Raw genomic sequence first — 115343 nt, 5'->3', positions numbered from 1 at the left:
AGTTCATCAAGAATATTTGAAAATATAGAAACATCTCCCCCTTTAAGCCTTACAACGGCTTTATTCTGAAGAGCATATTCCACCATTAAAGTATTGATATGAGATTGCGGAGTAGAAGCATTTTTACTGCATTCTTTGCCTACATAAATAATTTCTGTATTTGGATTAACATAGGTTTCCAGAATTTCAGGGCTAACCAGGCGATCACATAGAATAACGTCTGCCTGAGCGATGATTTTTACAGCTTTTACAGTGATCAGTTCAGGGTTGCCGGGCCCTGCACCGATAAGGTAAACCTTTGGTGATTTTATTGTTGTGTTCATTGAAGTCGGTGTTAATTAAGGATTTAGAAGAGTCCTTCTACGGACAGATACCTTTCTCCGGTATCGTAATTAATGGTAAGGATTTTAGCGTTAGGTTGTATTTCCGGTAAATGTTTGGCGATGGCTGCTAAAGCGGCTCCGGTAGAGACTCCTACAAAAAGACCTTCTTTTTTAGCGGCATTAAGTGCATACTCATAGGCTTCATCTTTACCAACAGTGATTACTCCGTCAAGAAGTGTGACATCCAGTATGGAAGGAACAAATCCGGCTCCTAAACCTTGTAACGGATGTGGTGCCGGGCTTCCACCGCTTAATACGGGTGATAATTCCGGTTCTACGGCAATAACTTTAACATTCGGATATTTTTCTTTAACCACTTTTGCGATTCCTGTGATATGCCCGCCGGTTCCTACTCCTGTAATGATATAATCAAGACCCTCCGGGAAATCTTTTAAAATCTCCTGAGCAGTTGTTTCCGTATGTATTTTTACGTTGGCAGGATTATCAAATTGTCTTGGAATCCATGAGTTGGGAGTTTCTTCTGCAAGTTCACCGGCTTTTTCAATAGCACCTTTCATTCCTTTTTCTCTTGGAGTTAATACGAATTCAGCTCCGTAGGCCTCCATTATTTTACGACGTTCGATGCTCATGCTTTCCGGCATTACCAGAATCAGTTTGTATCCTTTTACAGCAGCTGCCAATGCCAGTCCGATTCCCGTATTTCCACTGGTTGGTTCAATAATGGTGCTGTCTTTATTTAATAGTCCTTTGGCCTCTGCATCTTCAATCATAGCAAGGCCAATTCTGTCTTTAATGCTTCCTCCGGGATTGTTTTTTTCCAGTTTGATCCAGATTTCGTGATCTGAACTGAACAGTTTATTGATCTTTACAATGGGTGTATTCCCTATTGTTTCTAATACGTTCTGAAATTTCATATCAATTGTTCTTTTTTCTGTTTTTAAATAATAAAGTTTAAAGATTCCGGTAAGGAACTGTTATCCTTTATTTTGATCTCACTTTTATGATAAACCAGTGAGTGAGAAGGAACATCCTGTGTAATCCACACATTTCCTCCGATAATACTTTCTCTTCCTATCGTTGTTTCCCCTCCCAAAATAGTTGCCCCGGAATAAATGATGACGTGGTCTTCAATGTTGGGATGCCTTTTCTGATTGGCTTTTTCTTTAGAGACATTAAGTGCTCCAAGTGTTACTCCCTGATATATTTTAACATGATCCCCTATCACCGTAGTTTCTCCGATAACAATGCCAGTTCCGTGATCGATAAAAAAATGTTTACCGATGATGGCTCCAGGGTGAATATCTATTCCCGTTTTGCTATGTGCATATTCGGAAATGACACGCGGTAATATTTTTATTTCCTGGTTCCAAAGCTGGTGTGAAATACGATATACATATGTGGCAAAAAATCCAGGATATGCAAGATATATTTCTTCCAGAGAGTCTGCTGCCGGATCAAACTCCAGAATGGATTGTGCATCCAGTACCAGTTGATCATAAAGCTCAGGGAGAATAGTAAAAAACTCATTCACCTCTGCTTCAGCAGTCTTTTCATCTCCCATCACTGCATTGATCAGGTTAAAAAGACTGTCATTCAATACTTCAAAGCTTTCTTTCAACTGATCTTCCGTGTTGATCTTTTGAGGAAGAAAAAGGAGCTGATACAGTTCTTTTACAAAAGCTTTGGTTTTTATTTTGTCAAAGAAATCATGGGTGCTTTTTTGTTTACTCTGATGAATTCTTTGAATTAAATGATCTGAAATTGCCATTTTTCTATTGAATTATACAGGCAGCAACCGTTGAATTGGAAGTTTCATCCACTAAAATTGCAGATCCTGTTGTTTTATTATTGATAAAACTGTCATAGACCAAAGGTTGTGCCGTTCGAAGCGTAACTTTCACAATTTCATTGAGTTTAATATCACCTTCAGCCTGCTCATGGATCAGTGTATTGACATTAATTTTATAATCCACTTCTTTGACAACCGCTTTTACAAGCCTGCTATTCTGTTGTAGAAGGTATTTATTACCCGGTTGCAATGGTTTCTGATCAAGCCAGCATAAAAGGACTTCCAAATCTTTTTCTACGGCCGGAAGCTGTTCTTCGGTTGCGAAAACATCCCCCCTACTGATGTCCAGATCATTAGCAATATGAATGACTGCCGGCTGCCCTTCCAATGCCTCTTCTTTTTCAACTCCGTTGATTTCAATGCTGGTAATTTCAGTGGTAAGGCCTGCCGGAAGGATACGGATTTTATCTCCTTTTCTGAATGTTCCACTCAATATTTTCCCCGCATACCCTCTGTAATCATGGAGTTCTTCAGTTTGAGGGCGAATTACATACTGAATCTGGAAACGGCTTCCGGAATTGGATTCCTCATTTAAAGTAACCTGTTCAAGATATTCCAGAAGAGAACTTCCATCATACCAATCTGTTTTTGATGATTTTGAAACAATATTATCCCCTTTCAAAGCGGAAATAGGGAAATAACTTACCTCATTCAGCCCCAGATTATCAGCAATTTTTGCGTATTCTGACTTTATAGATTCAAATACTTCTTCCGAATAATCCACCATATCCATTTTATTAATAGCTACGGCCACTTTTTTTAATTGTAATAATGAAGCAATAATGGAATGTCTTCTGGTTTGTTCAATGACGCCTTTACGGGCATCAATAAGAATAACCATCAGATCGGAATTGGATGCTCCGGTAATCATATTCCGGGTATACTGCACATGGCCCGGAGCATCGGCAATAATAAATTTCCTTTTTGAGGTTGAAAAATAACGGTAGGCAACATCAATAGTTATTCCCTGTTCTCTTTCTGCCCGCAGTCCGTCTGTTAACAGTGCGAGATCTACCCCGTCTTCATTTTTGTTTTTAGAATGTTTCTCAAGTACTTCCAGCTGATCCTGTAAAATACTTTTGCTATCGTAAAGCAGTCTTCCGATAAGGGTACTTTTCCCGTCATCTACGCTTCCTGCTGTTATAAATCTTAATATATCCATCCGTATTTAAATTATGAGTAATGATCAATGAGTGATGATGTGATTGCAATAGTTGTTAACCAATCATGTGTTACCCATTGCTGATTATTTATTTTAAAAATAGCCTCCTTTTTTTCTGTCCTCCATTGCGGCTTCTGTCACTCTGTCGTCTATACGGGTTTCACCGCGTTCAGAAATTCTTGTGGCCACAATCTCTTCAATTACTGCATCTATAGTTACAGCATTGGATTCTACGGCTGCTGTACAGGTCATGTCTCCTACGGTTCTGTAACGTATTTTTCTTGTTGTGACGAAGTCTTCAGGTTCTAAGAATACATGTTCAGAATTGGCAAGCCATTGCCCGTTAAAATCTACCACTTCCCTTTCGTGCGAGAAATAGATAGAAGGAAGTTCAATTTTTTCTCTGCGGATATAGTTCCAGATATCAAGTTCTGTCCAGTTACTGATCGGAAAAACCCTTACATTTTCCCCTTTATGAATCTTTCCGTTGAAGATGTTCCAGAGTTCAGGGCGCTGAAGCTTAGGATCCCATTGCCCGAATTCATCTCGTACGGAGAATATTCTTTCCTTGGCTCGGGCTTTTTCTTCATCTCTTCTGGCTCCTCCTATGCACGCATCAAATTCAAATTCTTCAATCGTATCCAGTAATGTATAAGTCTGGAGCCAGTTTCTACTTGGAAATTTGCCTTTAGCTTCGGTTAATTTTTTACTTTTTATGGTGTCTTCTACTTTTCGGACTGCCAGGGTAACATCCAACTGTTTTACAAGCTGATCGCGGAAATCCAAAACCTCAGGGAAGTTATGTCCCGTATCTACATGAACAAATGTGAATGGAATTTTTCCATGGAAAAAGGCTTTTCTTGCGAGGTGAGCCAGCACAATACTGTCTTTTCCTCCACTGAATAATAATGCCGGGCGTTCAAACTGTCCCGCTACTTCTCTTAATATGTAAATAGACTCAGACTCCAGCTGGTCTAAATAATTTAAATGGTATATTGACATTGTTTCTTTTTTATTGATGAATATGTAAACCGCATTCTTTCTTATTGGCATCTTCCCACCACCATCGTCCGGCTCTGAAATCTTCCCCTTCTTTAATAGCTCTGGTACAGGGCTCACACCCTATGCTTACAAACCCTTTTTTGTGGAGATGATTATAGGGTAAATGATGTTCTTTCACATAATCTGTTACCTGTTCTGAGGTCCAGTGAAGGATCGGGTGGAATTTTATAATCTGATTATCAGGATCCCATTCTAATTGCGGCATATTCTGCCTGTTTGAAGAATGTTCAGACCGCAGCCCTGTGATCCATACTTCATATCCCTGCAATGCTTTTTTCAAAGGGTGTACTTTTCGGATGGTACAGCATGCTTTTCTTTTATCTACCGATTGATAGAATGAGTCAGGGCCATTTTCCGAAACAAAATTTCTGAGTTCTTCCGTATCCGGATAATATGCTTTGATATTTTTTTTGAAAAAAGCTCTGGTTGAAGTCCAGGTTTCATAGGTTTGTTCAAAAAGCCTTCCCGTATCCAGGGTGAAAATTTCAATATTCAAATCTTTAATCAAATGTGTGATGACCTGATCTTCATAGCTAAAGCTGGTTGAAAAAATAACCTTTCCTGGAAATCTTTCAGCCAGTAATTGCAGTCCATTAGTTTGAAAGAAAGCTTCCGGAGCTTCTTTCAGTAGATTTTCGAATTCATTTTTCAGACTGTTTTCCATTTTGAATTGAGATTTAAGTCTTGCAAATATATACAAAATTCTATAACTCCTATCAAAATAGTATAATTTAAATAAAAAATTTTTTATCCGTTTTTAATAAACTTCGCTAAAGTGGCTTCCATCATGCTTTTTCTGGTTTTCTCACGAACGATAATAAGCTCTTTTCTAAGATAACATACTGCTTCATCCACACAGTCATCACATGCTTCATAAAAATTTAAAGACACGCAGGGAGTCAGTGCAATAGGCCCGTCAAAAATGCGGTAAAGATCTGCCAGAGAGACTTCTTCGGGAGATTTCAATAGATAATACCCTCCTACTTTACCTTGTTTACTATTAACGAGTTTAGCTCTTTTAAGCTCGAGGAGAATTTGCTCCAGGAATTTCTTTGGAATGTTCTCATCCTGCGCAATAACAGAAGTAGGCAGATAGCCTTGGTTGTAATTCCTTGCTAATCTGACCATTGCTTTTAGTGCATATTTGCAGCGTTTCGACATCATAATTCCTGCAAGTTATGATAATTTATCTGATAAATGAAATGTTTTTATAAGGCCAAGACTGCGGAAAGAATAATCAGATAAGTCAGCTGGCTAAATAGGATATTTCGTTTTGTTAATTAAAAAATAGGCCAGTTCTCTTTCTCCTCTTACCAGGTTTTCAATTCTGGTGAAGCCATTTTTTATAAGAACTTTCTGGGATCCGATATTCTCAAGATCAGTTACTGCAACAATATCCTTACTGTAATTCAATGATAAACAATAGTCTAAAAGAGCTTTACATACGTTGGTTCCAAGCCCTTTTCCCCAATAATTTTCTCCCAGAGTATATCCTATTTCTATCTGCTCAGGATTGTCGAGAAAAACCCTGGCGAGGCACATTCCCACAAAATCATTGTTTTTCGCGTTGAATATACCCCATCTGCTGAAAGGACCTTCTGTATATTCAGATAAGGCTTTTTCAAACATTTCTTTGTATTCGTCAGGAGTTTTATAGGGCAGATAGCGGGTTACATTTTCATTTTCAAAGAGATTCAGAAATAAAATAAATTCCTGAGGAGTAAATTCACGAATGATGATCGTATCATTTTTATATTGCATAAAAATAGGTATTGTAATGGTTTGATAAAAGTACGGAAATAAACTAAGATCATTTCACAGTAAAAATGGACTTAGAATATTAAGCCCTTTTTTATTCAACTTATGAATGTCATAGATCAATACTAAATTATTTTATCAGAACAGGTCTTTCTTAAAAGCTTTTAAACCAATCCGTAACAGCTTGAAATAGTTGTCAGGAGGTCGATGATCAGAATAATTTCCTCCATCTGAACTGGAGCAATTACTTTAAATGAGCCTTTAAGGAAATAGGCATTAACATTCGTCATATCTTCGCCCCAGAAATGTCCTGTAGCAAAATACGATTTACTTGCGCAAAAAAGATTGTGGTATAGAAAAAAGAAAGATGAGCTCAATGAGCCCATCTTAATCCTGTATCATCTCAAAAATACAAGCAGTTAAAATAAAACCTTTTACTAACGATTATATTGCATCGATATAGCGTTTGATCTTATTTTTTAATGAATTTTTGAGAAGATTTCCCTAAAGAAGTTTCAATATCAATTAAATAAGTTCCGCTTAGGAGATGTTTAACATCAACCTTATCCCCAATAACTTTAGCATTCATTTTTATTCCAGACATGTCATAAATAGAAATTGATTTAATTTTCCCATTTGTTTTAATATTCAATACATCAGAAACTGGATTTGGGTAGATGGATGTTTCTGAGTTTGTTGTATCAACGTCTGAAGTGGATAATGATGATGATAATGCACAAGGCGTTGTAATACTGCCATTTGGTTGTGTATTATATGCAAACTCAGTTACAGAATAACCAGAACCATTGGCTCCAACAGTCAGTTTGAAATAGCCGTTAATATTGTAACCTTCGAATTGGTTTCTAAAACCAACATAAGCGGTTTTGCCAGACCAGGTAGTGTATGTAGGGGTATACACGTCAAGTTGTCCAGGAGTACCAGTTGGATAACCAATATTATTTGCATTACTTATAGTGGTGCAAGACGGAATTAAACTAATATTTCTTGTCCCTGCCCCACATACTAATCCTTTCCAATAGGTTTCCAATTTTAATTGATTTGCGCCATAGTACCAAGCACCATATCCTGCATCATCACTAAGCTCCGGGTTAATGATAAAATATTTCCAAGTTGCTCCGGAGTTGGTTGTTACTGTTGTTGGTGTTGGATTGGCATAACTTTCCAGAGGAGTTCCTGTCACTATTTTATAGGGATCTTTGTAAGAAAAAGTTAATGCCAAAGACGTAGTTGATCCTAATGAAGTTACACCTCCTGTTATAGCCGGATTTAGAAACGTAATTGATGAATTCAGGACCTGACTTTTAGGATGACTGGTTGCGGCACCATTTATGGTAAGTGTAGCAGTAGTAGGGCTTGTAACTGCTATAGTTGCTGTTTGTCCTGCTGGTAATGAAGATGTGAAATGTGTTCCTGCAATAAGAGTTGTTCCATTTGATACGGCAAATGTTGCTCCGTTTAGGGTAATGGTTGATGTAGGAGCAGATGCTACTGTTCCATCTAATGACACAGCTCCATTATTGTTTAAGTTCTCTGTAAAGGTACTATTGCTAAGGGTTAATTTAGGCGGAGTATTGTCAACTCCGGTTGCAGCTAAGTTAGCAGGTTGCCATAAATTTATTCTTGACGGGTGATTTAATGCGGCTAACATTCTGTTAACTTGTCCATTGGTAAACATTTTATAACAACCAGCGGAACCGTTGTATCCCATATAGTTTTCAACATTCACTCTTTGTCCAAGACAATTGTTTCCAGTTGTACATCCTAATCCGGAAGAATTATTTTCTACAGGGGTGTCAGCAACTCCGTCACCATCATTACTAGGGTTCGCAGTTGAACAAAGAACATTGAACGTGTGTTGAAGATTTAGCCAATGCCCAAATTCGTGAGTGAATGTATCAGAAAACTCGTTTGAAGCCACAGTTCCTGCAGCATCATATATATAACGACCATTATAAACAACTCTTGCTGTATTTACTGAAGACATGTATGAATCCGGATACCATGCAACTCCTGATTGATATAAATCTTTATCAGCATATAGATCATTTTGTATATATACATTCATATACTTTGTATTATCCCATGCATCTGCACCAATTTGTGCATCATATCCGCCTCCGTTGCCATATCCACTTTTGAAAGGGTGAAATACCACTCCGCTTGTTGCTTTTCCGGTTGGGTCAATTTTAGCTAAGCGGAATTCAATGCTTAATGTACCTCTAATAGGTTGAAAGTAAGGATCTATAGTGTTTGAATCGGTATTAATTCCATTGAAATTTAAGTTGATTTGTTGTAGCAAGTCAACTACTTTTTGGTAGTTTACTTTTACATTACTCTGAGATTCTCCATACACATGAAAAACCACGGGTATGATGTAGGTGGGAGCGTTGACCTTTTTATTCAATGGAGTTTTGTCTGATTCTATTTTTTTCACAAAATCTTTGGTGAATTTTTCAAATTTTTCATATTCAGCCTTAGATTCAGGGTGCAGTTCAAAATGTTTTTTCATCATTTCATCTGCTTTACACTCATGAGGTCTATTTTCCTGAGCAAAACCTATTATTGGCAATAGGGAAACAAGTAGTAGTAATTTAAATTTTTTCATGATTTTTTGGATTTGTTTGTTAATAAATTATTTGAATAGTCAATTTTTCCATGCTTTTGTCAACAATTTTACCATCTCCAATGGTTCTGATTCTTTGCTTTCACAGGAATGGCAAAATAAGAACCCGTTAAAAAATGCAATCTTCATAATAGAATGTATTGCAAGAGTTACTGTTTTCATAAATAATAATTTTGTGGGTTATGTGATGTTTTTTAATTAAATCTTTCAGGGTTGAATATCTTTATCTCAACCGTTGGCTTTTGGTCATTGGCAAGTTCTGAAACTGTTTTTCCAAAAATGGGTCCTAAGCTTAGTCCCATCATGCCACCGCCGCCTGCGATGATCAAGTTTTTTAATTGGGAAGATTGTCCAAGATATGGAAGTCCATCCGGAGCACAAGGTCTGTAACCAAACCAGATTTCTGATTCTTTGGGTAATTTAACCTGAAAATCTGGCAAATATTTGGGAATAGATTGTACGATTCCCTCTACCCTCTTCATATTAATTTTATTCTGATGGGAAGCCAGCTCCATTGTTCCGCCAAAACGGATTTGCCCATTCATGGGGGTTACGGCTACCCTGGCCTCAAGTAGTAATGCAGCATGTTTCAAAGTATTTGCAGAGCTCTCAAGATGATGCATAAATGAATAGCCCTTTCCCGGCATTAATTGGATCTTGATGCCGGCTTTTTGGGCTAGTTCAGGTAAAAATGAACCTCCTGTCATTACAAAACGATCTGCAGTAAACTTCTTGTCATTGGAAATTAAAGTTTTAATTGTATTTCCGGAAATTTCAAATCCTGTTACTTTATGCTGAATATGGAAAATGACACCATTCTTTTTAAGATATGAGATCATTTGCCTCATCAGTTTCATGGGATTCATATGACCATCACATTTGTAATTGATTCCTCCTATTACATCGAGACAGATATCGGGTTCCAGCTCCTGAATCCCTTTTTGATCCAAAATATCAACAGATAACCCCATATTAATTGCTTTGTGGGCAAGTTCTGTTTCCTCTTCTGCTACTTTTTCTGTCTTATAAAGCATCAGTATACCATTTTGATTCAGCTCAAAATCAAATTCTTCCTTTTGAGCAATTTCGTCATAAAGCTGGCTGCTTGCAAGATTAAGGTCTCTGATTGCCGCTGCAGAACGGTCTACATGATTCTGATTGGAATGCTGTAAAAATTTGAGCCCCCAAGACAGCAATTTGATGTTGAGTGATGGTTTTACATAGAACGGGCTTTTACTATCAAACATCCAGCGAATTCCCTGCGCAACAACGCCTGGAGCTGCCAAAGGTGTAAAATGACTGGGTACGATCATTCCTGCATTGCCATAGGAGCAGTTATAGAACAGATCGTTCTGTTCGAGGATTTCTACTTGCCACCCTTTCTGCAAAAGATAATATGCGGAGCTTAATCCTGCGATTCCTGCACCAATAATCAGTGCTTTTCCTTTATTCTGTGTCATACGTTTGTTTACATAACCTGAAATCCTTGCCAATAAGGATCTTCATCATCAATAATAATATGATTATATCCTGTAATTCTTGCCCAACCTTCTACAGATGGTATAATGGCTGGTTTCCCATCAACAGTAGTCTCACCTTCAATTCTTCCGATAAATTGTGAGCCAATGTAGCTTTCATGAATAAATTCTTCCCCTTCTTTTAATTTACCTTTAGCATGCCATTGAGCCATTCTTGCAGAAGTTCCTGTACCACAAGGTGAACGATCCAGGGCATTCTCACCTACCAGTACCGCATTTCTTCCGCTGGCATCTGAATTTGTGGGCTTGCCGGTCCATTGGATATGGCTTAATCCGGTAATATGTTCATTTTCAGGATGGATAAACTGATATTTTTCATTGAGCAGTTTCCTGATAATTTTTCCATAGTGAATAAGCTGACTGGCTGAAAAATCAGAAATATCTCTGAAATTTTCCTGAGGATCTATAATTGCATAAAAATTTCCGCCATATGCGACATCAGCCTTTATCAAACCCAAATCCGGACATTCAACTTCCAGGTCTGCAGCATATAAGAAAGATTTTACATTCGTTAATTTTACGGATTTTACTTTTTTGCCTTCCTGCACATAATCTATAAGTATAAGCCCTGCCGGGGTTTCAAGACGCAGCTTTCCCGGAATTTTAGGAGTCACCAGCCCTTCTTCTATGGCAATAGTAACAGTTCCGATTGTTCCATGCCCGCACATAGGAAGGCATCCGCTGGTTTCGATATATAAAACTCCGATATCATTTTCTTCATCAACAGGCGGATAAAGAATGCTTCCGCTCATCATGTCATGACCACGGGGTTCGAACATTAATCCTTTACGGATCCAGTCGTATTCTTTCATAAAGTGAAGACGGCGCTCCATCATGGAGTTTCCCTTTAAAATTGGACTGCCACCTGCAACAAGACGTACGGGACAGCCGCAGGTATGTGAATCTATACAAAAAAAAGTTCTGTTCATGAGATTTGTAATTTTAATGATGCTGAATTAATCTCTCCGTCCACGGTTCTGATAATTTGTAACGGGTTTTCATTTTTCAATTCTTCTGGCAAAAACTCATCAGGCCAATTCTGGAATGAAATAGGCCGGACAAACCGTTTAACAGCATCCGGACCTACGGAAGTAAAACGGGAATCCGTAGTTGAAGGAAAAGGGCCGCCATGCTGCATAGCATACACAACTTCTACTCCTGTAGGCATACCGTTGAATAATAACCTCCCGCATTTATCTTTTAAAATGCCGATCAGTGCAAAATTGTCACGGATATCTTCATGGGTAGCTGCTACCGTAACTGTTAACTGACATTTTAGATTTTGAGCGATTTGTATAAGCTCTTCGTGAGTTTCACAGCTTACAATGATACCAAAAGGACCAAAAACTTCTTCGCTGAATACAGGATTTTTAATGAAATTTTCACCACTGGTCAGGATAATAGTAGCGCATCCTTGTCCTTCCTTATTGTCTGATGTAATTATTTCAATCCCCGGTTGTGCCAAAGCAGTCGATTTATGATTTTCGAAATTTTCGTAAATCCCCTTGTGAAGCATTTGTGCGGGTATTACTTCTTGAATTTCATCTCTTAATACTGCCATAAAGCGATCGATTGATTTTTCTTTAACAGCAATAAACACACCCGGGTTGGTACAGAATTGTCCAACTCCTAATGTTAAAGAAGAAATGTATTCTTTTGCCAGTATTTCTGCTCTATTTTCAAGCAAATGCTGTAATGCAAATACAGGATTGATACTTCCCATTTCTGCAAAAACCGGAATTGGATTCTCACGGCGGTTAGCTAAATCAAACAATGCTTTTCCTCCCTTGAATGAGCCTGTAAAGGCAACGCCCTGAATATCTTGATGCTGAACCAGATAAGAGCCTGTTTCATGGGAAGTTCCGGTAATGTGGGCGAAAATCCCCTCAGGCCACCCGAATGCCTTCACAACACATGATATTGCATCTGCCATTATTTGGGAAGTCCGGAGATGCGCCGGATGAGCCTTCACTATAACCGGGCAGCCGGCTCCGAAAGCACTAGCGGTATCACCTCCAGCCGTAGAGAATGCGAATGGAAAATTGCTGGCTCCGAAAACAACTACCGGACCAATACCGATGCTGTATTTGCGGATATCTGCTTTTTGTTTCTCAGGCTGGGCAAGATCAATTCTTGGTTCTGCATATATTCCTTTGGCTACCGCTTTTGCATAGCTTCTCCATTGATTTACTGTTCTTGCTTTTTCTCCGGTAAGCCTTGCTAAAGGTAATGATGTCTCGGTATGTGCGGTTGTTAGAAGTTCTTCTCCCAAAGCTTCAATCTGATCTGCAATGGCATTCATTAATGCAGCTCTTTCCTTTATGGTTGTATTTTTCAGAAACTGAAAGGCTTCAAGGGCCATTTGGATTTTTCTGTCAATATTTTCTTTTGGTGTTTCCTCAATCATGGCTTTATTTCTTGTATTAATCTAAAACGGGACGATTTGCTCGGCTTTCCTCAATGATCTTTTTAATTTTCCCGGCTTCCTGACCTTGTAATTCTAGACGGGGAGCTCTTACATACGGACTGCTTATTCCTTCTGATGCAGCGGCCAGTTTTATATACTGTATCAGCTTGGGATGAATGTCAAGTTCCAGCAATGGCATAAACCATCTATATATAGCTATTGCTTTGTCATAGCTGCCTGCTTTAACATGGTGGTACATGGCCATAGTTTCATTTGGGAAAGCATCTACAAGGCCTGCAACAAGACCGTCTGCTCCAAGCATTAAAGTTTCCAGGCAGATCGTATCCACACCGCCAAGAATCTTGATCCTTTTACCAAAACGGTTAATCATTCTGGTTACGTTAGCAAGATCCCTTGTAGATTCTTTAACGGCTTGAATGGTTGGATATTGAATAAGCTCATCAAACATTTCAAGGTTTACATAAATTCCGTAATCTACAGGATTATTATAAATGAGAATCGGAAGATCTGTTGCAGTTGCCACAGCTTTAAAATATTCAACAACTTCACGGTTATCGGCTTTATAACGCATAGGAGGAAGAAGCATTAAACCGTCCGCTCCCAATTCTTTGGCCTTTCTTGCAAAGCTTACAGCATTTTTTGTTGTGTTTTCAGAAAGATTAAGAATGACAGGAATTCTGTCTTGGGTAATCTTTTTTGCATATTGTAATAATTCAAACTTTTCTTCAGTTTCCAAGGCGCTGGCTTCTCCCAATGTTCCTGCAAGAATAATCCCGTGAACACCAGCTTTGATCTGGGCTTCCGTATTGAGAGCAAACATCTCAAAATCTATCTCACCCTCTTTTGTAAAAGGAGTTAACACAGCGGGATAAATGCCTTCCCAGTTTAGTTTTGTACTCATATCAAATAATATTTATCCAAAACTAGCAGAATTTCAAAACGGTAAATGTTAATATTTTAATAGATTCTAACCGTATTTTAACATATACTTTTAAAGATCTGTGGTTGCCTCTTTGTAATGCTTAAGATATTCTTTGGGAGAATATTTCATAATGGACTTAAAAACCCTATTAAAGTTGGTAAGGCTGTTAAATCCACTGTTAAAAGCAACTGAAGAAATGCTGTACAGGCTGCTGGATGTTAATAATCTGCAGGCTCTTTGTACACGGAGTTCATTAAGATATTCAATGAAGGTGACTCCGGTTCGTTTTTTAAAGGATCTGCAGAATGCCTGCGGAGTCATACAGGCTTCTTTGGCAATGGTGTCGAGGCTGAGTTTGTGTTGCGCAAAATTTTTCTTAATAAAAGTTTGTGCATCTATAATTCTTTGGTCATTATCCGAAATATGAGAGGGCAGATTCTTCTCTGAAGATAAAGGAATATGCAAATGTCTGTTTTGCATAAGATTCTGTAAGATCCTTATAAAATCTATGATCTGATCTATTCCTTTTGTTTTTTGTAATGCACCTATGCTTTCTCCTACCTCTGATTTTAATTCTGGTGCCACTTTGAACCCCACCTCAGAATAATGTATAAAGTTTTTGAGTTCTTCAAATTCTGGTAAGTCGAAAAATGCGGAAATCTTTTTATGAGGATCAAAGAAAATAGATACTGCATGAACGTTCTGCTTTTCATGCGCATGAAAATCACCCTTGAAGACATGGGATTGATTGGCTCCCAAATAAAAAATATCACCTTCTTCAAAAGGGAAAAGATTCTGTTCTATGGCCAGCGTTCCATGTCCTTTAAGAATCCACATGATTTGTGTTTCAGTATGACGATGAAAATAAGGATAGAAATTGGGCATAATGTCTTCCTGTATTCGGATGCTTTTATTGGTATCAGCTGGTACCGAAAACTGAAGACTTTTCATAAGATATCTGTTTTATGAGACGGCATATTTAATAAGGTTAAAATATTGCCGAATTTAAGCAAAATATGAACACTGAATATCATATTAAAATCCAAACTTTACTTATTCTTTATTTTAACGGATAAAGGTCTCTAAATAATACAAAATCGTAACTTTAAACCTTTAAATAAAAAAGTATTTATAATATATGTTTTCAGCAACAACCTATCAAGACAGAAGATCTGTATTACAAAGCAATATAGCTAACGGAATTTTATTGTTTTTAGGAAATATAGAGAATCCTGTGAATTTTGAACACAACCCTTATTATTTCCGTCAAGACAGTACTTATTTATATTATTTCGGGATTCAGGAGCCCCGGATTGCAGCTATTATCGATATTGATGAAAATAAAACCATCGTTTTTGGAGACGAATTAAGTATTGATGACATTGTATGGATGGGCAGACAAGAAACCTTGAAAGAGAAAAGCCTGAAATCCGGTATACAGGAAACTTTACCTTATGCAGAACTTTCTCAATATATTTTAAAAGCGCAGGCTTCCGGAAGAAGGGTACATTATCTTCCTCCCTATCAGTCTTCAAATAAAATTTTACTGGCAGATCTTTTTGGGATTAAAACAAGTGAATTGCAGCCTTCGGCAGAGATGATTAAAGCAGTTGTAAAGCAGCGTTCCATAAAAGAACCTCAGGAAATTGTACAGATAGAGCAGGCCGTTAATGTATCTAATGAAATGCATCTTCTGGCAATGCGTATGGCAAAACCCGGAATTAAGGAATATGAAATTGCCAATGCAATTCAATATCTGGCGGCTAATCAAGAGTGCCAGATGTCTTATCCTCCGATTATTACTATTAATGGAGGTATCCTGCATAACCATTATCGTCTCAATACATTGAAAGAAGGCGATCTTTTCCTGAATGATTCGGGCGCGGAAACTGCAATGGGATATGCGGGAGATCTTACCAGAACATTTCCAGCAGGTAAAACCTTTACAACTAAACAAAAGGAAATGTATGAAGTGGTTCTGAATGCTTTTAATAATGCCCAGCAGCTTTTGAAACCAGGTGTGCGATTCAAAGATATTCACCTTAAAGCTTCTCAGCATCTGGTAGAAGGTCTTATTGATCTCGGCCTGATGAAAGGAAATCCTGAAGAAGCGGTAAAAAACCATGCGCATACTTTATTTTTCCAATGTGGTTTAGGGCATATGATGGGACTTGACGTACATGATATGGAAGATCTTGGAGAACAATATATCGGCTATACCGAAGAAGAGCCGAAGGACACCCAAACATTCGGTCTTAAATCTTTACGTTTAGGTAAATCCTTGGATTCCGGATTTGTAGTAACAGTTGAACCGGGTATTTATATGATTCCGGAACTGATCGATATCTGGCAGACGGAGAATAGAAATGCAGACTTTATTAATTATGATAGAGTAAACGAATACAGAAATTTTGGAGGAATCCGTATTGAGGATGATTTCCTGATCACAGCCGATGGATACAGGCTTCTGGGGAACGGACTGATTAAAACTGTTGATGAAATTGAAAATTACAGAGCTGAACATTTAGCTTAACTCAAATTATATGAAGAAAATAAAAAAACTGACGGTCATTGCATTATACTTCCTGTGTCTGTCGCCACTCGCTGCACAAAAGACACAATGGACTCCTGATGGCAATGCTTATTATTCAGTGACCAAAAAAGGGTTGGAAATTGTTGATGTATTGCATCCTGGAAAAGATCAGACACTTTTAAGCAGCAACGAGCTGGTTCCTACCGGAAGTTCCGAAGCACTGAACGTGCAAAGTTTTCAGATGTCCCCCGACGGAAAAAGTCTATTACTGTTTGCCAATACACGAAAAGTTTGGCGAACTAATACCCGTGGAGATTACTGGATTTTTGATAAAAACACAAAAAAACTTACTCAACTGGGTAAAGGATTACCGGCATCATCATTAATGTTTGCCAAGTTTTCTCCTGACGGTAAAAAAGTAGCGTATGTGTCTAAGCATAATATCTATATTGAAGATCTTTCAAACAACCAGCTTGCCAAAATTACCAATGATGGCACAGATGGAATGATTAATGGTACTTTTGACTGGGTATATGAAGAGGAGTTCGGTGCTCAGGATGGTTTCAGATGGTCTCCTGATGGAAGTAAAATTGCCTACTGGAAACTGGATGCGCGAGGAACGAAAAACTTTCTGATGATCAATAATACAGACAGCCTTTATTCGTTTACTGTTCCTGTAGAATATCCAAAAGCCGGTGAAAATCCTTCAGGATGCAGTATCTGGTTTTATGATCTTGCTTCCCAATCTTCAAAGAAAGCTAATCTTCAAGGGGATGAAATTCAAAATTATATTCCAAGAATGGAATGGGTGCTGGATTCTAAATCCGTTATTCTGCAACAATTGAACAGAAAACAGAATCAGAGTAAAATTATCATTGCAGACGCCGGCTCCGGAAGCAGCAAGACTATTCACACAGAAACAGATGCCGCATGGATCGATATAAAATCCAGATGGAACGATAATGACCCAAGCGGCTGGGACTGGATCGAAGATGGAAAAGAGTTCTTGTGGCTCTCTGAGAAAGACGGATGGAGACATATTTATAAAATAGATATGAATGGTAAAGAAACATTGATTACAAAAGATGCTTTCGATGTTATACAACCAGAATTTTTTGATGTTAAAAACAAACAAATTTACTTTTTAGCTTCTCCAAATAATGCAACTCAAAAATACCTGTATAAAGTGAACATGAAAGGAGGAAAAGCACAGAAAATAACTCCTGAAAACTACACAGGGTCTAATGAATATACAATATCACCTAATGGAAAAATTGCTATGTTTATGAATGACAATGTGAATGCATATTCTATAGGTACCGTAATATCACTTCCTGAGCATAAAGAGCTTGTAGCTGCCAAAAGATCGGAAAAAGCAGATCCGGCCAGGTCCAAAACAGAATTCTTCCAGGTGACTACTGAGGATGGAGTTACCTTAGACGGATGGGTGGTAAAGCCTAAAAATTTTGATCCTAATAAGAAGTATCCGATTGTCTTCACAGTTTATGGAGAACCTGCACTGCAAACAGTAACAGATAGCTTCTATACAGGCTGGAACCAATTATATGTTGGTGACATGGCGGAAGACGGCTATTTATATGTTTCCCTTGAAAACCGCGGAACTCCTGCTCCACGAGGTCGTGAATGGAGAAAATCCATCTATCGTAAAATAGGTCAGCTGAATATCCGTGATCAGGCAATGGGTGCCAAAGCTTTATTTGCAAAATGGCCTTACATTGATACTTCAAGAGTTGCCGTATGGGGCTGGAGCGGCGGAGGTTCGTCTACCCTGAACCTTTTAGGACAATATCCGGATATTTACCAGACGGGAATTGCCATTGCTCCGGTTGCCAATCAGTTGTTTTATGATAATATCTATCAGGAACGTTATATGGGACTTCCTCAGGAAAACAGAGAAGATTTTGTAAAAGGCTCTCCATTGGCTTACGCTAAAAACCTGAAAGGAAACCTACTACTTGTTCACGGAACCGGTGATGATAATGTACATTACCAAAATACGGAGGTATATATCAATGAGCTGGTAAAATACAATAAACAATTCCAGCTGATGTCTTATCCTAACAGAACGCACTCTATTGATGAAGGAGAAGGAACATCATTGCACCTGGCAACATTGTTTACAAAATATTTAAAAGAACACTGTCCTCCGGGAGGAAAATAAGATCAAGAACAAAGTCTCACAGGAATGTGGGACTTTGCTGTTTTTATGTACAATCTGTCAGAATTAATCTATAAAATAATGTATTGCATTCAGCTTCCAGCTCTTCTATTTAACGGAAATTATCCCTATTTTTGAGGGAAGAATTCTAAAACCACCAATTTTGAAACTTCCTCTCTCCTACTATTCAAACCCGGATGTCCTTTTTCTGGCAAAAGATCTTCTCGGAAAAGTTTTGTTTACCGAAATCAACGGCGATATTACCGGAGGAATCATAGTAGAAACCGAAGCTTATAACGGAATATATGATAAAGCATCCCATGCATACGGAGCCAGACGTACAATTCGTACAGAACCCTTATACAGTCATGGAGGTATTTCTTATGTGTATTTGTGCTACGGAATTCACCATCTTTTCAATATTGTCACTTCGGTTGAAAATGAACCGCATGCCGTTCTGATCAGGGCGATTGAACCATTAGAAGGTAAAGAATTCATGGAGTTGAGACGAAATATGCCAGCTTCTAAGCCTGCTATTTCTTCAGGGCCCGGTTCTGCAGCAAAAGCTCTCGGAATTGACCGCTCCTTCAATAAAAAAGATTTGACAGAGAATGAAATCTGGATTGAAGATCAGGGTATCCGGTATAATCCCGAAGAAATTATAGCATCACCACGTATCGGGGTTGCTTATGCACAGGAAGACGCCCTTCTTCCATGGCGTTTCTTTGTGAAAGGAAATCAATATGTGAGTAAGCCTAATAAAGTAATTATTCCTGAATAGCCTGATAGAAATCCTTATAAGAAGTAACAAGATCCTCAAGAGAAAAGCCTCGGTTTAAACCACTGGTATTAGGAAGAACCCAGATCCGGGACCCACATAGATCTTCCGGCTGTTTTCCCCATGGGATTTCTTTCTTTTTGAAAAATGCTTTATAGGCAGCCTTCCCAAGAAACACAATATATTGGGGCTGAAATTCCTTGATCTTTATTGTAAAACTTTCGAGAGCATCGTCAAATTCTTCTTTTGAAAGTTCGTCAGCACGGGAGGTAGCTCTTGCAACAGCGGTTGTAAGCCCGCATCCAAAGTCTAAGATAGAGGTATCATTAACAGCTTCTATTTGATAAGAGGTAAAACCGGACTGATGAAGAACCTTCCAGAAACGGTTGCTTCTTCCTGAAAAATGATGACCGTCTTCTGATGATTTTAACCCGGGATTAATACCGCAAAAAAGTACTTTAAGATCAGGTTTAATAATATCTGTTAACATATTTCCGATGGATTCAATTGCAATGAAAAAATAAAAGTGAAGGTATGTATTTTATTTCGAAATCGGTTTTTAAAATTCCAAATTCCTTTAAAAGAAATTGGCTTAAGACCATTGCTGATCATTAAGCCAAACCATTATTCAACATTTCGAATAATAAACCAACCACGTTATAACTTATTAAGTTTTCTAAATATTCAATATTTTGAACCTCATCAATAACCTCCTATCATTTCCACCCGTATTTCGTGAATCTCCTGCACATTATTGTTGTCATCTGCTGTAACTGTAATATCTTTTTTTATAATTTCTGCAAAGTGATCCTCGTTTCTTTTGCAGCTGAACAGGATAATTTCTATCATCAGTATTAACAAAAATATTCCCGTCTGTCTCTGTATTGGTGGCGCTCTCATGCTTTTGATACTTAATGTTGTATAAATCTGTGTTTCTTCAACAAATTTCAATAAACAGAAAAGGATATGGAAAAAACATCTACCAATGAAGAGGTATAATCTATGAATTGATACCCGATGTCTTTTGATTATTAATGAAAAAAGAGACTGATTCTGTATGAAATCAGCCTCTCAAGAGTCGAACAAAATTATTGATATGAAAAATTTAATTTGGTAAAAGTTAAAAAAAGAGAATGTATTATAGTTTGTCAATTGATTAATGACTATCCCAGAAAACCTTAGTGGTAAGCCTGTCTCCTCCTATTGCTGTGGCAGCTTTAGCATAATTGGTTCCGTTGGTTGTAGCTTCAAGTGTGGGATATTGTAATCTTACCGGTACTTTTCCGTCTGCATTGGCAATAGCAGTGGGAGGAGCCTGTAAAACGGGGTAATCTAATCGTCTGTAAAAATTCCAGGATACCACCGGATGATTGTAGAGAGCAACCCAGGCCTGTTCTCCGATTGATTTTTTCCAGTTTGATGGGTTGTAAGGATGATCAGCAAGATAATCCAGTGCATTTTGGTTAGAAAGTCCCCATTCCCGGAATGAAGCCTGAACAGCATTTTGATATAAGGCATCAGGATTCCCTCCAATTCCAAATCTTGCAGCTGCCTCGGCAAGATAAAAGGAAACCTCTGTGTAAGTCATAAGATTTCCGGCAGTTACAGGAATATAGGCGAAAATTCCCGGAGCAGAAAAATCAGAGAAATTTCCTCCTGAACCAATGACCTGTCCAATGTACTCGCCGTGTACATCTCTGAAATATTTTGTAACCCTTTGATCGGAAGTAGTATTCAGAAAGTCTATAAAAGGTTTTCCTCCAAAAAAGTCATTTCTCCCACTGTTCACAAGATTTTCGTACAGCGGATTGAAATTGGGTGTTTCGGGAAGATAGCGGAATAATCCGCTCTGAGATTCATCAGTGATAACTCCCCCTGATATGGCAGTATTGATGCTGGATTGAGCGAGAGCAGGATCTACATCTGAAAGAGCAATTCCCAGTTTCAGAAGCAGAGAGTTTCCCAATTTTTTCCATTTTCCGATGTCTCCACCGTAAATAATATCTCCCGATCCGAATGTTCCAGCTTCTTCATCAAGATTATTGAGATCTGCTTTCAGACGTGTAATGAGATTTTCATAGATCTGCCTGTCATCATCATAGACAGGAAGCGGAAACTTTGCCTGATTAAGTGCCTGGCTGTAAGGAATATCTCCAAAAGTATCCGTTAAGGTCTGAAAGGCATATACAGATAAGATATCCAAAACTGCCAATTGATTTTTTTTCTTAGCCGGCCAGGCATTCAGCTCAGAAGGCCCCGGCTGGTATTTTTCAATAAGCTCTTTTGCTTTATTCAGGTTATTGAGAACATTTACATAATTATCAGCCCATACATTATTGGAAACATTCCTTGCTGTAAAATTATAATTACTTTCGTTTACATAGGTAACTTCCTGCCAATACTGCATGATAAGACGAAAATTATTTTCATTGACACTGGGTGTGTTCATATAGTCACTCAGTTCCTTTTCCGCATAGGTAAGCAGAGGCTCTGCAGACATATCATAAGCCACATGAGAATCAAGATTCACATCATCCGAAGTACATGCTATGAGTGATAAAGCAAATAATGAGCTTATTATAATCGATTTTTTCATTGTAATAGTTTTTAAAAATTAACTTTCAGATTGAATGAGAAATTTCTTGTAGTAGGCATAACTCCCGATTGATACCCCTGAATGCTTCCCGAAGAAAGCCCCGCTTCAGGATCAGCATATGGAAGGTTTTTATGAATGATCCAGAGATTGCTTCCTACAAAACCTAGAGTAAGACTCTGAATTCCTGTATTTTTTAAAAATTGATTGTTAAAAGTGTAAGAAACTGATACCTGTCTTAGCTTTATAAAGCTGGCATCATAGATAAATGCGGCTACCGGAGGATCTGTGCCTAAAAACTGGCTGGAAATAGACCGGTCAAGTCTGATGGTATTCGGAATATAATGTCCCGGATTATTAGGATCCTGCATCACCCCGGGCAGAATAACGCCACCACCGTTAGCAAGAGTATTTCTCACAGGATTTCCGAGATCATTCAAACCTACTGTCTCAGGATAAAGCCCTGTGCCTGTGCCATAATACTGATCCAGAGAGAATATCTTCCCTCCCTTTTTCCAATCGATCTGGAAACTAAGATTAAAGTTTTTATAAGTGAAAGAGTTATTCAATCCGGCAATAAAATCCGGTTGAAAGCTTCCGAAATTGTGATTGGAATCATCAGTAATAAGATAAGCTCCATTTCTTCCAACAATTTTATTCCCATTAGGATCATAAACATAATCAGAACCCCATATGCTTCCGTAATCTTCATTGAGCGGAGCATTAATACTGACTCCTCCTTGTAAACTTCCTATGGTAATATTTTCAACCCCTTCCCGAAGTGCTGTGACCTTAGTTTTAGGATTTGACCAGTTGAGCCCTACTTCCCAACTAAAATCAGTCAATTTCAAAGGAGTTATATTCACAGACAATTCAATTCCTTTCGTGGTAAGTTCTCCGGTATTCTGTATGCTTGCTGCAGAACCCGTTGCTAATGATACCGGGAGCGGAAGGATCTGGTCAAATGCTTTATTCCGGAACCACGCAAGATCAAAACCAAATCTGTTCTTAAAAAACTGCATATTGGTTCCTATCTCAAAATTTTTAAGTTTCTGAGGAAGGAGATCTGCGTTTCTCAATGATGTATTATAAGCGTAAACAGGATTGTTTTCAAAGGATGCCTGTACAATATAACGGTTTCTCAATTGGTCTGCATTCGTGTCTGAACCTACTTCCGCATAGGCAGCTCTGAATTTCCCAAAGCTCAGCCATTGCTGTTTCAACAGATTGGAAAATACCACACTTGCTGAAACAGATGGGTAATAATATGCTGATTTTTCTTTTGGTAATGCCGTAGACTGATCTCTTCTGAAGGTTCCTTCCAGATAATAAGTATTTTTATAGCCTAAGGAAGCCTGGATGAAAGCTCCGTAAATATATTTGGAAGTATCTGTGGTGATGGGTTTTGCAGGAGTAGCCACAGAGTTCGAAATGGTATAAAGCCTCGGAATATAAAGCCCGCCGGTAGTTGTTTGTGCATTCGAATAACTGGTCTGTACATTGATATTTCCCCCTAACAAAGCCTGAACATTTAAATCTTCGGTAATATTCTTTTTATAAGTGGCAATCAGGTCATAATTGGTTTCTGTAAAACGGAGGTTGGTTACGGCATATCCTGAAGGCTGTTCTATAGGATTAAAACTGAAAAATGCAGGAATAGATCCAATTGCTCTTCTTTCTTCAGTGATCATGCTATATCCGTCAGTTCCTATCCTTCCCAGAATATTTATACTTTTTGAAAGATCATAGCTGAGGCTGAAATTTCCTGCAAAACGCTCCCGCTTATCATTCTGGTAATTTTCATATCGCGTAAAATAAGGATTGTCCCAATAAGCAGGTGTAAGATCATCCGGCGAATTGATATTCCATGTATAATTTTTCCCGAAAGTCTTATACAGATATTTCTGATACTGAATATCAACATTCGTAGGCCACCATTGCCTGAAATTCCCCATAATATTGTCTCCATATCCTGTTGTATTTCTGCCTTTGGTACTTTGTACAATATAGTTGGCGAAAATAGTTGCCGTAAGATTATCCGTAATCTTGTAAGAAGCATTACCCCCGAAGTTATTCTTTGATAAAAATGAATTAGGCATAATATCTGTTGCCCGGGTATTTGAATAACTTAATCTGAATGTTGTACGGTCGTTTCCTCCGCTCAGTGCAATATTATTGGTTTGGTTGATTGCTTTTTCAAAGAAAGTAATGGGTCCGTTTTTAGCCATAACCCATGGAGTTTGCTTTCCAAAGTTTTTAGAATCCGGGATAAATGCATCATACTGCCATACCATAAGATTAGGATCATAAGCCAATCCGTAAGAAGCATCATACCAGGAAGGCATCAGAAGACTGTTTTGGAAAGGGATAACATTATTTCCTAAATAACCTTGTCCATATTGTGTCTGATATTCGGGAAAAGTAGATCGATCAATGCTGGAAATTGTAAAACTTCCACTGTATTCCAGCCCGATTCCCTGAGAATTCTTCTTCCCTTTCTTAGTGGTGATAATGATTGCCCCGTTTTGAGCTCTTGAGCCGTATAAAGCTGTTGCAGCAGCTCCTTTTAATACATTCACGGTTTCAATATCATTAGGGTTGATATCAGAAACCGGACTTCCGTAATCATATCCCCCAAATCCATTTTGCTGAACACTGGAGTTGATATTTCGGTTGATAATAGGAACACCATCCACTACAAAAAGGGCCTGGTTATCCCCTAAAATAGATTTATAACCTCTGGATACTGCATCTACGGATCCCCCGAAATTTGTAGACTGTCTGATCTCAAGACCTGCCACTTTTCCCGATAGATTATTCAGGAAATTAGTAGTTGGATTTCTATTGATATCCTCTCCTTTCACTTCCTGAGTAGAATAACCTAAAGATCTCTTTTCCCTTTTAATCCCCAGTGCAGTCACAACAATTCCCTCGATGTTCTGTGTTTTAAGAGTATCCTGCTTTTCCTGACCGAGACAGGTTTCGCCTCCCATGAAAAAAGCAACTCCGGCACTTAAAAGCTTTAACTTGTATTTCATAATCATTGATTTTTTTTAACGTATCGTTAACCAAAATTCAATAATCAGTGAAGAATATAAGGAAATCTATATATCAACAGCGGGATAATGTCTACTTAGGGTTTATAAGTAAGGAGTTGTGGAGGTGTTTAACTACAATAATTAAATAAGAATAAGCTTTTACAGCAATATAATATTTCCAATTGAAGACCTAAAAATCCCCCTCCTCTGGAGAGGAGCTTTACAAAGTCATATTCTGTACTCAAAATATATGTTTCCAGCAGCAGTTTTCGATTAGTTTAAAGCTCTATTGAAGCCTTATACGTTCTTCCAATCGGGAGTTTTTTCCCGTTAATCTGGATAAAAGCTGCTGATTTTATTTCAATCTTGGATCTGGAAATAATATAGGATTTATGAATACGTACAAACATTTTCGGATTTAAACTTTCCTCCATTTTACTGATAGGCATTTTAAAGGTAAATGTTTCTGTTTTTGTATGGATATTAATGTATTCTCTTAAGCTTTCAATATAAAAGATATCCTGCAAAATGATTTTAACCTGTTTTTTACCACTGTTGATGAAGATATAATCACGTTCGGATATTTCCAGCAAAGCCTCTTCCGCTCCCATTAAATATTTAAATTTTCCTATGGCAGTAAGAAAACGGTCATAAGGAATGGGCTTCATTAAATAATCTACAATATCAAGTTCATAACCTTCCACAGCATATTGATGATAAGCAGTGGTTACAACAACTAATGGCGGATTTTTTAGTTTTCTCAGAAAATCAAAACCTTTTACCACGGGAAGATGCAGATCCAGAAACATCAGATCTACATGATGAATACTTAAAAGACTGCTGGCATATACCGCATCTGCACATTTTCCTACAAGATTAAGCTCAGCATCTCTGCTAATAAAACTTTCCAGAATTTCTGCAGCAATAGGCTCGTCTTCAACAATTATGCAATTATACTTTTTAGAGGTTGGATGTGTCATGGAAGTCTATCGTTAGTTGTACAATGTATCGGTTACTTTTATTTTCAACAGCGAGAATATGCTTGGGATATAGCAGCTCAAGCTGCCGGCGAATATTTTTCAGGCCTATTTTAGTAGAATGCTCGTGGAGCTTTTCTTCTATGGAATTTTCAATAAAATATGTGAGAATACCATTTTTAAGCTGGATATCAATATTGATGAATGTTTCTCCCAGACTTTCTGAAATACCATGTTTAAAGGCATTTTCAACAAATTGTATCAATATAAGCGGTGAAATCTCCTGTGAAGGATTGTCAATATCTTCTGTTAAATGTACAGTAAGATCACGATGGCGGATTTTCTGAATCTGTATAAAATCCTTTATGTTATCAATATCTTTTGCAATGGAAATATTCTTTTCTGCCGCTTCATAAATATTATAACGCATTACCTTTGCAAGCTGAAGAATGACATCCGGAGTTTCATCTGCTTTTTTTAGAGCCATCCCATAAATATTATTAAGCGTATTGAACAGAAAATGAGGATTAATCTGGGCTTTCAGCATGGTAAGCTCCTGGTCCAGTTTTTCTGATTTTAATTGAGAAAGCTGCTCTTTCAGAAGATTTTTTTGTCTTGTGATCTCAACTCCAAAGACGAGACCAACCATAAAAATAAGGTCCATAAAAGAGTTGAATGCAACTAAACCGTTGATATAGCCGGATGGCTGTTTCCCATCAAGGGTTTCCGTAGCCTCATAGATATAAGGATAAATAATATAATGCGTGAAGAATCTATGCCCCAGAACTGCAAGAATGACAATAAGAATATAAAGGATATATTTGAGAAAGCTCCTGAAATGAACCTTTTCATATACATATAACAAGGCATAACCAAGCGGCATTTTGATCAGCAGGTAACCCAACTCTAAAATGAGCGTATTTTGAAGCCTTATCTCCCATTTGAAATCCGGAAACTGATACCTGGACCAATAGAAGTCCAGATAAACTTCCAGAATATAATACAGGAGCCAAAAAAGCAAGTGAACCTGCAACTTAGATTTTCCTTCTGATTTCAAATTTATGATGATTTAAAAGTACAAAGTACTATTGTTCATTCAAATATAAAAATATAAAGGCTATGAAATTAAGGTTTTAGTCTATGAACAGCTGAAATAGAAGAACACTATTAATCACCACGTCAAAAAATCTTTGAATTTTTACCACCCTTCCAGAGGATAGGAATTCTTAGGTATCCAATTGAAATATTTTGTTGTAATGATAACTTTTCAGAGAGGTTTTTGTTGTTTTTTGAAGCAAACTTCAGGATATATAAGATTGAAAAGACTAAAGATCAGCAGAACATTGAATTCAATGCCGTTGGTTCCACCTCCTACTACAAACCATCCATTCTGCCGGTGAACATAATAGATTCCAAAAGCTAAGATCAGAATATTACAGATAGCTACGGGTTTTATAAACCGGTCTATCCAAATAAGCGGTACAGAAAGAAGATGAGTGAGTTTCACAGCCCAGGCTATATAAATTCCTAATGGACTGAAACCTATTGTATCCAGATAAAAACGCCCGAAATTGTTGACATCTCCACTGAAAATGGAAATTACACTATGCATCAGCAGAATGACTGACAGTGCAATACGGAGGTAAAAGTTTTTTTTCATGATCCCAAAACTATGAAGGCAGAAAAAAGACCGCTTTGTATAGTATATCAATTACTTTGAAATGTATATAAAAAAATAAATAAAAAATTAAAGAGCAGTAAATAAATTACTACTCTTTAAAATATTTATAAGATATCCTGATCTTAATTTTGAGATAAATTCTTCTTTAAAAATTCCTCCAGATCCTTGCCATGAAGGTTTTTTGCTAAGATTGTTCCTTCTCCGTCAATAATAATATTAAAAGGAAGTTCATCAACTTCGTATGTTTTTGCGACAGGGCTTTTCCAGAATTTCAAATCACTGATCTGAATCCAATCGATATTGAACCTTTCAATTGCTTTTTGCCAGCTTTCTTTGTTTTTATCCAAAGAAACACCTAGAATTTCAAATTTATTGTTTTTTACCTGACCGGCATAAGTTTCGTACAGTGTTTTCAGCATAGGCTGTTCTTCTACACATGGAGCACACCAGGTCGCCCAAAAATCAATCAGTACCAGTTTTCCTTTTAAGGTGGAAAGCGAAAAAGAAGTTCCGTCTGCCTTCATCATTGTAATCTCCGGAGCCTTTTTCCCTGTCTGTATTTTATTTTGAGCCAAAATACATCCTGAAAAAGCGATTAAAAATAATACGGTAAAACAAGTCTTCATATTAATCATTTGTTGGATAATCTTTGTCTAGCCAGTCAGTTTTTATGTTTTTCGGAAGATTCAGAAGCTTAGCATTCTTAAAGCCCATTTCCATCAGTAATCCGAATGCCGGACGTATATTCGGACATTTTACAAACGGACAGCATCCGCAATAAATCACAATTTCTTTATCCTTAGGTACATTTTTAAGATAATTTCTTAATTTTTCCAGATTTTCGGGCTCATGAGTAGGTCCTATGTCTACTGAACCTTTGATGATGGCCTCAGGCCCCACTGAAATGATCACCAGATCTTTTACTTTATTCTTCACAATTCTGGAAGCCAGCAGCGCGGGATCCATCAGCTGGCTGTCTTTCCATGGATCTTGTTTCTGCTGTGCCTGACTGAAAATGGAGCAGACAAAGCAAACCATAATAAACAAATACTTCATACTTCTATTTTTCACAAATATAAAAATGTTTTGATGAGGTATCTGTACTGAAGGCGGGAAAATTAGCTGTTATCGCGAAAATCAGTTTTTTTTGGCGTTATATGGAGCACATTTGAGGCTCCGGGTTCTATGACCAATCGTGTTCCTGCTAACATTTCCTCTTCTCTGCTTTGCATAGCTGATCCGGTAACCAGAGTTAATTTTCCCTGGAAGACAGGATGCAGTGGTTCCAGCGAAATTTCAATTTCCTCTTCCTCAAGCTCTATGATAATAAATTCTGCATCAATGAGCTCACGTGTTCCGTCTTTTGACACAGCAAAAGCCCGATATTTACTGGTTTCTTTCATTATTTTGTTTTGTGTGGAAGGTAAAACTATAAATAAATTCTTAAAGAAGCGTTTTAAAATGATGTAATATTGAATATTTTACTGGTTTATATTCGTTTGACTTTAAATATTTTATACATTTATAGTAAGTATCATTCAATATAAATCCTTTAAAAATGGAAGAAAATTTCCAGCCTGATGCAATTATTATAGGAACCGGATTGGCAGGGCTCACTGCTGCAATGGAAATTACCAACGTCGGAAAAAAAGTCTTGCTGTTAGACCAAGAGACTGAACAGAATATTGGTGGACAGGCATTCTGGTCATTCGGAGGTTTGTTTCTGATCAATTCACCCCAACAGCGAAGAATGGGAATCAAGGACTCTTATGAGCTTGCTCTGCAAGATTGGAAAGGTACGGCAGGCTTTGATCGTAAAGAAGATTACTGGCCTCGTCAATGGGCGGAAGCCTATCTGAAATTTGCGGCCGGTGAGAAGTACAATTATATTTCAAAACTGGGAATCAAGCTCATGTTTATGGTGGGCTGGGCTGAGCGCGGTGACGGATCTGCTGCAGGTCACGGAAATTCAGTGCCTCGTTTTCATGTCAGTTGGGGAACCGGAACCGGAGTTGTAAAACCATTTGTAGAAAAAGCATATCAGGCTAAAGAAAAAGGGCTTTTGCAGATGAAATTCAGACATAGGGTAACAGACCTCATCATAGAAAACGGAAAGATAAAAGGCGTTAAAGGAGATATTCTTGAAAACGATAACAAAGAAAGAGGAGCTGCTACAAACCGGAATATAATTTCTCAATTTGAATACAGTGTTCCAAATATTATCATAGCTTCCGGAGGAATTGGTGCCAATCATGATCTGGTACGGAAAAACTGGCCTGAAAGGCTTGGAAAAGCTCCTGAAGATATGGTGTGCGGAGTGCCTGCTTATGTAGATGGTAAAATGATCGGAATTGCAGAAAGTTCCGGCGCTGATATCATCAATCGTGACAGAATGTGGCATTATACGGAGGGATTACAGAACTGGGATCCGATCTGGCCAAATCATGGGATCAGAATATTGCCGGGGCCTTCTTCTCTTTGGTTTGATGCTAAAGGAAAGCGTCTCCCCGCTCCTTTTCTCCCTGGATTTGATACATTAGGAACTTTAAAATATATACAGGAAACAGGATATTCTTATTCATGGTTTATTCTTACCCAAAAGATTATTAAGAAAGAATTTGCACTTTCAGGTTCAGAGCAGAATCCGGATATCACCAATAAAGATTATCCTTTGTTTCTGAAAAGAATATTTGGCAAAAAAGCTCCCGGGCCGGTAGAAGCATTTAAAGAATACGGAAAAGATTTTATCGTATCAGATAATCTGGAAGATCTGGTCTATAGAATGAATGAACTATCCGGTGATAACCTTTTAGATTATGAAAAAATAAAATCTCAGATCGAAGCCCGCGACAGAGAATTAGACAATAAGTTTTCAAAAGATACCCAGGTAAATTATATAAGAAGTACACGCAATTATCTTGGTGACAAATTAGGACGTGTTGCCGCTCCGCATAAAATATTGGCCCCGGAAAACGGACCTTTGATCGCTGTAAGACTTAATATCCTAACCCGTAAAACTTTAGGCGGAATAAAAACTAATCTTAACGGACAGGTTTTAAGAGAAGACGACAGCATTATTGAAGGATTGTACGCTGCAGGCGAGGCAGCAGGCTTCGGAGGCGGCGGAATGCACGGATATCGTGCTCTGGAAGGAACTTTCCTTGGCGGATGTATTTTTTCCGGAATGAAAGCAGGAAAATATATTGCCGGTCTAAAATAAAAATTGAATAGTATGAGCAGTTATTTTGATGATAAAGTCATTTGGATTACAGGAGCATCATCAGGAATCGGAGAAGCATTGGTGAATGAATTGGCAGCAAATAGTAAAGCCAGAATCATTCTTTCTTCACGGAAGGAAAACCAGCTTTACACCGTGGCTGAAAATGCAGGATTGAGCTCTGAACGGTACTCGGTAGTTCCTATGGATCTTGCAAATTATAAAGATATGCCTGGGATTGCCTCTAAAGCCATAGAAAAATTCGGGAAGGTTGATATTCTTATTAATAATGCGGGATTGTCTCAACGTTCTTTGGCTCTGGAAACAGATATAGAGGTAGATAAACGCCTTATGGATATTGATTATATAGGAACCGTTGCCCTAACGAAAGCAGTCATTCCTCATATGATAAAAAATGGAGGGGGCCAGATTGCTGTTGTCTCCAGTCTGATGGGAATATTCGGAGCACCAATGCGCAGTGGTTATGCTGCCGCGAAACATGCTTTACATGGTTTTTTTGATGCTGTAAGAGCAGAACTATACGATAAGAATATAGATATTACTATTATTTGTCCGGGATTTATTCAAACTAATATTTCGATTCATGCAGTTATCGGAGACGGTTCATCACAAGGTACCATGGATGATGCCACGCAAAAAGGAATGCCAGCCGATGTTTTTGCTAAAAAAATGCTTAATGCCATCAGAAAAAAGAAAAATCAAAAGGCAATTGGTGGTAAAGAAGTAATGGGAGCCTACCTTAAAAGATTTTTTCCCGGATTATTGGCGAAGATTGTACGGAAGGCAAAAGTCGTATAACGTATAAATAGAGATAATGAATACAGCTAAAACAAAGGGTTCTTTCTAAATATCTATTTTAATTTTAAACTTAAAAAGTAGTATTCTGTAACATTTTCCGTTTTTATTCTTCTAATAATGAAAAGAATAAAGTAATAACCTGTAAAAATATTTTTCCATGAGACCCATAGTTACTCTTTTTGCTTTATGTTGTTTTCATTTTTTTGATATTGCCTTGGGACAAAAACTTCCGATGCCTAAATTGCTTGAGGATTCCTATGTAAAAGAACAACGGAGTCCGGACGGAAAACCAGGGGTTAAATACTGGCAGAACAAAGGAAAATATAAAATTAATATTACCGTTAAGCCTCCATCCAAAAAAATTGAAGGTTATGAAACCATAACCTATTATAACAACAGTCCTGATGTTTTAGAAAAAATAGGATTAAAGCTCATATTGAATGTGCATAAGCCGGGAGCACCAAGAGCCTTTGGTTCGGAATCCGAAAAGCTTTCAAAAGGAATCCAGATCCATAATATAAGTATTGACGGAAAAAAAGCAGACTGGAAAAATGAAGAGGATGTTTTCACCAGTACCATGATTCCCCTTCCCAGAAAACTAATTCCTGGAGATTCTGTAAAGCTGAATATAAACTGGCAATATGATATATCCCCTGCTATAGACAGCAGAGAAGGAAGCCTTAATCCGACAAGTTTTATTCTTGCTTATTTCTATCCTAAAATAGCTGTATATGATGACTATCAGGGGTGGGACCAGATGCAGTTTGTTGATCTGCAGGAATTTTACAGTGATTTTAATGATTATGAAGTCAGCATTAATGTTCCTAAAAACTTTATTGTGCTGGGAACAGGAGATTTTCTTAATCCTTCAGAAAATCTTTCTCAGCAGGCCTTATTAAAATATAATAAATCTTATAATACGGAGTCTGTAATCAATATAGCGACGGCAGCAGAAATGAAGTCAGGAAAGATTACCCGTCAAAAAATATTGAATACATGGCGCTTTTCTTCCCAAAATATTGCAGATGTTGCTTATCTGATCACAGATCGGTACAACTGGGATGCCTCAAGTATGTCTTTGAAAGCTGTGAATGGGAAAAACATAAGTGTTCAGTCCGCCTACCCAAATGAAGCGAAAGATTTTAAGCAAATGGTAGGATTTACAAAAAATACCATTTCATGGCTTCATTCCTATTTACCTAAACTCAATTTTCCATTTGAAAAAATGACGGTTTTTCAGGGAACCTATGGCATGGAATATCCCATGATGGCCAATGTGGAAACAGATGAAGATCCTAATTTTACAAGGTATGTTGCCGAACATGAAATAGCACATATGTATTTACCCTTTATGGCAGGAATTAATGAAACCCGATACGGATTTATGGATGAAGGCTGGGCTACTTTTGCTGAGACCCTACTGACACGGTATGATCTTCAGAATAAAAAAGCAGCCGATTCCATGATTTATAAATATCGTATCAATAAGTGGATGAAGGCTAAAAATGGTCTTTTCAATATTCCTATTATTACTCCTTCCGATGTACTTACAGGTGATCTGGTAAGGGTAAACCAGTATGGAAAGACAGCACTCGGGTTTCTGGTACTGCAGGATCTTCTGAGCCCGGACGTTTTTGCGGACTGCCTGCAGGAATTTTTGCTAAGATGGAAAGGAAAACACCCTACACCATGGGATATGTTTAACAGTTTCAATGATATAAGCCACCAGGATTTAAACTGGTTTTGGCATCGTTGGTTCTTTACCGGCAATTATGCAGATATTGGAGTCAGTAAGATAGAGAGATCCGGAAACAATAATACGATTCACTTAACCAATAAAGGAGGAATGCCTTTGTCCGGAGATCTTAAGATAAAATACTCGGATAATACTGAGGAAGTGATTCATTTCAAGGCAGATCTATGGAAAGAAGATCCGGATCACGGGAAGATCGTTAAGGAGTCCGGTATTTTGATTCATAGTATTTCAGTCATTCCGGAGCTGTCGGCAGATGCTAATATGGAAGATAATCAATTAGAGAATAAATAATATCCGGTTAAAAAAAGCACCATTCAATAGTAAAATTAAATGGTGCCCATAAGTTGTAATGAAGATTAAAAGACAATCAATAAAGAGATAATTTCTTTTTTATTATTTTTTTAGAAGTATTGATGACTATTAGCACAATAGACTGTTGGAAAGCACTCGTGCTGATGGAAATATTATTTTCAGAACTCGACAATTGGTGCAGCAGCCTTCCGTCCAGCCCGTATATCTCAATTTGCTTTACTCCCTTTACATCCTTTATATCTATGGTTTTTTGTAATGAATTGTAAAATACACTTTCTTTTTCCAATGATCGATCAGATGCATGGAGTACCAAATCCGAATTGCTAATTACGTTATAAGTATTGAACCAATTGTTTCCGAGGTACTCCGGCAGAGATGCCAAACCAAAAAGCATGGTGGAAAAATCTATCGCCTGTATATAAGATGCTCTCAGGGCAGTATTATTTTGGCGGTATCTCCAAAGTACTTTTTTGGATGGATCTGAAGCCAAACTGTAAACAGCAGGACCTGTACCATTACCATATAAACTAAGCAAATTAGCTTTACTTTGAGGATATACCGGAATAAAACCCGCTATAATATGAGGAGATATAATTCGGTTGGGATTATTTTCTACAGCATCAGCAGAATATCCTCCACCAGGGATATCTCCTGCTCCCACACCCCATTCGTATGCATTAAAACCAAGATTTTGCGCGTATAATTTATCACTATTCAAAGCATTCGTAAAATAGTTCATATAAGCGGTATTATTTTTATAATAATTGCAGAAATAATAGGTGAATTGAGGAATAAAACTGGACAGCCAGTGCTGACCGTCTGACAAGGTCTCATGTCCCCAGTAATTGACACGTGAAACAGGGGCTGTAACCGGATCTGCAAAATAAGTATTCCAAAATGTTTGAGATGCTGCATAACCGGGATTGCTGGAACTCGCATTTTTAGCCAGCCAGGAAACCAATATGTATTCGTTAAAAGGAATAGTAGGAGCACTTCCATTGCCATTCTGATCAAGAATCATATAGATCTGATTAGCACCAATTGCTTTGGTATAATCCATTCCGTTAAGAAGGGTGTTAGCCTTTGAAACAATTGAAGGATTGGAAGCAAAATAATTTTTACAGTAGATAATTCCCATGGCAAAAATCGCATTATCAATTGTACTGTATTCACTGGACCATTCCTGGTTTCCGGTAGTATAATCAAAATATCGGTAAAATAAGCCTGCAGAATTTGTTTTTCCTGCATTTTTAAAATCAATAAATGTCTGAAGCGTTGTGTTAACAAGATCTGCAGCATTGGTTTCCCAGTTGGTCTGGTCTCCGGTTTGCTGATACATGGCATCCGCAATGCAAAGTGAGATCAAGCCTATCCCGTTGGCTACAATAGCTGCGGGTTTATCTCCTGCTCCATTTAATGCTAAGGCATCAAGATAAATACCGTTCGGCTTTCGAATGTCTTTATACAATTTGTATGAATTTTGAAATAAAGAAGTAATCGTAGGATCTGCAATCTGAGCCTTTACAAAAGAGCTCGAAGCAATCAGAATAGAAGTAAAAAGAAATAGGACCTTGAGCCTTACTCTTACTAAAAATCGATTTGTTTTCATAATATTTGGTGTGGTGTTCTTTGTGGTGTAGACTGAAGTATGCTAATATATAATTTAGCCACATCAAAGATAGCCTAATTCTATTTCCAAACAAAAAACATTTTTTCCATAAAAAACAGCTTACCAAAGCAAGCTGTTAAATGTATTGATCTGTAAAAGAACTTTTTGCTTATAATTAAAAATTCTTCACCAATCCTATTCCTACCGTTTTATTTTGATAAAAAGGCATCACCATTGTTGAGGATAATGTGTTCTTTCCCTTTTTACCACGCAGCAGATTATCGATTTTTGGGAAAAGCCAGTAAGCAAGCTCTGTAGAAAGAATTCCAAATCCTGCACCTGCCACTACATCTCCCAGCCAGTGCTTATCATTCAGCATTCTGTAAACACCTGTGAAAATAGCAAAAGGATATCCGGAGATACTTAACCAGAAGTTGGTGTCTTTATATTCCCTGAACATAAACTGGGCAGAGGAAAATGCCGTAGCCGCATGTCCCGATGGAAAAGATAATGTATTGGACCCGTCCGGCCTTTGTTCCTTAACAAGGTATTTCAAAGGCATGGTAAATGCTGCTGCAATAAGTTGTGACGAGGCATAAATAATAGTACGGTCTCTCAGGTTGTGCTTCCCTTTAATCCCGATTGCATTAAGTCCGTACACAATTGCTGCAGGCGCATACTGAGTATAATTATCCAGTTTTATGCGGGCAGGCTGATGCTCGTTGATTTCAGTTCTGGTTGAATTATTAAGCCGTTTCAGATTATCCATTGATAATCCGGCAACTCCATATCCTATAAATACAGCTGGGATAATCAGACTTTTATAATTCAGCTTGTTTTTCTGAATACTGGCCGTTGTTACACTGTCCTGTATCGGTTCCCGAACAGCAACAGAGTCATTCGTGTTCTGTGCATTCATCCTGCCTAGGGCTGAACTTAGAATCATTATATAAATCAGCGTTTTTTGAAAGTGCGTTTTCATCCTAAATTACATTTATAATTTTCAATTTTTTAAAATTTATAGCTGTAGCCCAATCTTACGACCTGGGTTTCATAATATTCATTGCTGGTGTAAGCGAATCCCATTCCCTGAATTGATTTTTTAATGACCATCGTATTCAGCAAATCCGAGGCGTTCAGAAACAGTTCCCCTTTCCCTTTCTGGATGGCTTTTTTAATTCCTAAATCCATTGAAAATCTTGATTTTATTTTCCCCTGCGGAACAATATCTGGAGCCAGATACACAAGAGTACATTGTGCATCTAATCCCTTGGCAAAATGAAATACGTTATTCATTTTTATATTCCCTGAAACAGCGGTTTGTTGGGCAGCTGAGAAAACATTGGGTTGAGGATACAGATTTTGTACAGAAAATGCATCAATTTGATTACGGTAAAGATTTCCGTTGATATTAAAGGAATAAACACCGGATATCTTTTGATTCCAGATTGCTTCCAATCCCGTGTTGTAGCTTTTTCCTGCATTCTGGAATATGGCATAAATAAGCGTGCTTCCGGGAACAATGCTCGATATTCTGGTAATAGTTCCGTTAGCAAAACGATGGTATAAAGCAGAATACAGATAACCATTATCCCAGTTATATTTATAGCCCAGCTCAACAGAATTGGTGAATTGAGGACGCAGCGCAGGATTTCCTACTTTAATGATCTCTGCATCATCATATTTTGGAAAAATTCTGATATCTACTTCATTAGGACGGTCTACCCTTCTGTTGTAAAATACAGAGAATTTATTACGGTCGTCAAGCTTATAAGCCAGCCTGAAGTTGGGAAAAGGCTGTGTGTAATTATATCCGTCACTTTTATAAGTAGGATGATTAGGGTTCACATCATATTCAATTCTTACATATTCCAGTCTGAGTCCCAGTTCTGCTTCCCATTTTTCATTTTCGAAAACATAATTTCCATACACGGCAGGGATAAACTCCTTATAATCTGCTTTTCCTCCGGCAGAAACATCAAGAACAGAGTTTGCTCCCGGAATAAAATTCATATTGGTAGGAATGCTTCTGTTTCTAAGCTTAATACCAGTCTCTATTCTACCGTATTTTAAAGGTTTTACATAATCAACATTGAAATCATAAACCTGCTCATCAGACAACAATTTAAAAGCATCGGTTCCCGTGGAAGCCGGAAGATAGTTATCGTAGAAATATTTTTCATCCTCTCTGTGAAAAGTATAGTTGAAGCCCACGTTCAATACATGGCCGGCTTCTTTGAATTTATGCTGATAAGAGGCTGTTCCCATAACGGTAGTTTTCAGCTCATCTTCCAGAAACTGCCAAAGACGGAGGCGTTGAGAAAAATCTCCGTTGAAGAATGGCTGATCGCCACGGTCTATAATCTTTTCACTTCCATACATTCCTGAGATGGTTAATGTATTCTGCGGATCAATATTCCAGTCTATTCCCGCTTTTGTGGTAAAGAAATTGGTATTTCTGTTTCTTTTCAGCTGTGAATTGATTATGGTTCCGTCATCATAAGTACGCGTTACAAATTCATTCTTATTAAGCGTTTCAGTATATAGATTATCGGCCTGTAAAAAGATATTGACTTTGTTTTTTCTGTAATTAAGAGATAATGAAGGATTTATTTTCGGTGTTAATGTATATTGAGGTCTTATTGTCGGAAGATTTTCCTTTCTTACCCAAAGTGATCCTAAACCTGTTGTAAACCCTGCTTTTCCGTTCCATCCGTTCTGTTTATTTTTTTTCATGATGATGTTGATGATTCCCGCATTTCCGTTCGCATCATATTTTGAGGAAGGATTGTTGATGATCTCAATTTTATCAATAGCAGAAGCCGGGATATTATCCAGTCCTGTCTGGCTTCCAAACCCCGTAAGAGCAGTTTGTTTACCGTCAATCAATACCGTAACCTTATCATTTCCTCTTAATTGTACTTTTCCGTCCTGTACAGTGATTCCGGGAAGATTTTGCATGCTCTGCAGTACCGATCCGCCGCTTTGGCTGATGTTATCCGCTACAGAATAAGTTTTCTTATCAAGACGATTATCTATTTCATTCTTTTTGGAAGCGGTAATGGTAATGGCTTCTATTTTTGTCTCATTTTCCTGTTTCTGAATCAGCTCAATGACTGGGATTTCGAGAAATTCAGAAAGGCTTCCTATAAAAACGGGCTGTATCTGTGAATGATACCCGGAAATTGAGGTTTCCAGAAGATAATGATCCGGCTTTATACCGGTAAGGGAAAACCTTCCATCTTCATTGGTAATAGTTCCTGCTACAAATGCGCTGTCTTTTTCTTTTTTTAAAATAATATTGGCATAAGGTAACGCGGCCTTGTCTTTGGTAAGAACCCTTCCTGATGCCGTTACAGAGCTTGTCTGCGCCGAAGCCAGAGAAGAAATTATCACACATGTCGGGAAAAATAACAGTTTTGTCCTATTCATTCTATTGAGTCTTTATTTTCTTAAAAAAATTTCTTTATTATAGTTGAAGTATGATTATTCGTTTTGAAAAGGCAGTTCTTTGCGATGCTTTCTTTGTGAAATGAAAATCATCAGAACCATCAGTACAAGTGAGATCAGAGAAGCATTAAGTGTTCCGAGATCCAAGCCGCCTTTGGCCAGTGGTTTTGTTAAAAGGTCTCCGAATGTAGCCCCAAATGGTCTGGTAAAAACAAAGGCAATCCAAAACAGCAGAACATGGTTGATTTTTGTGAAATAATGGAGTGTAATAACCACTAATATAATCAGTCCGGTAATCAGGGCACCGGTGAGATATCCCAGTCCTAAATTATCACTCAGGAAGTCTCCGAATGCCGTTCCCAGGCTATTTGAAAAAAGAATGGCTGTCCAGTAATAAAATTCTTTATTTTTCTCAACAATCGGATACACTTCAAGGTTCCCATACTTTTTGTACCATAAAAACAATGAAATCAACAGTCCGGAAAGCAGGATCAGGCTGCCGACAAGGTATCCGGTTTTTAACGTCCGGTCAATAAAATCGGAAATTTCTGTTCCTAAAGTTGTTGTCCCTATGATGACCATCCAATATACCGCCGGAATGTATTTTTTTACACTAAGCTGTACAGATAAAATAACCACGAAAAATACCAGAGTAACCAAAATACCTACAACATATCCCAGATTGAGTGTCATGGAAATAAAATCTCCAAGTGTTTCCCCTAATGTTGTGGCTACAATTTTCATAAGCCAGAAAAGTATAGTGACGGCTGCTACTTTGTTTACTGTTCTCATTGTATTTCTAGATTTCTTATTTTATCTCTCACAGATCATGGACTTTACTCCAATTTTTTAGATATCTGCAGCATTTATGAAATCAGCAAGAGCTTTATTATTAAATCTTTGATTTCTTATGCCCTTGCGCATTACCTGCAAACTATCAATTGATTACACCTTAAACTTCGTCAGTACATTATTTTTGTAACAATAAAATTCATGAGTGATCTTCTTTCCGAAAACGTATACCTTTTCGATCTGAACCTCATCATAATGATCCATCAGGCTGTGGTATTTCTCTTTAAGGCTTCCGGACAAATCTTCCGGTGATACGGTTTTCTCAAACTCAATCCCTTTATTCGCTTTGTATTCAAGAACCATTTTAGTATTTCTCCAGGACATGGAATACACTTTTTTGTGCTGTGTAGATGAATTGCTTACTACAATCTGATCCTGTTGAATAATTTTACCGGAAGTTCCTGTAAATAAAGTAATCCCGGATATAACCATTGCACCGTAACCTATTTTCTTGAACAGATTCTCACTAAGATGCGGAAGAATATATTTAACGGTATACGATGATACAATCGCACCTACTGCAATGGCAATTCCCAGCCATAATGCGGTTCCTGAATATAATCCTAATGAAATGTAGATGATAAGTTTGATAAGGTGAAGAAAAACTTCATTGGCAGCCCTCGTTGCTACGATTTCTTCTTTCTTAAGTCCGAATTTTAAATAAAAACGGTTGAAAAGAAGACCTACAGCACCGGTAATTCCTGAGATAAAGCCTGCAGAAAACCCAATGAGGGCCAATGCGGATTTCGGATATTCTTTATCTGTTTCTTCAGATTTATTTTTGGATGCAAAAAGCTGCGGGAGATTAGCTATAAGGAATAAAGCAACAATCAGCTGCAGATAATTCGGATTTACATATTTAATCAGATAAGCCCCCAGTAATACAGCCGGAATCGAAAATGGAACAAACCACAAAAATATTTTCCAGTTGATATGTTTTTTGAATACGGCAATTCGGGATGCTGAACTTGTAAAAGTACCAATGGTAAGGGAAAAAGGTACCAGAGATGTTGGAAGCAGCAGATTCAGTATCGGAATCAAAATAAGACTTGCACCGCCTCCACAAATAGCGCTGATCCAGAATGCAAGGATTGTTCCTGCCAGTAAAAGGACAATTTTTAAAATCATTTCTAAATAAAATTTATACCTCAGTATGTTTTCAATACAAAGGTGCAATCTGATTTAGAAGAAATTTTGAATTGCCGGAACCCCGCTGTTTTTTAACTATAAATTAACACTGAAAATATGATGATTATTTTCAAATCTATAGCCGATAGTCCAGTGATGGAATTTACATATTTCCTGTATAATAGATAACCCCAGGCCGCTTCCGCTGTTGTCTGTGGAAAGCTTTGAAAATCTTTTGAACAGAAGATCAGGGTTCAGGGGTGCTGTTCCTGAATTGGAGATTTCAAACACAGAATCCGTGAGATTAATAGCGATTGAACCTCCGGGAGCAGTATGACGAATGGCATTGATGATAAGATTGTTGATCAGTATTTCCGTAAGAATGCTGTTTCCTCCTACTTTTACATCATCTGAAATCGCTTCCTCAACAGAAATATTTTTCTGCTCAAAATGCTCCTCAAGAATGTCAATACTCTGATGAAGCAGATGATTAAACTGAATAATTTCAGAATTATCAAACTGGTTATTATCAATTTTTGCCAGTAACAAAAGGTTTTTATTAATTCTGGAACTTCTTGTTAATGCTTTATTCATATCCTCTGCAAGCCTGTACTGCTTTTCTGTGAGATCCTGATCCTGAAGCAAAAGATCAAGTTTGTTTTTAATGATAGCAAGCGGTGTCTGCAGCTCGTGAGAAGCATTTTCCGTAAACTCCTTCTGGGTTTTGTAGGTTGATACGTTGCGCTCTATCAGCTTATAAAGAGAATGATTCAATTCTTCAAATTCTGTAGTATCGGTAGCAGGAAATTCAATTTTATTCTGGCTGTTGAGATTAAATGTCTTCAACTGATCCAAAGTACTTCTGAACGGTTTCCAGATGGATGAAGAAAGTTTTCTGTTCAGATATAAAAGCCCAACCACAATCATAACAAAGAAAAATATAGTGATCATAGCAATTACTGCAATGGTTTCGTGAGATTCTTCAATATTAGTCTGTATCGTAAAAAGATAAGGCTTGTTATGAATATATACCACTTTTTTTAAACATCTGTATCGTTCCTTTTTCTTTTCCGAGATAAACGGAAGATGCTTTTCGTAGGTATAAACCGTATCTTTTTTAACTTCTTCAGCAGAAATTCTCTCAATATTTGTTTCAGGCTGTATATGATTCCACAGTGTAAGGCTTTTTTCCAAAGCCTCATCCGAAAGCTTCAGATGATTGAACTCATAAGCCGTTTTCTCCACAATAATCTGATTATGCTCGTCCAGTTCGCTCTTCCAGATGGTATCCACTACAAAATAATACACAGGAATACTGATCATCAATACAATAAGTACGTAGATGAGAAATGGTTTTGTAGTTTTGGTTAAAAGAGGCTTCAAAATAATGATGAATTATGAGGGTTTAAGACTTAAAGTTCGTAATTTAAAGTTTAATGATCTCTATGGTCACAGTTTTTATTTTTCAACCAGCAACCATTCTATCCTTCCCATTTATATCCTGTTCCATAAACTGTTTTCAGATAATGTCCACATCCGGCATCGTAGAGTTTTTTCTTAAGGTTCTTTACATGGGCATATACAAAATCATGATTATCAAGCATATCAGCAAAGTCTCCGGAAAGATGTTCGGCCAGCGTACTTTTAGAGATTACCTTATTTTTGTTTCCGATGAAATAAATTAAGAGGTCAAATTCTTTCTTTGTCAGTGAAATTGTTTCATTGTTCACAGCTACTGTTTTCGCCAAAAGATCGATCTGCAATTCGTTCTGAATGATCACATTGGAACTGCTGAACTGTTTTCTTCGGATAATGGAATATACCCTTGCCATAAGTTCTGAAAGGTGAAAAGGCTTGGTCAGATAATCATCAGCTCCCAGCTTCAGCCCTTCAATTTTATCATCCAGGGCATTTTTCGCAGAAATAATAATTACACCATCCTGTTTTTGAAGCTTTTTCAATTCTTCCAGCAGTTTAAGTCCGTTTCCGTCCGGAAGCATGATATCCAATAAAATACAGTCATAGTCAAATGTTTCAATTTTATCCATGGCATCCGTAAATGTGCCGGCAGATTCACAGAGGTAATTTTCTCCGGACAAATATTCGGAAATACTTTTGGCAAGCTCAGCTTCGTCCTCAACGATTAGAATTTTCATGCGATAAAACTATGATTAAATTTTGAAGAAATTTTGAACTTCAAATTCACATAAATATAATAATTACTAAATAACATAAGAAATCATTCTTTAATCCGTTTCCCATCCTAATCATAAATATATTGATGTGATATTTTAAATTATTTGCTGAATTTAATAAATAAAGAATGTATTTTTGACTTTTTCCTAATATGAAACATCAAATACTTATGATATATTTCATAAATTTACACTGCTATACCGATCATAGATGGCACTAAAATGTTTCTAAGGTGAAAATTCACAACAAAAAAAAATACCTCAGCTTCCTTAAATTTAAAAGAGATTTCCAGAAATACGGATTAGAAAAAGCACGCAGTTATGAGCTTATACTGCATTGGCTGAACAACCGGCTGAGCCGGAACCAATTTCTCGTGCTTTCGGGAATCCTGGTGGGATGTACCGCAGGGCTGGCCGGTGTAATTTTGAAGACTTTAGTCCACAATATTCATTATTTCATTACCAATAAAGTCCATTTTGAATATCAGATTTTATTTTATATCGTTTTTCCTTTTTTAGGAATTGTACTGACCACATTGATTGTCCTTACTTTATTCAAAGGACAGGACAGAAAAGGAATCGGAGCCATTTTGTACGAAATTGCACAGAATTCAAGTATTGTAGCATCCGTTAAAATGTATTCCCAGGTGATACAGAGTGCTATTACCGTAGGATTGGGAGGTTCCGCAGGATTGGAAAGTCCTATCGCCGTTACCGGAGCCGCTATTGGATCTAATTATGCCCAAACTTACAGATTAAGCTACAAAGAACGTACTTTATTGCTGGCTGCCGGCGCCACAGCAGGAATTGCCTCCGCATTCAATGCTCCCATTGCCGGAATTATGTTTGCATTTGAAATATTATTGACAGGAGTAGTTTTTACAGATTTTATCCCTTTAGTAGTGGCTGCAGTTTGCGGAAGTCTTTTGTCCAGAATTCTGCTTCAGGAAGATGTACTTTTCAGATTTTATACCAGAGATCCTTTCAATTATAAAAATGTCCCTTATTACCTTATTTTAGGAATTGTTACGGGATTATATGCCCGTTATTTTGTAATCATTTCACAAAAAGTAGAACACTTTATTAAAGGGCTTCAGCTCTCAAGAATGCGTAAAGCAATGTTCGGCGGTGCGGTACTTTCATTACTGTGTGTTCTCTTTCCTCCTTTATTCGGAGAAGGGTATGAAACCGTAAAAGCTTTTACCAACGGAAATACCTATTCCATTATTGAAAACAGCTTTTTCAGATATTTTGAAATCGGAGACTGGACCATCATTATCTTTTTAGTGCTGGTATTACTTTTAAAGGCATTTGCAACTTCTTTTACCATTTTCAGCGGAGGAAATGGCGGTAACTTTGCTCCTTCACTTTTTGCAGGAGGAACAGTGGGCTATCTGTTTGCTCTTGTCTGCCAGCATCTGGGATTTACAGACGTTCCTGTAACAAATTTGGTACTTGTAGGAATGGCTGGTGCAATGAGCGGTGTATTATATGCTCCTCTTACTGCAATATTCCTGATCGCAGAATCCAGTTTTGGGTATGATCTTTTTATCCCTCTGATGATTGTTTCCGTAATCTCTTATCTTATTGCCAAATGGTTTTCCCCAATTTCTCCGGAACTGAAATCATTGGCAGATCAAGGAAAAATATTTACCAATAAACACGATAAAAACCTGCTTTTTGCTCTCAGAACTGAAGATTTCATTGATAAATATTCACAAACTATTAATGAAAGTGATTCCATCACAGAATTATTTGAACTGGTGAAAAACGGAAATAAAAATATTTTTGCCGTTGTTGACAGCAACAGAAAACTTAAAGGAATTCTCACCTTAGATGATATCAGACCCTATCTTTTTAATCAGGAAATTGATTCTTCCCAAACAATCCTCCAGGTTATGAAAGCTCCGCCGGCAATCCTTCATCGCGAAAATAAACCCTTGGAAATTCTTCAGACCTTTGATGATACAGGAGTTTGGAATCTTCCGGTAGTAAGTGAGAATAATGATTTTATCGGCTTTATTTCTAAGTCTTCCATTTTGATGAGCTACCGACAATTGTTAAAAGAATATTCTGATTAATAATTGTACAGCCCAAATTAATCATAAGTCTGTTTAAACTTTTTTACTAAACCAGAAAAGGCACAAAAGGTTTTTATTTTGACGGAACGATTCATAAAAAAATCCGTTCAATGCTGAACGGATTTAATTTTAATCTATAATGAGGCTGAACATTAATGGCTTGCCTGATTCAACAGATCAATATCTTCCTGATCTAAAACAAGCTTAGGAGCATTGAACAGCGTTTCAAGTTGTGAAGTACTGGTTGCACTTACAATAGGAGCCGTAATCAAAGGATTAGACAACAGCCATGCCAGCGAAACCGTTCCCTGAGTTGTGTGATGCTTTTCACTTACCTGGTCTAATGCCTTTAAAACTTCATGTCCTTTAGAGTTTAAATATTTTCTTACGCCCTCTCCTCTCGCACTTTTTGAAAGATCAGTTTCATCACGGTATTTACCCGTTAAAAATCCTGCAGCCAGAGACCAGTAAGGAAATACACTAAGATCAAACTGCTCTGCCAGAGGAGCATAATTTTTCTCAAATCCTTCTCTTTCCATTAAATTATAATGAGGCTGCAGCGCAACATATTTAGGAAGATTGTACTTTTCAGAAGCTTCGAATGAAGCTTTCAAACGTTCAGGAGACAAATTGGAAGCTGCAATATAACGTACTTTTCCTGCCTTAATAATCTCATCATAGGCTGAAAGTGTCTCTTCTACAGGTGTTGTATGATCATCAAAATGGGTATAATAAATATCAATATGATCCGTCTGAAGCCTTTGTAACGATTCATCTACCGATTGTAGAATATGTTTTTTGCTGATGTCATAGCCGTGCTCTTTGGTTTCCGAACCTACTTTGGTAGCCAGCACAATATCATTGCGGTTGGAGCGGCTTTTCATCCATTTTCCAATGATTTCTTCAGATTGTCCGCCTTTTCCATTTACCCACCATGAATAGGTATCCGCGGTATCTACAAAATTGAATCCTGCTTCTGTAAAACGGTCCAGTATATCAAAAGACTGTTTTTCATCCAATGTCCATCCAAAAACATTTCCCCCGAAATTAACTGGTGCAATAGCCAGATCGGTGTTTTTAATCTTTCTTTTTTCCATAAAAATAATTTTACTGAGTGACCTCTAAGGTAGGGAATATTATGTATGAAAAGGATTCAAAAAAAGCATTCATGTTATAGTTATTATAAATGGAAAAGCCTATGGTTACTCAATTATTTTGAATAGCAACTTGTGAGAAAATTTAATATTAATAATTAATTGAGATTATATACAGGATTAAAATATTATTTTATAAATTGCAACTAAATTGCATTAGCTACAATGTTGCGTTTTAAAAAAATAATGATTAATACTCAAATCAGGATTACGTGATTGCTCATGGAGAATAAAAAACTAAGAAAGATAATCCGTTTCTTTAAAAGAAAACAATATCCCTTTTTCCGTCAACTGGACACAATGGACTGTGGACCAACCTGTCTGAAGATGCTCGGGGCATACTATGGAAAGAAATTATCCCTGAATTACCTGAGAGAAATTTGTGATATACACAGCCAGGGAACTTCTGTTTCAGGTTTAACTTATGCTTCTGAAAATCTGGGATTCAAAACCCTGGCAGCAGAAACAGACCTGGATATACTGCAGGAGAAAGCACCATTACCTTGCATCATTCATTGGGATCACAATCACTTTGTAGTGCTATGGAACCTTACAGATGCTCATGCTTATGTGGGGAATCCTGCGCTGGGAAAGAATATGCGTTATACGATCAATGATTTTAAAGAACATTGGAATATTCCCGGACAGAAAGATAAAGGCATAGCAGTGTTTGTAGAACCCACTGAAACCTTTAATGAGCTGCCAGACCAGCCGGACCCTCCCGTTAACTTAATTTCTCTGCTAAAACGGATAGATGATCGTAGAAATATTACTCTTGTTATTGCAGCGTTAGTAGCTGCTACCCTTCTCACCTTAGCAATTCCTTTATTAACACAAGCTGTTGTTGATAAAGCTGTTTCCAGAAAAAACATCGGACTCCTCTCCCTTATCTGTGCAGGGCAGCTTGTTCTTTTTAGCGGAAGAATTCTCACCGATTTTTTCCGAAGCCGGGTACTTTTTAAACTGGGAATGAATATCAGTATAAAGCTTATTTATGAATTTGTAGACAAGCTTATGCAGTTGAAACTTTCCTTCTTTGAATACAGGAGCAGCGGAGATAATCTGCAGAGAATCTATGATAACCAGCGTGTAGAAGAGTTTCTCACCAAAAATTGTGTGAGCGCAGGGCTTTCCGTTATCATTCTTACAGTGAATGGAGGTTTGCTGTGCTACTATAACTGGAAACTTTTTATCCTGTTTCTGGCTGCCAGTACGATAAGTGTATTTTGGACTAATCTTTTTGAAGAAAAAAGAAGACGTTTAGACCAACGTACCTTCAGTCTTCTTTCCAGTGCACAGCGTCACCAGATAGAAACATTCGAAGCTATGACCGAAATAAGACTGACGGGTGCAGAACAGGAAAAAAACCAACTGTGGAAAACCATGCAGAAAGAAACCTACAAAGTAAAAATGGAAAGTCTTAAACTGGACCAGAAAATACAGGGTGTTGCACTTTTCATCAATGAAACAACGGGTGTTCTGACCACTTTTCTGACGGCTTCTCTTGTAATCAACGGAAATCTTACCCTAGGAGCTATGCTTGCCATTACCTATATGTATGGTGCCCTGAATGGAACCATCAATCAGCTGTCAGATTTTATCCGCTCTATGCAGACCGCAAAATTCAGTTTGCAGCGCATCTCGGAAGTGGAAGCTGAAGAAACAGAAGATGCCTGCACAATTCTGGATCTGGAGAAAGGAAACTCGGGATCCATTGAACTGACCGATGTATGTTTCCGGTACGGAAAATTATCGTCTGATGTCCTTCAACATATATCACTGACAATTCCTGCAGGAAAGGTGACAGCAATTGTAGGAATGAGCGGAAGCGGAAAAACCACTCTTTTGAAACTACTGCTTAAATTTTTTCACCCCACACAAGGAACAATCACTTTTTGTGGACAGGATCTGAAACTGATTAATGCCAAAAGCCTGCGCAGACAATGTGGAGCCGTTATGCAGGATTCTTTCCTTTTTACAGATACAATAGCCGGGAACATCTGGGTAGGAAGCCCGGAAAAAGACCTTAATAAAGTAAAAAATGCCTGCAAAATGGTTAATATGCAGGATTTTATTGAAAGTCTCCCCTTTTCTTATGAAACTCAGATTGGTAGTGAAGGAACAGGCCTGAGTGAAGGCCAGAAACAGCGTCTCCTTATTGCACGATTAATCTACCGCCAGCCTGATTATATATTTCTGGATGAAGCCACCAATTCCCTGGATGCTCATAATGAAAAACTGATCGTAGAAAATCTGAACCATTTTTTCCTCGGCAGAACGGTAGTTATTGTAGCCCACAGGCTGAGTACAGTAGTACATGCGGATAATATTATAGTTCTGGACAAAGGAAAAATTGTTGAACAAGGCAATCATGAGACTTTGACAAAATCAAAGGGAGCCTATTACCATTTAGTTAAAAATCAACTTGAGCTAGGAAAATAAATTTAGAAAATGAAACTGAATATTTTACCTTATATTTTTACACGGTTTGCAGCTTTGCCTGTACAAAGTTTAAACAAATTATCTATTGCAGACATTGATGATCGATTGAATCAATGGAAAATGATTGGCGAACGTGTTCAATCCTGTAATGAAAAATTATGCGGTGAACTTTATACTTTGATTCAGCGGTCTTCTGATGATGGGGAAAGAAAATTGTTGCTGAACCTGAAACGGGCTGTATTCAATAAACGACAGAATGTGCAGGACCTTGCTGAAAAAATTCCGGCTGAAACTTTTAATTCTATCCAAGATACGTGGGAAGAATGGTTGAGCTCAGGTATAAAATATAAAGAGTTTAGAGAGCTTTGGGAAAAAGATTTTTACGATCTGCTATGGTCACACAGACAGAACATTCAAAAACTAGCAGAACAATACCCTTTCAAAAACGGGATTCTTCTTTCCAGCAAAGACCTCTATGAACAGCTTGAAAGTTTCATGAGTGCAGATGTAAAATCATTGAATAAAGATCATGAACGTATGGAATTCAGTATCCTGCGTTATCTTACCCGAATGGCTTACAAAACCTCCCCTTTCAGCACTTTTACTTATTTGGGCCTTACCAAAATAACTTCTGATATTGATACATCAGCCCCAACTTCCGAAACCCAAAATTGTAAAATACGACTGAATAATAAGCTCCTGAAACGCATTAAGAAATTGATGGAAAGACATCCTGATCTTCAGGGCTTATTGTTTGTAAATACCAACAGCAGTATAATAGAAACTAATCAAAGGTTCAGTTTCCTTATGAATTGCGCTAATATTGAGGTCTTTCAGGAAATTCATGCACAGGGTGTGAACCAATATATCAAAGAATTTATCAATGATTCTCTGGAAAATATATCTCTTGCATCACTTATTGAGCACCTTTCATCACAAATTGAAGCCGATTTTTCAGAATTAAAGCACTATGTTTTAAAATTGGTGGATTCTGGATTTCTGGAACTGACACTGGAATGTTCTGAGATAGATCCGGATTGGGACAACCATCTGTTATCATTTCTAGCAGAACATAAAAGTGGTAATAAAGCAGCAGAACAGCTATGGCTGCTCATTTTAAATCTTCAGCAGGCTAAAAATAAATTGGGATCTTCAGAAATAATCCAACGGGAAATTCTTTTAAAAGACAGCGCAATAATGTTTGACCGTACGATTTCGGATCTTGAAAATCAAGCCGGAATTATTAAACTTCCAAAAGACGAAATCCAGAATGTCTTAGATTATATTTTAAAAAAATACAGAAATGGAGAGGGTTTTGAAAAACTGCCTTATATCCCTGTTGATTACCGCCAGGAAGGATTCATTTATGAGGATACATATACGGATCAGCCCCATACAATTGATGAAAATACAGTTTATGAATTAGGACAACGACTGTCAGACCTATGCATCCGCATATCTGCTTTTGATATTCGGGCCAAAGAAAAAGAAAGAGTCAAAAACTTCTTTATTTCCACTTATAATACAGACAGGCAAGTTCCTCTGATCACTTTTTATCATGAATATTACCGTCATAAAAATGAATCTGAGCTAGAAAACAATCAGGATCAGCAGGATTCATGGCCGCAACTGTTCTGGGAACACCTTCAACAGGAAGAACATCCATCTGATGAGATAAGGATTCAAATGAAGCATTTAAACAGCCTTCCTTCTTCCAAACAAAAATGTCCTTCCGCTTCTGCATTCCTCCAGTTTTTCGATCAGTCATCCGAAACAGGAACGAAGGCTGTTGTGAACGGACTGATGCCGGGAATGGGTAAAATGAGCGGGAGATTTCTTCATTTATTTGATGCTGAAATTTCCGAAATACACCGAAAATATAATCGACAATTATTTCCCGATCAGCTGCTTCTTGAACTTAATGATGACTCCAGCTTTAATGCTAATATTCATCCACCTTTATTGGATCATGAAGTAAAAATGCCCGCCTCCAATACACAAATGAAAAAATCACAACAAATTTCTTTGGATAGGATCTTTGTTGGCTATAATACCAGCCAGAACAGAGTGTATCTTACAGATGCAATCCTTAAAAAAGAAATCTATGCTTTTGATCTATGCCTCGAAAGCATTACAAACCGCTCTAATCTTTATCAGCTGATGTCCTTGTTCAATCCGTGTACTTATGTCAGCTACCATCCTTTGATACAGATTATTGACCGTAGTCATGTACAAGAATTGAGGAATGAAAATATCAGGATTCTGCCGAGGATTGTTTTTGAGGATAAGCTCGTGCTTCGTCGTAAAGGGTGGCTCATTAATCTCCATATCATTCCACGGCAGAATAAGGATGAAAATAACAGTATTTATTTTCTGCGATTTCATGAATGGCTGATGCAAAACGCTTTACCTTCTGCCCTCTTTCTTTATCTGCAGTCAGCTTATATTCCTGAAGAATCTTTATCGGATAAATCTGCAGGAACAAGAGACGATTATAAGCCGCAATATATTGATTTCAAACAGCCTTTGCTTTTTAGCCTTTTTATTAAGCTTCTGAACAGAGCCGGGTCTTATGTTTACATGGAAGAAGCTTTACCTTCCGCAGAAAGCGGTCAGGAAAGAGTAACCGAACACCTTATTCAATGGTATAATTTTTAACTTCATGGAAAAACTCTGGAAAACCTATTATCTGTTTCACGAAAGCCATGCAGATCCTGTACTTATAGGTATTGTACATCCTTCTATTATGGATATTGAGGAAAAGCTGGAAAAGGAAGTTAAATTTTTCTTTATCCGCTACTTTGAAAACGGTTATCATATCCGGTTGCGGCTGCTTCTGACTGCCGAAGAAACTGACAGCTTTTATTTTTTGTTGAAAGATCGTATTTCCGCTTATGAACACCTCAACGAAGATCGTATTGTATTAAAAGAAGCTCAGTACATCCCGGAAACGGATCGTTATGGAAATACAGAAACCATCACTATTGCGGAAGACCAGTTTTATGCATCGTCCCGGTTTATATTGCATTGCCTGGTTCAAAATCATCCATTAACAAATTCTGAAAGATATCTTCTGGCTTTAAAAATCCATCTTGCTTTTTTTAAAGGAATGGAACTGTCTCAAAACTACAGTCTTCAGCTATGTGACACCTTTGTGCAAAGCTGGTTACCGGTACCTTTTTCGGAAAATGCTGATGAACAGGAACAAAACAGGAAAAATATCTTGAATGCTTTTCAAATTCAATTGGACAGTTATCAACATTTATTGATCGAAAATCTTACGATATTCTGGAATACATCAGATACAACGGAAGATTCTTCCTTAGAGGAGTTTTTGGGATCAAACAAGGAGGTATTTGCAAAATATACTCAGTCTCAGCTTGCTTCTGAAGCCATTGGCGAAGCTTTGCTCAGTTTTATTCACATGGCGAATAACCGTTTGGGAATAGTGAATGCCGAGGAATCCTATATTATTTTTTTTATCATGCGTATCATCCCTTTAATCAAAAATTATGATCACAAAGCCTGAACTTCAAGAGCTGCAATCCGGACTGAATGAAATCAGTGAATTTCTTTTTTCAAAATTAAAAAATGATAAAGACGGGTGCTATTGGGATACGATTTCCATGGATAATGAAGGATTTTTTTCATCGAGCTTCAATCCCTCTTTATGGAACGGTACAGGAGGTATTGCGTGGTTCTTTCTGACACTGTATGAAGAATTTGGAAAAGAAATCCATCTTGAAACTGCTGAAAAATCATTTGCAAAAATATATCAGTATTCCCTTAATCATGAGAAGCTAAATTCAAGTCTTTATGATGGATTAGCCGGTATTATTTATTTAGGATCAGAATTGTTTCGGGTTACAGGAAAATATATTTATCTCGAACAGTCTTTGAATCTTTATCGGATATACCGTGAAAAAATTCTGGCTGAACAAACTGAAGATCTGTTAATTGGTATTTCAGGAATTCTGCTGGCTGTATGTTTACTTTATCATTTAACCGAGGATCCGCAAACAGGCAATGATATTGTATCTTTGACAACAAGCCTTTTAGAGAAATCAATGACAGCAAAATCCGGAATTAAATGGGGAAAAAACCAGCTTTCAATGGATTCTTTATGTGGATTTTCGCATGGTAATGCAGGGATAGGTTTCTGCCTTCTTCAACTGGGAAAGTATTTTGACCATCATGAGTTTATTTGGTTTGCCGAGCAGGCATTCCGCTACGAAGATCTTTATTATAACATTTCCAAAAACAACTGGCTGGATTTAAGATGGGAAGCTTCCAAGAATAATCTTCCCAATTTATTCGATTGGAACAAAAGTATTTTCCTTCCGGAAGATTTCGATTTGAATGCATGGGCACATGGTGCCTGTGGTATTGGAAATGCAAGAATTTCAGCATGGACGGCTACCGCAAATCCATTATATAAAAAAGACTGCAAAAAAATATTTGAAAGGTGTGAAAATGATATCCTGAAAAGGTCTAAGAGGAATCATATTCTATTCAGTGGTTATGGTGGTCTTTCTGATTTTCTATTGCAGTATCATCAGGTTTTTGATGATGAAAAAGCTCTGGAACTCGCTCGTGAAATTACTTTGGAAGGTTTAAAAAAAAGCAGGGAACATCATCATTCAGGATGGGGTGTTCAAAATTCTGAAGATCTGGGACTTATGACAGGTACAGCCGGTATCGGACTTTCTTTATTAATGATACTTAAAGGTAAAGCTTTCAACTCTATTCTTCATCCTGAGCTTCCTAAAACAAAACGAAGTACCATTTTTAAAGACTTTCAATTTAAAAAACTGTTTTTTGATCGGTATTATCCGGAAACACTGAAACTTCTGAAAACCTTTACCCCGATTGACGAAACGATATATAATTCTGACACCATTGAAGAATTTGGCAGTACATTGTTGAATATCATTATAAATTTACCTCAAAAAGATGCTGATTATGTCTCAGACCTCTACCAATTTGAAACATTTAAGATTGATTTACAGCAGGATAATAAAGGTTCTTTATGCTTTCAAACCCGATTGGGTATTCTAAAGAAAGAATTGGATGAAGGAATTAAAAACAAAACTAAGCTTCGTGAAAAACGATTTATCCGTAATCCGTTTATCTATGTCCATCAATCCCGATGGAACTGGAAAGATGAAAATTGCAAAGAGCTTGGAGAAGGTAATTACAGCCATATTTTTTTCAGTACCGATGAGAAAGTATTTCACCTTCAGCCTGATCCATTGGTAATCATGATTCTTCAGTTATTGGAAACTCCGTTAAGTATAGGAGAATTAGCGGAATATTTTCAACATCCTTCAGGGGGCCCGGAGCTTCTGGAGGAAAAATTGTGGGAACAGATTCAGGAACTTCTTAAAAACTTTTTTGTAAGGATTAGAGATTAAGCTTTTTGAATTTTTGACTGGAAAAACATTTTTTATCTTTTCAGTTCATTGACTGGGCCTAAATTAAAAGGGCTGCCTTATTTACATAAAGCAGCCCGAGAAGTCTCTTCTATAATTAGCACTGAACAGTTCCGCAAACGTGAAGTCTGTCCTGAGTTTTTATAGTATGAGTTGGGTGCTCTTGGTCTCCTGCAGGAGAAATTCCCAAACCACCTTGTAATTTTTTGGACAAATCTTTGTCCAGCGCTGTTACGAAGCTTTCGATTTTAAGATCCTCGATGTTTAGCTTCATCTTTTTGTTTTTTTCCATAATAAAACATTTTTTTAATTTGGCCTACTCTTTAAGGGTTTCGGCTTTCCCTTGTTGTAAAGATAAGTTTTTTACTGCAATAATGTTGCATTAATTTGTTAAAATTTCAATCCTATTTGTAATTTAAAATTGAAAGGATTACTTTCCTTGTACATCCAGCGTTCACCTATTACAGCAGTCCAGTCTTCATTATATCTTGCCTGTACATTTCCGTCCGTGATATACCGTTTATTGGTCAGGTTATCAAATATTCCCCGGATAAACCATTTTTTATATTGATACATGATACTGGCATCAAATTTCACAAAATCCGGAATACGAACACCAGGAACATCTGTTTCTCTAAGCATTGCTGCGGTTTCTCCTAAGGCCACAGAAAGTCCTTTCAATTTTCCTTTCTGGAATTTGTACATTACCCAGGTATTAAGCTGATGTCTCGGTACACTTGAAAACCTTTGTCCTACAAGTTCCGGAGTATAAGGATCCTTTGAGTATACAGAATTAATGTATGAATAGTTTGCAGTTAAAGTAATATTAGGATAAATAGAGCCTATCACATCGATTTCTATTCCCTGATTTCTTACCTGATTGAGCTGAGTCATCAGGCCAGTAGCCGGGTTCTGAGAAAATGAATTATTCCTGATGATCCTGTATGCACTTACAGAAGTAGATAAAAGACCATCAAACCACTCCTTTTTCAATCCAAATTCTGTATTATAACTCTCCAGCGGTTTCCATTCTTTTCCCTGAGGATCAGTTCCGGCCATTGGATCAAAACTCTGGTCATAAGAAAAATAAGCTGCAAAATCTTTCCGGATTAAATAAGTAACACCCACCCTTGGATTAAATGCGTGATGCCTGTATATTTTGTAATCTCCTTCCGGAGAATAAGGACCTTTAAGATAACGTTCCCGCCTGTTTTTACTGTAACGGAATCCTGCATCCACAATTAAACGATTCCAGAATTTGACTGTATTATAAAGATAAACACCTATTGTTTTATCCTGGGAAGAAGTATAATCAATCTGATCATCGGCTTCAGGCTGGATAAGCAGATCATGATCAATTCCATAATTCAACAGATTACGGTTAAAAACAAACTCATTAGCACCTTGAATATGTTCCGTGTTGCTTTTACTGCTGTTAAAATCAGCTCCTGTAATGATGTTATGAACGATATTTGGACTTATATTATAACTACCATTGACGAAAAGTTGGGTATTGTACGTTAGGTATTTTTGTTTGTTCCTGAAACTTGAACGAAGTGCATTCCCGGCATCATCAAACATAGGCGGGTTATAGCTGGCAGTTCCACCAAGAAGACTCCATTGATCCAAAGGCGTACTTTTTACAGAAGACTGAGAAACAATCTTCCATTTATCATTAAACTGATGATGGATTACAAATCTTCCGTAATGTTCATCAAGTTTTGAAGTTGGTAAATTTGGGTCTCCCTGATAATTAGCATTCCATGGATGTTTTTGAACGGTGGATTCAGTTTCATATTGAATAAAGTTACTGGATTCCAGAGCTCTGCCTACAATCATATTCCATTCTGCAAGCAAGAACGTATTTTTGCTGATATTGTACTGAATAACAGGTGCTACAACAAATTTCCGGCGTTTTGCATATTCGGCAAAATATCCCTGTGATTCATAAGCAGCATTGAACCGGAAGGAAAATCCCTTTTCTTTTACCGCACTTCCGAGATCAACAGCAGCTCTATAAAATCCGAAGCTTCCCACGGCTACATTAGCCTCTCTGATTCTTTGATTCCGGGGTGCTTTGGTATTAATATTTAATGATCCTCCTCCGGTTCCCATCGAATTAACAAAACCGGCTGGACCTTTGATAACATCTACCTGTTCTATTAATGAAACATCCTCCTGTGAAAGTCCGCCCGCAAATGACGGCAGCCCGTTCCTGAATGTACTCACCGGACTGAAACCCCGCAGTTGCGCATTAAAAGTTCCCGCAAAAATATTCCCAGCTCCGGTAGCATCTCCGATATAGATCCCACTCACATTGCGGAGAGCATCCTGCACATCAAACGCTCCCTGAAGCTGAAGCAGATTACTCTTGATACTTACGATATTCTGAGGAATCTCCAGTAATTTATCATTCCGTTTCAGATTAGCGGTAAGGCTGTCCGTTTTAATCTGCTTCATAGCCGTGAGAATCACCTCGTCTATTTTTTCTGCATACACAGAATCTTTTTTTTGTTGAGCATCCATTAAAGAAAACGTTCCCAAAAGGACAGCTGTTAAAAGGACATAATTCTTCTTCATTTTTTCAATATTTATTGTTTAAATTTTCTAATGAATACCCATCCTGCAATGAAACAGATTACACTGAACATCCATAAAACCAATGTTCCATACATAAAGTCTGATATTCTTACTGCATGATATCTTATAATAAAAGAAGGAAGTGTCTTGAGTTCCTCCGCTGAAAATCCGGAAAGTGTTCTTTTTCCATCTTTTACGGAGAAAACCTTATTGAAAAAGCATGTCTGCCATACCTTCTGAAAATCTTTAACATCTTGTTTGTAGCGGGTATAATCTGCCCGACTCGTTCGGGCTAAAATGGTAAAGAGATGCTCCGTACTCTGAACCGGATTGAATTTTATAAGTCTGAATGCCATTTGATTGGCATTGTTATCTCCTTTCCATAAAGAATCAATGACAGCTTTCATCCGTTTCTGTTTGATACAATAATAACCTGCAAAAAAGGCATCATTCTGGTTATTTAACGTATCTGAAGCGCTATACAAGGAAGCATATTCCGGGAAATCTCTGTAAAAACTGTCAACAACCATTTTAGGTTTCATAGACCAGACTTCGTCACTGATCTGTCTGTCTTTTTCTTCCAGATCCAGAAGCTTAAGATCCGAAGGATATTTCATTTGTGCTGTTTTGTTGATCATCAGAGGAAATAGGAAAAGAAAAAAAATCCACAATGCCATGCAGGCAAATAAATTGAATACACTGTTCTTATCCATGGAAATAATAAAAAAGCACAGGGCAATCCACAACACACAATACGAAAACAGTAAAAAACACCAAAGGAAAGCATCCTGAAATGATGGTAATCCTGACGGCGAAAGCAGCATTCCTGAAATATTGACAAATAGAGCTGCGAGACAAACAATAACCAGGCGGATCAGTAATTTTCCGAACAATACCCTTTTTAATGTACCTCCCTGAACAATCAGCAGCTTACTGATTCCTTTTTCTTTTTCAGAAGAAATAATATTATATCCCAGAACAATAATCAATATTGGAATTAAATAGAGATTAACATATGCCAGATCCAGTCTCCCTTCAAGTAGTATGGCAGGATTCGTTATTTCCCTGTCAACAGCCGCATAATCCGTATAATAATTCACTTTTTCCGAAACCGGGGTAATGTCTTTTATTCCGGTCGCAAGGCCGGATAACGGATAAGGATTATCGTAAGCAATCCGTGGAAACCTGTAATCTATAACATATGGATTTCCTGCATTTTCTGCCTGTTGTTTTTTCTCAATACTTGCTGTGTCTGTAAAAGCCTGTATCGTAGTATGGTAATCCTTGAATGAATCCTTCTTTGCATCCTGTATAGCTTCCAGCTTCTTTTTGGTGAGCAAATTCCCTGAATAGATTGAGTACCCGCCAACGATAAAAAAGAAAAAAAACAAACCCCAAACTGCAGGCTGCCGGAAAATATGTTTCCATTCGTATACTAACAGCATCATCTTATCCTTCATAGGTTAAATAATTTCGTTTAATGATGATTATCAATGAAAACAGCAATAGCCCTATCCAAAGTAATAATGACAAAACTGCTGTTATATGATGTTTGATAACAGTAATAATGGAAGGAAATTCATATTTGAAGTCCGGAAGACTGCTGTAAAAATTACTATTGCTTAATTGATTTTTCTCAGAAACTGCCAATTCAAGTTCACGTTTATTCAGCCTGTTCATAATATTATTCCTGTAGAGTTCGGCTTTGTTGAAAAAATCAATATGATGGAAGACATCAGTGCCTGCAAAAGCCATAGAAAGTTGCTGCACTGCAATAAACGGATTGAGAACTCCCATCTTATCCATAAACGTTTGTTGTTGATCAAATTTCGCTTCTACTTGTTTGGAATAGAATCGGTTTACCTTATTTTCATAGGCTTCAGCCTGAATTAAGTCAAGAGCAAATCTGATTTTTTCAGGTAATTGACTGATGCTGTCAGCATGAAACTCTTTCAAATATTTTTTCAGATAAGCTTCAGACCTTATCGTGTATTCTCCATCGTTTCCAAGTCCTTTATCAAAACCTGTTTTTATCTGATGTTCAAATTCATGATAAGACGGCAGCGGGTATTTACCGTCAGCTGCTGAGCTGCTGAACTTTGGAATGAGTAGGACACACAAGATCCACATAGTAATACAAGTCATCAACGAAGACCAGGATGAACGGCTGAATGCTGAAATCAATATCACTACACCGGAAATGAGAAAAAAGTAAACTGCATATAAGCCCATCCAGCAAAAAGCTCTGAGCAGGTGATTTAAAGACTCATCTTCATAAAACAATCCTGCAACCATAACCAGGAATGGAGGAATTGTGAATAAAAGAACCGCCAGATACAGCGCTATGAATTTTCCGGTGATCAAATGTCCGAATGAAGCACCCTGAACAGATAAAAGTTTTAAGAACCCTTTCTCGCGTTCGGACGAAATCGTTGAAAATCCCAAACCAATGATGAATAATGGCATCAGCCACTTGAAAAAAAATGCAGTATTAAGGTCTGGTCTTCTCATAAAAGCCTGAAGATCCGGCAGTCTGTATGAATGTAATTGCGGACGCTTATGAGCTTCTACTCTATAATGATTTTCTGAATAAATATCTGTTCCCGAATCCAAAAGAGATAGGTAGTTCACAGGTTTAAAAAGGAATGTTCCCCAATGTGCTGCACTATGATTTTCCCGGCTCTGTTCTTTCCATTCTTTGTCGATAGCTTCCTTTGCCTGGTTATTTTTTAAAAAGGCTGTGTGCAGCTGTACATAATTGCTTCCCCAGATTCCCAATAGAACCAAAATATAAAACATAACAAATATGTTCAGTCCGTTTTCCCGAAATGCCCTAAATTCCTGCTGTGCTACTAAAGTTGTTATTTTTATATTGGTCATTTATTTATAATTCAAGAAGTACTGTTTAATTAAACTGATATTGCAACATTGTAGCAAAAGTAATCAATATTTCAAATAATGCAATATAGTTGCGATAATAATTGTGATTTTTCTTCTTTGTTTATACTAATCCATTGTTACGAATGAAGTTTTATGACGAATTCTGAATTAGCTCTGCATATAATCCAGATACATTTTCTCAAGTTCGCTGGCCGTTATACCTGCCGTTTCCATCTCTTTAACTAAGATTCCGTTTTTAAGAATTCCAATGCGGCTGCAGGTTTCCCTAACTCTGAAAATATCATGAGAAGCCATCAGGATTGCAGCTCCTTCATCTGCCAGTTTTTTAAGCAAAGCCGAAAGTTCATTACTCGCCATTGGATCTAAACCGCTGGCAGGTTCATCCAGCAGATATACTTTGGCTTTTTTAGCATAGGCAATGGCAATGCCTACCTTTTGTCTCATTCCTTTAGAATAGGCTCCTGTTTTCTTGTGATGCGCCTCCTTTTGCAGCCCACATTCCGAAAGAATATCAGAAAGTTCTGTTTGATGATATTCCTTGCCAGCCAGCTTACAGAAATAATAGAGGTTTTCAATTCCCGTTAAATATGGATAAAGATTTACATTTTCAGGAATGTATCCAATCATTTCCCTTGCTTTTTTGGCATCTGTGCTTGTATCTATGTTATTGAGAGAAGTCGTTCCGGTATCGGGCTTTAAAAAACCAAGCAGCATATTCAGTGTAGTGGACTTCCCGGCTCCGTTCGGGCCAAGCAGTCCATAAATCTCTCCTTCTTTTACTGCTAATGAGAGATCTGTTACAGCGTTTTTGCCATTGTAAGATTTACTTGTGTTTTCTATTTTAATCATATTATTTAATGTTCTTAGTTAAAGTATATTATAATTTTCTTTAATGCAATATTGTTTCAAAAATAAAGATTATATTTGTTACTGCAACAATATGGCGTTAATTATATTGGAAATTATTTGAAAACATGAAACAATCGAGAAATACAATAGCGAGAAAAGAGATTACAAGGCTTATCCACGAATCCGGTGTAGCTTTGTCTCATGCAGAGTTGCAGGTTCTATTGGATGGACTTTGCGACCGTGTTACCACCTACAGAGTGCTGGAAAGATTAATGGATGAAGGGATTATTCATAAAGTAGTTGATATAGATGGAACCCTGAAGTATGCGGAATGCCATACCTGTACAACAGAACTTCATCATCATGATCATTTGCATTTCAGCTGTGAGCAATGTAAGACTGTGACTTGTTTAGAGGATGTTGAACCTAAATTCAAATTACCTAAAAACTATAAAATTCACAGAGTCAATTTAACCGTTTCGGGAGTTTGTCCAAATTGTTTGTAAGCATTTATCCTGCTTTTCTTTGCCAGTGGCAAACCAATGAGCGGAATTACAAACTGGTCAATTGAAAAATATTAAATGAAAACAGCCTCCGTTATGGAGGCTGTTTTTTATAATCTATACAATTAAAAATACCGTTACTTCTCAACCTGAGGGATCTCAACGGCTGCAAGTTCCAGCTTATAGCTTTGCAGCTTCATACTGATGTCTGACAATCCATTTCTGAAGAATGGAGATGTTTTGAAAAGATCATGATAATACTCTATTCCTTCCAATATATTTTTTTTGAATGCATTCCATTTTTTTGTCTGGGAATGGGTTATCTGAGCGGATGAAGCTGTAATTTCGTTTTTAAAATAATCAACATACATTTTCAGTTCATTGATGAACATATTCGGACGGAAGTTCTCTGAAAGAATATTGGTATTTCCATAGATATGTTTTACCATTTCAGCCAGTGAAACTTCTTTATCAAAAAAAGCAATATTAGGCCCGGGGCATATCACAACACCCTGTTTTTCCCCTTTAATCTCGATATCTTGCTCCATATATGCTGCATTAACAAGCCCTACACATAAGCAGGCTTTATCTGTAATCTCAGATTTTTTCCTGTCAAATTCTTTGGCCGTTAACGCATCCTGTTCAGCATAAAGCTCTTTTAATTTGATATCCTGATATTTCTTAGATGCAGTGCAGGTTCCTTCTGGTGAATATTCTTTGCTTAAAGCGAGTAATTTTTTCGGACAGGAACTTCCGTATTTTCCTTCAGCCTCTTTCTGGTATTTCAGAAGTTCATTAGAGGTTCCTTTTACCGTATTAAAAGGTACTCCCAGCGGCGAAATATTACTTAAATAAAAATCCTGCTGTTTTGATTGCAGAAGCAGATTTCTGGTTTGAGCATCTACTGAAGTTGCCTCAGGAACTAATAAAAAGGGTGAGCCCCAGCCTACACTATCTACCTGATAGTTTTTAAGCAGGAAATCATGTTCTTCAGAAGTTCCTACACCTCCCTGAACAGTAATTTTCATTTCCAGAGGTTTTTCAGGAACATATTTTCCTTTTTGTTCCAAGGCCGATATCATTAAGGTATGAGCAGATTGTATCAGGTCATTCTTCTTTTGCTTAAATTCTTCCATAATAGGACCTAAAAGCATTCCTTCTGTTGCAAATGCATGTCCGCCGCAATTCAGTCCGGATTCTATTCTGTATTCTGAAACCCACAATCCTTTTTTAGCCAGAAAATTTCCCTGGATCATTGCTGAACGAAAATCGCTTACTTTAAGAATGATTTTCTTTTTGATAACACCGTTTTCATTCGGAAAAAAATCTTCGAATTCCTCCATATAACTGTACAGGCGAGGGTTCATTCCGGCAGAAAGAACCATTGATGAGGATAACTTACTATTGGCAAATCCCCGAAGTGATGCATGGGCATCGTTGTACATTACCGGAAGCTGCTCTTTATTTTTATAGTTGTCTTTATCCACTTTGGTCATGATATTGACATCTATATTTCCCGGTTTCAGATTGGATTCAATAAAGTTTTTAATTGCAAAACTCCAATTTTCTTTCTGGCTGATCAGATTCTGCAAGCCGGCTTTTACTTCTGAAGTATTAGGAAGCATAGCCACAAAATCTTTCAGGCTCTCTTTGTTTTTGCTGATCTCCTGTTTAAAAGATTCAAATTTTTCATTCACGATATCATCCACCATATCCAGGTAAGCGGTGATTCTTTTCGCTCTGTAATCCTCTGTTTTTGTTGAAATTCCAAAATAATTGAGATTAAACTTCAGGTTATAAAAGTTTTTCATTTTTTCAAGAATTTCATCATCAATGATAGAAATCACAGAAGATATTCCATATTGGGCAACACGGATCGGGCTGTCTATTGTATAAGCCAGTCCCATTACCGGAATATGGAAATTGTGCAAAGGTTTTGTTGTCATATTTTCAAAAAGTTCTTTCATAATGCAACTAAAAATCCTTTCTAACTATTCAAGCTAAAAGTATCATTTTTAAATTAATTATGCATCAAATAGCATATCTAATATTGAAAACATGCCAAATATCAGTTTTTTCATATAAATTCTGTGGAATCATTCATAAAAATCAATGATAATAAGCTTCGTAATCCTTTTTTATTATCTTTATCGGATTAACTTTCTAACCATGAAAAAAAATAAAGGTCTGCTTATTGGAATCGTAGCAGCACTCATCGCTTTTTCATCTTATATCCCCTTTTATATCACTATGATTTGTGCTATGACAGCCATGGAGGCTGCTAAAAATGCAGCCGAGGGTATAAGAGATTCATTGGGCATTCGCTCTGATATTACAGCCCATATAACTACAGATCTGATTTTTTTGATAATTACCGGGATCGGATACTTGCTTTCTCTTTGGAAAATTAAAAATGAAAGTCTCTCTTTTATTATTCTTTTATCTTTTGTGGGCTCAATATTTATTTTCGGAAGTGACTTTTTATTTCAGTTCGAAAGAATGGGTCTAAAGAAAACAGATGGGCAGTTTGGCTTTTATATTTTTGAGAAGGTAGCAGCTACGGGAATTCTATATCCGGTTATAGGATTTATTTATGACCAGCGCAGAAGAAAAATTCAATTAAAATCATGATACGCAGGTTATTTATTTCAGGCTTGATTGTAAGTTCAATCTCCGCCTTTTCTCAAAACATTAATAAAGATCTTGTACAGTATCTTAAAGACGCAGACTCTGTTTTGCTTACTCATCATGAAGATCTGAGACTGGATATTGAAACACCAGGAAAAAGCGTTGTAATACACAGAACATTATTGAAAAATGATATTCCTAACGATAAAATCATAAAAAAGAAGATCCTGCTAACTCCAGAAATGAGACAGGAATTAATTGAAATTATAAAAAATCAGAAAAAGGAAAAACTCTGGGAAGGAGCATTTTGTTTCGAGCCTCATCACACTATATTTTTTTATAAAACAAAGAAATGGTCTTATATTGATTTATGTTTTGGATGTAAACAATACAATTATGTTCCAAATGTTCCTGTAAATCGAGATGATTTTTTAAGAACGTATCAGGAATGGAAGAATCTGGAAGATTTTTTTACAAAGCTGGGATTGAATTGATTTTAGTATTCATTCTTTTTAGAAAAATATTTTTTCATAAAACCACCTGAAAACCGGTAGAAAAACTCACCCTTCTTTTGGTATTGTTTGCCGATAGTTTTGATAATATTTTTAAAAAATAAAAAAATTTATGAATATTACATTACAGGAAAAGGTTGATCAGTTAGAAAAAAAATATATCAGATTAAAATTTACCTTTATACTAAGTCTTTTTATGCTTATGATCGTTTCTATATTTTTATCATTCCAAAAGACTGAAATAGGGAAAGGAGGTGTACTTGAAGCTAAAGGGTTGATTATAAAAGATGAACAAGGACATCCCAGAATTGTGATAGGAGCTCCTTTAAAAAAGATAAAAGACAGAACCCGGCCAGATGAACTGTATGGAATTGTATATTTGGATGAAAACGGACGTGATAGAATTACCATAGGAAAAGATCCTGATCCTATGACTCCAAAAGGAATTTTCCCGAGAAGAACAGGGGGCGCAGGAATACTTCTTCATGATAAAGATGGTATAGAGCGAAGTGGATATAGTATTTTGGATGATGATATGGCAGTTCTTACTTTAGACTGGCCTAAAACAGGAGAAGCCATTGCTCTTTCATCCGGTAATAATTTTTCTGGCATTGGGGTATTCCATAAAAGTGATATAGGTAAATACCGGGAGGCTGTTACCATCGGAGTACTTGCTGAAAAAAAACAGTCATTTCTAAAGATTTGTGATTCAATGACCAATATACGCGCAATGATTACACAGGAAAACATGAAAAATCCTGAACTAAAGCATTATGACAAAAATGGAAAAGAAACGTTTAATAAATCATGGCCCCAATAAAACCTCATATAAGATCTTTTTTTCAACAATTATATTTATGGATAAGGGAGTTCTTTTTTGAATTCTCTTATTCTTTTATTTACTGAAAGTAATCGGGGATCAAGAAAAAAATCAAAAAACATTCTTCATTTATATTTTCAGGATTTATATTAATAAAAAATCTGAAACGTTTTCTATTTCTTCCAAAGTATTGAAATAATGGGGAGACAGACGAATTGCATACTCTACATTCTTCAGTGTGAAATCAATTAGGGCATTGTTTTTATTACTTACGGTAAAAAAAACATTATTTTCATTTAGTATTTTACGGATCTTTTCAATCTTTCCATCCTTCTGACAAAAGGTAATAATACTGCTTAATTGATTTCCAAGATCAAGAATCCTGAAATCGTTATTCTGAAGATTGATTCTTAGTTTTTCCGCCAGGTTTCTGTTATAATTTTCGATATTGGCCATCCCTATGTTATTTGCATACTTCAATGCTTCTTTAAAACCGAGTAATGTGGCAACGGATCTCTCAAAATGTTCAAATCTTTTTGCTTTATTATTCAGCTGATACTCGTCAAAACCTGTCCACTGCCCTCCATTGCTGTCTAAAAATAAGGGAGCCATTTCCTGGTTTAAAACTTCATCGGAAATATATAAAAATCCTGATCCTCTCGGTCCTCTCATAAATTTTCTTCCTGTTGCAGTTAAAAAATCACATTTCATTTTCATAACATCTACAACAATCTGTCCTACTGACTGGCAAGCATCTACGAGATATAGAATATTATACTGCTTACAGAGCCTTCCTACGTCCTCCACATTTTGAATTAAACCGGAATTCGTAGGAATATGCGTTACAGCAATTAATTTGGGACTATATTTTCGGATCAGATTTTCAAGATCATGAAGATCCAATTCATGGTCAGAAAGATTTTTCATTCTGATTATTTCAATATCATATCTTTTCTTCAAAGAAATAAAAGCAATCTGATTTGAGATATAATCATCATTAGTCGTAATGATACAATCACCTTCTTTAAAAGAAATACTGGATAAAGCTTTAGCGTAAGCATCTGTTGAACTATTCATAAAAGCGATATTCGCTGACGTGGCATTAATCAGCTTTGCTGCCTCTTCATAGAACTGACTGATTTCATCTGTGTAAAGTCCTGCTGTTGTATATCCTCCAAGTTGCTGCTCTTCATATAGATAATTAATCATCCTGTCTACCACTGCTTTAGACATCAATGATGAACCGGCACTGTTTAAAAATATCTTATCAGAACAGCCAAGTGTATCTTTTCTTATTACTTCTAAATTCATTTTTAATTTCTTTAATGCAATAAAAAATCCTGAATGGCTCATTCAGGATTTTATTTTTAATTATCTCTATTAATCTAAAACACTCCAGCCTCTCTTAGGATTGGTATTGTTAGAAACTTCCTGTTCATTAACAATGATATTCTCTTTTCTCTGACCGATATAATCAAGCTCACTCAATTTAGAGAAAATGGTTTCCAAGCTTCTCAGCATCTGCTGAATATAAAGTAAAGGTTCTCCACAATTATGATGATCATAATTTGTTTCCGCAACAATGGAAAGCTGGTTCAGTAAGGTATGTGGCGCAATTTCGCTCCATTCTAAGCTATAATTCAGCATTTCTTCCAATTCTGCGGGCACAAGAAGCTGAGTGGAATTGTATAAATGAAGTGCCAGCCTTGCAAAAGATTCGATAAGGAATACAGGCGGCTGCCAAGGAGTAATATTTCTGAACTGGAAGTACATATCTCCAAAAGTATTCACCATTGTAGTACATAAGAACTTAACGTTTTGTGCCAACGCTGTATTTTGGTTCTTATGGGAGGCTTTCTGGATAATCTTAAAGGCATATTGCTGCAGGTTTCCGATAGATTTTGCAAAACTGCTATAATAATCTACCAAAGCAGGATGGCTTTGAACAGATGTACATGGTGGAATAAAGTTGGAATCTACCTGAGCAATATTGGCTTTCAAATCCACTTTACCGATAATCAGGTAATTTCCTCCTGAATAGCTGCTGTTCAAAGAAGTTACGGGAAGAAGTTCAATATGATGGTTTGGCTGCGCATTTGGATGGCGAGGCGGAATTTCTTCCGGATCAATATCTCCAAAAGGCACTTTATCAAAAGGATTAACAGAAATCAGAATATAATATTCTCCGTCTGCCTGCTCTTCATTCATCGACTTTGCCAACGATTTCACACTGATTCTTCTGTCTGTAAGTTCAATACGATAACCGGCCATAGTAACGGCACTGCAACGCTTGATTACCAGCTGTACATCATTGGTTGCCGTATTGTGAACATCAAAAATGGTACGGTCTGTAAATTCATTGGAAATAGGCAGAAGTCCGTAATTATATGTAGTAATTCCAAGGGAATTGGAATCTCTTATGGTATCAATTAAGAAATTATCCTGATCATTAAGGTGTCTCTGGGAAACCTTCATCCCATCCACCCAATTGATTGCAAAATGTTTAATAGGCTGTATCATGTTTAATACTTTTTAAATTTTGTGATTATGATTTTCTTACAACTCCTTCTTCTTCATGCTGAATAACTCTCTTACAAATCACCACTTCATTTTCAGAAATGTTGTTTGTTGTAATATCCTGATCGAAATCTATATATTTTCTGAAGCTGAAAAATGATTTCTTGGTATAAAAGATCCAGTAATAAGGTTCATTTCCTTCGTCTGAAAGGTGAATAACAGATCCTGGGTTTTTATGGTTATAATCATCCACAACCCTGTAAAACCAATCTCCGAAAGTAACTCCTGTAGGAAGTGTTTTTGCTTTAATTCTGAAACGATTGCTATCTTCCAGCTTTTTACTTAGCTCAACATTCAATACCATCAGCCTGTCGAAATCTGCCCCTTCAAAATCAGGGAGTTTCTGTTCAGGAGAATATCTCCATGTTTTATAAATATCAAAAGGAATGCTGATGAATTGGATATAGCAATAGTAGAATACCATTGGAACCACAAAAATTACCATACTTGTTGCTGCCATTACTGAGTATCCCAGTCCTCCACTCATCCAATTAAAAAGCAGAGTAAATAAGTATCCACCTAAAACCATACACGTTAATGAAAGTATAGATTCAAAGAGAATACTCATGGCCAGAGATTCTATGTGTTTTTTGAAATATTTATGTAATAGGTTAACATGAATAATCCCAAAAATAAGATAAATCACCTGTGCAATGAGATACCAGTACGGATTAAAAAGGTTACCGGCAAAGCCAAAAACTCCCGGAAGAGCGAGGCATAAGCTGCACAGCAGTACGTATACAATAATTACTTTAATTTTTATCGCAGGTTTATTTCTCCTGATTACACCCAGTATAACCATCATAATAATTGCGATTAAAGGCATTAAGATATACCTTAAAAAAATACCTTTTACTGAAGAAATTTCCATTTGTTTCTTTTCGAATTTATACTTTGTTGGTAATTGTAAATATAATAAAATAATTTAGAGGAAAGTAGAGTATCCAAGGCGGCTGGCATTTCTTTCGTCATCTTCAAGGCTAAAAGAATATTCCTCCTTTTCCGTAACAAAATTCTCTTCCACATCTACTGTTACCGGAAGAAAATAATCATACAACGCCTGAAGCACTTTTCTGAACGGACTTCCCGGAATATATTTTTTCATATCTCTATAAGGGATCGGGCCAATATTGACTACCCAGTTACGCTGCCCATCCATATGTCTTCCGCTCGGAATATAAGTAACTCCCAAACGAGCATTTCCTAATAGCATGGAATCATCATTTTTTTCGATCTCATCAATAATATTTGGGGAAAAAGTTACTTTTACAGGCACCTGCAGAAAAGCGGTTATACATCTTTCAAACCATTTTTTATCTCCTCTTATATGATGGAAGAATGGTAAAATATGCATAAAGATATAAGCATTCTGCTTATCAAGCATTTTAATCAGCGGCCAAAGCTCACTTACCGTTTCAAGCAATGCATCCGTATTACTTGTTATATCAAATTCAGATTCTTTCAGCAGAGCACTGATCTCCGTAAAAAATACCTCCAGTTCAAAAGGACGAAAAAACTTGCGGGCATCATCTTCTACCCTTTTTTGTTTCCGGATCTCTCTTACTACAGTATCTACATTCTTTCGGGAAGCTCCTAAAGACGGCGGATGGAATAACCCTTCCGGAAGGTAATCATAGATTCCCTCCCTGTAACTTTCTATCGTAAATACTTCCTCATCAAATCCCAGATAGCTGCTGGAAATACTTTTAATATCTTTTAAATAAGCACGATCATTGATCCCCACCCGCTCAATAAATATATTACTTACTGCACGATGGTATTTCAAAAGATTAACAGCCACAGCTTCAGCTTTAAAGTCTGTCTGCAGCTTATTGTAATGCATGTCTACAATGTTATTCTCATACATAGTGTTTCCTCTGATTATGACTTGTAAAGATAATATATCTCGTAACTTTGAAAAAATATTTCTTTAATAATTTTGAGCTAAAAATAGTAATTTATTGATATTGGAAAGAATTATTTCCGGCAATTTCCGTAAAAATACGGGGAAACGACATAGTCAAGGTGTTCAATGTATAAAGCTCTACTATATCAAAAATTTACTCTTTCCTTATCATAATCATTCTCTTATTAACCATTTTCATTTTTATACTTATTATTTTGCATTCATTACTCTTCTTTTATTTAGATTAATTTTTATTAACATTATCTTTAGAATAAATTCAGGATATTTAATGCACATTCGGAAAGCGGGCCGTATCTTTGCAGACTGAAAATTGTTATTTAAAATGAAAAGTATTTATTCTAAAATTCTGATTTTAGCATTCATCTCCTCTTCTCTTTATTCTTATGCCTGGGGATTAACAGGGCACAGAGTTATTGCAGACATTGCAGAAAACCACCTTTCCAGAAAAGCAAGAAGGGAAATTAAAAAAATGATGGGAAAAGAGCGCCTGGCATACTGGGCAAACTGGCCGGACTTTATCAAATCTGATACAACCGGTGCATGGAAGCAGGCTTCATCATGGCATTATGTAAATATTGATCCGCAAACTGATTTCAAAAACTTTGAACAGAACTTGAAAGCACAGGCAGGGCCAAGCCTTTACACGCAGGTGAACACTTTATCCAGCCAGATCAAAGACAAAAACACTTCTGAAAAAGACAGAAAGATCGCATTGATATTCCTGATCCACATTATGGGAGACCTTGCACAGCCTTTACATGTAGGAAGAGCAGAAGATTTGGGTGGGAACAAAATCAATGTTACTTACTTTGGTGAAAAAACCAACTTACATTCGGTTTGGGATGGAAAGTTAGTAGATTCTCAGAAATACAGCTATACAGAATATTCTAAGCTTTTAGATATTAAATCCAAAGAAGAGGTAGCACAGATTCAGTCCGGAACATTGGAAGACTGGTTATATGATTCTCACAAAATTGCCAACAAAATCTATGCACAGACTCCTGATGGGTCCAAATTATCTTACGACTATCAGTACAAATTCAATGATACTTTAGAAAGACAACTACTGTACGGAGGATTGAGACTGGCAAAAGTTCTGAACGAGCTTTTTTAACAGGAAATTGTTTTCAACAATAGCATAAAAAACGAAACTTCGGTTTCGTTTTTTTTTTAAGTTTTAATGATAAAAATAACTTTGGACTCATTTTTGAATGAAACATTGAGGTTGAAGTTATATTTCTGATTTTACTGTTAAAATTATAATCAGAAATAGACTACGCAGCTTCTTTATTTCATATTTCCAAATAGCTGAAAATAAAATAATTACAATTTATTTAAGACAAGATTAAGGAATTTTACTTTAAAAAAGTGAAACCTGTGTAACCTTTTTACTATTTCAAACGTATATTATATAGTAACTCTTTTTTGAGGATAAAAATAAATGAGACAATTAAAAATCACTAAGCAGGTTACCAACAGGGAAACTGCTTCATTAGACAAGTATTTGCAGGAAATTGGTAAAGTGGAACTGATTACTGCGGACGAAGAAGTAGAATTGGCACAAAGAATACGTGCTGGCGACAGAGCCGCATTAGAGAAACTAATTAAAGCCAACCTTCGTTTCGTAGTTTCTGTATCTAAGCAATACCAAAACCAAGGTCTTTCTTTACCCGATTTGATCAATGAAGGTAACCTAGGATTGATGAAAGCGGCAAAAAGGTACGATGAAACTAGAGGTTTCAAATTTATCTCTTATGCAGTATGGTGGATCCGTCAATCAATTTTACAGGCGTTAGCTGAGCAATCAAGAATTGTAAGACTTCCGTTGAATAAAATTGGTTCCATCAATAAAATTAATAAAGCATACGCTCACCTTGAGCAGGAAAATGAAAGACCACCTTCTCCGGAAGAATTGGCTGAAGTTCTTGACATGAGCGAGGAAGATATCAAAGAATCTATGAAAAACTCTGGTAGACACCTGTCTATGGATGCACCTTTAGTAGAAGGTGAAGATTCTAATCTTTATGATGTATTGCGTTCAGGAGAATCTCCAAGTCCTGATAAAGATCTAATGCTTGAATCTCTACAAATCGAGATTGAAAGAGCATTGAACACTTTAACACCAAGAGAGGCTGATCTGGTAAGATTATACTTCGGACTGAACGGGAAACACCCAATGACTTTAGAGGAAATTGGTGAGACTTTCGATCTTACAAGAGAGAGAGTTCGTCAGATCAAAGAAAAAGCAATTAAGAGACTAAAACACAATACCAGAAGTAAGATTCTTAAATCTTATTTAGGTAAATAATTTTTAGCGTAAATAATGTATAAGCGGAGTTTGTTTTCAGACTCCGTTTTTTTATTTTTGCTAAACCATGGAAACAAATTACATTATTGCCGGAATCTGTTACGTCATTTTGGGCGGTTTAGGAATCTTTCTTTATTATAAAAGAAAACACAAAAAGTTCCTCGAGTCATTGAAAAACAAAAATTTTACGATACTCAAAAAGCTGAACATGGAAACAGAGTTTTTCGGAAAACTGGCATTCAGATATCGCAGGGATACTGCAGATGTTATCATTTTAGAAGACAAGATTTTTCTTCTGCTTTACTCCAACCCCTTAGGAATTGCTCACCAGATTTATCAGATATGCAACTGCACCGAAAGCTTTCCGTTTATATCAAAAAAACTTTCTCTTGACTCTAAATATAATGATCATGGGAGACTTAGAATAAATGGAAAATTCGGCCATGGAATAACAGGTGGAAAATATTCCATATTACTGGATTTTAATAGAACAGGATTTGATTTAAATTCTATTTTATAAGGATTTGTAACAATTTTCAAAGTTTGCTCAACTAATTAAAATCATATCCCTCCATTACTTAGGATAGAGTCTAAATGATTAATTTTAGTTTTCAGGATATGATATTGATTATCAATCACAAAAAAGCAAACTATGAAAAGAATATTTTTCGCCTCTGCCCTGGCCTTATCTCTGCTTTCCTGCAGGGAAAATAAATCACGGAACGCTCCGGTTGTAGACAATGCCGTAGATAATGCTGAATCCTCAGTTTCCGGCTCTATCAAGAAAAATACACGATATTCCAAGGGTGGAAATCTTGTTCATGAAATTTATGAGGAGCTCGTAAAAAATGACAAAGCTTTACAGGAGCTTGATGCAAGGATAGAAAATATTCGTGAGGAAACCAGAACTGTACTTTCAGAATATAGTGAGGTTATCTACAAATCAGAAACTTATTATAATGATGCTGCTGCATTGTCTAACTCAGTAACAGACTCTCTCACCAGAAAACAGATTGAAAAAGAAATTAAAGCAAGTTCTGAAAAATACAACACAAAAACCCAGACTATAAAGGATCTGATCAGTAGAATAAAGGCAAACGATGCAGCGCTTCATGATCAGTACGTAGTATTCAAAATCAGAAAAACTCTTCCTGAAATTGAAAAGTATCAGAATGCTCATCCTTTGAAAACAGATAATCTTGATAGTTTCATCAATAAACAGAATATTTTGCTGGAGGAATTAAAAAAATTAAAATAACATCACTCTCTATGGAATATACTACAAAATGGCTTAGTGATAAGGCCCGCGTAAAAGAGCTGGTAAACTTTTTTATGACGCACAAAACGGATTCTTACATTTCCCATGGTGAGATGATGTCCGGCAGAGCTTTAGATGCTCATCATTGGAATCCGGACCTTGAGGTGATCTTAACAGAACAGTTAATTACAGATTTTAATTCTGACGGAAGTTCAAAACTGAATATTCTGATTGCGGAAAATGAGAATGGAGAAATTGTAGGAATGCTGGTTTTCAATGTGATCAACAGTCCTTTTAAAAAATATGCAATTCTGGAAGATATGCTTTTGGATCAGTCTGTAAGAGGTCAGTCTCTTGGAAGTAAGCTGTTAGAGAAAGCTATTCAGGAATCCAAAAGCTGGAATGTCAGTTTTATTTTGCTGGAAAGCGGTGTCAATAATCATGGGGCTCATAATTTTTTCAGTAGATATGGCTTCAAAAAGGTATCCGAGAGTTATATTTTAACATTATAAAGTAGGATCTTCATCAGTATTTTAAAAAACAATTAAACCCTATGAATACTATTTCAATAATCGGAGCCGGAATTGGAGGACTCACCCTTGGAAATATACTGAAACAACATCAGTATGACTTCACGGTTTATGAGGCTGCTCCGGAAATAAAGCCTGTGGGAGCCGGAATTATGATGGCCGTTAATGCTATGCAGGTTTTTGACAAACTGGGTTTAAAAGAAAAAATTGAAAAGGCGGGGAATAAAATTCATAGAATCACGATAGCAGATGAAACTCTGAAACCCATTTCTAAAACTGAAATACAGGATCTGGAAAATCAGTATAACTCCTGCAATGTAGCTATTCATCGTGCTGAACTTCAGAAAATACTTGCAGAAAATATACATTCGGAAGGTATCAGGCTTAATCATTCTTTACAAACAATAGAAAAAAAGGAAAACTATATTCTGAATTTTGAAAACGGAAATACTATTGAAAGTACAATCATTTTTGGAGCAGATGGAATAAAGTCTCCAATCCGGAATCAAGTTTTAAAAACAGGAAATATCCGCAGTTCAGGACAGAAATGCTGGCGCGGACTGGTAGATTTTGACCTTCCCGAAAGATATCACCAGGAAGCTTTTGAAGTTTGGGGAAAAGGAAAACGTTTCGGATTTGTAAAAATTTCTGCGCAAAAAGTATATTGGTATGCATGTATCAATGACAAAAGTTTTGGACGATACCTAAGTTTAACGGATATTTTTAATGATTTTGATCCTTTGATTTTAACCCTTATCGAGACAACTGCAAAAGAAAATATAATCTGTAACGAAATTACCGACCTCACTCCTATTCCAAGATGGTATTCGGAAAATCTTTGTTTAATTGGAGATGCCGCCCACGCTACGACTCCTAATATGGGACAAGGAGCCTGTCAGGCTATTGAAGATGCTTACATTATTGGCAAATTATTAGAAAAAAGCAAAGATTTTAATATTGTTTTTGAAGAGTTTCAGAGAATAAGGAGGAAAAAGGTAGACTACATTGTTAATACAAGCCATACTATTGGGAAAATCTCTCAATGGGAACGTGGAAATTCACTGCGGAACTTTATGATGCGTTTAATTCCTGATCGTATCAATCAAAATATGGCAAAGAAAATCATAGAACTAGAAATATAGAGAGCAAGCTTTTACAAAAAAATTCTTTCGATATAAATAAAAACCAAAATTTAAAAAAAAATGAAAAAAATCTTTTATGTATTACTCTTAATGATAGGGTTTCATACAGCACAAGCACAGGAGGTTCCGTTACTGGACAGAGGATTATTCTTTGGAAACCCTGAAATTTCCGGAGGGCAGCTAAGTCCGGATGGAAAATGGATTTCTTTTTTGAAAGACTATGGCGGAATTATGAATATCTGGGTAAAAAAAATTGATGAACCTTTTGAAAAAGCACGACCACTAACTGACAGCAAACGCCCCTTGAGTGGATATTTCTGGTCAGAAAACGGAAAATATATCTTATATGTAAAAGACAAAAACGGAGATGAAAATGTTAATATCTTCGCTGTAGATCCAATGGCAAAGGCGACAAATGGGGTGCCTGAATCAAGAAATTTAACCCCGATTAATGAAGTGACCGCCCAGATCTATATGGTAAGCAGAAAAGATCCTGATCTTCTTATGGTAGGATTGAATAATCGTGATAAAGCATGGCATGATCTCTATTCTCTGAAAATATCAACGGGTGAGCTGAAAAAGATCTTTGAGAATACAGATCGTATTACCGGCTATGATTTCGATTGGGATGAGAAACTAAGAGTTTTATCAAAAACTGATGATAAGGGAACAACCCAGTTCTTTTATAAAGAAGATGACAAGCTGACTCCAATCTATGAAACACTGGTAACAGAAAGTGCCTATATTTCTAACTGGAATGCCGATAATTCAAAATTCTATCTGGTAACCAATAAGGGTAATCTGGATAAATCAACATTATTTCTGATGGATCCGAAAACCAAACAAATGACCAAAATAGAAAATGATCCGAAAGGAAAAGTAGATTTTGGAAGTTTATTTATAGATAGAAATACCAGAAAGATCATTTCTACTTCTTATACGGGAGACAAAACACAGTATTATTGGAAGGATAAAACATGGGAAGACAATTATAAATTCTTACAAAGTAAATTCCCGGGAAGAGAGGTGAATTTTGGAAGTTCAACAAATGATTATTCAAAATTTTTAGTTTCCGTATGGGGTGATAAATATGCTGCTGAAGCTTATTTCTTTGATGCAAAAACAAAAAAGCTGGTTTTCCAGTACACTCCAAGACCGGAACTAAAAAAGGTTGAACAATACCTTGCTCCTATGACTCCTATTACCTACAAAAGCAGTGACGGCCTTGAAATACCAGCTTACCTGACTTTACCAGTAGGATCAACAGGAAAAAATATTCCTGTAGTAGTTTTGGTACACGGAGGCCCTAAAGGTCCTAGAGACACTTGGGGATATAACTCTAATGTACAGTTTTTAGCTAACAGAGGATATGCTGTATTACAGCCTAACTTCAGAGCCAGTGGAGGTTACGGAAAAAGTTTCTTAAACGCCGGAGACTTACAATGGGGAAAACTGATGCAGGATGATATTACCTGGGGCGTAAAATACCTCATCGATAAAGGTATCGCAGATAAAAATAAAGTAGTGATTATGGGTGGAAGCTACGGTGGATATGCAACATTAGCAGGGTTAGCCTTTACTCCGGATCTGTATGCTGCAGGAGTTGATATTGTAGGACCAAGTAATCTATTTACTTTATTAAATTCTATTCCTGCATATTGGGAAGCTGCCCGCGCATCTTTATATGGGATGGTAGGTGATCCTAAAACTGAGGAAGGAAAAAAACGTATGCATGATGCCAGCCCTTTATTCAGTGTGGATAAGATCAACAAACCTTTACTGATTATCCAGGGAGCGAATGATCCGAGAGTAAAACAGGCTGAAGCAGATCAGATTGTAATTGCACTTCGTGATAAAGGTAAAAAAGTAAGCTATATTCTTGCCGATGATGAAGGACACGGATTCCGTAAACCTGTTAACAGTATGGCAATGTATGCGGAAACAGAGAAATTCCTTTCTGAAGTAATCGGAGGACGATATCAGAAAGATATGCCGGAAAATGTAGCTAAACGGCTGAAGGAAATGACCGTTGATATTGCAAAAGTTACTTACACACCAGCAAAAGAAAAAATAGCTGAAACGGCTAAGTAATCTATTTGATCAAAAATAAATAAAGCCATCTCATGAAAATGAGGTGGCTTTTATTTTAAAAACAAATTAATGGTATCATCTGAATAGAACCAGCATTTAACTTAGTAACTTTATAAGAATATCATTACTTTATTACTTATTTTTTATAAATTTTATTTTTAAAAAATAAACAAAACAAGCTAATACCAACACAATCATCAATTTAAAGACAAATTCCTTGTTAATAATATAAATGTTTTATAAAATTGCTTTCAGATTGCAATCAAAAAAATTTATTATTTATTAAAAATTAAAATTTTAACGATGAAAAAAATTATCTTTATTGTTACTCTTGGTGTAGCTGGGCTTATGAGTGCCAAGGGGATTACTGACAAAGAAATCACCAAGAAAATAAAAACAACAGCGAAAAAAGCCAGAAATTGCAGTAGAGTTTCTATTAAAGCAAAAACAGGTTATTATAACTGGATTCAAGTAACATCTCCTTGTGGGGCTGTTTATTATTTAGAAGCTAGTGATTATGATAGCATACAAGCTTTCACAGATGATGTTACTTACTTTAATGCACAAAAATGCGGAACATCTTATCCTCTAACATAAACCAATTATAAATAAGACGGATACTTTATCCGTACTATTTTAAAATTAACAGAATGAAATTAAACGCAATGAAGTTTATAATTGTATTTTTAATTGTATTTTTTAACTTTGTTAAAGGACAGGATACTAAATTTCCCGATAACTTTACATTTCAAGCTCCTAAATACCAAGTGAAAACCTATGGAAACAGTGATTTAAATATTTATTATCAGGTAAAGTTTTCTAACAATATCAATGTTCCCGGGAGCAAGAAAGAAACAATTTGTATCTTACAATTGGGGAGTAACTATTCTAAATTCATTGATTATAAAGGTATTCAGCAAGATTCTATATCAGAGAAGTTTAGTAATCAAGAAAGAATTGGAGGAAAAGAGATTAACCAACTACTTAAAGTTCGGGAAATATGGTCAGCAGTTATCTTTAAAAACAAATTGACAGATAGTTTAATTATACAAGATAAAGCCAAAGATAGGTATCAATATGAAGAAAAAACACCTATTTTTAAATGGACTATGAGCAGCGGAGAGAAGAAAAAAATCCTTGGTTATGAGTGTAATAAAGCAACTACACTATATAAGGGCAGAGATTATACTGCTTGGTATACAGATCAAATTCCTATTAATAATGGGCCTTATGTTTTTGGTGGATTGCCTGGCTTAATACTTGAAATCGAAGATGATAAAAAAAATTTTCTTTTTCAAGCTGTTGCAATGAATCAAAAACCTAATAATATTTATCTACGTAATGATAAAAGTATCTTTAAAGTAACAAGAGACAAATTTAGAAGAATTCAACAATCATATTATGATAATCCCGGATTTTTTCACGGCAAAGCTTATAATATGGACGGTAGTCAGATGTCAATGAAATCCAACCCTCTCCCCTATAACCCTATTGAATTAGAATGATAAAGATTATAAATAGGAGAGCTTTTTAGGTAATATTCAAGTTAAGAAAACTTTAATTAATCAATTTCATATTCTCATAAAACCAAAAGTGAAAAAAAAGCCACCCCGCTTATTTGGATGGCTTTTATTTTTGCTGAAGCTTTCTATTTTACTTTTTCATTTTCAGCCTGCATCAATTCTACCCAACTGACTATTTCCTCTATCTGCTTTTTAGAAAGGTTAGCTCCCCGATGAAGGTATGCATAAGAGGGAAGCGGCATTTTTTGTTGTTTTATCTGATTTGCTATTGATTCTAATTTATTAGCTTGTCTTCGATGGCTGTAATTGCCCCACTCGTTAAAATTTAATTCCTTCTTCCCTTCTTTAATATGATTATCAATAAAGAAACTTAAAGGTTGAATATAGGCATAGAACGGATAGTCTGTGGAATTACTATGACAATCATAACAGGAATTTGCAAAAACAGTTTGTACATTTTCCGGAATCTGATACACCTTTGCGATATCTGTTGAAGGAACCTGCCCGTAATCAATATTACGAGCAGGCTGAATCATCTGAATAAGCAAAAAAACAAGGATGAGTCCCAAAAGTATTTTTGTAATACAGCGGTTCATCTTTTAGAATGCTTTTTTTACAGATCCGCAATTGATCATTTTCTGACCTTCGTACGGATTGATAATCTCTTCGGATTCACTAATCCAGGTTCCTCCTTTTCCATTATTATACATGGGGCAAAAGTTCTGATATAATTTTAATCCTCCGGTTCCCATCTCTTTGATTAAATCAGCCATATCATTACTCAGAGAAAGCAGATGTTCTCTCTGATGTGCTATATCCCTAGAGTTTTCACTTATATGCTCTGCATTTTCGGCAGCACTTTCTAAGATATCTTTCACATCAGCGCTCAGTTTACTGATATCTGCTTTTTTTAAGACCGAGTATAGTTTTTTAGCTTCTTTTGAAGCTGTACTGGCATCATCCTGCGTTAAAGCATTCTTTAAAGGTAAATATCCTTCAACAATTTGTTTTATAGAAACTGATGAAGATTCTTTCACTTCTTCTTTATTCTTTTCCTGATTATTAGCTGCATTTTGTGTTATTACCTCAGGTGTTGATGTGGATGGATTACCTTCTGTTTTCACAGCTGGCTCTGTTTCCTTTTTTAAAGAATTGCTATTGGGATTATTGCATGAATATAGAATAGATCCTGTGACAAGTACAGTTAATAAGTTTTTCATTGTCTGTTTTATTAAGTTTTATAAAATCTGCTAATCATTAATAGGTTAAAGTAACACCAGCTCCCCAGCCCATTTCGTTATCATAATTTCCGGATAATGACAACCATTTCTGAACGATATATCTCAATCCTGTAGAAAATTCTCCATCGGAATTGACCGTAAAGTTTCCTCTCAGTCTTCTGGAAAGCGGAATATCTTCCCTGCTCAGCTCCAGTAACACTTTTCCGTTCTGATCAATACTTGCATCTGCTGTAATTAACATCGGCAATACATATTGCATTCCGACAATGAAAGCAAACTTATTTTTTGAAGCTTTCTGCTGTCCGAACCAGGTCTTTTTACCATGAAAATCCGTTCCCATATCTTGTGCCATCTGTCTTTCCATGATCTCGTGGTTTTTCTGAACTCTGAATCCTGCATATGGAAGAGCCCATTGAAATTTCCCTAAAAACCTTCCTACTTTTGCACTTCCTTCAAAATGATCAAAATTCCAGTTAGAATGAAATTCATTCAGGTTGGCCCATCTCGGTCCGAACATGGTCATTGTTTCTGCGTGAATTTTATTACTCGCTACATCCAGCATTGCCATAGAACTTACCATTTTATTATCCTGTAAAAAGTTTTTCCAGGCCAGCTTTCTGTTCGGAAGCTGTGGATTCGGTTTTGAATTTTCATAGCTGAAGATTCTTCCCATTCCTGCCATCATATGATACAGGATATGACAGTGAAAAAACCAGTCTCCATCCTGATTGGCGGCAAATTCAATAGTAACTGTTTCCATCGGCATAATATCTACTACGTTTTTCAGCGGTGAATACTCTCCTTTTGAATTGATCAGTCTGAAATCATGTCCATGAAGGTGCATTGGGTGTCTCATCATGGAGTTATTATACATTTTGATTCTAAGAACTTCACCTTTTTTGATAAGAATTTTATCAGTTTCTGTAACTGTTTTGTTATCAAGAGTCCATAGATAATGGTTCATATTTCCTTCCAGTGTAAATTTCATTTCACGGATGCTGTCTGTTGGAAGAATAGTTTTTTCCGGAGATTTTAAAATATTGTAAGACAATCTCTTGATCGTTTTTTCTTCTTTCATTTCCATTCCTGAATGTTGAGAGTGATCTTCCTCTTTCTTATCTTCCTTAGTTTTTACTCCCATCATTTCATTCATATGTTTCATCGTCATTTTTCTTTGGCTTTCTGACAGCTCCGGGTACATTACTTCGTTCATATCCATCATCTGGTTACCCATTGTCATATTCATTGGCTTCATATTCCCGCTCATTTCCATCATTCCATTCATCATTTTCATTCCTTCAAAAAGCATCAGCCTTGGAAGATTGGGTGCTTCTACCTTTTCTCCTGAACCCAGCCAGAGAGAAGCGTGTCCTATTCTGTCCTCCGAAGTAGCACGGAATTCAAAGCTTTTATTTTCCGGAATGGTTACTTCAATATCATAAGTCTCCGATACTCCTACAATCAAACGATCAACTTCCACTGGTACAACATCATTTCCGTCATTTCCAACTACTTTAATCTTTCCTCCTCCATAATTTAACCAGAAATAAGTGGATGATCCTCCGTTGGCTACTCTCAGTCTTACTTTATCACCAGCTTTTACATTCGAATAGTCTGAACTTGGAAGTCCATTGATAAGGAACTTATCGTAATATACATCACTCACATCCATTGCTTCCATTCTTTTCCATTCATTAAGAGCTTTAGTACCGAAATTTCCTGATTTGATGGCCTCCCAATAACTCTGAACAGCATTTTTCTTTACTGCATACCAATCTGTATTAGCCATATGAAGTCTCCTTGCAATCTGCATCGGATCATCATCACTCCAATCTCCTAATAATACGGGGATTTCTGCATTATATTCTGTTTTAGGCTCGCCTTCCCTTTTTTGGAAAACCAGAATTCCGTTCATTCCGATCTGCTCCTGAAGAGCCTCGTGCGAGTGGTACCAATAGGTTCCGTTTTGTGAAACTCTGAATTTATATAAATGAGTTTCTCCTGGTTTTACAGGTTTTGTGGTAAGATATGGTACTCCGTCCTGTTCATTGGGAAGTATTACTCCATGCCAGTGTAGTCCTGTATTTTCCTTAAGCATATTGTGAAGATAAATTTCAGCGGTATCACCTTCTGTAAAATATAAGGTGGGTGCCTGAAGTTTTCCGTTGATGGCAATCGCTCTGCGGTTCTTGCCTGTAAAATTTACTATGGTATCTTTTACATACAGATCATATCGAACAGTTTTACCTCCAAAAGTAATCCTTCCATTTTCAGAATTTCTTTTTAACTCGGGCTTTTCTTTATTCTGATTTTCAACCGAAGTATGTTTATGATCTTCTTTTTCCACGAGATCCATGCCGCATTTAGGACATTTTCCGGGTTGAGTTGAAGTCACTTCAGCATGCATTGGGCAAGTGTAAGTAACCTGAGATTTATTTATATTTGATTCTGCAACTTTTGTTTTTGTTCCAGCTTTTACAGCATCCGTATTTTTTACCAGAGCCATCCCGCATTTCGGGCAGTCTCCAGGCTTTGAAGCGGACACTTCAGAGTGCATCGGACACGTATAATGTGTTTTTGTAGTTTGCGAAAAGGTAAAAACAGAAAACAAAAGTACCAGAAACATAATCAGCTTTTTCATAATGTTTCGAGCTTTTTAGAAGCCGTACAGCTTAAAGTTAATTATACATTAAACTGTACAACTTATTAATTTAAAGACTAATGTAATAATTATTTAATTTCTGACTTTACACTTCCACATGTAAGCATGGATTTTCCGTAATAAGGATTGGCAATCTGTTTTTCATCGCTTAACCAGCTGGCGTCTGCCATTGGACAGTATTGTACATAAACAGGCTTTTCAGAGAGTTTAAACTGCTTTGTAAGAGCGATCATATTATCTGAAAGGTTGAAAAAAGTTTCTCTTTGAGCCGCAACGGTTCTTGCATCAGAGATTGCAGAAGCGTCTTTTCTCAGAATGTTAAGATTACCTTCTGAAACCAGTTTATAATCAATCGTTGAAGCCGTTTTGATAAATTCTGTAGCAGCTTTTGAGGTTTTGTCTGCATCATCTGAAGCTAATGCTGATTTGATTGCAATATAGTTCTGATATAGTTTCGAAACCTGAGCATCTTTTTTAGACTGTGCTGAAATGGAAAGAATTGAGAATAAAGATAATGCTGCTGTAATGATATATTTTTTCATTGTTTTAAATTTTAGAATTAATTTTTTAAGTGTTGAATCGTGTGGATACATCGGTAGTGTATCAGGACATGCCGTTCATAACGATATAATAGTTATACCGGAACGACTGACGGATTCTAAATTCTAAAATTACAATGATTGATATAGATGGGTACCGGCCTGTATTCGGGCGGTGCGTTAATCTGAATCTGTGTGAACTTGGTAGCTGAAAAAGACCTGTCAATAAAAGCAAACTGATGTTTTACCGGAATTTCTGCAATCTGGCTTAAAAAATCAATGCTAAGAAGATCTGATTTCTGAGAATCATCTACTTTTACAACTTTGATTTCCGTTTTGCAGCAGCTTTTTTTATCCTTAACGCCACATTTTCCGCAGATATCGTCTGCTTTCTGGCTTATAGAAACAAATTCCTTCATACAAAAATGAATGCTGAAAGCTGCTCCGGAAGAAAACCCGAAGTAGAAAACAGAAAACAGTATGGCAAGAATCTTTTTCATTGGTAAGACAAAGTTAAAAATATCTATGAAATCATTGTTATAAAATTCAGCAATGTTGTTATAAAATTCTGGCAAATAAAAAAGCTCCCGGATTTATTTCCGGAAGCTTATTATTTTTTAATATTTCATAAGATAGAAAAATCACTGAAACTTCTACTTCTACAATCTGAATTCCAGTTTTACATTAAAGAAACGTCCTGTAAGACGTACCGGAACCGGATACATATAATTAGAATTATAATCTGTGATCCATTGGTTGGCTACAGTATTATTGATATTAAATGCGTTGAAAACCTGAACTCCTAATGTTAATTCCTGGAAATTCCCCCAGAATCCGTATCTCTTATTTTTATCTTTCGGATCTATAAATACTTTTGTTAATCCGATATCTACTCTTTTATAAGATGGAAGTTTTTGCTGATAATTATATGCTGATGTAAAATCAGGCTGCCCGTTATCGTTAAACATCACAGGTGCTCCGGTTGGTAATCCCATGGCATACACTAAAGTAAGATTAACACGCATAGAAGGGAAACTTGGCATATAATCCTGATAGAACATCGCAAATCTGAATCTCTGATCCGTAGGTCTAGGGATATCTCCTTTTCCGTCAATATTTTCATATACTCTCGCGTAGCTCGCAGATAACCAGGAATCTACTCCCGGAACAAATTCCCCGAATAATCTTGTGTCAATTCCATATGCATACCCTTTGGAGTTATTCTGCCCGGAATAACGGATTCTCACATTATCCATATAATATGGAATCAGGTTATCCATTTTCTTATAGTATAGTTCCGTTGTAAGCTTAAACGGTCTGTCATACATCTGAAACTCATAATCGTTAGCAAGAATTACCTGAATAGAGCGCTGTGATTTGATATTGGAATTGAAATTCCCATCCAGATCTTTAATTTCTTTATAGAAAGGCGCCTGATAATAAACTCCCGCCGAAAGCTTGAATAACATATCAGTATCCCAATCCGGTTTTATCGCAAACTGCGCTCTTGGAGAGAATATGGTTTCTTTATTAAAACTCCAGTTGGCTACTCTTACCCCCGCATTTACAAAAACTTTGCTGGCTCCCCAGTAAAACTTCTGTGAATATTGTGCATATGCTGATAATCTTGAAGGTTCAATATTATTTTGCCCGGCAATATAATACTTCAACTTTAGATCACCTGTATTTCCGGTTCTCGGATCTATCACTTCCGGTCTTGGAAGGCTGTATCCTGCGGAGTCTACAAGTTTCCATTCGTTAGTAAGATCTTTAAGGTTCTCTTTCTCATATTTAAATCCAACTTCAATGTCGGTATTTACATTAGGAGAAAATTTTGCTCTGAACTGTGTTCCGTAAGTTCTTACAAACAGATCATTTCTTGCATGTTCAATCTGCCCTCCCAGATCAAAGGAAGTAACAGGCTGCTGCGTTTTCGGATCAAAGGTTTGCAGTTCGTAAGACGACTGTATCGTATAATATTCTTTTTCTCTGTTCTGATAGGCAAAAGCGTCCAATGTAAGCTTCCATTTATCGGCTGGCTTATAATTCATGGAGAAAGTACCCATCATATTTTTATACTGATCGTTTTCTTTACCTCCATATCCTATATTTACAGTAATAGGCTGCTGAAGGCTTCCGAAAGTCACACTCTTTTGTCTAGGGATCATTTCGTAATCATTCTTGGAGTAGTATCCTATGAATGACATGGAAAACTTATCATTAACATGGTAATTAAGGTAAGACTGAAAATCCCAATATGTTGGGTTAAAATCTGTATCTTCCTTTAACGTGTTAAGAACAAGATTGGTATTTCGGTATCTTCCGGAAAATAAGGCTGTAAATTTTTTATTTTTTGAAGCAAGACCTGTGGTAAGCCTTCCTCCTATTAAACTTGCCTCTCCCGAAACTTCAAATTTTTCCGGCTCTCTGTAATAGATATTTAAAGCAGAAGACATTTTATCACCATATTTGGCTTCAAATCCTCCTGCAGAGAAATTCACTGCAGAAACCATATCCGGATTTATGATACTCATCCCTTCCTGTTGTGAGTTTCTGATCAGGAAAGGTCTGTATATCTCAATATCATTAATATAGATAAGGTTTTCATCATAGTTTCCACCGCGCACCATATATTGGGAAGACAGTTCGGTATTGGAGTTTACGGAAGGCAGGGTTTTGAGCAGCCCTTCAATTCCTCCATTGATAGAAGCTACTGCTTTCGCTTCTTTTGCTGAAATTCTTACATTGGTAAGGTCGGTTGTTTTTCCTACTGCTTTTTTCTGGAATACAACTTCCTCTATATCGGTCACTTTAGTGGTCGCTGTATCTTTTTTCCTGTGTTGGGAGAAAATCAGTACAGGGACCATAAGGCTTAACGGTAAAACTAGTTTTTTCAAAAGAAATGTTTTAGAATTTCTAAAATTAATGTTTTTTTAACAATTACAAAATTGATTCTCTAATTCTTGTTAACTTTTGCAATAAATCTTCTAATAAATCAAGTCTAAGCATATTGGCACCATCAGATAATGCAGTTTCCGGCGTAGGATGTGTTTCTATGAAGATTCCATCTGCTCCTACCGCAATTCCGGCTTTGGCAACGGTTTCAATAAGATCCGGTCTTCCTCCTGTTACTCCTGAGCTTTGGTTAGGCTGCTGTAATGAATGGGTAACATCCAAAATAACGGGAGCATATTCTCTCATGGTAGGAATTCCTCTGTAATCTACGATCAAATCTGTATATCCGAAAGAATTACCTCTTTCAATAATGGCTACTTTCTGGTTATCAGAGTCTGTCACTTTCTGAACCGCAAACTTCATTGCTTCAGGAGAAAGGAATTGTCCTTTTTTTAAGGTAACACATTTTCCTGTTTTTGCGGCAGCCACCAATAAATCGGTCTGGCGAACAAGAAAAGCAGGAATCTGTAAAACATCTACATACTGTGCAGCCAAAGCTGCATGCTCATTTTCGTGAATATCTGTAGTGGTTGGAATATTAAATGTCTCTCCTACTTTTTTAAGGATTTCAAGAGATTTTTCTTCTCCGATTGTTGTAAAAGAATCTACACGGCTTCTGTTTGCCTTTTTGAAACTTCCTTTAAAGATATAGGGAATATTATACTTGTCTGTAATGTTGATTACTTTTTCAGCAATTCTTAATGCCATATCTTCTCCTTCAATAATACAAGGTCCTGCAATAAGGAAAAAGTTCTTTGAGTCTTTGTGCTGAATATTATCTAAATACTGAATCATTTTGTTATAATTAAAAAGTTCAGTAAAAATACTGAGAAAGTTTCAGAAATGGAAATTATTTGAGGCCAGAGTGCAGTTTAAGATTGAAGGATGATCATGCCTATACTCCGATGGTGGATATTTTATTGACTAACATTATGAAGGGCGTTGGATAGTATGATTTCCTCTTATTCTTCAAGACTAATTTTGCCATTCTGAAAGAATCTAAACAGGATAGGTTAAAATCTGCATATAGATTCCTGGTGGAATGACAAAGGTTGCGGATATTTTTATCTGCGTGATCAGCACAATCTGCGAGGGGAAATTTACCCCATCTTTTTCAAAACTTTCTCAAACGTATTCACATTCCTGCTGGTAAACTGATCTTTCAGACTTTTTTTTCCCAGCACCTTTCCAAATGTGGAATCCAAGGTATTTCCCTTCGGAACCTGCCAGTAAAATAAATGATGAATAATTTCCGCTTTTTCATGTTCAGCCTGAGCAGCTTTCTGAAATTCTTCCATTAAAACCTTTTCTACTCCAGGCATCCCTACAAAAGCATAAATATGGAGATTTTCATTTTTTTCGAAAGGAATGCTGTTCCAGAATGCTTCTGTTTCTTCCTGAGATTTTATAAATAAAAATGCATCATATGAAAAATGCTCTGACATCGCTTTTTCCAATATTTTTTTTAGATCATCTGCATGTTTATCCGAAGAAAACACAATATTTCCAGAAGCCAGTACTGAACTTACTTCTTTCATTCCCGCTTCTTCAAAGACCTTGCAGACCTCAGCCATTTTCATGTTGGTTCCTTTTACGTTTACACCGCGGAGAAAAGCACAATATTTCATTGTTAGGTATTAGTTTTAAATGATGGTTAAAGATTGTTGTTTTGGGCTCGGTATTTTAATCCATTCTGATGTACAAATTATAGTCTGTTCCTGAGGGTTTCAGATGATAAATTTTCTCAAGAATCTTATTATCGCTGTTCAAATGATCTTTTACCCGGAACTCCTTCAAAAGCTTGTAATGAGTTTGATAATACATAGAATTGGCATCATTGCCCTCATATAGATTTTTATAGGAAAGAAGATACTTCGGCTTTCTTGTTTTTACCGTATTGATCCAGTAATTACGTTTATCTTTTTTGATCTCTTCCTGAATTTGTTTATCCACAAGACCTACCTCATCTATTGTTTTCAAATGTGAAAAATAAGGAACATAACCTGCTGGCTCTAATAAAATCCACTGGTTTTTATCTTTTTCGTACTGGTTTAAAAATAGCCCAATTGTTCTGCGGTAGTTCCATTCTCCATTTCCTGTAGCAATAGCATGAACAGTCTGAAAAGCCAGCATCGGAAGGATATAAAACACAGTAAGCAGAGACAGCCATAAGTTCCTTCTCTCCTTCTGTTCTAATACAAAAATAAGTACCGGAACGAAAAGCAGTAATTGCGGAACCCAGTAGTACCAATCAAAGAGACTTTTCTGAGAAATAAAGATCAGCTGTTTCGTCCAGCCAAAAATAAAGATCATCCATAAGAAATAATTTCTCTTTTCCCTTTGTCTGATCAGATAAATAAAACAAAGCAATTCAAAGATAAGAACAACAATAGTGAGCGGGTTGAAATTTCCGGGCACCTTCAGCATTCCCCAGAAATTTCCAAAGCTTGCAAAAAAATAATTAATATGCTGCTGAAAAGTAAAGTTTTCTTCATAAAGCAGCTTCTTTGCTGTAATGGTATTATTGACAACTTCCCCAAAGTAAAACCAGTTGAAAGCCAGTGTTGATAATACGCCCAGAATTCCACCAAAAACATAACTCCATCTGATCTTTTTGTTCCAGAATGTATCTACAAGAAAAACAATTCCCAGAAATATGACGGTATCAATTCTTGTAAACATAATTAAAGCTGGGAGAAACGCCAATACCCATTTTTTTCCTTTATAAAAGCCATAATACAGCAAAGACATTTCCAGGAAAAACAGGAGTCCGTATTCCATTCCCAGAATTGAAATTTTAATCGCAGGCGGCAGAATACCGATCAAAAATATAAAAATAGCTTTATGCCATGGATTTTTAAGAACGAGATGAGACAGAAATAATGTTCCTATCGTAAATAATATTGAATTGAAAATCAAAAGAGGTTCAATAAAGTTTTCCTTTCCGAAAATCAGATTGAAAATATAAGATACAAAAACATACAGGTGTGTAGTGGATGCTGAAATCTTAGTATCTCCGTTAAAGCCGATCACGCCATAGTCCAGAAGGTTCTGGGCTACTCTCCAGGTAATAAAAGCATCTTCCTGAATATAATGTGTTAATAAAAAAAGAAGTTTAAAAGCAACTGTAGCAATTACGGCATAGATCGGGAACCTGCTATTATTTGTTTCAGCCATTCTGTATTTTTAGTTTCACAAATATAACCTTAAAATTCAGGATTCCCAATAATAAAAAAACGGGACCGAAGTCCCGTTTTAAAATATTTTATTGTGTTGCTTTGATGATGGCAGAAGTAATCTGATTTTCTTTTTCTTTTGAATACGTTGAATCAAAAGGTTCCATGACATCAAATAAATACTGATAGAATGGTGTGATCTTCTGAACATCTTCAGATTCCTTCATGGCTTTTTCTTTACCCATCTGCTGAAGATCTTTAACAAAAGCATTGAACTTTTTATCAATTGGCTCTATGGATTTTACCAGATAAGCATATGCTTTTTCTTTCTGTCCGATCTTCATATACGCATCTGTAACAGCAGAAACAACAAGAGAATATTCCATAGGTTTTGTTCTGATCTGTCTTCTAAGATAGCTCTGATCTGCTTTGGAGAGACTTAAATAATAGTCATATTCTTCAAAAATTCCTTTCTTAAGCACTTCAGCCAATTGAAGACCTTTCTGTTCCTGGCCTGCAATAATATATCCTGAAACGATTGAACTTAATGAACGTGGATCGTTGTATTTTTCAGCAGGAATTTCTTTTGCTGCAAGATCCAGTACTTCTATGGCTTTTGCTTTCTGTCCGCTTAATGCTAATGCTGCTGCAGCTCTGCTTGCTGACATTCTGTAGCTGATAATGTTGGAAGTAGCCGTTTCATCAAAGTGAGCATTTAAGTTCTTGAAGTTCCCCCATCTGAAGTTTTTCACTACATTATAAAGAGAATTGGCATCTACTCTTCCCATATCACCATCTGCTGTCGGAGGAGTTTGGATTGGGATTAATCTGTAGCTGAACCCATCGAACTGAAGATAATCATTAAGGTAGAAAATATTTTCGCTGTCATAAATTCCTCCTGAAGAGAAGTTGATTGGACGCTTCCAGTCGAAGTTCGCAAGTAGATCCATCAGAATCAGGTTGTTTTTATAAAGCGTGTTTCCTTTGTAAGTAATCATAATCTGATTGGCTACATTTGGAAGGTCTTCTTTATTAATGATTCCTGCTTTTAAAGCATTCTCCTTATTAACTGGAAGGATGAATTTGTTTACCGGAAGGATGTTATACTTTTCATATTTCTCTTCTCCGAAGTACATTTTTAACAATTCGTCTTTTTCCGGAGACTTGAATTTAATAAATTCAATAGCCTGCTTCAATGTTAAAGAATCCTGTGTAAGATACTTTCTGAAAGACTGGAATTCTGTTTCAGGAGCTCCCTGTTCTTTCAACATAGAGAAAACCCCTTCCCAATCTTCCTTCTTCATCATATAGATCTGGTCATTTACACCATCTCTGTAATCTTCGTGTGTCAACTGACTAGGGATTCCCATCGCGTTGTACGTTCTTCTTTTTACCTGGTCAAGGTTCCATGGCGTTGAGGCAAGTGTAAAGTTAACTACCTTCACATCATCTCTGAACTGCTCTGTTTCCTGGATCGCCCAAACCGGATAAGTGTCATTATCTCCATATACGAAAAGGATGTCGTTTTTCGGTAATGATTTCAGTACTGAATAAGCATAATCATAAGCAGTATATCTGTTACTTCTGTCATGAACATTGTAATTCTGGAAGCCCATCATAAAAGGTACTCCCAATAAAACCACTCCTAGAGCAATATTAGCTCCGTTTGATTTTATCTTAGATTGTAAGAACCATAAAATAGCTCCTGCTCCCATACCGATCCAGATCGCAAATGCGTAGAATGAACCTACCATAGCATAATCTCTCTCTCTCGGCTCAAAAGGTTTCACCCCTGTATAGAAAATAATTCCGACACTTGTTAAGATAAATAAAGATAACAATGCATAGAATCTTCCGAAATCTCTGTTCAATTGGAAGAAGAATCCGATCAAACCTAAAATTAATGGAAGGAAGAAGAACTTAACCGTACTTTCATTTTTAAACTTAGCAGGCATCTTATCCTGGTTTCCTACAATAAAATTATCTACAAAAGAGATTCCTGAAATCCAGTTTCCTTTTGTACTTTCCATATTTCCTTCAAGGTCATTCTGTCTTCCTACAAAGTTCCACATCAGGTATCTTACGAAGTAATATCCGTTTTGGAAAGAAATAAAGTAATCCATATTCTGAAGGAATGAAGGCTTCTGAACATTAATCAGGTTATAAGGTTTTACCTTTAAATAATCTGCTGCAGTAATAGATTTGTCTTCATATTTTGTTCTCAGCTCATCAAATATCTGCTTAGCCTGAGGGTTGTCTGCCACATCTTCATTAGCATAGTTGAATGTAAAATCAGGAGCTCCATACATTGAAATATAGTTCGCCATTACATCCTTATCTTCATTAAACATTCTTGGCATTAAGCTTACCTGAGACTTATTGAATACATAATTGAAACGATCTCCGGTTTTTCTGTAAGTTCCGGTTTTCTCATCTTTTTCGTAGATTTCACCAGTTTTTTGTGTTTTAAAACTTCCGTCCTCATTTTTCTCAATTCCATTTGCATCAAGGAAAGCTGTATAATTCTGACCATAAATGGTTGGCCAGTCTCCGTACTGCTCTCTGTTGTAATAATCCAGCATACCAATTGCTGTATCCGGATCATTAAGGTTCATTGGCGGATTAGCATTTGCTCTGATTGGAATAACCATCCAGCAAGAGAAACCAATCATCATAAAAACTACTGATAAAGCAGCTGTTTGATAGATATTTCTTTTCGCTTTTCTCGCATACTTAATTAAGAAATAGCAGATAGCCACCATTAAAATAAATGCAACGATTGTTCCGGAGTGGAAAGGAAGCCCAAGTCCATTCACAAAGAAAATCTCTAGTCTTCCGAACATCGTCATAATTAAAGGGAAAATAATTTTGAAAACAATAATCAGAATTCCCAATGTGATAAGGTTTGCCCAGATAAAGTTTTTCCAGGTAAACTTATAATTTCTTGCATAGTATACCAGACATACTGCAGGAATCGCCAGCATACACATCATGTGCACCCCTACAGAAAGCCCTAAAACAAAGAAAATAAGAATGATCCATCTTTCACTGTCTGCCGCTTTGTACTCATTTTCCCATTTGGTGATCAACCAGACCAAAAGCGCAATAAACATGGAAGCCATAGAATAAACCTCCCCTTCTACAGCTGAAAACCAGAAAGTATCTGAGAATGTAAAGCAAAGTGCTCCAATGGCTCCAGCAAATAAAATAGAGATCTCCTGATGTTTTGTAATTTCTTCAAAATCTTTGTTTAAAAGTCTTCTCACAAAGTGTGTGATCGTCCAGAACAAAAATAAAATAGTCAGCGCACTGAACAATGCAGACATCGCGTTGATAACGATGGAATAATTTTCGCCTTTCCCTAATGCAAAAATGGCTGCCACGGCACCCACTATCTGGAATAAAGCAGCTCCGGGAGCATGCGTTACTTCAAGTTTTACTGCAGAAGAAATGTACTCGCCACAATCCCAGAAACTGAAATTGGGTTCTATGGTGGACAAGTACGTGAAAAACGCAATGACGAAAATCACCCATCCTGAAACGGTGTTCCATTGCCTAAAAGTCCAATTTTTCATAGTATTAAATCAATTATGCGAAAATAAGGCTTTTATATTATTTTATGCGGGTTTTAACAAAATTTAAAAAATTTGGCGTAGTATTTGCGATTATACTCCTGCTGAAACTATAAATACGAAATTTTTTTTTATAAAACTAGGCCCTAGAAATCAAACAAAAGTTTAGTAATTATTTATTTTTTTGTATTTTTGCAGTCAGATTTTTATTGAAAATAACAAATAATGAGTAATGTTTACGATAATATCCTTGGCCTGATAGGAAATACTCCTATGGTGAAGCTAAATACTGTCACAAAAGATATTCCAGCAACCGTTTATGCCAAGTTAGAATCATATAATCCTGGACATTCCACCAAAGACCGAATCGCACTTCATATTATAGAAAATGCAGAGAAAAAAGGCCTGTTAAAAGAAGACTCTGTAGTTGTAGAAACTACTTCCGGAAATACCGGGTTTTCTATTGCAATGGTATGCATCATTAAGGGATATAAATGTATTCTTGCGGTAAGCGACAAGACTAAACCTGAAAAAATCGCTTATCTGAAAGCACTAGGTGCTACTGTATATATTTGCCCGGCTAATGTACCGGCAGATGATTCAAGATCATATTATGAAGTAGCTAAGAGAATCGCTGCGGAAACGCCCAATTCCATTTATATCAATCAATATTTTAATGAACTGAATATTGATGCGCATTATCAGACTACCGGTCCTGAGATCTGGGAACAGACGGAGGGTAAGATCACTCACCTTTTTGCCTGCACCGGAACAGGAGGTACGCTATCGGGTTCAGCAAAGTTTTTGAAAGAGAAAAATCCGGATATCAAGATTATCGGGGTGGATGCAGATGGATCAATATTAAAAAGCTATCACGAAACAGGAGAAATTCACAAAGAAGATGTACATCCTTACCAGATTGAAGGAATGGGTAAAAACCTTATTCCTGCGGCTCTTCTTTTTGATAAAGTAGATGAATTTGTAAGGGTAAATGACGAAATGTCTGCTTACAGAACCCGTGAGATCGCTTTGAAAGAAGCCATTATGGGTGGTTATACTACAGGTGCCGTAACCCAGGGATTAATACAATATGCACAGTCTCATCACCTGACTGAAAATGATGTGATTGTTTTAATTTATCCGGACCACGGTTCACGATACATCACTAAAGTATACAGTGATAAATGGATGGCCGAACAAGGTTTTGTCAACAATTGTGTTCATAACTACGACGAAGTTTTCAAAACAGAATTTATCAAATAAAAACAAATAAAATCACGATATAAAAAAGCCTTTTGCGTGTTGTACAAGAAAGGCTTTTTTACTTAAAAATTACGATATAATGTTGGATATTTTTGAAAGAATAAAAGAAAATCCAGGACCACTTGGACAATTTGCAGATTATGGTGAAGGCTATTTTATTTTCCCAAGATTAGAGGGACCTATCGGCCCTAGAATGCAGTTTCAGGGTAGAGAAGTAATTTTCTGGAGTGCCAATGACTATTTAGGATTGTGTAATCATCCTGAAGTAATAGAAGCTGATGCAAAAGCGGCTGCAGAATACGGAATGTTCTATCCAATGGGAGCAAGAGCAATGTCCGGAGAAACAGATCAGCATCTTCAGCTGGAAAGAGAACTGGCAGACTTCGTACAAAAAGAATCAGCATATTTATTGAACTTCGGTTACCAGGGGATGGTTTCTACCATTGATGCTCTGGTAAGCAGAAATGATGTAATCGTTTATGATGTAGACTCTCATGCCTGCATCGTGGATGGGGTAAGACTTCACTCCGGGAAAAGATTTACTTACAGACACAATGATATGGAAAGTCTTGAAAAAAATCTTCAGAGAGCCACTAAAGTAGCTGAAGAAACAGGAGGCGGTATCCTTGTGATTACTGAAGGGGTTTTCGGAATGAGAGGCCAGCAGGGAAAGATCAAAGAAATTTGTGATCTTAAATCAAAATATCAGTTCAGACTTTTAGTAGATGATGCACACGGATTCGGAACACTTGGTAAAACAGGTGCCGGTGTTGGTGAAGAGCAAGACTGTACAGATCAGATTGACGTATATTTCTCTACTTTTGCTAAATCAATGGCTGGTTTTGGAGCATTCCTTGCGGGTGACAAAGAAATCATCAGATATCTTAAATTCAATCTGAGATCACAGATCTTTGCAAAATCACTTACGATGCCGATGGTAATCGGAGGATTAAAAAGGCTTGAACTTTTGAGATCAAGACCGGAAATCAAAGCTAAGCTTTGGGAAAATGTAGACAAACTACAAAACGGACTTAGAGAAAGAGGATTCAATATTGGTGATACCAACACTTGTGTAACTCCTGTAATGATGGAGGGAACTCCGGTAGAAGCAACTCTATTGGTAAAAGACCTGAGAGAAATTTACGGGATCTTTACTTCGGTTGTTGTATATCCTGTAATTCCTAAGGGAATGATTCTTTTAAGATTAATTCCTACCGCTTCGCATACAGATTCAGAGATCAATGAGACTCTGGCAGCTTTTGAAGCTATTCATGATAAACTGGTAAGTGGTTACTATAAAGAGCAGGAACAAAAATTACTGCAGGAACAGGGATTAAGTTTTAAACCGATTTAATCTTGAAAAAATAAAAAAAACCACTGATTCATTCAGTGGTTTTTTTATTCAAAAACTATTAAAAACTATATAAAAACAAATGAAACTCAGAGGATATATATTGGGCATTTTGTCGGCTGTTTCATATGGGTTGATTCCGATTTTTATTCTGCCTATCAAGCAGGCTCATTTTTCAATGAACATCACCCTCTTTTACAGATTTTTCTTTTCGGCTATTATGGTTGGAGGCTACCTGATTTATTCCAGACAAAATTTCAAGATCAATAAGAAGGAAGCACTTATATTGGCGATTCTGGGAATATGCTATGCCCTTTCTTCAGAGTTTTTGTTTCTGGGTTATGATTTTTTAACCCCAGGAATTGCCTCTACGGTCTTGTTTATTTATCCCGTCATTGTAGCGCTGATTATGTTTTTCTTTTACAAGGAAAGACTTACCCGGCTGTCTGTATTTTCATTAATCCTCGCCTTCGCCGGAGTTATTGTTTTATGCCTGAAAGGAAGCGGACTGGAAATCAATTTTACAGGATTGGGAATCGTGATGTTCAGTGCTCTCTTTTATGCACTCTACATGGTAATCGTCAATAAATCAAATCTTAAGGTATCGGGATTCAAGCTTACTTTTTTCTCCATGTTTTTTACCTCTATGTATTTTATGACAAAATCCATTATTGGACATGAATCATTTTCAATCCCTTCAACAGCTATCTTTTTGAATTTCCTTGTTTTTGCTTTTCTTACCACAGTGATCTCAAGTTTATGTCTCGTATACGCTATTAAACATATTGGTTCCACACCCGTTGCCATTCTCGGAGCGCTTGAACCTGTAGTTGCAGTGATGGTAAGTGTCTTGATGTTTCATGAAAAATTTACTACTAATCTAATGATAGGAATTACCCTGATTCTTTTAGGCGTTATTCTGAACGTCATTGGCGACCGTAGGAAGAAAAGCCATATATAGAAACATGACAGGCAGATACATAAAGAGACTTACTCCAAAATTTGAAATGAAAAAGTTCGGTCAGTAGTCGTTTAAATATTTTTAATAATTTTTTAATTATCTCTGTCATTTTCATACCCAATTGATTATGTTTACTTTATAGACACGCAATATCCTTAATTGATGTTTTAACAGGAAAAACCACTCAAAATAAATCCGGCTTTATGGCATAAGAAAATTTATCTGCCTATATTGCATGTGCCTATTGACGGTATTTCCCATCATTACCAACACAAGCAATTATTATAACACCAATGAAACAATTACAAACACTTACAAAAGATCAATTATATAAAAGAATCAAAGAAAAATCTGAAAAACTATATACTATCACCCATGAAGCTCTGGAAAATAATTTCTTCAATGAGAGTTCTTTAGATGAAGAAAGTCTTGCTGAATTTCTTGAAATGCTGGATGATGAAACAGCAGAAAAAATAAAAGAAGCTTCTCTACACATTAATAATGAGGACAGTGCTCCTGAAATTGTTCTTATAGAAAATAAAAACAATACTTCTCTTGAGATATTTACTGAGGAGGGTGAAGGATATAAAATCATTCTCATTGAAGAAGATATCCATCTATCCGGCAATCTTTTTGTTGAAGATTATATTATTCTTATCATTACAGGAAGTATTTTTGCTGAAAATATTATTGTTAATGGTTCCCTTTACTGCTCAGGTATGGTTTCGTCTAAAGTATTATTTGGGGCATCCGGAAATGATAATGAAACCTATATCGGAGGAAGTATTATGACTTCACTTATTGCAGAGAATGGGCATTATACCGTTGCTGAGGGAAATATTTACTCCAGATATCTGATCAGTTTTCATAATGAAATTATAGGAAAAACAGGAAAGTTTATTGAGAATATCACTCTGGAAAAGCCAAGTGAAATAGGACTATTGAACTCTTCCATCCTCGATCAGGATGGCTATTTTGACGAAGATGCTTTTTTAAACTTTATCAACGATAATACTCCGGATACTTTATTTAATAAACCAGCAAACTTATTTTAGTAGAGACTCTCTTTTATACTTTAATCAGGAGAAAAAATTTTTTTCTAAAAAAACTTTAGAATAACTTTGCAAAAAATTTCTGTTGAAAGACCTGCTTCTTATTACTCCGCCTTTTACCCAGCTTAATACTCCTTATCCTGCAACAGCTTATATTAAAGGATTTTTAAATACCAAAAATATTTCCAGCTATCAGATAGATTTGGGGATTGATGTTATTTTGGAATTATTTTCAAAAGATGGAGTTAATAAGGTTTTCAATAAAGAAATTGACCTCCAGCAAACCTCTGAAAATTCCCAGAGAATTTATGCATTAAGAGAAGAATATTTAAAAACCATTGATCAGGTTATTCCTTTTTTGCAAGGAAAAACACCTACGCTGGCAAGACAGATCTGCAGCATGAACTTTCTTCCGGAAGCTTCCCGTTTCAACCAATTGGATGATATGGAATTCGCTTTCGGAAATATGGGATTGCAGGATAAAGCCAAACATTTGGCAACTCTCTATTTAGAGGACTTATCTGATTATATTGTTGAAAATATCGATCCTGATTTTGGCTTTAGCAGATATGCGGAACGCCTTGGTAAAAGTGCAAATTCTTTTGATGAGTTATATACAAAACTCTCCGGTGAGGAAACATTTATTGATGAATTCACTTTAAAAATTCTTCGTGAAAAAATTGAAATGGTACAACCGAAACTGGTTTGCTTTTCAATACCTTTTCCCGGCAATTTATATTCCGGATTTAAATGCGCCCAGTTCATAAAAAGAAATTTTCCAAACATAAAAATTGCAATGGGAGGAGGATTTCCCAATACCGAACTCAGAGAAGTAAAAGATCCCAGAGTTTTTGAATTCTTTGATTTTATTACTTTAGATGATGGTGAACTTCCTATCGAGCTTCTTTGTCAAAGTGTAAAAATCACTGAAGGAGAAGCAGAATTTAAACGTACGTTTTTAATTGAAAATAAAGAAGTTGTTTATAAAAATAATTCCAAAAGACACGATTATAAACAAGCTGAGATCGGGACTCCTGATTATACGGATTTAAAACTGGATCAATATATTTCTGTTATCGAAATTGCCAATCCAATGCACAGTTTATGGAGTGACGGAAGATGGAATAAGCTTACCATGGCACACGGCTGCTATTGGGGAAAATGTACTTTTTGTGATATTTCTCTCGATTATATTAAAATATATGAACCTATCTCTGCCAAAATTCTGGTAGACAGAATTGAAGAACTCATCAGAACAACCGGTGAAACAGGATTCCATTTTGTAGATGAAGCTGCCCCGCCTGCCCTGATGAGAGAAGTTGCTCTGGAAATTCTCCGAAGAAATCTGGTAGTTACCTGGTGGACGAATATCCGCTTTGAAAAAAGTTTCACACGGGATCTTTGCTATCTGCTGAAGCTTTCCGGATGTGTTGCAGTCTCCGGAGGATTGGAAGTGGCCAGCGACCGATTATTAAAGCTAATTGATAAAGGAGTTTCCGTGGAACAGGTGGCCAATGTAACCAGAAATTTTACAGAAGCCGGAATTATGGTTCATGCTTATCTGATGTACGGCTACCCTACACAAACCGTTCAGGAAACAGTTGATTCTCTTGAAATGGTTCGCCAGATGTTTGAGATGGGAGTTCTTCAAAGTGGTTTTTGGCATCAATTTGCCATGACCGCACACTCGCCTGTTGGAATGAGCCCCGATGATTTTGGAGTAGTTCCCGTTAAGCAGGAAATCCTGTTTGCCAATAATGATATTGATTTTAAAGACAGAACCGGAATTGATCATAACAAGTTCAGCTTCGGATTAAAAAAATCTTTGTTCAATTATATGCACGGGGTTAATTTTGAACTTCCACTTCAGGAGTGGTTCGATTTTAAAATTCCAAGAACAACTATCCATCCGGATTATATTCACGACTGCCTTTTGGAAGATGGACAATTCAGTCTGAAAGGAAATTCAAAAGTTGTCTTTTTAACCAAGAACGTAATCGCTGAGAATCGCATAAAAAATAAAAAGAAATATTCTGGTACGTATACGCTTCTTACATTCCACTTAAAAACCAATATTATTAAGGTTGAACTCGAACAGGAGAAGGCTGATTGGCTGATGAATGTATTAGAAGAGAATGCTATTGAAAACTCAAAAAAACCTACAATTCAACAACTTAAGAATCAATTTGAGGAGAATTTTGAAGATTTCGAATTGTTTTGGTTCTCAAAACCCATGCAGCAATTGAAGGAAAATGGTGTGATTTTAAGTTTATAAAATTTTCGGATTTTTTCGCCGGGATTTTTGAATTAAAGAGATTTTTGCTATTAAATAATTTTTTTCACTGATTTTACTGATACCACTACATATTGATTTCTGAATCTTCAGATCAAATTACACGTTTTTAATTTTAAAGCCTATGAAATATTTATCTTTTGATAAACGGGCTAAAGCGGATTCCTTCAGAATGACAAAGTGCAAATTATTACTTTGGCAATCCGTGAGATGGGCTAATGATACATATTTTTTACAACCCTCGAATGTCAAAGCTTAATTAGGCGTATCCTTTGATACAGGGCCTACCGATACCTTATCCTGTATTTTAATAAAGTTCGGGTCCATAATAGCCATACGTTCTGCCAGAGCTTTATAGGTAGGAAACTTTAGAATAGATGCTCTTCCGGACATTTCCTTATAGATTGTAAAAGACTTTCCACCAGCTGTTTTCAGCTGCTTAGTAGTGGTGATATATCTTCCGATCAGCTTACTTTTAGCATCATAAATTTCAATATCAATAGGTGTTTTATCCATAATGGTATCTTCTGAACCAAAGCTTACGGGCAAATTGGTAAAATATCCTACCGGAACTCCATTACTAAGGATCTCTCCTACTTTATTCACTTCAATATTCAGCTTATCTATTTTTTTTCTGATAGTATAAGCTTCTTTCGTTTTGTTATCCAGCTTTCTTTTAGGAATATTTGAAAACAACTCATCAAGATTTTTTACATTGATCCCTTTGTTATCAATAATTTTAAGTCCGTTTACAGAAGTGTAGACTGCCGACTTTTCTTCTCCCGAAAATGCAGAAGGAGAAATATAATCAAGTTCTATTGTCTTGTCTCTGTTATAAACCCTGTTCAAGCTGATATAACTATCCCTAACAGAATCAACGATACTTTTATCAATGAATTTTATAGTATAGAGCGGTGTCTCTTTTAGATCCATAAATGTATATTCACTGGATTTATGAGAGAGCTTGGCTACCGGAATTCCATCTAAATTGATAATTCCTCTTTTGGTCTTGATATTCTGAGCATGGAGGAACATTCCCAGAACTGTAAAGAATGTGATTATGCTTTTCTTCATACAATCAGACTTTTACATAAAATAAAAAAGTGTAACACAAAGTTACACTTTCTTGAAAATATATTTAGCTTTTCATTTAATTATTCACAAAGGATAATTCCCTTATTATGATTAAATTCTACAACACCGCTTTTGATATTATAAGCAAAAACAGAGTCTTTTCCGTTTTCTTTGGTAAAGTATTTAGCAAAAGCTTCATCAATAGAATTAGCAAAAAGCTTTACATCACCTCCGATCAAAGAAGAAACGATACCTGCGTGGTTTTTCATGATGTGGAATTCACCATTTTTTCCAGGCAATAATACTGAGTCTACTTCTCCTTCAAAAACTACATATTCTGGTGTTAAAATTTTTATATTCATTTTAATTTAGATTTGAAGATTTCAGATTTCAGATTTCAGACAACCTTAAAGTCTCATGTCTGGTATCTGCTATCTTTATGTCTAATTATTAAGCGTTTTCAGCTAACATTTTTTGTCCTGCTTCGATAGCTTCTTCGATAGTTCCTTTCAAGTTGAAAGCAGCTTCTGGTAAGTGATCTAATTCACCATCCATAATCATGTTGAATCCTTTGATTGTATCTTTGATATCAACTAATGATCCAGGGATACCTGTAAACTGTTCTGCTACGTGGAAAGGCTGAGATAAGAATCTCTGAACTTTTCTTGCACGGTAAACAACTGCTTTATCTTCTTCAGAAAGTTCTTCCATACCAAGGATTGCAATGATATCCTGAAGCGCTTTGTATCTTTGAAGGATTTCTTTTACTCTTTGAGCACAGTTATAATGATCGTGACCAATAACTTCAGGAGCAAGGATTCTTGAAGTAGATGCTAGTGGATCTACCGCTGGATAAATACCTAATGAAGCAATCTTTCTGTCAAGTACCGTAGTTGCATCCAAGTGAGCAAACGTAGTTGCAGGAGCCGGGTCAGTTAAGTCATCCGCAGGTACGTATACCGCTTGTACTGAAGTAATTGAACCGTTTTTAGTTGAAGTAATTCTTTCCTGCATCGCACCCATCTCAGAAGCAAGAGTTGGTTGGTAACCTACCGCTGATGGCATACGACCAAGAAGTGCAGATACCTCAGAACCAGCCTGTGTAAAACGGAAGATGTTATCTACGAAGAAAAGTACGTCTCTACCTTGTCCGCTTTCTCCACCGTCTCTGTAGTACTCAGCTAATGTAAGACCAGAAAGTGCTACTCTAGCTCTTGCACCTGGCGGCTCGTTCATCTGTCCGAAAACGAATGCAGCTTTAGAATCTTTCATAGCCTCTAGGTCTACTTTAGAAAGATCCCAACCTCCGTTTTCCATAGAGTGCATGAAATCATCACCATACTTGATAATTCCTGATTCCAACATCTCTCTTAAAAGGTCATTTCCTTCTCTCGTTCTTTCACCTACTCCGGCAAATACTGAAAGACCTCCGTGTCCTTTTGCAATATTGTTAATTAACTCCTGAATCAATACTGTTTTACCTACACCAGCACCACCGAACAATCCAATTTTACCTCCTTTTGCGTAAGGCTCAACTAGGTCGATTACTTTAATACCTGTAAATAAAACTTCTGCAGAAGTTGAAAGTTGATCAAATTTTGGAGCTGGTCTGTGAATTGGAAGACCACCATCCTTAGAAATATCTTGAAGTCCGTCGATAGCATCACCAACAACGTTGAATAGTCTTCCGTTTACAGCCTCACCGATTGGCATCATAATAGGATTTCCGTATCCGATTACATCCTGCCCTCTCTTAAGACCGTCAGTAGCGTCCATTGCAATACATCTTACTGTATCTTCGCCAATATGTTGTTCTACCTCTAAAACTACTTTTTCACCGTTTTCTTTTGTAATTTCTAACGCGTCATAGATTGCTGGAACAGCTTCCACATCTGTGAAGACAACGTCGATTACCGGACCAATAATTTGAGAAATTTTACCTTTAATTTGGTTTGCCATTGCTAAATTTTTTCTTGGTGCAAATATAGTGATTCTTGATAAACCCGCAATTGGTAAAAAAAAGATTTTTATCATGCTTTTTACAAATCTACTAATGTAATAGTATCCCAGTCTAACAATCATATTTCAGTAAAAAAATAATGATACATTGTTATATTGATAGATTGTTACATTATATCTATATTTGCATTCAAAATTTTTCCGTTTTGAAAGTTTTCAAGAATTTTACAGATTATTCCTCACAAAGGCCTCTAGCATTGTCTTTGGGTATGTTTGACGGAGTACATCTCGGACACAAAAGTATTATCGATGAGCTTATTAAGATAGGTTCAGAGAACAATCTGGAAACTGCCATCCTTACATTCTGGCCGCATCCAAGATTCGTTTTTAACCCTAATGAAGATTTAAAACTCCTGAATACACTGGATGAAAAGAAGCAGCTCATTGACAAGTATGGCATTGATCATCTGTTCTTGAAAGAATTTGACGAAGAGTTCAGAAACTTAACCGGAGAAGAGTTTGTACGCCAGATTTTAATTGACAAGCTCAATGTAAAATACCTTATTATCGGGTACGATCACTCTTTCGGAAAAAATAAAAGCGGGAACTTTGAACTGCTTCAAAAACTATCCAAAGAACTTGATTTTGAAGTTGAGCAAATGGAAGCAATTAATATTCACGAAAATAATATCAGTTCCACAAAGGTTCGTAATGCTCTTCTGGCAGGGAATATTAAAGAAGCAAACGAAATGCTTGGTTATTCCTACTCTGTTTCAGGAACTGTGGTTCATGGAAAGAAAATAGGCAGAACAATTGGGTATCCGACAGCGAATATTGACACGGAATCTATTAAACTTTTACCTAAAAAAGGAGCCTATATTGTTGAAGTAATTATAAAAGGTAAACCATATAAAGGAATGCTGAGTATAGGAACGAATCCTACAGTAAACGGGGAGAAATTAACGGTTGAAGTTTATATCCTTGATTTTGATGATGATATCTATGATGAAAGAATTACAGTAAAGTTCAGGGACTTTCTTCATGATGAAATCAAATTTGAAGGCCTTGAAAAACTGATCGAAAGGTTGGATGAAGATAAAAGATTAACACAAGAATTTAATTTCTAAGATATAAAAAAGCCGATTCAAAAATTTTGAATCGGCTTTTTTATACTATTTCACCAGATTTTATTTTAATATTTTTAAGTAAATTTTCTGGGTTTCATTATTTAGTTTTACGTTAGGAAATGCTTTGTCATAATCGATAAATATATCTCCTTTTTCACCTGCTTTTCCATTACCATCCGAATCCCAGCTTACTGTTACATAATACTTAGCAGGACCTGCCGGTTTAGGATTAATCTTACTGGCAGCATCTTTAGGTACCGGCAGATCAATCGTAAAAGGTACCGATTTCTCTTCGTATTCTTTTTCTGTAATTAAGGTAGCGGGAGCATCAGCCAGGGCTTCATCTACTCCATACAAACTTACTTTTAGCTTTGGATTTTTAATCGTAAAATTTTCTGTTCCTGAAAATTCTATTTTAAGATTGTCAGAAGAGCTTTCTGTAGCCGTTGCCGGAGCTGAAGCAGGAGGATTAGCATCAGTAGTTTTCTTTTCTGTCTTATTACAGCTTGATAGTGTCAATGCACCCGCTGCCATGAATAATAAAAGGTGATTTCTCATTTGTTCTTTATTTTATTAAAATTGGTTTAAATATTTCACTAATAACGGACAACAAATTTCGTACCTTATTCTTTATTTCTTTTTTAAAGAGATTCATTCACTGCATTCTGAGCTTTCTTTGTGAGAGATTTAAAAACCAGATCATATGACTGATCAAGAAGTTTAAAGATCAACTCTCTCTTAAGGCCATCTACCATTACAGAATTCCAATGGGTTTTGTTCATATGATAGGCACCTGTAATCTGTGGATATTGTTCGCGAAGTTCAGCGCTCCATTCCGGATCTGTCTTTACATTAATAGATAATGGCTGTTTCTCCAGTGCCATTAATAAAAACATTTTGGTATCCACTTTTAGTACAAGCGTTTCATTATCAAACGGAAAGCTTTCTGTAACTCCTTTTTTGGCAAGACAATAGTCTAAAATTTCGTTGGCATCCATAAGTTTATAAGTAATGAGCAATAGGTAATTAGTAATATGATTAATGCTGATTGATATTCAAGACGTTTAATGAAAAGATCTTTTATCTTTTATCTTTTATCTTTTATCTTTTATCTTTTATCTTTTATCTTTTATCTTTTATCTTTTATCTTTTATCTTTTATCTTTTATTCAAATTTAGTAAATTTAAGAAAGAAATAATCTCACACAATTACAAATATTATGAAAGCTTTGGTAATAGGTGCTACAGGTGCCACAGGAAAAGATCTGGTGAATCAGCTGCTTAATGATAAGGAATTTGATGAAGTTGACATTTTTGTAAGAAAACCGGTCAATATTCAGAATGATAAACTTAAAGTTCATATTGTCAATTTTGAGAAACCTGAAGAATGGAGTTCCTTAGTTAATGGGGATGTCGCTTTTTCCTGCCTGGGAACCACTTTAAAAGATGCCGGAAGCAAAGAAGCTCAAAAAAAAGTTGATTATGATTATCAGTATGAATTTGCGAAGGCAGCCAAAGAGAATAATGTGGAAGATTATATTCTGGTTTCAGCGTATGGTGCAAGCCCAAATTCTAAAATTTTCTATTCAAAAATGAAAGGAGAACTGGAGGAAGCTGTAAAACAGCTGCATTTCAATAAAATAACCATCTTCAAACCCGGAATGCTGGAAAGAAAAGATTCTGAAAGAACCGGTGAAGTTTTGGGCAGCCGGATCATTAAATTTGCCAATAAATTCGGATTATTGGAAAGCCAAAAACCACTGCCCACCAATATTTTGGCCAAAGCGATGATTAATTCTTCAAAAATTAAAAGTAATGGTTATTCCAGCATTAAACTCGGGAATATCTTCTGTTTTGCGGAAAAAAATATTGACAATTAGAAGATAATCAATTCTTAAAACTTATTATAAAACACTTCGACTCCGCTCAGCGTGACATTTCTAATACCAGATGTATTATTTGAATGCCAGGTTAAGCGGAGTCGAGTTTGTTATTCTAAAAAGCGTATGCTTTTATTTCAGATATTTTGTAATGGCTTCGTCTGTAGGTTTTGTAGTGCTTACAAAAGAATCGATCAGTTTTCCGTTCTCATCAACTAAAAACTTGGTAAAATTCCAAAGGATGGTAGTATTTTTTACTCCATTTAATTCCTGTTCTGTTAAGTATTTAAAGATTGGAGCGGTATCATCTCCTTTTACAGAAACTTTGGCAGCCATCGGAAATGTTACGCCATAATTTTTCTGGCAAAATGCTCCGATTTCAGTATTGGTTCCAGGTTCCTGTCCTCCAAAATTATTGGCAGGAAAACCTACTATTACCAATTTATCTTTATACTGCTCATATACTTTTTCCAGATCTGCATACTGAGGAGTAAACCCACATTCTGATGCAGTATTGACGATAAGGATCTTCTTTCCTTTAAAATCTGCGAAGTTGATCTCCTTCCCGTCAAGACTTTCTACTGTAAAGTCATATATTGTTTTTCCCATAAGTTCTTTGGTTTTAGCTTTAGAAATTTCACTTTTTTGATTGGTGCAGCTTTGCAAAAATGCCATCAATAAAAGCAGCATTAAAAAAATCTTTTTCATTTCTTATAATTTTATGCAGCCAGAGCTGCAGTTGAATTTAAAACTTAAAAGTATTAGCCGGGAAAACTTTGTTGATGTCAACTCTATTCAGTAACATCACATAATCTCCGTCTTTTTTAGGGCTTGAAGACTCAATTCTGAAAGGCATTGTAAGATTTCCCACTTTTTTATAATCGGAATATACTACCGTTTCTTCTTTTTTTACCTCTTTTAAAAGCATATAAGTCTGTGTATCGAAATAATACATATTCTTATTTACATTTTTGGTAAGTTCCACCTTATGACAATAGATCTCTCCTACTTTTTCTTTTCCAAGATATTTAGCTTCAAAACCTTTATTTTCCCAATCAATAAAGTCATTATCAAAACTTTCCGGTACGTATTCAGGGTATACCTGAAGCTTGTTGGCAGCATAATTCATTGCATAGCCTTTAGTTCCATCAAAACCTTCAATTGCACTTTCTTTTCCTCCCGTGGTAATCAATGTTTTTGTAAGATTAGGGCGCTGCTGGTAAATTTTTATTGGATATTCATCTTTAATTCCCAATACTACTTTTCCCTGAAGCAAAACCGAATTTAAAAGTTTCCAGTTCGTTAACCCTCCGGATAGTTCAATATTTTTGTCAATAATTTCCTTGGCAGTCTGGGCAAATGTCAGGTGCGAAAATACAAGTCCAAATACTAGCAGTAACTTCTTCATTAATTTTATTTATAATTTCAAATATAGGGGGAATTATGTAAAATTGCAAAAAAGGCGAAGGAAGCGAAAGAGCTCATCTGCCAATTTTCTTTACGGTATACAACAATTTTAAATTAACTTTCTAGCTTTTTCAAGGTCTTCTGGTGTATCAATGCCAACGCCAATGAAATTGGTTTCAATCATTTTAATTTTCATTCCGTATTCCAGATAGCGGATGCATTCAATCTTTTCAGAAATTTCCAATGGCTTCATTTCCAGTTTTGAGAACTGCAACAATGCTTCTTTCCTGAATGCATATACTCCGATATGTTTAAAGTAGCTTACATCATAGGAAGTTTCTCTATGAAAAGGAATTACAGAACGGCTGAAATATAAGGCAAACCCGTTGTTATCAGTAATAACTTTTACATTGTTCGGATTTTCAATTTCTTCTTTTTCATGCAATTGTATCTTTAAAGAAGCTAAGGAAATTTCCTGCTGATCATCGTGCTTAAAAACTTCGATCAACTGTTGTAAAGGCTCCAATTTAAGAAAAGGTTCATCTCCCTGGACATTGATCACAATATCACAATCTATGTTCTGTACAGCTTCGGCAATACGGTCGCTTCCTGTCTCATGCTGGCCTGTCATTACCGCTTTTCCACCATTTCTGGTAATTTCGTCAAAAATAATTTCAGAATCCGTTGCTACGAATACTTCATTAAACAGGCCGGTCTCCATTACATTCTGATAGGTTGTGGTAATAACGGTTTTTTCTCCTAAAATCTGCATGAGTTTACCTGGAAAGCGGCTTGCTTCGTAACGTGCCGGAATGACAGCGATTATTTTCATTAAGTTAAATATTGATTAAGTAATTTCAAGTCAATAGATTCCATTTCAATGTTAAAAAACAAGCAATAATCATCTATTAAGATCAAATGTAGTGAAAATTAGCTTTATGAATTTAAAAAATATTTAAGTTAAAAAGAAAGTTTTACCCCAACCATATTATATTCCCACTGACGGGATGCTACAAAATTGAGATTATATTTTGTTTTTCCGATGGTACCTTCTGATGACGTATATCTGCTTTTTGAAATGGTTTTTCCAATAAAATATCCCATCAATAAGGCTAACGGATAGTCTGATGCCCAGTGAACTTTACTTTGCATCATTTGAAAACATAATGCTCCTGCCAATGTATATCCTACGGGTTTTATCCATTTTGCATCCGGATAATTATCGGCGATTACAGTAATCCCGGCCATAAATGTAGTTAAGTGCCCGGAAGGCATGGCATCATAATTTGAAGTATTTTTACTGAATGCTGAAAAACTTGGAAACGGGTTCCATGCCCCTCCTTTATTTCCATTCATTTCTGCAATGAACGGGCTTTCTCTTCCTGTAATTCTTTTAATGGTCTGCGTAAATACTCCGGAAAGAATTAAACTTTCCATCAATCCGCTTGCCGTTGCCTGTGCTCTGTAATCATTTTTAATTAAACCGTATGTACCAAAACCAATCCCAAGTAATACCAAGGTAGAACCATTTCCTATCAGATACAGGGTAGAGCCTATGTCTTTAGGAATTTTAAAAACACCACCAATTTTGGTATAGTTGTTATCTTTATCCATTCCCCATCTTTCTCCCAGCTCCCTTGAGTTGTCTATTAACTTCTGATCAAATGGCAAAAGAATCAGCGTTGCTGCAACTGCTCCGCCTAAATAATAAGCGTGGTCTTTGGCTACAAAATCTTTGTTTGTATTAATAAAATTCCGGGGCAGTTTGGTAATAAAATCCAATAGTTTGGGTTTTGGGTAAGTTCTTACCGAACCATCTTTTAAGGTGTACGTTTGTACTTTTGGCAGATCAGAATTCTTAGGTAACTCATTCACCTTTAGACTATCTACTTCTTGAGAGCATACCAATATTGAAACTGGTAAGAGTAAAAATCTCAGTTTTTTCATCGTTGTTATTTTCGATCCTATTTTATTTAAGTGTGTAAAAGTGCCAAAGGTAATCACAAGTTGACTTTGGACAAAATGTTTACTTAATTTTAAGGATTATTTAATTTTTTCACTTTAAAACGTTTGTATTTTTAACTGCAGCGATAATCTAATTCTTTTATTTAAATAAGATAATTGACTAAAAGAATAATTCCATAGATCCAGAAAACATACAAAGAAGAATATAAAAATCCGAATCCAAAGCTCTTTAACACCCTTCCTTTACATTTTCCCGAATTTTTAAATACCAATCTCAACGCCCGGAAAAAGATCCAGTAGAGCATTGCAGTTAAAAATAAAACGGATGACCAAAAGAACAGTCCAAGAAAATAGAAAAGGAATACCAGTAAAATTGAAAACACAATCCATAGAACAATGGAAAGTATAACTCCGCCTATCCCATCTTCTACCAACGGCGGATCAAAGTCTAATCCATCAATTTTCGGCGTCTTATCCGAATAGCGTTTTATTCTTTCTTTGGTTAAAATACTTCCGAGATTATCCTTTAATTTGAGACCATAATATAAGCCTATACTTATAAACAGAAAAAATGAACCTGCTAAAATAGATGTTGATACTATAGAATTCTGAAATAAAGACCGGTGAGAATTAATCCCGGAAATCCAGACACTCAGAACCACCAGGCCAATAATGGCTAATGTGGAATAAAACAAAAATCTAGTGGAAAGAAGTTGTTTTTTGGGAAGTTTCATCTTATTTTGTGCATCAATCAAAAATGCTCCAATTCTGCTCGGAGTGACACGGCTGATACTATTTATTGTAATGGTGTCATACTGAACGAAATTGAAGCATTTATTATTTATTTAAAAATTATTTCAAATTATTCAAAGCATTCTCCAGCTTTGGAAGCATTACTTTGATCTCATCTACTGCTAATCCTCCTACGGATGCACGGAACCAAGGTTCAGACTTCTCTTCTCCAAACGCTGAGAATGGTACCAATGCTACTCCTGCTTCATTGATCAGATAAAATACCAGATCAGAAGAGTTTTCAATTACGGCTCCGTCCGGTTTTGTTTTTCCGATATAATCAAGTTTGATTGTAAGGTAAAGTGCCCCCATCGGCTCAATGCTGTCTACAGAAAGGCCTTTTCCTTTCAGATCCTGGATTCCTCCATGAAGAACTTTTAAACTTTCTTCAAGTTTTGCTTTAAAATCATCTACGAAAATATTTACATTTTCCGGGTTTTCATAGAATTTTGCAGTTGCTTCCTGCTCTGGTTTTGGTGCCCAGGCTCCAACATGCGTAAGAAGTGCTTTCATTTTATCCAGAATATGAGCAGGACCGAATCCCCATCCCACACGTACTCCTGTAGCGGCAAGACATTTTGAAATACCATCGATATAAATTGTATACTCTTTCATTTCAGGGAAAAGTGAAACAGGATCTACGTGCTCTGCACCGAAAGTAAGATTAGAATAGATCTGATCATACATTAAGTACAATGGTTTTTCATCTTCACCTCTTTTTTTGTTTTCAGCGATTACCAATTCACAGATTTCTGAAAGCTGTTCTTTTGTAAACATTGTTCCTGTAGGGTTCAATGGCGAACAAAGTGCCAACAGAACTGCACCGTCTAAATGAGGTCTTAAATCATCAGCAGTGGGAAGAAAATTAGTTTCAGGTTTTGTTTTTACTTCCACAGCGTTGGCTGAAGTAAGGTAAGCATAGTGGTTGTTATTCCAAGATGGTGTAGGATATACTACTTTATCTCCCTCATCTACAATGGTTTTATATACAGCATAGATCAAAGGTCTTGAACCTGCTGTAATCAGGATATCATCAGGTGCATAATCCAGATTCCATCTGTTTTTAAGGTCTTTGGAAACCTCTTTTCTTAAAGATAAAAGTCCGTTGGCAGGCGGATAATTCGTCAGATTATTCTGATATGCTTTCTGAATTTCTTCCTTCAGCAATGCCGGAATAGGATAGATATTAGAATTCAAATCACCAATAGTAAGATTGGCAATTTCTGCTCCTTTTGCTTTTAAATCATTTACTTCATTACCAATTTTTACAATTTCAGAACCGATCAGGTTCGCTGCTAATTTTGAAACTTTCACTTTTTTCTTATTTTAAATTTATATTATCATTCTGCATTGATCCTTTCATATATCTGATCTACCGGCATTTGTGCATCAAAAAGAGCAATTACTTCTTTCACTTTTCCGGCTGTGTTGGAATTCGGATATTTTTTTATGATCCTATTGAATTCCGCTCTGTTTTCATCGTTTAGTTTTCCTGTTCCATTGTCCGGATTTCTTTCAAAAGTCGGTGTATTATCCATTCCTAAAAGATAATCGGACAAATAGATATTATAATCCTTTTTAACCGCTTTTATCAGTTTGCTTTGAGGATATTTGTTTATAAAATTTTCCCAGAACATCAGTCTGTTTCCTAATTGTTCCCAGGAAATCATCAGCCCTGCATCTGCCGCATAATTAGTTTCACTTTCTTTATCGATTTGTGAAATGTATACCGCATAATCGGGAGTTACTTTATTTTTAAAAATGGAAGGATAGTATCCCGGAATGGTCCATATTTCAGTCATTCCTTCTCCTACTTCCCTGAACTCAAGACCTGCTTTTTTCAGTTCTGCAGCTATATTTTTTACATGGTCTGGAAGGTTATACTGATCCTTATCATAATTATAATAATTCACATATTTATCCAGAACATCACTATGTAAGCTCATCAGACACTCCGTATATTTCCCTCTTATTTTTAAATAATCTTCGTATACTTCGTCGTTCTGTTCCGGACTGTTCACCGCCATTTCTTTTTCGATTTTGGTACGGTACCATTGAAGAGATGTGATATAATCCTCCGTTTTATGATGGGGAGAACAAGCTGTGTCTATCGGCTTGTAATTGTCTTCTTTGGCTTCTGTTAACGCAATCGAGTCAGCCGTTTTTTTTGTATCTGCAGCTACGGTCTCCTTTTTACAGGAAACTACAGCTGCAGACAGTAAACAAACTGCTATTATTCTTTTGATCATCTGCTGTTTCCGGAAAATTAATCCAGTTTTAAATCTGTTTTAACTGCACCGATCTTAGCTTCCAATGATTTTAATTTATCTCTGAAATCTGCTTCTGAAGCGATGGAATCTCTTACAGAAACATAAAATTTAATCTTCGGTTCTGTTCCTGAAGGTCTTACGCAGACTTTTGTTCCATCTTCCGTATAATAAATCAATACATTAGACTTTGGAATATCATTCATTACTTTTTTATCATTCCTGGAAACATTAAAGCTGGTTTGTTCCTTAAAATCATTGATTTGCAGTACTTCTGAGCCTGCCAGTTCCTTCGGAGGATTTTCACGGAAGTTTTTCATCATATTCTGAATTTCTTCAGCACCTTCTTTTCCTTTTCTTACAATGTTAATTAACCCTTCGTAATACATTCCAAGATCTTTGTAGATCTCAATCATATACTGATACATTGTTTTCCCATTAGCTTTACACCAGGCTGCAATTTCACAGGCTAAAAGAATACTTCCGCAAGAATCTTTATCACGAACGAAATCTCCTGTCATGAAACCGAAACTCTCTTCACCTCCACACACAAACTTTTGTGTTCCTTCTGCATCGCGGATCATTTTTCCGATCCATTTGAATCCTGTAAGACCTACTTTACACTCTACTCCGAATTTTTGTGCTATATCATAGAAAATATCTGAAGTTACGATAGTAGAACCAATGAATTCTTTTCCTGTAATTCTTCCTTGCTTTCTCCATTCATTCAGGATGTAGTATGTAAGGATAGTATTGGTCTGGTTCCCGTTTAGCAGCTGCATTTCCCCATCAAGATTTCTCACTGCGATTCCTAATCTGTCGCCATCCGGATCTGTTCCGATAACGATATCAGCATTGGTAATTCTTGCCAGATCCATTGCCATTTCCAATGCTGCAGGTTCTTCCGGGTTCGGAGAATCTACTGTTGGGAAATTTCCGCTTGGGATCATTTGCTCTCTTACAAGGTCTACTTTTTTAAATCCTGCTTTTTCTAATGCTTTTGGAATAGTTGTATAGGTTGTTCCGTGGATAGAGGTGAAAACAATATTTAAGTTTTCTTTTCCAACATTCTGATACGTAGAGTTTTCAATACATGCATCAATATATACATCGTCCTGCTCCTCTCCGATCCATTCGATCAGATCATCATTTCCGTTGAATTTAATTTCTTCGAATTTTACGGAATATACCTCATTGATGATAGCTTCATCATGTGGCGGAACAATTTGTGCTCCGTCATTCCAGTATACTTTGTAACCGTTGTATTCCGGCGGGTTGTGAGAAGCTGTTAATACAATTCCTCCATTACATTTTTTATCACGAACAGTGAAGGACAATTCAGGAGTTGGTCTGTGATTTTTGAAAAGCAAAACTTTAATTCCATTTGCCGTCAAAACATCGGCTACCAGTTTTCCGAATTCTTTTGAGTTATTACGAACATCATAGGCGATGGCCACTTTAATTTCCTCACCTTTGAACTGCTGCAGCATATAGTTTGCCAGTCCTTGTGTGGCTTGTCCTAATGTATATTTATTCAAGCGGTTGGTTCCTACTCCCATTATTCCACGCATTCCTCCGGTCCCGAATTCCAGTTCTCTGTAGAAAGAATCTTCCAGATCAGGGGAATTGCTGTCTATCAATAATTGTACAGCATCTCTCGTTTCTTTATCGAAGGTATCACTTAACCAAAGTTTCGCTTTTTCTAGTGTGTTCATATTTCTATTGTTGTTCTTTTATAGTTTGTAAAGTTCCTAGTTTCTAGTTTAAATAATGCTGTTTTTAATCCAGCTTTTTGTTTTCAACTTTTGTTGTTTTATCAATTTTAAACGCTCTGATTGGATCGTTATAATAGACAAATTTTGCAGTATTCTGAATGTTTCCTTTCAAAGAATCTTTCACATTTACTTCTGCATAGTTTCCGTTTTTAGAATCTATATTCAGGTTGGTAATTTTCCAGTAAGGAGAAATTAAGCTTGCTGTATCTGAGATCTTTATAACAGCATCCTTCGTTAATCCTAAAAAATTAGCACGACTTCTGTTCTGCATCTCTATTTCTGCTCTTCTTGTGTTTACAGATCCCATGAAGCTTGCATTATTCTTCATCTGAAGCCTGAAATTATCCGTTTTGATTTCGCTGGAAATATTCATTTCCACAGAGTCTGAAACGGCTACTTTTTCAAGATTATATTTTGAATAAATTGTCACATTATAAAAATCTACTCCTTTTGTTCCTCGTTTTTCTTTAATGAAAAGTGTTTTGTCTTTTACATCCACATCCACATCCAAATTGTTTGCTACATTCGGATAGGTTTCAATTTCTACAAAATTCTTAGGGCCTCTGGCATAAAATACACGGAATTTACCCTCCAGATCCAGATTTACAAACTCTGAAACCTCCACATCTTTCTTCTCTATATTTCCTTTTGGAGAAACTTTTCCACAGGAAACTACTGCCGCCAGCATCAATGTGTATAATATTTTTTTCATATTCAATTTTAAATATTCTATTTGCAACTGCAATAATGTACCGAAAATTTCTGATAGAATTTTTAACCTCGTGATAGAAACTTTCAATATTATTTTGAACAAAAATAGGATTAAAATTTCTAAAAAACTTTGTCTTTTGACAATAAAATACCTGATAATTTTCAATTTTCTGCTTTTATTTGAAAGAACGGAATAGGTTTTAATGTCTTATTTTTTCATAAGCCGAAAACTGTAATGATATTTTCATAAAAAAATCCTTCAAAAAGGTTATACTTTCTGAAGGATTATATTAAGTTTAAACAACTTTATTGTTTTAGTTTAAATGTATTGAGTAAAAACCACCCCGTCAAAAATTCTTTAAATTTTCGCCGCTCCTCCATTAAAAAGGAATGGTCCAATGTTAGAATGTAATTTTCAATAACAAAATTATCCTTAAAACAACTCATGCTAACATATTAAATATAAAGCAATTAAGACGTATATACTTTAAATTACTTCATCGATATTATAATTCTTATGCTCTCGATTTGTTCTGATAATCATTTCTCCTAAGAATCCTGCTATGAAAAGAAGGGTTCCCATAATCATCATTGTTAAAGCAATATAGAACCAAGGGTTATTGGTAATTAAATGTCCGTAAATTCCTCGGGCAACATCAATCAGTTTGGAAATTCCCAGCCAAAGTGCTGAAAGGAAACCGAAAATAAACATTAAAGTTCCTACGGCTCCGAAGAAATGCATTGGCCTTCCTCCGAAACGACTTACAAACCAAAGTGTTATCAAATCCAGGAAACCTCTGATAAATCTTTCTGTTCCGAATTTTGATGTTCCGTATGGTCTTGCCTGATGTTGAACTTCTTTTTCTGTGATTCTTCTGAAACCTGCATTGGCAGCCAATACCGGAATATAACGGTGCATATCTCCATAAACGTCTACGGATTTGACAACCTGTCTTTTATAAGCTTTTAAACCACAATTGAAATCATGAAGATAAACTCCGGATACTTTTCTTGCAGCGGCGTTGAATAATTTTGACGGTATATTTTTCGTCATTACATTATCAAAACGCTTCTTCTTCCAACCGGAAACGATGTCATAATTATCATTGATAACCATATTATACAGCTCTGGAATTTCTTCTGGGAAGTCTTGTAAATCTGCATCCATGGTAATTACCACATCTCCGTTTGTTCTTGAAAAAGCCGCGTGAAGCGCCTGTGATTTTCCATAATTTCTGGA

General features: G+C 36.4%; 99 protein-coding genes (2 of these 99 only partly in view). 31 read left to right on the top strand and 68 right to left on the bottom strand.

Going from position 1 to position 115343, the window contains the following annotated elements; genetic code table 11:
- The 15 genes from cobA to F3J23_RS06745 all read right to left on the bottom strand — a co-directional run.
- Positions 1–323: the 5' end (the start) of a uroporphyrinogen-III C-methyltransferase gene (gene cobA, locus F3J23_RS06815; protein ID WP_167026075.1), read on the bottom strand. Its footprint begins 523 nt before the window's first position; the window shows 323 of its 846 coding nt (coding positions 1–323); the start codon lies at positions 321–323; the stop codon falls past the left edge of the window.
- 23 nt (positions 324–346) lie between these two features.
- A complete protein-coding gene (gene cysK, locus F3J23_RS06810; protein WP_167026072.1) occupies positions 347–1258 on the bottom strand; it encodes a cysteine synthase A in 912 nt (303 codons plus the stop codon).
- 23 nt (positions 1259–1281) lie between these two features.
- Entirely contained in the window at positions 1282–2112 is an 831-nt protein-coding gene (epsC, locus tag F3J23_RS06805; RefSeq protein WP_167026069.1) for a serine O-acetyltransferase EpsC, read from the bottom strand.
- 4 nt (positions 2113–2116) lie between these two features.
- Positions 2117–3355 carry a sulfate adenylyltransferase subunit 1 gene (locus F3J23_RS06800; protein WP_167026066.1) on the bottom strand — a complete coding sequence of 413 codons (1239 nt, stop codon included), beginning with the start codon at positions 3353–3355 and terminating at the stop codon, positions 2117–2119.
- Between the two features lie 93 nt (positions 3356–3448).
- Positions 3449–4357: a sulfate adenylyltransferase subunit CysD gene (gene cysD / locus F3J23_RS06795; protein ID WP_167026063.1), complete on the bottom strand. Its 909-nt coding sequence runs from the start codon at positions 4355–4357 to the stop codon at positions 3449–3451.
- Positions 4358–4367: 10 nt separating this feature from the next.
- Complete coding sequence (locus tag F3J23_RS06790) at positions 4368–5081, bottom strand: phosphoadenylyl-sulfate reductase (RefSeq protein WP_167026060.1); 714 nt, start codon at positions 5079–5081, stop codon at positions 4368–4370.
- Between the two features lie 83 nt (positions 5082–5164).
- The gene (locus tag F3J23_RS06785) at positions 5165–5581 is read right to left on the bottom strand and encodes an RrF2 family transcriptional regulator (protein WP_167026057.1); all 417 of its coding nucleotides are present in this window, start codon (positions 5579–5581) and stop codon (positions 5165–5167) included.
- Between the two features lie 90 nt (positions 5582–5671).
- Positions 5672–6178 (bottom strand): GNAT family N-acetyltransferase, encoded by a 507-nt coding sequence (locus F3J23_RS06780; RefSeq protein WP_167026054.1) that lies wholly within the window; start codon positions 6176–6178, stop codon positions 5672–5674.
- A 161-nt stretch (positions 6179–6339) separates the two neighbouring features.
- Positions 6340–6561 (bottom strand): hypothetical protein, encoded by a 222-nt coding sequence (locus F3J23_RS06775; RefSeq protein ID WP_167026051.1) that lies wholly within the window; start codon positions 6559–6561, stop codon positions 6340–6342.
- 86 nt (positions 6562–6647) lie between these two features.
- Positions 6648–8708 carry a M43 family zinc metalloprotease gene (locus F3J23_RS21580; protein ID WP_228455280.1) on the bottom strand — a complete coding sequence of 687 codons (2061 nt, stop codon included), beginning with the start codon at positions 8706–8708 and terminating at the stop codon, positions 6648–6650.
- A gap of 305 nt (positions 8709–9013) precedes the next feature.
- Positions 9014–10279, bottom strand: coding sequence for an NAD(P)/FAD-dependent oxidoreductase (locus F3J23_RS06765; protein WP_167026048.1), 1266 nt, complete (start codon positions 10277–10279; stop codon positions 9014–9016).
- 8 nt (positions 10280–10287) lie between these two features.
- A complete protein-coding gene (locus tag F3J23_RS06760) occupies positions 10288–11286 on the bottom strand; it encodes a 4-hydroxyproline epimerase (RefSeq protein WP_167026045.1) in 999 nt (332 codons plus the stop codon).
- Positions 11283–12764 (bottom strand): aldehyde dehydrogenase (NADP(+)), encoded by a 1482-nt coding sequence (locus F3J23_RS06755; RefSeq protein ID WP_167026042.1) that lies wholly within the window; start codon positions 12762–12764, stop codon positions 11283–11285. The genes F3J23_RS06760 and F3J23_RS06755 overlap by 4 nt, the downstream gene beginning before the upstream one ends.
- Positions 12765–12780: 16 nt before the next feature.
- Positions 12781–13686: a dihydrodipicolinate synthase family protein gene (locus F3J23_RS06750; protein WP_167026040.1), complete on the bottom strand. Its 906-nt coding sequence runs from the start codon at positions 13684–13686 to the stop codon at positions 12781–12783.
- A gap of 90 nt (positions 13687–13776) precedes the next feature.
- Positions 13777–14658, bottom strand: a complete 882-nt coding sequence (locus F3J23_RS06745; RefSeq protein ID WP_167026037.1) for a helix-turn-helix domain-containing protein — start codon at positions 14656–14658, stop codon at positions 13777–13779.
- 187 nt (positions 14659–14845) lie between these two features.
- Here F3J23_RS06745 and F3J23_RS06740 point away from each other — a divergent pair, with 187 nt between their 5' ends.
- The 3 genes from F3J23_RS06740 (at position 14846) to F3J23_RS06730 (ending at position 19200) form a co-directional block, all read left to right on the top strand.
- On the top strand, positions 14846–16240 hold the full coding sequence (locus tag F3J23_RS06740; protein ID WP_167026034.1) for an aminopeptidase P family protein: 1395 nt from the start codon (positions 14846–14848) through the stop codon (positions 16238–16240).
- 10 nt (positions 16241–16250) lie between these two features.
- Positions 16251–18422: a S9 family peptidase gene (locus F3J23_RS06735; protein ID WP_167026029.1), complete on the top strand. Its 2172-nt coding sequence runs from the start codon at positions 16251–16253 to the stop codon at positions 18420–18422.
- Positions 18423–18582: 160 nt separating this feature from the next.
- Positions 18583–19200 (top strand): DNA-3-methyladenine glycosylase, encoded by a 618-nt coding sequence (locus tag F3J23_RS06730; protein ID WP_167026026.1) that lies wholly within the window; start codon positions 18583–18585, stop codon positions 19198–19200.
- On the opposite strand, the gene mug is transcribed toward F3J23_RS06730, so the two are convergent.
- The 10 genes from mug to F3J23_RS06680 form a co-directional block, all read right to left on the bottom strand.
- Positions 19187–19687, bottom strand: coding sequence for a G/U mismatch-specific DNA glycosylase (gene mug / locus F3J23_RS06725; protein ID WP_167026023.1), 501 nt, complete (start codon positions 19685–19687; stop codon positions 19187–19189). The two genes, F3J23_RS06730 and mug, sit on opposite strands and share 14 nt — an antisense overlap.
- Positions 19688–19899: 212 nt before the next feature.
- Complete coding sequence (locus tag F3J23_RS06720; protein WP_167026020.1) at positions 19900–20046, bottom strand: hypothetical protein; 147 nt, start codon at positions 20044–20046, stop codon at positions 19900–19902.
- 307 nt (positions 20047–20353) lie between these two features.
- Positions 20354–21793, bottom strand: a complete 1440-nt coding sequence (locus F3J23_RS06715; protein ID WP_167026017.1) for a SusD/RagB family nutrient-binding outer membrane lipoprotein — start codon at positions 21791–21793, stop codon at positions 20354–20356.
- An 11-nt stretch (positions 21794–21804) separates the two neighbouring features.
- Entirely contained in the window at positions 21805–24828 is a 3024-nt protein-coding gene (locus F3J23_RS06710) for a SusC/RagA family TonB-linked outer membrane protein (protein ID WP_167026014.1), read from the bottom strand.
- A 278-nt stretch (positions 24829–25106) separates the two neighbouring features.
- Positions 25107–25808, bottom strand: a complete 702-nt coding sequence (locus F3J23_RS06705) for a LytR/AlgR family response regulator transcription factor (RefSeq protein ID WP_167026011.1) — start codon at positions 25806–25808, stop codon at positions 25107–25109.
- Positions 25789–26862 (bottom strand): sensor histidine kinase, encoded by a 1074-nt coding sequence (locus F3J23_RS06700; protein ID WP_167026008.1) that lies wholly within the window; start codon positions 26860–26862, stop codon positions 25789–25791. The genes F3J23_RS06705 and F3J23_RS06700 overlap by 20 nt, the downstream gene beginning before the upstream one ends.
- A 210-nt stretch (positions 26863–27072) precedes the next feature.
- Positions 27073–27465: a DoxX family protein gene (locus F3J23_RS06695; protein WP_167026005.1), complete on the bottom strand. Its 393-nt coding sequence runs from the start codon at positions 27463–27465 to the stop codon at positions 27073–27075.
- Positions 27466–27608: 143 nt separating this feature from the next.
- Entirely contained in the window at positions 27609–28112 is a 504-nt protein-coding gene (locus F3J23_RS06690) for a TlpA family protein disulfide reductase (RefSeq protein ID WP_228455279.1), read from the bottom strand.
- A gap of 1 nt (position 28113) precedes the next feature.
- Positions 28114–28542, bottom strand: coding sequence for a rhodanese-like domain-containing protein (locus F3J23_RS06685; protein ID WP_167025999.1), 429 nt, complete (start codon positions 28540–28542; stop codon positions 28114–28116).
- Positions 28543–28604: 62 nt separating this feature from the next.
- Complete coding sequence (locus F3J23_RS06680) at positions 28605–28889, bottom strand: hypothetical protein (protein ID WP_167025996.1); 285 nt, start codon at positions 28887–28889, stop codon at positions 28605–28607.
- Between the two features lie 155 nt (positions 28890–29044).
- Here F3J23_RS06680 and F3J23_RS06675 point away from each other — a divergent pair, with 155 nt between their 5' ends.
- The 3 genes from F3J23_RS06675 (at position 29045) to F3J23_RS06665 (ending at position 33569) form a co-directional block, all read left to right on the top strand.
- Entirely contained in the window at positions 29045–30706 is a 1662-nt protein-coding gene (locus F3J23_RS06675; protein WP_167025993.1) for an FAD-binding dehydrogenase, read from the top strand.
- A gap of 12 nt (positions 30707–30718) precedes the next feature.
- Positions 30719–31522 (top strand): SDR family oxidoreductase, encoded by an 804-nt coding sequence (locus F3J23_RS06670; RefSeq protein ID WP_167025990.1) that lies wholly within the window; start codon positions 30719–30721, stop codon positions 31520–31522.
- Positions 31523–31679: 157 nt separating this feature from the next.
- The gene (locus F3J23_RS06665; protein WP_167025988.1) at positions 31680–33569 is read left to right on the top strand and encodes a M1 family metallopeptidase; all 1890 of its coding nucleotides are present in this window, start codon (positions 31680–31682) and stop codon (positions 33567–33569) included.
- A gap of 76 nt (positions 33570–33645) precedes the next feature.
- Here F3J23_RS06665 and F3J23_RS06660 read toward each other — a convergent pair whose 3' ends face one another.
- From F3J23_RS06660 to F3J23_RS06630, 7 genes are all read right to left on the bottom strand, one after another.
- The gene (locus F3J23_RS06660; RefSeq protein ID WP_167025985.1) at positions 33646–35199 is read right to left on the bottom strand and encodes a hypothetical protein; all 1554 of its coding nucleotides are present in this window, start codon (positions 35197–35199) and stop codon (positions 33646–33648) included.
- A gap of 175 nt (positions 35200–35374) precedes the next feature.
- Complete coding sequence (locus F3J23_RS06655) at positions 35375–36145, bottom strand: phosphatase PAP2 family protein (RefSeq protein WP_228455278.1); 771 nt, start codon at positions 36143–36145, stop codon at positions 35375–35377.
- A 65-nt stretch (positions 36146–36210) separates the two neighbouring features.
- Complete coding sequence (locus F3J23_RS06650) at positions 36211–38631, bottom strand: TonB-dependent receptor domain-containing protein (protein ID WP_167025979.1); 2421 nt, start codon at positions 38629–38631, stop codon at positions 36211–36213.
- 54 nt (positions 38632–38685) lie between these two features.
- On the bottom strand, positions 38686–39441 hold the full coding sequence (locus F3J23_RS06645; protein WP_167025976.1) for a hypothetical protein: 756 nt from the start codon (positions 39439–39441) through the stop codon (positions 38686–38688).
- A gap of 153 nt (positions 39442–39594) precedes the next feature.
- Complete coding sequence (locus tag F3J23_RS06640) at positions 39595–40629, bottom strand: sulfite exporter TauE/SafE family protein (RefSeq protein WP_167025973.1); 1035 nt, start codon at positions 40627–40629, stop codon at positions 39595–39597.
- Positions 40630–40725: 96 nt separating this feature from the next.
- Entirely contained in the window at positions 40726–42012 is a 1287-nt protein-coding gene (locus tag F3J23_RS06635) for a sensor histidine kinase (RefSeq protein WP_167025970.1), read from the bottom strand.
- 98 nt (positions 42013–42110) lie between these two features.
- On the bottom strand, positions 42111–42785 hold the full coding sequence (locus tag F3J23_RS06630) for a response regulator transcription factor (RefSeq protein ID WP_167025967.1): 675 nt from the start codon (positions 42783–42785) through the stop codon (positions 42111–42113).
- Positions 42786–43057: 272 nt separating this feature from the next.
- Here F3J23_RS06630 and F3J23_RS06625 point away from each other — a divergent pair, with 272 nt between their 5' ends.
- Complete coding sequence (locus F3J23_RS06625) at positions 43058–44905, top strand: chloride channel protein (RefSeq protein ID WP_167025964.1); 1848 nt, start codon at positions 43058–43060, stop codon at positions 44903–44905.
- 152 nt (positions 44906–45057) lie between these two features.
- Here the strand turns inward: F3J23_RS06625 and F3J23_RS06620 are convergent, their stop codons facing one another.
- Positions 45058–46002, bottom strand: a complete 945-nt coding sequence (locus F3J23_RS06620; RefSeq protein ID WP_167025961.1) for an aldo/keto reductase — start codon at positions 46000–46002, stop codon at positions 45058–45060.
- A gap of 279 nt (positions 46003–46281) precedes the next feature.
- Between F3J23_RS06620 and F3J23_RS06615 the strand changes: the two genes are divergently transcribed.
- From F3J23_RS06615 to F3J23_RS06600, 4 genes are read left to right on the top strand one after another with little or no spacing between them, the layout of a single operon-like run.
- Positions 46282–48501 carry a peptidase domain-containing ABC transporter gene (locus tag F3J23_RS06615; protein WP_228455277.1) on the top strand — a complete coding sequence of 740 codons (2220 nt, stop codon included), beginning with the start codon at positions 46282–46284 and terminating at the stop codon, positions 48499–48501.
- Positions 48502–48510: 9 nt separating this feature from the next.
- Complete coding sequence (locus F3J23_RS06610; RefSeq protein WP_167025955.1) at positions 48511–51159, top strand: lantibiotic dehydratase; 2649 nt, start codon at positions 48511–48513, stop codon at positions 51157–51159.
- A 4-nt stretch (positions 51160–51163) separates the two neighbouring features.
- Positions 51164–52030, top strand: a complete 867-nt coding sequence (locus tag F3J23_RS06605) for a thiopeptide-type bacteriocin biosynthesis protein (RefSeq protein WP_167025952.1) — start codon at positions 51164–51166, stop codon at positions 52028–52030.
- A complete protein-coding gene (locus tag F3J23_RS06600; RefSeq protein WP_167025949.1) occupies positions 52014–53915 on the top strand; it encodes a lanthionine synthetase LanC family protein in 1902 nt (633 codons plus the stop codon). Before F3J23_RS06605 ends, F3J23_RS06600 begins: the two co-directional genes overlap by 17 nt.
- Positions 53916–54030: 115 nt before the next feature.
- Here the strand turns inward: F3J23_RS06600 and F3J23_RS06595 are convergent, their stop codons facing one another.
- The 5 genes from F3J23_RS06595 to F3J23_RS06575 form a co-directional block, all read right to left on the bottom strand.
- Positions 54031–54225 carry a pinensin family lanthipeptide gene (locus tag F3J23_RS06595; RefSeq protein WP_167025946.1) on the bottom strand — a complete coding sequence of 65 codons (195 nt, stop codon included), beginning with the start codon at positions 54223–54225 and terminating at the stop codon, positions 54031–54033.
- Positions 54226–54323: 98 nt separating this feature from the next.
- A complete protein-coding gene (locus F3J23_RS06590; RefSeq protein WP_167025943.1) occupies positions 54324–56513 on the bottom strand; it encodes a TonB-dependent siderophore receptor in 2190 nt (729 codons plus the stop codon).
- Between the two features lie 11 nt (positions 56514–56524).
- Positions 56525–57973 (bottom strand): ABC transporter permease, encoded by a 1449-nt coding sequence (locus F3J23_RS06585; protein WP_167025940.1) that lies wholly within the window; start codon positions 57971–57973, stop codon positions 56525–56527.
- Positions 57963–59393, bottom strand: a complete 1431-nt coding sequence (locus F3J23_RS06580) for a DUF3526 domain-containing protein (RefSeq protein WP_167025937.1) — start codon at positions 59391–59393, stop codon at positions 57963–57965. Before F3J23_RS06580 ends, F3J23_RS06585 begins: the two co-directional genes overlap by 11 nt.
- A gap of 168 nt (positions 59394–59561) precedes the next feature.
- Positions 59562–60263 carry an ABC transporter ATP-binding protein gene (locus F3J23_RS06575; RefSeq protein ID WP_167025934.1) on the bottom strand — a complete coding sequence of 234 codons (702 nt, stop codon included), beginning with the start codon at positions 60261–60263 and terminating at the stop codon, positions 59562–59564.
- A 125-nt stretch (positions 60264–60388) separates the two neighbouring features.
- Between F3J23_RS06575 and F3J23_RS06570 the strand changes: the two genes are divergently transcribed.
- Positions 60389–60769 (top strand): Fur family transcriptional regulator, encoded by a 381-nt coding sequence (locus F3J23_RS06570; RefSeq protein ID WP_167025931.1) that lies wholly within the window; start codon positions 60389–60391, stop codon positions 60767–60769.
- 134 nt (positions 60770–60903) lie between these two features.
- Here the strand turns inward: F3J23_RS06570 and F3J23_RS06565 are convergent, their stop codons facing one another.
- Entirely contained in the window at positions 60904–62712 is a 1809-nt protein-coding gene (locus F3J23_RS06565) for a hypothetical protein (protein WP_167026566.1), read from the bottom strand.
- 223 nt (positions 62713–62935) lie between these two features.
- On the opposite strand from F3J23_RS06565, the gene F3J23_RS06560 reads away from it, so the two are divergent.
- The 3 genes from F3J23_RS06560 to F3J23_RS06550 all read left to right on the top strand — a co-directional run bounded on the left by F3J23_RS06560 (position 62936) and on the right by F3J23_RS06550 (position 64726).
- The gene (locus tag F3J23_RS06560; RefSeq protein ID WP_167025928.1) at positions 62936–63397 is read left to right on the top strand and encodes a hypothetical protein; all 462 of its coding nucleotides are present in this window, start codon (positions 62936–62938) and stop codon (positions 63395–63397) included.
- A complete protein-coding gene (locus F3J23_RS06555; protein WP_167025926.1) occupies positions 63394–63888 on the top strand; it encodes a hypothetical protein in 495 nt (164 codons plus the stop codon). The genes F3J23_RS06560 and F3J23_RS06555 overlap by 4 nt, the downstream gene beginning before the upstream one ends.
- Before the next feature lie 130 nt (positions 63889–64018).
- Positions 64019–64726 (top strand): hypothetical protein, encoded by a 708-nt coding sequence (locus F3J23_RS06550; RefSeq protein WP_167025923.1) that lies wholly within the window; start codon positions 64019–64021, stop codon positions 64724–64726.
- A 144-nt stretch (positions 64727–64870) separates the two neighbouring features.
- Here F3J23_RS06550 and F3J23_RS06545 read toward each other — a convergent pair whose 3' ends face one another.
- From F3J23_RS06545 to F3J23_RS06530, 4 genes are all read right to left on the bottom strand, one after another.
- A complete protein-coding gene (locus F3J23_RS06545; RefSeq protein ID WP_167025920.1) occupies positions 64871–66037 on the bottom strand; it encodes an aminotransferase class V-fold PLP-dependent enzyme in 1167 nt (388 codons plus the stop codon).
- A gap of 69 nt (positions 66038–66106) precedes the next feature.
- Positions 66107–67246 carry a hypothetical protein gene (locus tag F3J23_RS06540; RefSeq protein WP_167025917.1) on the bottom strand — a complete coding sequence of 380 codons (1140 nt, stop codon included), beginning with the start codon at positions 67244–67246 and terminating at the stop codon, positions 66107–66109.
- Positions 67247–67271: 25 nt separating this feature from the next.
- Positions 67272–68174 carry a TssN family type VI secretion system protein gene (locus F3J23_RS06535; protein WP_167025914.1) on the bottom strand — a complete coding sequence of 301 codons (903 nt, stop codon included), beginning with the start codon at positions 68172–68174 and terminating at the stop codon, positions 67272–67274.
- Between the two features lie 54 nt (positions 68175–68228).
- Positions 68229–69170 carry a type VI secretion system baseplate subunit TssG gene (locus tag F3J23_RS06530; protein ID WP_167025911.1) on the bottom strand — a complete coding sequence of 314 codons (942 nt, stop codon included), beginning with the start codon at positions 69168–69170 and terminating at the stop codon, positions 68229–68231.
- 382 nt (positions 69171–69552) lie between these two features.
- Between F3J23_RS06530 and F3J23_RS06525 the strand changes: the two genes are divergently transcribed.
- The 9 genes from F3J23_RS06525 (at position 69553) to F3J23_RS06485 (ending at position 78064) form a co-directional block, all read left to right on the top strand.
- Positions 69553–70344, top strand: a complete 792-nt coding sequence (locus F3J23_RS06525) for a S1/P1 nuclease (protein ID WP_167025908.1) — start codon at positions 69553–69555, stop codon at positions 70342–70344.
- A gap of 327 nt (positions 70345–70671) precedes the next feature.
- Positions 70672–71538, top strand: a complete 867-nt coding sequence (locus tag F3J23_RS06520; protein WP_002979276.1) for an RNA polymerase sigma factor RpoD/SigA — start codon at positions 70672–70674, stop codon at positions 71536–71538.
- A 67-nt stretch (positions 71539–71605) separates the two neighbouring features.
- A complete protein-coding gene (locus F3J23_RS06515; RefSeq protein WP_167025905.1) occupies positions 71606–72058 on the top strand; it encodes a hypothetical protein in 453 nt (150 codons plus the stop codon).
- A 132-nt stretch (positions 72059–72190) separates the two neighbouring features.
- Positions 72191–72796: a hypothetical protein gene (locus F3J23_RS06510; protein WP_167025901.1), complete on the top strand. Its 606-nt coding sequence runs from the start codon at positions 72191–72193 to the stop codon at positions 72794–72796.
- 11 nt (positions 72797–72807) lie between these two features.
- Positions 72808–73308: a GNAT family N-acetyltransferase gene (locus F3J23_RS06505; protein ID WP_167025898.1), complete on the top strand. Its 501-nt coding sequence runs from the start codon at positions 72808–72810 to the stop codon at positions 73306–73308.
- A 41-nt stretch (positions 73309–73349) separates the two neighbouring features.
- Positions 73350–74468: an FAD-dependent monooxygenase gene (locus tag F3J23_RS06500; RefSeq protein WP_167025895.1), complete on the top strand. Its 1119-nt coding sequence runs from the start codon at positions 73350–73352 to the stop codon at positions 74466–74468.
- 60 nt (positions 74469–74528) lie between these two features.
- Positions 74529–76559 carry a S9 family peptidase gene (locus F3J23_RS06495; protein WP_167025892.1) on the top strand — a complete coding sequence of 677 codons (2031 nt, stop codon included), beginning with the start codon at positions 74529–74531 and terminating at the stop codon, positions 76557–76559.
- A 303-nt stretch (positions 76560–76862) separates the two neighbouring features.
- Positions 76863–77156: a hypothetical protein gene (locus F3J23_RS06490; RefSeq protein ID WP_167025889.1), complete on the top strand. Its 294-nt coding sequence runs from the start codon at positions 76863–76865 to the stop codon at positions 77154–77156.
- Between the two features lie 53 nt (positions 77157–77209).
- Positions 77210–78064, top strand: a complete 855-nt coding sequence (locus tag F3J23_RS06485; protein ID WP_167025886.1) for a GLPGLI family protein — start codon at positions 77210–77212, stop codon at positions 78062–78064.
- Positions 78065–78207: 143 nt separating this feature from the next.
- Here the strand turns inward: F3J23_RS06485 and F3J23_RS06480 are convergent, their stop codons facing one another.
- The 10 genes from F3J23_RS06480 to F3J23_RS06435 all read right to left on the bottom strand — a co-directional run bounded on the left by F3J23_RS06480 (position 78208) and on the right by F3J23_RS06435 (position 92230).
- Positions 78208–78678, bottom strand: a complete 471-nt coding sequence (locus F3J23_RS06480) for a heme-binding domain-containing protein (protein WP_167025883.1) — start codon at positions 78676–78678, stop codon at positions 78208–78210.
- A 3-nt stretch (positions 78679–78681) separates the two neighbouring features.
- Positions 78682–79302: a DUF3347 domain-containing protein gene (locus F3J23_RS06475; protein ID WP_167025878.1), complete on the bottom strand. Its 621-nt coding sequence runs from the start codon at positions 79300–79302 to the stop codon at positions 78682–78684.
- A gap of 37 nt (positions 79303–79339) precedes the next feature.
- Positions 79340–81964, bottom strand: coding sequence for a multicopper oxidase domain-containing protein (locus tag F3J23_RS06470; RefSeq protein ID WP_167025875.1), 2625 nt, complete (start codon positions 81962–81964; stop codon positions 79340–79342).
- An 89-nt stretch (positions 81965–82053) separates the two neighbouring features.
- Positions 82054–82527, bottom strand: coding sequence for a DUF3347 domain-containing protein (locus F3J23_RS06465; protein WP_167025872.1), 474 nt, complete (start codon positions 82525–82527; stop codon positions 82054–82056).
- Between the two features lie 116 nt (positions 82528–82643).
- The gene (locus F3J23_RS06460; protein WP_228455276.1) at positions 82644–83024 is read right to left on the bottom strand and encodes an HYC_CC_PP family protein; all 381 of its coding nucleotides are present in this window, start codon (positions 83022–83024) and stop codon (positions 82644–82646) included.
- Positions 83025–83183: 159 nt separating this feature from the next.
- Entirely contained in the window at positions 83184–85421 is a 2238-nt protein-coding gene (locus F3J23_RS06455; RefSeq protein WP_167025869.1) for a TonB-dependent receptor plug domain-containing protein, read from the bottom strand.
- Positions 85422–85464: 43 nt separating this feature from the next.
- A complete protein-coding gene (gene kdsA, locus F3J23_RS06450; RefSeq protein WP_047095820.1) occupies positions 85465–86274 on the bottom strand; it encodes a 3-deoxy-8-phosphooctulonate synthase in 810 nt (269 codons plus the stop codon).
- A 305-nt stretch (positions 86275–86579) separates the two neighbouring features.
- Positions 86580–87107, bottom strand: a complete 528-nt coding sequence (locus tag F3J23_RS06445) for a DUF1697 domain-containing protein (protein ID WP_167025866.1) — start codon at positions 87105–87107, stop codon at positions 86580–86582.
- Between the two features lie 55 nt (positions 87108–87162).
- Entirely contained in the window at positions 87163–88656 is a 1494-nt protein-coding gene (locus tag F3J23_RS06440; RefSeq protein WP_167025863.1) for a hypothetical protein, read from the bottom strand.
- Positions 88657–88744: 88 nt separating this feature from the next.
- A complete protein-coding gene (locus F3J23_RS06435; RefSeq protein ID WP_167025860.1) occupies positions 88745–92230 on the bottom strand; it encodes a DUF2723 domain-containing protein in 3486 nt (1161 codons plus the stop codon).
- A gap of 222 nt (positions 92231–92452) precedes the next feature.
- Between F3J23_RS06435 and F3J23_RS06430 the strand changes: the two genes are divergently transcribed.
- From F3J23_RS06430 to F3J23_RS06410, 5 genes are all read left to right on the top strand, one after another.
- The gene (locus F3J23_RS06430) at positions 92453–93490 is read left to right on the top strand and encodes a PLP-dependent cysteine synthase family protein (RefSeq protein WP_167025857.1); all 1038 of its coding nucleotides are present in this window, start codon (positions 92453–92455) and stop codon (positions 93488–93490) included.
- Positions 93491–93572: 82 nt separating this feature from the next.
- The gene (locus tag F3J23_RS06425) at positions 93573–94844 is read left to right on the top strand and encodes an aminotransferase class I/II-fold pyridoxal phosphate-dependent enzyme (RefSeq protein ID WP_185156437.1); all 1272 of its coding nucleotides are present in this window, start codon (positions 93573–93575) and stop codon (positions 94842–94844) included.
- Between the two features lie 79 nt (positions 94845–94923).
- The gene (locus F3J23_RS06420) at positions 94924–95802 is read left to right on the top strand and encodes a DMT family transporter (protein ID WP_167025851.1); all 879 of its coding nucleotides are present in this window, start codon (positions 94924–94926) and stop codon (positions 95800–95802) included.
- A gap of 293 nt (positions 95803–96095) precedes the next feature.
- The gene (locus tag F3J23_RS06415; RefSeq protein WP_167025846.1) at positions 96096–96857 is read left to right on the top strand and encodes a hypothetical protein; all 762 of its coding nucleotides are present in this window, start codon (positions 96096–96098) and stop codon (positions 96855–96857) included.
- An 82-nt stretch (positions 96858–96939) separates the two neighbouring features.
- Entirely contained in the window at positions 96940–99129 is a 2190-nt protein-coding gene (locus F3J23_RS06410; RefSeq protein ID WP_167025842.1) for a B12-binding domain-containing radical SAM protein, read from the top strand.
- 273 nt (positions 99130–99402) lie between these two features.
- Here F3J23_RS06410 and F3J23_RS06405 read toward each other — a convergent pair whose 3' ends face one another.
- The 3 genes from F3J23_RS06405 to atpD form a co-directional block, all read right to left on the bottom strand.
- Complete coding sequence (locus F3J23_RS06405) at positions 99403–100221, bottom strand: hypothetical protein (protein ID WP_167025839.1); 819 nt, start codon at positions 100219–100221, stop codon at positions 99403–99405.
- 80 nt (positions 100222–100301) lie between these two features.
- Positions 100302–100583 carry a FoF1 ATP synthase subunit delta/epsilon gene (locus F3J23_RS06400; protein ID WP_167025835.1) on the bottom strand — a complete coding sequence of 94 codons (282 nt, stop codon included), beginning with the start codon at positions 100581–100583 and terminating at the stop codon, positions 100302–100304.
- 88 nt (positions 100584–100671) lie between these two features.
- Positions 100672–102180 carry a F0F1 ATP synthase subunit beta gene (gene atpD / locus F3J23_RS06395; protein ID WP_062674887.1) on the bottom strand — a complete coding sequence of 503 codons (1509 nt, stop codon included), beginning with the start codon at positions 102178–102180 and terminating at the stop codon, positions 100672–100674.
- Positions 102181–102386: 206 nt separating this feature from the next.
- Between atpD and F3J23_RS06390 the strand changes: the two genes are divergently transcribed.
- Positions 102387–103307: a bifunctional riboflavin kinase/FAD synthetase gene (locus F3J23_RS06390; protein ID WP_167025831.1), complete on the top strand. Its 921-nt coding sequence runs from the start codon at positions 102387–102389 to the stop codon at positions 103305–103307.
- A 60-nt stretch (positions 103308–103367) separates the two neighbouring features.
- Here F3J23_RS06390 and F3J23_RS06385 read toward each other — a convergent pair whose 3' ends face one another.
- Together F3J23_RS06385 and F3J23_RS06380 are read right to left on the bottom strand one after the other, a co-directional pair.
- A complete protein-coding gene (locus F3J23_RS06385) occupies positions 103368–103865 on the bottom strand; it encodes a hypothetical protein (protein WP_228455275.1) in 498 nt (165 codons plus the stop codon).
- Positions 103866–103948: 83 nt separating this feature from the next.
- On the bottom strand, positions 103949–104305 hold the full coding sequence (locus F3J23_RS06380; RefSeq protein WP_167025828.1) for an MmcQ/YjbR family DNA-binding protein: 357 nt from the start codon (positions 104303–104305) through the stop codon (positions 103949–103951).
- Between the two features lie 221 nt (positions 104306–104526).
- Between F3J23_RS06380 and F3J23_RS06375 the strand changes: the two genes are divergently transcribed.
- Positions 104527–105186 (top strand): NAD(P)H-binding protein, encoded by a 660-nt coding sequence (locus F3J23_RS06375; protein WP_167025825.1) that lies wholly within the window; start codon positions 104527–104529, stop codon positions 105184–105186.
- A 132-nt stretch (positions 105187–105318) separates the two neighbouring features.
- Here F3J23_RS06375 and F3J23_RS06370 read toward each other — a convergent pair whose 3' ends face one another.
- From F3J23_RS06370 to F3J23_RS06325, 10 genes are all read right to left on the bottom strand, one after another.
- Complete coding sequence (locus F3J23_RS06370) at positions 105319–105894, bottom strand: glutathione peroxidase (RefSeq protein ID WP_167025821.1); 576 nt, start codon at positions 105892–105894, stop codon at positions 105319–105321.
- 37 nt (positions 105895–105931) lie between these two features.
- The gene (locus F3J23_RS06365) at positions 105932–106594 is read right to left on the bottom strand and encodes an outer membrane lipoprotein-sorting protein (protein WP_167025818.1); all 663 of its coding nucleotides are present in this window, start codon (positions 106592–106594) and stop codon (positions 105932–105934) included.
- 108 nt (positions 106595–106702) lie between these two features.
- Positions 106703–107425 (bottom strand): 3-deoxy-manno-octulosonate cytidylyltransferase, encoded by a 723-nt coding sequence (gene kdsB, locus F3J23_RS06360; RefSeq protein WP_167025815.1) that lies wholly within the window; start codon positions 107423–107425, stop codon positions 106703–106705.
- A 128-nt stretch (positions 107426–107553) separates the two neighbouring features.
- Positions 107554–108540, bottom strand: coding sequence for a phosphatase PAP2 family protein (locus F3J23_RS06355; protein WP_167025812.1), 987 nt, complete (start codon positions 108538–108540; stop codon positions 107554–107556).
- A 161-nt stretch (positions 108541–108701) separates the two neighbouring features.
- The gene (locus tag F3J23_RS06350; RefSeq protein ID WP_167025809.1) at positions 108702–109292 is read right to left on the bottom strand and encodes a hypothetical protein; all 591 of its coding nucleotides are present in this window, start codon (positions 109290–109292) and stop codon (positions 108702–108704) included.
- Positions 109293–109410: 118 nt separating this feature from the next.
- A complete protein-coding gene (locus F3J23_RS06345; protein ID WP_167025806.1) occupies positions 109411–110664 on the bottom strand; it encodes a pyridoxal phosphate-dependent aminotransferase in 1254 nt (417 codons plus the stop codon).
- Positions 110665–110690: 26 nt separating this feature from the next.
- The gene (locus tag F3J23_RS06340; protein WP_167025803.1) at positions 110691–111599 is read right to left on the bottom strand and encodes a hypothetical protein; all 909 of its coding nucleotides are present in this window, start codon (positions 111597–111599) and stop codon (positions 110691–110693) included.
- A gap of 17 nt (positions 111600–111616) precedes the next feature.
- Complete coding sequence (locus F3J23_RS06335) at positions 111617–113332, bottom strand: phospho-sugar mutase (RefSeq protein WP_167025800.1); 1716 nt, start codon at positions 113330–113332, stop codon at positions 111617–111619.
- 64 nt (positions 113333–113396) lie between these two features.
- A complete protein-coding gene (locus F3J23_RS06330) occupies positions 113397–114104 on the bottom strand; it encodes a GIN domain-containing protein (RefSeq protein WP_167025797.1) in 708 nt (235 codons plus the stop codon).
- Positions 114105–114590: 486 nt separating this feature from the next.
- Positions 114591–115343, bottom strand: the 3' portion of a protein-coding gene (locus tag F3J23_RS06325) for a glycosyltransferase family 2 protein (RefSeq protein WP_167025794.1). 198 nt of this gene lie beyond the right edge of the window; only the last 753 of its 951 coding nucleotides appear in the window; the start codon falls outside the window, past its right edge; its stop codon occupies positions 114591–114593.

This window comes from Chryseobacterium sp. Tr-659, from assembly GCF_011752975.1.
Taxonomy (GTDB): domain Bacteria; phylum Bacteroidota; class Bacteroidia; order Flavobacteriales; family Weeksellaceae; genus Chryseobacterium.
Note: the sequence above shows the minus strand (reverse complement) of the source record. Positions and strands in the feature narration are given on the sequence as shown.

Excerpts from the sequence above, each read along its gene's own strand:
- F3J23_RS06775 (WP_167026051.1), bottom strand. The coding sequence starts at position 6,561 with ATGGGCTCATTGAGCTCATCTTTCTTTTTTCTATACCACAATCTTTTT.
- F3J23_RS06470 (WP_167025875.1), bottom strand. The coding sequence starts at position 81,964 with ATGAAAAAGCTGATTATGTTTCTGGTACTTTTGTTTTCTGTTTTTACC.
- F3J23_RS06735 (WP_167026029.1), top strand. The coding sequence starts at position 16,251 with ATGAAGAAAATAAAAAAACTGACGGTCATTGCATTATACTTCCTGTGT.
- F3J23_RS06800 (WP_167026066.1), bottom strand. The coding sequence starts at position 3,355 with ATGGATATATTAAGATTTATAACAGCAGGAAGCGTAGATGACGGGAAA.
- F3J23_RS21580 (WP_228455280.1), bottom strand. The coding sequence starts at position 8,708 with ATGATGAAAAAACATTTTGAACTGCACCCTGAATCTAAGGCTGAATAT.
- F3J23_RS06780 (WP_167026054.1), bottom strand. The coding sequence starts at position 6,178 with ATGCAATATAAAAATGATACGATCATCATTCGTGAATTTACTCCTCAG.
- F3J23_RS06510 (WP_167025901.1), top strand. The coding sequence starts at position 72,191 with ATGAAAAGAATATTTTTCGCCTCTGCCCTGGCCTTATCTCTGCTTTCC.
- F3J23_RS06605 (WP_167025952.1), top strand. The coding sequence starts at position 51,164 with ATGGAAAAACTCTGGAAAACCTATTATCTGTTTCACGAAAGCCATGCA.
- atpD (WP_062674887.1), bottom strand. The coding sequence starts at position 102,180 with ATGGCAAACCAAATTAAAGGTAAAATTTCTCAAATTATTGGTCCGGTA.
- F3J23_RS06340 (WP_167025803.1), bottom strand. The coding sequence starts at position 111,599 with ATGATCAAAAGAATAATAGCAGTTTGTTTACTGTCTGCAGCTGTAGTT.
- F3J23_RS06630 (WP_167025967.1), bottom strand. The coding sequence starts at position 42,785 with ATGAAAATTCTAATCGTTGAGGACGAAGCTGAGCTTGCCAAAAGTATT.
- F3J23_RS06695 (WP_167026005.1), bottom strand. The coding sequence starts at position 27,465 with ATGAAAAAAAACTTTTACCTCCGTATTGCACTGTCAGTCATTCTGCTG.
- cysD (WP_167026063.1), bottom strand. The coding sequence starts at position 4,357 with ATGTCAATATACCATTTAAATTATTTAGACCAGCTGGAGTCTGAGTCT.
- F3J23_RS06745 (WP_167026037.1), bottom strand. The coding sequence starts at position 14,658 with ATGAAAAGTCTTCAGTTTTCGGTACCAGCTGATACCAATAAAAGCATC.
- F3J23_RS06430 (WP_167025857.1), top strand. The coding sequence starts at position 92,453 with ATGAGTAATGTTTACGATAATATCCTTGGCCTGATAGGAAATACTCCT.
- F3J23_RS06595 (WP_167025946.1), bottom strand. The coding sequence starts at position 54,225 with ATGGAAAAAAACAAAAAGATGAAGCTAAACATCGAGGATCTTAAAATC.
- F3J23_RS06355 (WP_167025812.1), bottom strand. The coding sequence starts at position 108,540 with ATGAAAAAACTGAGATTTTTACTCTTACCAGTTTCAATATTGGTATGC.
- F3J23_RS06710 (WP_167026014.1), bottom strand. The coding sequence starts at position 24,828 with ATGAAATACAAGTTAAAGCTTTTAAGTGCCGGAGTTGCTTTTTTCATG.
- F3J23_RS06335 (WP_167025800.1), bottom strand. The coding sequence starts at position 113,332 with ATGAACACACTAGAAAAAGCGAAACTTTGGTTAAGTGATACCTTCGAT.
- F3J23_RS06715 (WP_167026017.1), bottom strand. The coding sequence starts at position 21,793 with ATGAAAAAATCGATTATAATAAGCTCATTATTTGCTTTATCACTCATA.
- F3J23_RS06790 (WP_167026060.1), bottom strand. The coding sequence starts at position 5,081 with ATGGAAAACAGTCTGAAAAATGAATTCGAAAATCTACTGAAAGAAGCT.
- F3J23_RS06515 (WP_167025905.1), top strand. The coding sequence starts at position 71,606 with ATGGAAACAAATTACATTATTGCCGGAATCTGTTACGTCATTTTGGGC.
- F3J23_RS06485 (WP_167025886.1), top strand. The coding sequence starts at position 77,210 with ATGAAATTAAACGCAATGAAGTTTATAATTGTATTTTTAATTGTATTT.
- F3J23_RS06505 (WP_167025898.1), top strand. The coding sequence starts at position 72,808 with ATGGAATATACTACAAAATGGCTTAGTGATAAGGCCCGCGTAAAAGAG.
- F3J23_RS06465 (WP_167025872.1), bottom strand. The coding sequence starts at position 82,527 with ATGAAAAAATATATCATTACAGCAGCATTATCTTTATTCTCAATTCTT.
- F3J23_RS06530 (WP_167025911.1), bottom strand. The coding sequence starts at position 69,170 with ATGTATGAGAATAACATTGTAGACATGCATTACAATAAGCTGCAGACA.
- F3J23_RS06660 (WP_167025985.1), bottom strand. The coding sequence starts at position 35,199 with ATGAAAACAAATCGATTTTTAGTAAGAGTAAGGCTCAAGGTCCTATTT.
- F3J23_RS06480 (WP_167025883.1), bottom strand. The coding sequence starts at position 78,678 with ATGAACCGCTGTATTACAAAAATACTTTTGGGACTCATCCTTGTTTTT.
- F3J23_RS06645 (WP_167025976.1), bottom strand. The coding sequence starts at position 39,441 with ATGAGAACAGTAAACAAAGTAGCAGCCGTCACTATACTTTTCTGGCTT.
- F3J23_RS06350 (WP_167025809.1), bottom strand. The coding sequence starts at position 109,292 with ATGAAACTTCCCAAAAAACAACTTCTTTCCACTAGATTTTTGTTTTAT.
- F3J23_RS06600 (WP_167025949.1), top strand. The coding sequence starts at position 52,014 with ATGATCACAAAGCCTGAACTTCAAGAGCTGCAATCCGGACTGAATGAA.
- F3J23_RS06380 (WP_167025828.1), bottom strand. The coding sequence starts at position 104,305 with ATGGATGCCAACGAAATTTTAGACTATTGTCTTGCCAAAAAAGGAGTT.
- mug (WP_167026023.1), bottom strand. The coding sequence starts at position 19,687 with ATGTTAACAGATATTATTAAACCTGATCTTAAAGTACTTTTTTGCGGT.
- F3J23_RS06435 (WP_167025860.1), bottom strand. The coding sequence starts at position 92,230 with ATGAAAAATTGGACTTTTAGGCAATGGAACACCGTTTCAGGATGGGTG.
- F3J23_RS06375 (WP_167025825.1), top strand. The coding sequence starts at position 104,527 with ATGAAAGCTTTGGTAATAGGTGCTACAGGTGCCACAGGAAAAGATCTG.
- F3J23_RS06650 (WP_167025979.1), bottom strand. The coding sequence starts at position 38,631 with ATGAATAGGACAAAACTGTTATTTTTCCCGACATGTGTGATAATTTCT.
- F3J23_RS06490 (WP_167025889.1), top strand. The coding sequence starts at position 76,863 with ATGAAAAAAATTATCTTTATTGTTACTCTTGGTGTAGCTGGGCTTATG.
- F3J23_RS06620 (WP_167025961.1), bottom strand. The coding sequence starts at position 46,002 with ATGGAAAAAAGAAAGATTAAAAACACCGATCTGGCTATTGCACCAGTT.
- F3J23_RS06640 (WP_167025973.1), bottom strand. The coding sequence starts at position 40,629 with ATGATTTTAAAAATTGTCCTTTTACTGGCAGGAACAATCCTTGCATTC.
- F3J23_RS06495 (WP_167025892.1), top strand. The coding sequence starts at position 74,529 with ATGAAAAAAATCTTTTATGTATTACTCTTAATGATAGGGTTTCATACA.
- F3J23_RS06705 (WP_167026011.1), bottom strand. The coding sequence starts at position 25,808 with ATGACACATCCAACCTCTAAAAAGTATAATTGCATAATTGTTGAAGAC.
- F3J23_RS06615 (WP_228455277.1), top strand. The coding sequence starts at position 46,282 with ATGGAGAATAAAAAACTAAGAAAGATAATCCGTTTCTTTAAAAGAAAA.
- kdsA (WP_047095820.1), bottom strand. The coding sequence starts at position 86,274 with ATGATTCAGTATTTAGATAATATTCAGCACAAAGACTCAAAGAACTTT.
- F3J23_RS06740 (WP_167026034.1), top strand. The coding sequence starts at position 14,846 with ATGTTTTCAGCAACAACCTATCAAGACAGAAGATCTGTATTACAAAGC.
- epsC (WP_167026069.1), bottom strand. The coding sequence starts at position 2,112 with ATGGCAATTTCAGATCATTTAATTCAAAGAATTCATCAGAGTAAACAA.
- F3J23_RS06565 (WP_167026566.1), bottom strand. The coding sequence starts at position 62,712 with ATGACAACAAAACCTTTGCACAATTTCCATATTCCGGTAATGGGACTG.
- F3J23_RS06365 (WP_167025818.1), bottom strand. The coding sequence starts at position 106,594 with ATGAAGAAGTTACTGCTAGTATTTGGACTTGTATTTTCGCACCTGACA.
- F3J23_RS06440 (WP_167025863.1), bottom strand. The coding sequence starts at position 88,656 with ATGGCTGAAACAAATAATAGCAGGTTCCCGATCTATGCCGTAATTGCT.
- F3J23_RS06385 (WP_228455275.1), bottom strand. The coding sequence starts at position 103,865 with ATGAGAAATCACCTTTTATTATTCATGGCAGCGGGTGCATTGACACTA.
- F3J23_RS06415 (WP_167025846.1), top strand. The coding sequence starts at position 96,096 with ATGAAACAATTACAAACACTTACAAAAGATCAATTATATAAAAGAATC.
- F3J23_RS06720 (WP_167026020.1), bottom strand. The coding sequence starts at position 20,046 with ATGATAGAAATTATCCTGTTCAGCTGCAAAAGAAACGAGGATCACTTT.
- F3J23_RS06575 (WP_167025934.1), bottom strand. The coding sequence starts at position 60,263 with ATGATTAAAATAGAAAACACAAGTAAATCTTACAATGGCAAAAACGCT.
- F3J23_RS06590 (WP_167025943.1), bottom strand. The coding sequence starts at position 56,513 with ATGAAGAAGAATTATGTCCTTTTAACAGCTGTCCTTTTGGGAACGTTT.
- F3J23_RS06675 (WP_167025993.1), top strand. The coding sequence starts at position 29,045 with ATGGAAGAAAATTTCCAGCCTGATGCAATTATTATAGGAACCGGATTG.
- F3J23_RS06690 (WP_228455279.1), bottom strand. The coding sequence starts at position 28,112 with ATGAAGACTTGTTTTACCGTATTATTTTTAATCGCTTTTTCAGGATGT.
- F3J23_RS06760 (WP_167026045.1), bottom strand. The coding sequence starts at position 11,286 with ATGAACAGAACTTTTTTTTGTATAGATTCACATACCTGCGGCTGTCCC.
- F3J23_RS06370 (WP_167025821.1), bottom strand. The coding sequence starts at position 105,894 with ATGAAAAAGATTTTTTTAATGCTGCTTTTATTGATGGCATTTTTGCAA.
- F3J23_RS06475 (WP_167025878.1), bottom strand. The coding sequence starts at position 79,302 with ATGAAAAACTTATTAACTGTACTTGTCACAGGATCTATTCTATATTCA.
- F3J23_RS06555 (WP_167025926.1), top strand. The coding sequence starts at position 63,394 with ATGATACGCAGGTTATTTATTTCAGGCTTGATTGTAAGTTCAATCTCC.
- F3J23_RS06400 (WP_167025835.1), bottom strand. The coding sequence starts at position 100,583 with ATGAATATAAAAATTTTAACACCAGAATATGTAGTTTTTGAAGGAGAA.
- F3J23_RS06665 (WP_167025988.1), top strand. The coding sequence starts at position 31,680 with ATGAGACCCATAGTTACTCTTTTTGCTTTATGTTGTTTTCATTTTTTT.
- F3J23_RS06570 (WP_167025931.1), top strand. The coding sequence starts at position 60,389 with ATGAAACAATCGAGAAATACAATAGCGAGAAAAGAGATTACAAGGCTT.
- F3J23_RS06500 (WP_167025895.1), top strand. The coding sequence starts at position 73,350 with ATGAATACTATTTCAATAATCGGAGCCGGAATTGGAGGACTCACCCTT.
- F3J23_RS06580 (WP_167025937.1), bottom strand. The coding sequence starts at position 59,393 with ATGACCAATATAAAAATAACAACTTTAGTAGCACAGCAGGAATTTAGG.
- F3J23_RS06750 (WP_167026040.1), bottom strand. The coding sequence starts at position 13,686 with ATGAGTACAAAACTAAACTGGGAAGGCATTTATCCCGCTGTGTTAACT.
- F3J23_RS06405 (WP_167025839.1), bottom strand. The coding sequence starts at position 100,221 with ATGAAGAAAAGCATAATCACATTCTTTACAGTTCTGGGAATGTTCCTC.
- F3J23_RS06655 (WP_228455278.1), bottom strand. The coding sequence starts at position 36,145 with ATGATTCTAAGTTCAGCCCTAGGCAGGATGAATGCACAGAACACGAAT.
- F3J23_RS06755 (WP_167026042.1), bottom strand. The coding sequence starts at position 12,764 with ATGATTGAGGAAACACCAAAAGAAAATATTGACAGAAAAATCCAAATG.
- F3J23_RS06670 (WP_167025990.1), top strand. The coding sequence starts at position 30,719 with ATGAGCAGTTATTTTGATGATAAAGTCATTTGGATTACAGGAGCATCA.
- F3J23_RS06330 (WP_167025797.1), bottom strand. The coding sequence starts at position 114,104 with ATGAAAAAAATATTATACACATTGATGCTGGCGGCAGTAGTTTCCTGT.
- F3J23_RS06765 (WP_167026048.1), bottom strand. The coding sequence starts at position 10,279 with ATGACACAGAATAAAGGAAAAGCACTGATTATTGGTGCAGGAATCGCA.
- F3J23_RS06585 (WP_167025940.1), bottom strand. The coding sequence starts at position 57,973 with ATGAAGGATAAGATGATGCTGTTAGTATACGAATGGAAACATATTTTC.
- F3J23_RS06685 (WP_167025999.1), bottom strand. The coding sequence starts at position 28,542 with ATGAAGTATTTGTTTATTATGGTTTGCTTTGTCTGCTCCATTTTCAGT.
- F3J23_RS06560 (WP_167025928.1), top strand. The coding sequence starts at position 62,936 with ATGAAAAAAAATAAAGGTCTGCTTATTGGAATCGTAGCAGCACTCATC.
- F3J23_RS06460 (WP_228455276.1), bottom strand. The coding sequence starts at position 83,024 with ATGAAAAAGATTCTTGCCATACTGTTTTCTGTTTTCTACTTCGGGTTT.
- F3J23_RS06535 (WP_167025914.1), bottom strand. The coding sequence starts at position 68,174 with ATGGAAATTTCTTCAGTAAAAGGTATTTTTTTAAGGTATATCTTAATG.
- F3J23_RS06520 (WP_002979276.1), top strand. The coding sequence starts at position 70,672 with ATGAGACAATTAAAAATCACTAAGCAGGTTACCAACAGGGAAACTGCT.
- F3J23_RS06680 (WP_167025996.1), bottom strand. The coding sequence starts at position 28,889 with ATGAAAGAAACCAGTAAATATCGGGCTTTTGCTGTGTCAAAAGACGGA.
- F3J23_RS06610 (WP_167025955.1), top strand. The coding sequence starts at position 48,511 with ATGAAACTGAATATTTTACCTTATATTTTTACACGGTTTGCAGCTTTG.
- F3J23_RS06550 (WP_167025923.1), top strand. The coding sequence starts at position 64,019 with ATGAATATTACATTACAGGAAAAGGTTGATCAGTTAGAAAAAAAATAT.
- F3J23_RS06445 (WP_167025866.1), bottom strand. The coding sequence starts at position 87,107 with ATGAAATATTGTGCTTTTCTCCGCGGTGTAAACGTAAAAGGAACCAAC.
- F3J23_RS06545 (WP_167025920.1), bottom strand. The coding sequence starts at position 66,037 with ATGAATTTAGAAGTAATAAGAAAAGATACACTTGGCTGTTCTGATAAG.
- cysK (WP_167026072.1), bottom strand. The coding sequence starts at position 1,258 with ATGAAATTTCAGAACGTATTAGAAACAATAGGGAATACACCCATTGTA.
- F3J23_RS06420 (WP_167025851.1), top strand. The coding sequence starts at position 94,924 with ATGAAACTCAGAGGATATATATTGGGCATTTTGTCGGCTGTTTCATAT.
- F3J23_RS06785 (WP_167026057.1), bottom strand. The coding sequence starts at position 5,581 with ATGATGTCGAAACGCTGCAAATATGCACTAAAAGCAATGGTCAGATTA.
- F3J23_RS06540 (WP_167025917.1), bottom strand. The coding sequence starts at position 67,246 with ATGATACAGCCTATTAAACATTTTGCAATCAATTGGGTGGATGGGATG.
- F3J23_RS06525 (WP_167025908.1), top strand. The coding sequence starts at position 69,553 with ATGAAAAGTATTTATTCTAAAATTCTGATTTTAGCATTCATCTCCTCT.
- kdsB (WP_167025815.1), bottom strand. The coding sequence starts at position 107,425 with ATGAAAATAATCGCTGTCATTCCGGCACGTTACGAAGCAAGCCGCTTT.